The sequence below is a fragment of the Nocardioides panacisoli genome (genome assembly GCF_019448235.1).
Classification (GTDB): Bacteria; Actinomycetota; Actinomycetes; order Propionibacteriales; family Nocardioidaceae; genus Nocardioides; species Nocardioides panacisoli_A.
The window spans coordinates 2,822,916-2,935,421 of the sequence record NZ_CP080409.1 but is presented as its reverse complement, the minus strand read 5'-3'; the positions used below and the strand labels follow the sequence as shown (position 1 = coordinate 2,935,421).

Genomic DNA, 112,506 nt, shown 5'->3' with positions numbered 1-112,506 from the left:
GTCGTAGATTGACGCGGCACGCGTGTCGGGGCCGCCTCAGTCCAGGCAGAACTCGTTGCCCTCCGGGTCGGTCATCACGATGAACCCGAGCTCCATCGGCAGCTCGGGATCGGTGCGGCTGACGCGGCTCGCGCCGAGCACCATCAGCCGCTCACACTCCGCCTCCAGCGCCGCCATCCGGTCCGCACCCTCGAGTCCCGGCGCGGCGCGGACGTCGAGGTGCAGTCGGTTCTTCACTGTCTTCTCCTCCGGCACGCGCTGGAAGAACAGCCGTGGGCCGACGCCGCCGGGGTCCTCGGTCGCCCACCGTGCGTTGCGCGCCTCGGCCGGCAGCGTGTCGGCGAAGGCGTCCCAGGAGTCGAAGCCCGGAGGCGGTGCCGGGCACTCATAACCCAGCATGGCGCTCCAGAACGTCGCCAGCCCACGCGGATCCGCGCAGTCGACGGTCACCTGCACCTGCCGCACGTCGGTCATGGCCTGACCGTAGCGCCGGCCACCGACAGCCGTCGGTCAGCTGCTGCAGGACTCCTCGGTGTACTCGGTGAAGGCCTCGAAGTCGGAGATGTCGTCGTCGTCGATGCCGAACATCTCGCTGACGATCTGCTGCTCGTCGACGTCCTCGCCGGACTCGGTGGCGTCGGTCAACTCCTTGACCGAGTCCTCCACGTCCTGGGAGTCCAGGTCCGACAGCGCGTCGGAGAGCGACTCGAACCCGGCCCGCGCGTCGTCGGGGATGTCCTCGGGCGTGCCGATCTCCTCCATGGTCTCCGAGGCCTGCGCGGCCGCGTCGACGAAGCCCTCGTAGTCGTCGTCGGCGACGTCCTCGAAGACCGTGCCGAGCTCGTCGCCGATGTTGCAGAAGTCCTCCACCGCGGCATCGGTCGGGGCGCCACCGCCACCACAGGCGGTCAGCGAGAGGGCGAGGATCGGCGCCGCGCCGGCGAGGGCGAGGGAGCGCTTGAGGGAGGTCATGCGGGTTCCTTTCGTCGTGGCAGGGAGCACGTGTGCTGCGCGAGCGAGGCACCCATGTCAGGTCAACTATGACCGGTGCCGCCGACGATGGGAACCACGGTCCCGCCTCGGGACCCCTCGATCCTGCTCCCACGAGGTCGGTGCCGAGGTCCGTGGCGACGCCTAGACTGCGTTTCGTGCCCGAGCTGCCCGAGGTCGAAGCGCTGGCCCAGGACCTGCGCGGACGACTGGCCGGTCGTGCGATCACGGCCGTCCACGTGCCGGCGTTCAGCGCCCTGAAGACCTACGACCCGCCGATCTCGGCGATCGAGGGCACGCTCGTGGACGGCGTACGCCGCCACGGCAAGTTCCTCGACATCGAGGCCAGTGGCCTACACCTCGTCCTCCACCTCGCCCGTGCCGGGTGGATCCGCTGGAAGGACGAGCTGCCCGCCCTGCCGCCGCGCCCCGGCGGCAAGTCGCCGCTGGCGGTGCGGATCGCCCTCGACGAGGACGACGGCGTCACCCCCGGACTGGACATCACCGAGGCCGGCACCAAGAAGTCGCTCGCGCTCTACCTGGTGCGCGACCCCGCGGACGTCGAGGGCGTCGCGCGTCTCGGCCCCGACCCGCTCACCGACGACTTCACCCCCGACCTCCTCGCCGAGATCCTCGAGACCGAGGGGCGCAAGCAGCTCAAGGGCGTGCTGCGCCACCAGGGCACCGTCGCCGGCATCGGCAACGCCTACTCCGACGAGATCCTGCACGTGGCGCGGATGAGCCCCTTCAAGGCCGCCAACTCCCTCACCGACGAGGAGCGCGCCACCCTCTACGCCGCCATCCGCGACACGCTCGGCGACGCGGTCACCCGTTCCGCCGGCCTCGCCGCCACCGAGCTGAAGGCGGAGAAGAAGAGCAACCTGCGCGTCCACGGCCGCACCGGCCAGGCCTGCCCCGAGTGCGGCGACACCGTGCGCGAGGTCTCCTTCGCCGACTCGAGCCTGCAGTACTGCGCCACCTGCCAGACCGGCGGCAAGCCGCTCGCCGACCGGCGGATGAGCAAGCTGCTCAAGTAGGCCGCGGCGGCCCGGGTGACACACTGGCCCGCATGAACGTCCCGACCGTCGCGATCGAGAACGTGCCCGACCCGCTGCCCGAGCAGCTCAGCGTGATCGACGTGCGTGAGCCCGAGGAGTGGGTGGCCGGCCACATCGACGGCGCCATCCACATCCCGCTGAGCCAGCTCACCGAGCGCGTCCAGGAGGTCCCCGAGGGCCAGAGCCTCGTGGTGTGCAAGGTGGGCGGCCGGTCCGCGCAGGCCGTGGCCTACCTGGGCCAACTCGGCCACGACGTGGTCAACCTCGAGGGCGGCATGCTCGACTGGGCCGGCGCCGAGCGGCCGATGGTCAGCGAGACGCCCGACGCGCCGTACGTCGCCTGAGCCGCCCCAGCCGGTCCGGCCCGCTCACCCGAACGCCGCCGGCTGCGGGAGCTCCAGCAGCTCGCGCAGCCGCGCCAGGTAGTCCGCCCGCGGGACCCGGGTGACGCCGAGACTCGCCAGGTGCGGCGTCTGCCACTGCACGTCGATCAGGCGCCGGTCGGCGTACTCGTCGCGCAGCGCCTCGACGAGCCCCACCAGCGCCGCCTTCGACGCGTCGGTCTCGCGGTGGAACATCGACTCCCCCGCGAACACGCCCCCCACTGCGACGCCGTAGAGCCCACCGACGAGCCTCCCGTCGCGCCAGGTCTCGACCGAGTGGACCCACCCGAGCCGGTGCAGCTCGACGTACGCCGCCCGCATGGCGGCGTCGATCCAGGCGCCCGGACGGCGCGGGTCGGCGCACCCGTCGATGACGTCCTCGAAGGCGGTGTCGATGCGGATCTCGAAGCCGCGCAGCGAGCGCCGCAGCGACCGGGACACCCGCAGGTCGGCCAGCTCCAGCACGCCCCGCTCGACGGGGCTCCACCAGCCGACCCGGTGGTCGCCGACCGCACCGGGCATCGGGAAGAGCCCCCGCCGGTACGCCGCCAACACGGTCCCCGGCGCCAGGTCTCCCCCGACGCCGATCAGGTCGTCGGCGTCCGCCCACGCGACCAGGTCCTCGCGGGAGGGCAGCGCCCAGCGCGTCGGCGGCGGCTCGACAGGCACGCCACCGAGGGTAGACGTCGCGGCACCGCCTTCGGCTCGCCCCTACGATCGAAACATGCCCAACTTCAAGCGAGGCCTCGTCACCCAGGCCGCTCTCCAGGTCGTGCCGAAGGTGACCGCTGCCGCGCCGCAGGTCACCTCCGCGGTGATCCGGCAGGCACTGGACCGCGCCATCGCCGGCGTCGGCCCGCTGCCGCCGGCCGCCGCTGCCGCCGACGAGCAGCTGCGCGAGCAGCACGGCGACGTCGACAAGGGCATCCACGAGGTGATCGAGAACCACGTCCGCTACGCGCTGGCCGAGGGGTTCGTCACCAATCTCGGCGGCCTGGTCACCGCCACCGTGCTGGCACCGACCAACATCGCCGGCCTGGCGCTGATCCAGTGCCGCATGGTCGCCGGCATCGTCCACCTGCGCGGCTACGACCTGGCCGACGCGCGGGTGCGCACCGCGATCCTCGCGACGCTGCTCGGAGAGGACACGGTGCGCAAGCAGGTCAAGCGTGGCCGACTGTCGGCCCCGCCCGCCGCGCTGGCCGACGCCGCCGAGCCGCTCGCCGACCTCGACCCCGACGTGGCCCAGGCGGTGGCCAACGAGATGGTCAACCGGGTCGTCGGCAAGCGGATGGCGCTCACCGTCGGCAAGCGCACCCCGCTGGTCGGAGGCGTGCTCGGCGCCGGCACCGACGGCTACTCCACGTGGCGGATCGGCCGCTACGCGGACCGCGAGTTCACGCCCCGGAGTCGCCGGGCTTGAGGGAGCGGTAGACCCGCAGCACCTGCTGCCCGGGCAGCGACCCCTCCAGGGTCCGCACGACCTTCTCCTTGCCCCGCTGCACCGGCCGGGAGTACGCCGCCTCGAGCGCGGCGCGGGTCTCCTCCAGCTCGCCGCGGAGCCGGTCGCGCTCCTCACCGACGGCGGCGGTCTCGACCAGCACTGCCCGCAGGGCGTCGACGGCGGCCTCGGCCACTTCGGCCTCGTCGGGGCAGTCCGGGTCGGTCCACTCCCCCGGCGCGTCGCCGACCAGGTCGTCGAGGTCCCCGACCACCCGGTAGCCACGTTCGCGGATCTCCGCGATCCAGGACCGCTCCAGGTCCGCGACCCAGTCGGCCAGCTCGGGCGGCAGGCCGAGTCGGGGCGAGTCCGTGCGCGCGGACAGCGTGCGGTGCGCGACCAGCTCCCGCACCAGCGGCCGGTAGTGCGCCGGCGGCAGGTGCTGGTTGGCCGCGCGGTTGATGCGACGGACCAGCGCCGTCTCCGGGACGCCGAGCGAGGGGTTGCTGCGATCGGTGGTGAGGTCCAGCTCGACCCCGTCGAGCTCGAACGCCGTCACGAACCGCTGCCACAGCAGCCCGGGGTCGGCGCCGGGCGGCGGCACCGTCACGACGTGCACCTGCTCCGGCGGCAGGTCGGCCGCCCAGCGGTCCAAGATGCTCGGCACCTCCTGCACGCCCCAGAACCACGACCCGATCCGCCCGGTGCGCTCGGGGTCGCGGACCTGCTCGAGGAACGCCGCATAGCTCAGCGTCGCCCGGTGCTTGACGTTCTCCTGCCACTCGGCGGGGATCTGGCGCACCAGGTCGCGCACCGACACCACCAGGTGCACCTCGGTGCCGTCGCCGTGGCCCAGGGAGGCGAGCGCGCGGCGTACCTGCGCCCGGTCGGCGTTGGCGAGGATCTCGTGACTGACCACGGCGGTGCCGTCGTGCTCGCGCACCGCGCGGGCGAGGGCATCCCAGGCGCCGACGGCCTCGGTCTCCAGCCCGCCCCACGGCATCCGCATCAGGTCCAGTGCGGCGAGGAAGTGGGCGTCGAACCGCTCGGCGGGGTAGCGGATGCCGGCCTCGGCGAGGACCTCGGGATTGTGGAACAGCACGTCCTGCAGGTAGGAGGTGCCGGTCTTGGGGGTGCCGACGTGCAGCAGGACCCGTCGACTCACCGTGCTGCCTCCGTCCGTGCGGTCACCGGGTCGAGCAAGAGGTCCAACGCCGCTGCCAGGACGTCGACCTCGACCGGCCGGCGGCCCTCGCTCGTCGCCTGCGGCACGAGCCGGTCGGGGTCGCCGAGCACAGGGTAGCCCTCCGCGAGCGCCTCGTCCCGTATCCGGCGCGCCCGGTCCTGCACCCACTCCTGCCACGCGGGCGGCACGGTGACGACACTCCGCGGGTCCTGCGGCAGGCGCGGCAGCAGCACCCCGCGCAGCAGGTCGGTGCGACGCTCGGTCGGCACGAGGATGCCCAGCGTGGTGCTGATGCGGCGGGCCAGGTCGACGCCCTCCGCGGTCACCGGCGGCGGCGCGGACAGCCGACGCAGGCGCAGCGGCTGCCGCAGCAGCGCGGGCTCGGTGACCAGGGTGACCCGCTCCGGGCCGAGGCGCGCGGCCCACTCCCGTGCGGGTTCGAGCGGGTCCGCCCGCCGTGGCAGCAGGTCGTGCGCCACGAACCGACCCAACCAGGCCGGCCAGCCCGTGCCGCTCTCGGCGAAGGCACGCGCCGTCCACGCGTGGGCGAGCTGCGTCGCCAGGTCCTCGGCGACGACGTACACCCGGCGCGGTGCGGGACGCTCGGGTCGACCGCGGCGGCCCAGCTCCGAGCGCAGGTGCGCGACGTGCCACGGGTCCCCCGCCAGCGCGTACGACGGCGCCCACGGCCGGCGCCGCGGCCAGGGGTCGGGCGGCACCGAGCAGCCCGCCAGGTCCTCGGCCAGCAGACCGCTCGCCAGCCGCAGCAGCTCCTCGGGAGCGAGGTCGCCCGGGTCGACCGGCGCCGGCCCGAACCGCGGCTCGCCCGCACCGGCCAGCGGGACGTCGCGCCGTCCCCGCCCCGGCAGGTCGGCGGCCAGCACCCGCTCCGCCAGGGCCGCGGGTACGCCGCCCGGACGCGCCGCGTTGAGCCGCCGCAGCAGCTCCAGCTGGTGCGCGCCCGGCAGCTCGCCAGCGCTCGGCCCGGCCTCACCGGCCCACTGCGACCAGGGCGTGGCACTGCCGCCCCGCAGCGCCGCCACCCAGCCCCAGGCGCGGCGTACTCCAGCCGTGTCGAGCGTCGTCACGACGACCAGTCTGCCGCACCTCGGGCCGCTGCTAGTCTCACCTCGTCGTCGTCGGAGAGACCGATGGGAAGGTGCGGACCGCAGGTGAAGGACAGGCAGCCGGTCGCCATCCTCCATGCCGGTGCGATGAAGACGGGGACGACGTTCCTGCAGAGCAAGCTGATCGCCAACCGCGACCACCTGGCCGACCAGGGGATCCACTTCGCGGGGCGCGTGTGGGCACAGCAGGTGCACGCGGTGCAGAGCCTGCTCGGCCTCGCCCAGCACGACCCGGTCATGTCGCACCGCTCCGAGGGGGCGTGGAGCCGGTTCGTCCGCGAGGCGCGGGAGAGCGAGGACCCCACGGTCCTGCTGTCGATGGAGTTCCTCAGCTTCGCCAAGGCCGACGCCGCCGCCCGGGCCGTGGCCGAGCTCGAGGCCGCCGGCCGCGAGGTCCACCTGGTCCTCACGGTCCGCGACATCGCCCGGGTCGTGCCCGCGCTGTGGCAGACCTCGATCACCAGCGGCGGCATCACCACCTGGGAGCGCTTCACCACCGTCATACGCGCCTCCACGCGCGGCCGCGGCAAGGTCGGCGCCGCGCTCGCCCGCGCCGGACTCCCCACCGCCCGTCGCTTCATCGAGGTCATCGACATCCCGCGGATGATCGAGGTGTGGACCCAGGCGCTGCCGCCCGAGCGCGTCCACGTCATCGTCGTCCCCGGCCCCGACGCCCCGCCCGACCGACTGTGGGAGCTCTTCTCCGAGGTCGTCGGCATCGACACCGCCACCACCACCGAGCCTCCCGAGCAGGTCAACGAGTCCCTCGGCTACCCCTCGGCGGAGTTGGTGCGGCGGGTCAACGAGGAGTTGCGGCTCTCCGTCCCCTCCGACCAGCGCGTGGTCAAGGTCGACCTCGGCCGCAACAGCCTCTCCCGGCTGCGCCACGACGAGCGCCGCGCCACCCTCGACCCGGCCACCTTCCGGGCGACGATGCGGTGGAACGCCCGCATCGCCGATGCGATCTCCTCCAGCAACGTCACGCTGCACGGCGACCTCGCCGACCTGCCCACCGACGGTGACCCCGCCGACTACGGCGTCGAGGCCGACCAGCGTCCGCCCAGCGACGAGGAGCTGCTCACCGCGGCGGGTGTCGGGTTCCGCCGGATGCGGCGCCGCCACGTCGAGATGACCCAGCAGCACCTCAACCCGCAGCGCGCGAAGAAGAAGCGCCGCCGCGTCAAGCGCCAGCTCATCCTGCGGCGCAACTGGCCCGACACCCCCGACCCGGTGGCCGCCGCCGTGGCCGACATCGCCACGCTGTGCCGCTCGGTGATCAGCGTCGAGCGGATCCTGACCAAGCGTCGTCAGCAGCGCCGGCAACAACAGCAGCGCCAGCACGAGGACTGACCCGCGCACGACGCCGGCCCCGGACCGTGGTGGTCCGGGGCCGGCGTCGTGGACCTCAGCCCTGGTGCGGGCCTGCGGCAGCCGTCAGTAGACCTGGCTGACGCCCTGTCCGTCGTAGGAGCTGAAGCTCAGGTCCGAGGAGGACCCGTTGCACTGCGGGTAGTGCATGATCGAGGCCGAGTCGTACGGCGTCAGCGGACGCCAGTTGTTGTCCTCGAAGCAGGTGCCGGCCTCGGGACGGGTGTGCTCGTGGCGGAACCCGAGGGTGTGGCCCAGCTCGTGGCCCATGATGTTGCCCGGCGTCCACGAGCCCGAGCTGACCAGGGAGTCGGCGTTGACCAGCACGTTGCGCTGGGAGTCCGGGGAGCTGGGGAAGAACGCCCGCGCGATGTACTGCGTGGTCGAGGTCGGCTCCACCGAGAACAGCACCGAGTTGTTGCTGGTGCGGCAGTTGGAGTCCGCCGAGGGCACGTAGGAGAAGTCGATGCCGGAGGTGGCGTTCTCCCACAGGGCCGCGCCCTGCGCCATCGCGTTGACGATGGTCGACTTGTCGCCGCCGAACTGGTCGCTCACGCAGTAGGTGAGGTCCAGCGCCTGCGAGGCGCTCCAGAGGTCGTCGCCGGAGTAGGTGCGGTTGACGATGAGGCCGGTCTCGTTGGGGTCGGCCGTCATCTCCTCGTAGTAGCGCCGCAGCTCACCGCGGTTGGCGATCGTCTCGTCGCCGTTGACGACGTACTGGCCGCCCTCGTCCTGGAAGGTCGAGGCCGCGAACTCCTTGAAGGTCGGCACGTCGGACTCGCCACCGGAGCCGTCGGCGGCGGTCGCGACGGGTAGTGCACCGGCGGCCGCCACGGCAGCAACGAAGCTGGTGGCGGCGAGCCGCCCGAGAAGGGTGCGTGTGGTCAAGGTTCATCCTCCTGCGTAGCCGTCGACGCGGATCGACGCGTCGACCGATGGACCCCACGCCGGTCGGCGGGGGTGGGACGGAGCCGCGAGGTGGATGACACCGGATGCGACGCGCGACGTACCCACACGACCTGGCTGGACGGTGGGAGCAACAACTGCAACGACCCCGAGATGAGCGCGCATTGCTCAGCATCAGATCAGGTTCGACCGCCGGTGTGCAAGGGATCACACCCGACGATCCGTGTCGCGGCGGCTACTCGGTGGCGTCGTGCGCGAGGGCGCGGACGACCGCCGACGGGCTGGGACGGCCGAGCTGCTCGGCCATCCAGCCGCTGGTCTCCACCAGCGCCGACAGGTCCAGCCCGTGGCGGATGCCCAGGCCGTCGAGGAACCAGACCAGGTCCTCGGTGGCGAGGTTGCCGGTCGCGCTCTTCGCGTACGGGCAGCCACCCAGGCCGCCCGCACTGGCGTCGTACGTCGTCACCCCGGCCTGCAGGCCCGCGTGCACGTTGGTCAATGCCTGGCCGTAGGTGTCGTGGAAGTGCAGGGCGAGGCGCTCGGGGCCGATGCCGGCGTCGTCGAAGGCGCCGACGAGCGCCCGCACGTGGCCCGCCGTGCCGACGCCGATCGTGTCGCCGAGGCTGAGCTGGGTGGCGCCGAGGTCGAGCAGCCGCTGGCCGACCTCGACGACCTGCGCGACGTCCACGGCGCCCTCCCACGGGTCGCCGAAGCACATCGAGACGTAGCCGCGGACGTCCATCCCGGCCTCGAGCGCACGGTCCAGCATCGGCGCGAACATCTCGAACTGGCTCTCCAGCCCGCGGTTGAGGTTGCGCTGGGCGAAGCTCTCCGTCGCCGAGGCGAAGACCGCGACGTGGCGCAGGCCGAGGTCCAGCGCGCGGTCCAGGCCACGGTCGTTGGGCACCAGCACCGGGAGCTCCCGGGCGCGGTCGCCGAGCTCGTCGACGAGGCCGGTCATCAGCTCAGCCGCGTCGGCCAGCTGCGGCACCCACTTCGGGTGCACGAAGCTGGTCGCCTCCACGGCCGGGGCGCCCGCGGCGAGCAGGCGGCGTACGAACTCGGCCTTGGTGGGCGTGGGGATCTGCGCCTGCTCGTTCTGCAGCCCGTCGCGGGCCCCGACCTCGTAGATCGTGACCTGCTCGGGCAGCCCCGGCTCGGGCCACACCATCGGCAGCATCTCGCTCACTCCGCGGCCACCTCGAAGAGTGCGGCACCGAGGGCGACCTGGTCGCCGACCGCGGCACCGACGGCCGCCACCGTGCCGTCGTACGGCGCGTCGAGGGAGAGTTCCATCTTCATCGCCTCCATGGTGCCCAACCGTTGGCCGGCGGTGACGTGGTCCCCCTCGGCGACCTCGACCGCGAGGATGGTGCCGGGCATCGGGGCGACCACGCTCCCGTCACCGGCCGCCGCGTCCTCGGCGGCGACGTCGGGGCGGACGAACGCATAGCGCTGGCCGCGGTGGGCGAGCTCGACGCCGTGGGCGTCGACAAGGGCGACCGGCCGCTCGCGCGGCGGGCGACCGAGGGTGACCGGCTCGTCGAGCTCGACCACGATCGGCGCCGGCGCGGCACCCATGCGGAACCCGTCGGCGGCGAAGGGACCCTCGGCGCCGCCGTGATGGCGCTGCCACGCCCACGCGGCCAGCTCGCGGGCCCGCGCCGGGTCCGGTGCGGTCAGCTCGTTGCGGTCCAGCCACGCGGTGTCGATGGTGGCGTCGCGGAACTCGGGTCCCGCCGCGAGCTCGCGCAGGAAGCCGGTGTTGGTCGTCAGCCCGAGGATCGCGGTGTCGTCCAGCGCCCGCACCAGCGCCAGGCGTGCGGCCTCGCGGTCCGGGCCGTGCACGATCACCTTGCCCAGCATCGGGTCATAAGAGGTGCTCACCACCTGGCCCGACTCGAGCGCGTGGTCGACCCGCGCGCCCGCGGGCCAGTGGACCAGCGAGGCCGTGCCGGCCTGGGGCAGGAACCCGGCGTAGGGGTCCTCGGCGTAGATCCGCACCTCGATCGCGTGGCCACGCACGGTCACGTCGGCCTGGTCGACGCCGACCGGCTGTCCGGCGGCGATGCGCAACTGCAGCGCGACCAGGTCCAGGCCGGTGACCTCCTCGGTCACGGGGTGCTCGACCTGGAGGCGGGTGTTCATCTCCAGGAAGTAGATGCCCTCGCCCTCACCGGCGTGGTCGCTGTCGAGGAGGAACTCCACGGTGCCCGCGCCCACGTATCCCACCTGCGCTGCCAGCGCGACCGCGCTGGAGGTGACCAGCTCGCGCTGCGCCTCGGTCAGCGTCGGCGCGGGCGCCTCCTCGATGACCTTCTGGTGGCGCCGCTGTGTCGAGCAGTCGCGCTCGGCCAGGTGCAGCACCGTGCCGTGGGCGTCGGCCATCACCTGCACCTCGATGTGGCGCCCCCGCTCGACGTACTTCTCCACCAGCATGGTGTCGTCGCCGAACGCGCCGAGCGCCTCGCGCTTCGCGGCCGCCACGGCGTCGTCGTACTCCTCCGCCGCGCGGACCACGCGCATCCCCTTGCCACCACCACCGGAGGCGGCCTTGGCCAGCACGGGGTAGGCGAACGAGGCCGGGTCGTCCTCCGCGGCGTACGACGGCACGACGGGCACGCCGGCGGCGATCGCGACCTCGCGGGCGGCGTCCTTGCGCCCCATGCGGTCGATCACCTCGGCGCTCGGGCCGACCCAGACCAGGTCGGCGGCCAGCACGGCCGCGGCGAACTCGGCGCGCTCGGAGAGGAAGCCAAAACCCGGGTGCACCGCGTCGGCGCCCGCCTCACGGGCCGCAGCCACGATCGCGTCGACGTCGAGATAGCTGGGCACCTCGACGGCGGTGTCGGCGTCACGCACGTGCGGCGCGTCGGCATCGGTGGCGGTGTGGATCGCAACCGTGGCCATGCCGAGGTCGCGGCAGGTCCGGAAGACCCGCAGCGCGATCTCGCCGCGGTTGGCGACCAGGACGGAGTGGATCGGGGTCATGGGTTCAGTCCTCATCGTTCTCGACGTGGTCTCGACGCGTCATGCTCGTTCCTCGCATGTCGCTGCTCGCCTCATCACATCCGGAAGACGCCGTAGGACGGCTCGGGCACGGGCGCGTGGGAGGTGGCGGCGAGCGCCATGCCCAGCACGCGGCGGGTGTCGGCGGGGTCGATGATGCCGTCGTCCCACAGCCGGGCGCTGGCGTAGTACGGCGACCCCTGCTCCTCGTACTGCTCGCGGATCGGGTCCATGAACTGCTCGTCGTCCTCACGGCCCGCGACGGTGGCGAGCACGTTGGCGGCCTGCTCGCCCCCCATCACCGAGATGCGGGCGTTGGGCCACATCCACAGGAACCGCGGGTCGTAGGCGCGGCCGCACATGCCGTAGTTGCCGGCGCCGTGGGAGCCGCCGATGACCACGGTGAACTTCGGCACCACCGAGCAGGCGACCGCGGTGACGAGCTTGGCGCCGTCGCGGGCGATGCCGTTGTTCTCATACTCGCGGCCGACCATGAAGCCGGTGATGTTCTGCAGGAACAGCAGCGGGATCCCCCGCTGGTTGCACAGCTCCACGAAGTGGGCGCCCTTGAGTGCGCTCTCGCTGAACAGGATGCCGTTGTTGGCCACGATCCCGACCCGGTGGCCGTGGATCTCGGCGAAGCCACACACCAGCGTCTCGCCGTAGAGCTGCTTGAACTCCTGCAACCGCGACCCGTCGACGATGCGGCGGATCACCTCGCGGACGTCGTACGGCGTGCGGGTGTCGGTCGGCACGACGTCGTAGAGGCTCTCCGGCGGCTCGAGCGGCTCGTCGACACTGCCGAGTCGGCGCGAACTCGGCTCACCGGAGCCGAGTTCGCGCCGACTCGATGCGTGCGGGAGCCGAGTTCGCGCCGACTCGGCAGGGGGCAGCGTGGCGACGATGCCGCGCAGGATCTGCAGCGCGTGGGCGTCGTCCTCGGCGAGGTGGTCGACCACGCCGGAGCGGCGGGCGTGGACCTCGCCGCCGCCGAGCTCCTCGGCGGTCACGACCTCACCCGTGGCCGCCTTCACCAGGGGCGGGCCGCCGAGGAAGATCGTGCCCTGCTCGCGGACGATGACGGTCTCGTCCGACATCGCGGGGACGTAGGCGCCGCCGGCGGTGCAGGACCCCATGACCGCGGCGAGCTGCGGGATGCCCCGGGCCGACATGTTCGCCTGGTTGAAGAAGATGCGCCCGAAGTGCTCGCGGTCGGGGAAGACCTCGTCCTGCATCGGCAGGAAGGCGCCGCCGGAGTCGACGAGGTAGATGCAGGGCAGGTGGTTCTCCGCGGCGATCGTCTGCGCGCGCAGGTGCTTCTTGACCGTGATCGGGTAGTAGGTGCCGCCCTTGACGGTGGCGTCGTTGGCGACCACGACGCACTCGCGGCCCTGCACCAGGCCGATGCCGGCGATGACGCCGGCGCTGGGGACGGCGTACGCGTCCTCGCCCTCCCCGGTGCCCTTGCCGTACATGCCGTACGCCGCGAGCGGCGCGATCTCGAGGAAGGGGCTGCCGGGGTCGAGCAGTCGGTCGACGCGCTCGCGGGGCAGCATCTTGCCGCGGTCGGTGTGCTTGGTGCGCGCGGACTCGCTGCCGCCCCGGCGGACGCGGGCGAGACGGTCGCGCAGCTGGTCGGTGAGTTCCTGCAGTCCCGGTGTGGCCACGGCGCTAGGTTAGCGATCATTAACCACCGAGTCCACGTGATGCGCCGTTCCGTGGACACCGACCGCCCCGATGCCCGACGCTGGGGGGCATGCGAACGCTCTCGGGCCTCCTCCTCGTCCTCGCCCTCCTGGTCGCCGGCCAGCACGCGCCCGGCGACGCAGTGCGCGACGCGGCGCCCCGCACGACTCCCGCGACCACCACGGCCGACCTGGCGCTCACGGCGGGGTCGAGCTACCGCCTGCGCCAGGAGCGCAAGGTGATCGCGAAGACCAACGCCAAGCGCAAGCAGCACGGCTGCCGACCACTGAAGGAGAAGTGGCAGCTGCGCCGCGCGGCCCGCCGGCACAGCAAGGAGATGGCCCAGCACAACACGCTCTCGCACCGGCTGCCCGGCGAGCCGTCGCTCGGCAAGCGAGTCCGCCAGGCCGGGTACACGAACTGGACGATGGTCGGCGAGAACGTCGCCGTCGGCTACCGCTGGCCCGGCCAGGTCGTCAACGCCTGGATGAACAGCTCGGGCCACCGCGCCAACATCCTCAACTGCAAGTACCGCCACATCGGCGTCGGCCGGGTGGTGCGCAACGGCCGCGTCTGGTGGACCCAGGACTTCGGGCGCCGCTGACTCACCCGCAGAGACGCCGCCGGGGTCCCGGTGAACAGGCATTAACCTGTCGCGGTGACCAGCGAGCCCACCCGTCGCGAGCAGATCCTCGCGACCGCGGCCGACCTCTTCGCCGCCCGCGGGTTCCACGGCGTCTCGGTCGCCGACCTCGGCGCGGCCTGCGGCATCTCCGGGCCGGCGATCTACAAGCACTTCCCCTCCAAGCAGTCGATGCTGGCCGAGATGCTGGTCTCGATCAGCGAGCGACTGCTGCACGTGGGCCGCGAACGGGTCGCGGCCGCCGAGAGCAGTGGTGAGGCGCTGGACCGGCTCGTGGACTGGCACGTGGAGTTCGCCCTCGAGCACCGGCCGCTGATCGTGGTGCAGGACCGCGACTGGGAGTCGCTGCCGGACTCCGCCCGCGACCAGGTCCGTCGCCTCCAACGCTCCTACGTCGACCTGTGGGCCGACCAGATCCGCGACCTCCGCACCGACCTGGACGAACCGGCCGCGCACGCGGCGGCCCACGCCGTCTTCGGACTCATCAACTCCACCCCGCGCGCCGGGCACCAGATCTCGGGGGAGCCACTGCGTGCGCTGCTGACCAGCATGGCGCGGGCAGCGCTCGCCGGTCGCTGACCGGGAGTCGTGCACCCCGGCGAGGCCCACGGCCCTCGCCGGGCTCCACGACCCGGGCGAGCTCACCAGTGGTCGGGCACGTCGGCACCGGACTCGAGCAGGTCGAGCAGGCGCCGGGCACGGAGGACGGCGTCGGCGGCGACCTCGACGTCGTCGGCCAGCTCCCCCACGTCCCGGCCCGCGCCGCCGGGGCCCTCGACGTCACCGACGCTGCGGGCGTGCAGCTCGCCGAGCAGCGCCTCGCGGCCCAGGCCCCGCACCGCGAAGAGCACCAGCGGGTCGTCGTCGATCAGCCACCCGACCTGGACCAGCACCGCCAGGGCGTGTGGGCAGGGGTCGAGGAAACCCGTGCAGGTGCAGGTCGCGCCGAACTCGCCGCCGTAGGGCAACAGCTCGGCACCCGCCTCCTCGGCGTGCTCGACGAGTGCGTGCGGCAGGTCGCCGGCGAGCAGCGCCGCGACCCGGCCGGACTCGGCGGCCACCGCGTCGACGAGGCCGCGGCGCTCGACCTCGTCGAGCAGCGGCACGGTCACGTCCACCGTCCACGCGTCGTCGCCCTCCCGCACCGCGGCGAGCAGGGTGCCGGGTCCGACGGAGATCCCGCCCACGTCACCACGACGGGCCGCGCGCCGCCCCGCGCGCAGGTCGCCCTCGGCGTACGCCGCCTCCTCGACGGCGCGTGCCCACGCCTTGCCCCACCAGGACCGGGCGCCGCCCTTGCGGGGGCGCAACCGCGGATGGGTGACCCGGCCCGCGGTGCTCACTCCGACTCCGTCATCGCGGCCCGGCGGGCCTCGGCGCGCAGCGTCACCAGGTCGCGGAGCTCCTCGTCGTCGAGCTCGGTCAGCGCCGCCTCACCACGGGCCAGCACCGCGTCGGCGAGCGCCCGCTTGCGGGTGAGCAGGTCGGCGACCCGCTCCTCGATCGTGCCGCGGGTGACCATGCGGTGCACCTGCACCGGCTTGTCCTGCCCGATGCGGTGGGCACGGTCGGTGGCCTGCTCCTCGACGGCGGGGTTCCACCAGCGGTCGAAGTGGATGACGTGGTCGGCCGCCGTGAGGTTGAGGCCGGTGCCGCCGGCCTTGAGGGAGAGCAGGAAGACCGGGACGGGCTCGGCGTCCTCGTCGGCGGTGCCCTGGAAGCGGCGCACCATCGCCTCGCGCTCGGCCACGGGTGTCCCGCCGTGGAGGAACTGGTGGCGCACGCCGAGCGCGGTGAGGTGCTGCTCGATCAGCCGGGCCATGGCGACGTACTGGGTGAAGACGAGCACCGCACCCTCCTCGGCGAGGACGGTGGCGACGAGCTCCTCGAGCAGCTCGAGCTTCTCCGAGCGGCCGCGCAGGCGGGGACCGCCCGCACCGGACTGCTTGAGGAACTGGGCGGGATGGTTGCAGATCTGCTTCAGCCCGGTGAGCAGCGCGAGGACGAGGCCGCGGCGGGCCGGGTCGTCCGCAGGCAGCCGCTCGATGCGCTCCATGGAGTCGCGCACGAACGCCTCGTAGAGCACGACCTGCTCGCGGGTGAGGCCCACGACCTGGTCGGTCTCGGTCTTGGGTGGCAGCTCGGGGGCGATGCCGGGGTCGGTCTTGCGGCGCCGCAGCAGGAAGGGGCCGATGAGGTCGGCGAACTGGCGCGCCTTGGTCGGCTCCGCCCCGGACTCGATGGGGGCGGCCCAGACGCGGCGGAAGGCCTGTCGGCTGCCCAGCAGGCCGGGGATCGCCCAGTCCAGGATCGACCAGAGCTCGGTGAGGTCGTTCTCGACCGGGGTGCCGGTCAGGGCGACCCGTGCCCGGGAGTCGATGGTGCGGAGTGCGCGGGCGGTGGAGGACCGCGAGTTCTTGACGTGCTGGGCCTCGTCGGCGACGACCAGGTCCCAGGCGACGGCGCCGAGTGCGGCGGCGTCGCGGCGCATCGTGCCGTAGGTGGTGAGCACGAACCCGGCGCTGCCCTCACCACCCTCGAGCCCGGCGAGGGACCGCTCGCTGCCGTGGAAGCGACGGACGGGTACGCCGGGGGCGAAGCGCGCGACCTCGGCCTCCCAGTTGCCCATCAGGCTGGCGGGACAGACGACGAGGGTGGGCCGGCCGCCGGACAGGCCCTGCTCGTGGCGGTGCAGGTGGAGCGCGAGCAGGGTGATGGTCTTGCCCAGGCCCATGTCGTCGGCGAGGCAGGCGCCGAGCCCGAGGCCGGTGAGGTCGGCCAGCCACGTGAGGCCGTGGCGCTGGTACTCCCGCAGGTCGGCACGGAGCGCGACGGGCGTGGCGAGGGGCTCACGGGTGGCAGCGGCCAGCAGGCGCTCGCGCACGTCGAGCAGGCTGGCGCCGACGACGACCTCGTCGGTCGACTCGCCGTCCTCGCCGGGCAGCTCGACGACGCCGCTCAGGGCGGCGCCGAGCGCCTGGGCCCCCGAGGCGCGGCGGATCAGGCGCTTGCGGGCCCGCTGTGCGGTCGCCGGGTCGACGACCGTCCAGGCGCCGCGCAGCCGCATCACGGGGCTGGCCGCGGCGGCGAGCTGCTCCATCTCCTCATCGGTGAGCGGGTCGCCGTGGATCGCGACCTGCCAGCGGAAGCTGAACAGGCCCTCGGTGGAGAACGGGCTGTCCTGCAGCGGGAGCTCGGGGTCCCGCTGTGCCGGTGCGTCGTGGCGGTCGAGCACCGCGCGGGTCGTCAGCTCGCGACCGAGGGCGCGGGGCCAGTGCACGTCGACGCCGGCGTCGCGCAACGGACCGACGTGCTCGAGCAGGCCACTGATCTCCTCGCCGTCGAGCTCGACCTGGTCGGGCACGGTGAGCCCGAGGAAGCGGTCGAGCACGGGCCACACGTCGGCGGCGGCCCGCAACGCGATGCTGGCGTGGATCCGGGCCCGTGGCCCGAAGCCGTGCGCGGTCTCGTCCTCGGCCGTCCACAGCAGCGCCGCGTCGGCGACGTGCAGCGGGTCGACCTCGTCGTGCACCTGCAGCACCAGCCGCACGGCCCCGGCGACCAGCTCCTCCTCGTCGGCCTCGACCCGGAGCGAGACCCGCACCAGCTCGGGCAGCTGCTCCAGGCGCGAGCGCCGGGCACGCTCGGCGACCCGCTGGCGGACCCGCTCGCCGAAGTCGGTGTGGTCCGGGGGCGCGCCGCCGGCCGCGGGGGCGCGGCGTACGCGGGCGGGAGCGGTGCGGGGCAGGGCGTCGACGAAGGCGGCGAGCGCCTGCTCGACGACCTCGGTGGTCGCGGCGAGGTCGGTGGCGTCGTGGACCCGGGCCGCGGCGAGCCGGTCGACGGCGTCGCGGTCACGGTCGTCGAGGTCGTCGGGGTGCCAGGCCCCGTCGGCGGGGGCGAGCTTGCCGGCGGCGACGAAACGGGTCGCGAGCAGCAGCGCACCGCTGAGCAGGCCGACGCTGGGGTGGACCTCCGCAGCGCGTTGCGCCCGCCCGAGGACGGGCACGGCGGCCGCGACCGGCAGCTCGACGGTGCGGTGGTCGTCGCTGAAGACGATCGCACTGTCCCGCGGCGGGTCGGCAGGACGCAGCGTCGCAGGACCCGTCATCGGGACGAAGCTCACCGGGCAGCCACCTCAACTCATCGACCGGGCCTCGACGCTAACGCGCGGCACCGACGGTGAGTTCCCGGTGGCCGTCGCTCCGTCAGCGGCGGCGTACGACGAGCAGTCCGGCGACCACGACCAGGGCACCGGACACGAGCAGGGCGGCGGCCCAGCTGGTCGGGTGCTCGGTGGCGAGCGCGACCGTGGCCAGCGGCACCGTGGCGACCGGCATCGCGACGGCGAGGAGCGTGAAACCGGCGTGCTTGGTCAGGGCTGCGGCGAGCAGCCACGCCAGCATCAGCACGCCGGCGACGACCAGGACGGCCCACACGTCGCCGGTGAAGTCGGGGAGCTCCCCCGACAGCCCGGGGATGGAGTCGCCGTCCTCGCCGAAGAGGCCCTCGGACCCGTCGGGCCCCGGCAGCGGGGTGTCGGGGGTGATGAACCCGTCGAAGAGGTCGCCGGCATCACCGAAGACGTCGCTGACGAACGCACTGATCGCCTCCAGCACGGCGATCGCCCCGAGCAGGGCAGCCGAGCCGACGACGCCGACCCAGCCCACGACCTGGGCGCTCAGCACCCGCGTGGGCAGCAGCCAGCCCAGCAGCGTCACGCCGAGGACGAACACCCCGAGACCGAGCGCCATCCGCGCCACCACGTCGTCCAGGCCCACGCCGCCGTAGAGGTCGCGGAAGCCCTCGGCATAGAGGACACCGAGGCCGACGATCGTGGTGACGACGAAGGCGCCGTGACGTGCGAGGAGGTACCCCACGACGGAGACACCGACGATGAGCCCGCCCACCAGGTAGCCGAGACCCGCAGCGTCCTGGACGCCGATGACGAGCAGCACCGCACCACCGAGGATGCCGATCGCACCCGTCCAACCGGCCAGCCCGCTCGCGTCGGCACCGTGTCCCCGCCCCACGCGCACCGACCGGAACGCCCCGACCACGCTCGCCAGCAGCAGGAACGCCACGCCGGCCACGCCGACGGCGTAGACCGTCCGGTCCAGCTGCCCCTCCTGGCGGGAGTACGCCGCCGCGACGGCCAGGCCCCCCGCGAGCAGGGCGACGCCGAGCGCGACCAACGCGGTCGGCAACGCCGTCGGCAGGTGACCACGCTCGCGGTGCGACGGCTCGTCGGGGTCCGACGCCTCGGCCGTGGGCGGCGTCTCCGGCGGCGGGGTGGACGGCGGTGGCGTCGAGGGAGGTGTCGCCGAGGACGGGGTCGACGGTGGCGTCGACGAGGGCGTCGACGACTCGGGGGACGGGGGCTCGGGAGCGGGCGCCGGCCCGTCGGGGTGCTGGTTGCTCATCGTCTCGAGCCTACGGCCAGCGCGCCCCGCTTCCGCGCACCTGATCGCGGGACACCCGGGCCGGGGCCGGCCGTCGTTCTGCCGAGGGCGGAATCCCTCCCCCGGGCGGGCGGCCGCGGCTAGCATCCGGGACATGGGTGAGCTGTTGCCGATGCACTCCGGTCCCCGCAACGCAGCCCCGGCGGGCACCGAGCCGTTGTGGCGCGAGCTCACCGGCGAGGTGCTCCGCGAACGCCGCCACGCCCGCGGCGAGCGACTCGTCGAGACCGCGGCCCGCGCCGGGATCTCCACGCAGTACCTCTCCGAGGTCGAGCGGGGCCGCAAGGACCCCTCCTCCGAGGTGCTCGCCGCGGTCGCCGGCGCCCTCGACCTCACCCTGCGGGCCTTGGCGATCGAGGTCGCCCGACGACTGCCCGCCGCCCCGGAGCCCGTGGCCCCGCTGCGGCACGAGGTCGGCCCGTTGCGCGGGCCGTTGGCGCTGGCGGCCTGACCGCCGGACCGGTGGCCGCGGCCGGGCTCACCGGCTGCTGATGACCCGGTCGGCCAGGCCGTAGGCGATCGCCTCCTCCGCCCGGAAGATCCGGTCCCGGTCGGTGTCGCGCCGCAGCGTCGCGACGTCCTGCCCGGTGTGCGTGCTCAACGCCTGCTCCATCTCCTCGCGCACCCGCAGGATCTCGTCGGCCGCGAGGATCAGGTCCGGGATCGCGCCACGGCCCTGCCCCGAGGGCTGGTGCAGCAGCACCCGCGCGTGCGGCAGGACCGAGCGCTGGCCGGGCTCACCGGCGGCGAGCAGCAGCGCCGTGCTGGAGAACGCCTGCCCGACGCAGGTCGTGGCGACCGGCACTCGGCAGAACTGCATCGTGTCGTAGAGCGCGAACGTCGCGGTGACCGAGCCGCCCGGCGAGTTCAGGTAGAGGTTGATCGGGACGTCCGGGCTCTCCGCCTCCAGGTGCAGGATCTGCGCGATCAACGCGTTGGCGACACCGTCGTCGATCTCGGTGCCGAGGTAGACGATCCGCTCCTCCAACAGCCGGCTGTAGACGTCCATCACCTTCTCCCCGCGCGGGGAGCGGCTGACGACGTTCGGGATCGTATAGGTGCTCATCGCTCGCCACCCGCCTCCGTGCCGCGCGGGCCGAGCCCCGCCGTACGCCGTCGCCGCGGGCGGACCTGCGCGAGGTCGGTCACGACGTGGTCAACGAAGCCGTAGTCGCGGGCCCCCTCGGCGGTGAACACGTGGTCGCGCAGCGAGTCCTCGAAGACCTGGTCCACGCTCTGCCCGGTGCGTTCGGCGATGATGCCGAGCACGGTCTCGCGCATGTGGCGCAGGTCGTCGGCCTGCAGCTCGATGTCCACGGCATTGCCACCGATGCCGGCCGAGCCCTGGTGCAGCAGCACCTTCGCGTGCGGCAGCGCGTAGCGCTTGCCCTCGGTGCCGCAGCACAGCAGGAACTGGCCGGCGCTGTAGGCCATGCCCAGCACGACGGTGGACACGTCGTTGGGGACGAGCCGCATGGTGTCGGCGATCGCCAGCATCGCCGACACCGAGCCGCCCGGGGAGTTGATCCACAGCCCGATGTCGGTGGTCGGGTCCTCCGCGGAGAGCAGGACGAGCTGGGCGCACAGCATGGCGCCGGTCTCGTCGTCCAGGGCGGTGTCGAGCAGCAGGATGCGCTCGTCGAGCAGGTGCTCGGCGGTGCGGCGGCGCAGGGTTGGGGGTGGTTGTTCATCGCTCATGTGGCGAGCCTCGCCGCCGGGTCGCCGCGGGAGAAGGGCGTGCTGCCGAGGGCGGATCCGCCCAGGGCCGATCCCCCGGAGGGTCCCGCTCCCGCGGCCTCGGGGCGACCGGCGCCACGGTAGTTTCGGCGCATGGCTGACTCCCCCGACCGACCCGCACCGGGCGAGCTCGGGGACCGCACGATGGTCGCCCTGGCGGCGTGGACCGCCGCAGCGGTGCTGGTCGTGGAGCTGACGGCGCTGCGCCTGCTGGCGCCGTACCTCGGCCTCACGCTGGAGACCAACACCATCGTCATCGGCATGGTGCTCAGCGCCATCGCGCTGGGCTCATGGCTCGGCGGCCGCGTCGCGGACGCGAAGCCGCCCCGGCGCCTGCTCGGACCCGCGATCGGCGTCTCCGGCGCGGTCGTCGCGATCACGCCGGTGCTGGTGCGGACCGCGGCGAACGACCCGGCCAACGGACTGCTGCTGCCGGTCACCGCGCTGTGCCTGGTGGTGCCGGGAGCGCTGCTGTCGGCAGTGGTGCCGATGCTGACCAAGTTGCGGCTCGCCACCCTCGACGAGACCGGCCGCGTCGTCGGCCGGCTCTCCGCAGCCGCCACCGCCGGCTCGATCGTGGGCACCGTCGTCACCGGCTTCGTGCTGGTGACGCGCTTCCCCGTGACCGGCATCCTCGTCGGGCTCGGCGCGCTGCTGCTGATCACCGCACTGCTGGTCGACATCCGGGTGCGGGGCTGGGGCCGGTTCGGCCGGTCCGCTGCGGCCGCCGTGGTGGCCGGCGGGGCGCTCAGCGCCTGGGCGCTCCCCGACTCCTGTGACGCCGAGACGACCTACCACTGCGCCGAGGTCGTGGCCGACGACGAGCGCGAGTCGGGGCGGGTGCTCGTGCTCGACGGGCTCCGCCACTCCTACGTCGACCTCGAGGACCCGACCCACCTGGAGTTCGCCTACGTCGCCGGTCTGGCGGCCGTCGTCGACAGCCAGCTCCCGGACGGGCCTGTCGAGGCCCACCACCTCGGCGGCGGCGGGCTGACCCTGCCGCGCTGGCTGGAGGCGACCCGGCCCGGCAGCGCCAGCACGGTCTCCGAGATCGACGGCGGCGTGGTCGAGCTGGACCGGGAGCGGCTCGGCCTGGAGACCGGGCCCGACCTCGAGGTCCGGGTCGAGGACGCGCGCCTCGGGATGGCCGAGGTGGCCACCGACTCCCGCGACCTCGTGGTGGGTGACGCCTTCGGCGGCGTCAGCATCCCGTGGCACCTCACCACCGTGGAGGCGATGGCCGAGGTGCGGCGGATCCTGCGGCCCGAGGGCGTGTACGCCGCCAACCTGATCGACCACGGCGACCTCGCCTTCGCCCGGGCCGAGGTCGCGACGCTGGAGGAGGTCTGGGAGGAGGTCGTGGTGCTGGGTGAGCCCGTCGACGTCGACGCCGGCCCCGACGGACGCTCCGGCGGCAACCTGGTCGCCGTCGCGTCCGACCGCACGATCGACACCGAGGCGCTGGCCGAGGAGCTCGCGGCAGCCGGCGACGGGTGGACCGTGCTGGCGGGTCCGTCCCTGGCGGAGTGGGTCGACGACGCCCCGGTGCTCACCGACGACCGCGCACCGGTGGACCAGCTGCTGACGCCCTACCGCCAGCGCTGAGCACACCGCGCCCCCAGCAGCAGGGCTGCCAGACTGCTGCCATGGCGTACGCGTACCTCCTGCTGGCGATCGGGTTCGAGGTGGCCGGGACCAGCCTGCTCAAACCCAGCGAGGGCTTCACCCGCCCGTGGCCCACGGTCGGCACGCTCGGCGCGTACGCCCTGTCGTTCTTCTTCCTCTCCCAGGCGGTGCGGGACCTGCCGGTCGGCGTCGTCTACGCGCTCTGGGCCGGCCTGGGCACCGTCGCGATCGTCGGGATCGCGGCGGCGTTCCTGGGCGAGCCACTGACGGCGACCAAGCTGCTCGGCATCGCACTGGTGGTGGGGGGCGTGGTCATCCTCAACCTCGACGGCGCCCACTGACCCCTAGCTGGTGAGCGCGAGCGCGAGCGGGTGGACCTCGGCGGCTCCCGCGCCCCGGAGGTCCTGGGTGGCGACGGTGAGGGTCCAGCCGGTGCCCACGCGGTCGTCGACCAGCAGCACCCGCGCGCCGTCCGGCACCTCGCCACGCAGCGCGAAGCGGCGGCGTACGGCGGCGATGCGCTGGGCGGAGTTGGTCGCTCCCTGCTCGGGCGCGACGTCGGGGTCGACGATGGCGAACTCCCCCACCACGGGCACGCCGAGGTAGCGCGAGAGACCGTCGGCAAGGTCGCGGACCAGCGCCGGCCGGGTCGCGGACTCCACGCACACGATGGCGTCCACTCCGGGCCGCCAGTCCTCCAGCACCGCCACCATGGCGCGGACCAGGCCGGTCGGCACCGCCTGCGGGGTCCCCCCGGTGTCGTCCGCGGCCGCGCCCGGGGTCCGGAAGAGCTCGCGGAGCGCCTGGCCGTGTCCGAGGTCGGTGAGGCGGGCGATGGCGCGGCCCTCGGCAGCGGGCTCGCGGATCTTGCCCTTGAGGTCCAGGCCGAGGTTGGCCAGCGCCGTCGGCCACATGCGCCGCGGCTGGATCGGGACGCCGGGGCGCTGCAGCCGCTCCTCGGCGGCGGCCACCGCGGCGGCGTCGATGCTGGTGGGCACGGCCAGTCCGCCGCAGTTGTCGCACCGCCCGCAGGCCGCGGCCTCGGGGTCGTCGAGCTGGTCGCGCAGGAACCACATGCGGCACTGGTCGGTGGCGGTGTAGTCGAGCATCGCGCGCTGCTCGCGCTCGCGGGCCTCCGCGACGCGGCGGTAGCGCTCGGCGTCGTACTCCCAGGGCTGGCCGGTCGCCTCCCAACCGCCCTTGACCCGCCGGACCGCGCCGTCGACGTCGAGGACCTTCAGCATCGTCTCCAGGCGACTGCGGCCCAGGTCGACGTGGGTCTCGAGCATCGCGGTGCTCATCGGCCGTCCCTCCTCGGCAAGCACGTCGAGGGTGTGGCGGACCTGCTCCTCGCGCGGGAAGGCGAGGGAGGCGAAGTAGGCCCAGATGTCGCGGTCCTCGACCGCCGGCAGCAGCACCACCGTGGCATCGGCCGTGCCGCGGCCGGCACGGCCGACCTGCTGGTAGTAGGCCACCGGCGAGCTCGGGGCGCCCAGGTTGACCACGAAGCCCAGCGTGGCGTCGAAGCCCATGCCGAGCGCGCTGGTGGCGACCAGCGCCTTGACCTCACCGGCGAGCAGCGACTGCTCCAACGCGTGGCGCTCGGTCGGCTCGGTCTGCCCGGAGTACGCCGCCACGGTGTGCCCACGGGAGCGGAGGTAGTCGGCGACGTCCTGGGTCGCGGCGACGGTGAGGCAGTAGATGATGCCGCTGCCGGGCTGCTCGGTCAGGTGGTCGGCGAGCCACGCGAGCCGCTGCTCCGGCGTGGGCAGGCGTACGACGCCCAGCCGCAGCGAGGACCGGTCCAGCGAGCCGCGCTGCACGAGGGTCTCGGCGCCCATCTGCTCGGCGACGTCCTCGGTGACCCGCTCGTTGGCCGTCGCCGTGGTGGCCAGCACGGGGATCCCGTCGGGCAGCTCACCGAGCAGGGTGCGGATGCGGCGGTAGTCGGGCCGGAAGTCGTGGCCCCAGTCGGAGATGCAGTGGGCCTCGTCGATGACCAACAGCCCGCAGGTGGCGGCCAGGCGCGGCATGACCTCGTCGCGGAAGCCGGGGTTGTTGAGCCGCTCCGGGCTCACCAGCAGCACGTCGACCTCGCCGCGGCCGATCGCGGCGTGGGTCTCCTCCCACTCCTCGACGTTGGTGGAGTTGATGGTCACGGCGCGGATGCCGGCCCGCCGGGCGGCATCGATCTGGTTGCGCATCAGGGCGAGCAGCGGCGAGATGATCACCGTCGGTCCCGAGCCGGCCTCACGCAGCAGCAGCGTGGCGATGAAGTAGACCGCCGACTTGCCCCACCCGGTGCGCTGCACCACCAGCGCCCGGCGGTGGTCGACCGCGAGCGCCTCGATGGCGGCCCACTGGTCGTCGTACAGCTCGACGTCCTCACGCCCGACCAGGGCGCGCAGGTGCTCCTCGGCACGGTCGCGGACGGTGGCGGTGGTGGTGCTCATGGCCGCCTGTCTACCAGCGGCCGCCGACGCCCGGGTCAGCGCAGGTCAGTGCAGGTCAGTGCAGGTCGGCGGCGAACCGGCGCCGCACCTGCCGCTGGTAGACGGCCGGCGCCAAACGCCACAACAGGCTCGCGACCCACGTCGCCCGGTCGGGGAACACCCGCTCCCTGCCAGAGCGCAGCGCCTCGTCCACCAGCGCCGCAGTGTCCTCCGCCGAGCGCAGCCGGCCGAGCGTGGACCGCGGCCGCTGCGTCGGCCGGCCGTCCTCGCCGAGGGCGTGCGCCTCGATCGGGGTGTCCAGGAAGCTGGGGTAGACCAGCAGCACGCCGACCCCGTCCTCGGCGACCTCCAGGCGCAGCACCTCGAAGAACTGGCCCAGCGCCGACTTCGCCGCGCCGTACGCCGCCCGGCCCGGCACCGGCATCCAGCCGGCCATGGAGCCGATGCAGACCACGGTGCCGCGGCTCTCGCGCAGCAGCGGCAGCGCGGCGAGCGTGAGCTCGACCGGGCCCTGCCAGTCCACCGCCATCACGCGGCGGAAGACGGCCGGATCGGTGCGGTGCGCCGCGGAGCGGTGGGTGATGCCGGCGTTGTTGACGAGCACGTCGAGGCCGCCGAACCGCTCCCGGGTCGCGGCGACGAGGCGGTCCACGTCGTCGGCCTCGGTCACGTCGGCCACGACCGTCAGCACCCGGTCGGCGTCGTCCAGCTCGGCCTCCCGCGCGGCGAGCGCGTCGGCGTCGACGTCGGCCAGCACGAGGCGGTGGCCCGCGGCGTACCAGTGGCGCGCCATCGCCCAGCCCAGTCCGGACGCGGCGCCGGTGACGAGCACGACCGTCATCGGCCCTCCTGCGCAGCCATGAAGTGGTCGAGGACCTCGGCGGTGGTCTTGCGCGGGGTGTAGCCGAAGCCCTCCTTCAGGCGCCGGTTGGACAGGACCGGGCGGTACTGCAGGAACGCCACCTGCTCCGGCCCGACCGGCTTGCCCAGCCACCGCTGCACCCGGAGCCCGGCCCTGACCACGCCGACCGGCAGGCGCAGCAGCGGCTTGTCGAGCCGGTCGGCGATCTCGGCCATCGTCAGGGCGCCGTCGCCGGCGACGTTGAAGCAGCCGACGGTGGAGCGCTCCACGCCCTGCTGCAGGATCGCGAGCACGTCCTCGTCCCACACCAGGACGAAGGGCGAGGCGCTCCCCCGCAGCGCGAGCACGCGACGGCCCGTGAGCAGGCCGGTGATCTGGTTGGCGGTGGTGGCACCGAGCACGGTGCCCGGCCGCAGCACCAGCTGGCGGAGCTCGGGATGTTCCTGGCGGTAGCGCGCCAGGAGCTCCTCCATCTGCCGCTTGTGGTCGCTGTAGGCGAACTCCGGGTTGCCGCGCAGCGGGTCGCCCTCGTCGATCCACGACGGGTTGTCCGGGTGATAGCCGTACGCCGCGCCCGAACTGGTCACCGTCAGGTGGCCGACGCCGGCCGCGAGACAGGCGTCGAGCACGTTGCGGGTGCCGTTGACGTCGATGTCGAAGTCGCGCTGCCGGTCCCGCGAGGCCTGCAGGATCGAGGCGAGGTGCACGACGTGGGTGCTCTGGTGCTCGGCGACCAGGTCGGCCAGCCGCGGGTCGCGCACGTCGAGCTGGTGCAGGTCGAAGTCGACCGGCCCCGCGACCCGGTCACGCGGCACGACGTCGACGCCGCGGACGTCGTACCCCGCCGTGGCGAGACGGTTGGCGAGCTGGCGGCCGAGGTAGCCGGCGGCACCGGTGACCAGGACGCGTGGGGCGTTCACGAGCGCACCTCCGGGGCGGCGAGGACGAACGGGTCGTCGGCAGGCAGCGGCCGGCGCGACCACACCTGGGCGAGGGTCAGGCCGGCGACCAGGTGCCACACGCCCCAGAACGCGGCGATCAGCAGCACGCCGCCGAGCTCGGGGAAGAAGGTGAAGCCGATGACCAGGCCGAGGCCGGAGTTCTGGATGCCGACCTCGAGGGTGACGGCACGCCGGTCGCTGACCGGGAGCCGGAGGCCGCGGGCGATCGCCCACCCCAGCACCAGGGCGAAGGCGTTGTGGGCCACGACGAGCCAGAAGAAGGTGTGGAACTGGTCCAGGAAGAGGTCCAGGTTGTTGCCGAACGCGATCGCCACGAACGCGAGGAAGACCAGCACCGAGGTCAGCCGCAGCGGCTTCTCGCTGCGGCCGGCGAACCGCGGGAACCGTGAGCCGATCATCGAGCCCGCCAGCATCGGCAGGCCCAGCACCAGCAGCACGAGCAGCAGCAGGTTGACCCGGTCGACGTCGATGTCGGTCATCAGCTCGCGGGTGCGCGGGTTGAGGCTGCCGTAGAGCGCGAAGTTCAGCGGCGTCAGCACGGTCGCGGCGAGGCTGGAGACGGCCGTCATCGAGACCGAGACCGCGACGTTGCCCCGGCCCAGCCAGGTCAGCGCGTTGGAGAACGTGCCGCCCGGGCAGGACGCGACCAGGATCATGCCCAGCGCGAGCTCGGGGTCGATGTCGAGCAAGTACGTCGCCAGGCAGGTGCCGGCGGGCAGCAGCAGGAACTGCGCGACCAGGCCCGCCGCGGGGGCGAGCGGCGCACGCAGCACCCGCCGGAAGTCCTCGGCGCGCAGCGTCAGGGCGACACCGAACATCATGAACGCCAGCAGGACGTTGAGCACCGTGAGGTCGGGCAGCGCGATCTCGTTCATGGGGCGACCTCCGTCACCGGGTGACCCCGTCCAGCGGGGCGGCGGCGTACGCCGCGGGTCGGGGCGCGAGGTCGGGGTCGAGGTCGGTCAGGTGCCCGGCGACCGCGTCGAGGTAGGCGGCCTTGTTGACGTAGTACGCCATCCGCGCCAGCTGGAGGTAGTCGTAGCCGCCGTCGACGCGCTCGGTCGCGTGGACCCGCTTGGTGCGGTCGAACGCGTCCGCGGCCGCGGTGCCGGCGAGGCGGTGGCGCAGGTAGCCGGCGACCAGGCGCGCCTGCTGGTTGCGTCCCTCCCAGCCCAGGCCCGCGGCCTCGACCATGCCCATCATGAAGAGGTTGTCGCGCTCTGGGTGGAAGACGTTGAGGTAGAGCCGCGGCGCGTCCGCCTCCTCGGGCCAGTTGAGCTCGGCACGGTCCACGTAGGGGTAGTCCAGCTCGTAGCCGGTTGCGAGCAGCACCAGGTCGTAGTCGCCGCACTCGCCGTCGGCGAAGTGCACGGTGTGGCCGTCGATGTCGGCGACGTCACGGCGGGCGGTGATGTCGCCGTGCCCCAGGTGGTGCAGCACCAAGGAGTTGATGACCGGGTGCGACTCGTAGAGCCGGTAGTCGGGGTCGGGCAGCCCGAAGTCGCTGGGACGCCCGGCGACGGCGCGGACCAGGGCGGCGTCGACGCGCTGCTTGACCGCACGCGGCAGCGGCAGGGCGCCGCCGAGGGTGTCGATCGGTCGCCCGGCGACGAACTTGGGCAGGAAGTGGTAGCCGCGGCGCACGCTCAGGTCGACCGACGCGGCCCGGTGCACCGCGTCGACGGCGATGTCGGCACCGGAGTTGCCGCACCCGACGATCAGCACCCGCTTGCCCGCGAACACCTCCGGGGTGCGGTAGTCCGAGGAGTGCAGCAGCTCCCCCGCGAAGCTCCCGGGCAGCTCGGGCCGGTGCGGTCGGTGCAGGGTGCCGCTGGCGATGAGGACGCCGTCGAACCAGCGCTCCCGGCGTCCCTCGGTGGTCTCGGTCGTCAGCAGCCACCCGTCCCCGTCGGGCACCATCGCCACCACCCGGGTGCCGAACTCGAAGTGGTCGCGCAGGCCGAAGTGGTCGGCGTACGCCGCGAGGTAGGAGCGGACCTCCCGGTGGTGGGGGTACGCCGCCGCCCCGTCGGCCATCGGGAACTCGACGAACTCCGTCATCCGGCGCGAGGAGATCAGGTGCGCGCTCTCGTACATCGTGCTGTGCGGGTTGTCGATGTCCCACAACCCGCCGACGTCGTCGTGCAGCTCGAGCCCGACGAAGTCCAGCCCCGCCCGCTGCAGGTTGCGCGCGGCCGCCAGCCCCATCGGTCCGGCACCGATGATCGCGTAGCAGGGCGCGGTCGTGTGAGCACTCATCCGGTCCCTCTCCTCCGTGACGCACGTCACCGTAGTGCGCACCGCGCCACGTCACTCGGCGGAACGGGACAGGACCGGCGACAATCGGGGACATGACCACGGTGGAGGGCAGCGGCGGCAGCCGGGGCGTCACGACGCACTACGCCCGCGCCCTCCTCCAGGCCGCCGAGCACGACGGCGTCGCCCTGCCCGCCGACCTAGCCGCCCGGGTCCGCGGCGCCGAGCGCGTCCCGCTGGCCTGGCAGGACGAGCTGTGGGAGGCCTACTGCGCCGGCTCCGGCGACCCGCTCGCCGGGCTGCGCCTGGGCCGCCGGATCGAGGTGGGGCACCTGGACAGCCCCGGCGTGCTGCTCGCGACCTGCGACACCCTGGGCGAGGCGCTGGAGGAGCTGGCGGCGTACGTGCCGGTCATCGGGGAGGGAAGCTTCGAGCTGCGGCGCGACGTCGCGCCGGTGCGGGCGGAGTACACCCATCCACGGACCACGCGGCACCGCGAGCGCACCGAGGCGGTGCTGGCGAGCCTGCTGCACCTGGCCCGGTGGGCGACCGGCGGGCGGTTCGGGGCCGTGGCCGTCGCCTTCACCCACGAGCCGCTCGCGCCGGCCGAGGAGTACGAAGCCGAGCTCGGGGCCCCGGTCCGCTTCGCCGCGGCGTACGACGCCCTGGTGTGCGACGCCGACCAGCTCGACCTGCCGCTGGTGCAGGCCAACCCGGCGCTGCACGACCACCTCCGCGAGCTGGTCGACCGCACCCTCGCGGGCCTGGACGCGGCCGGCCCGGGGCCGCGGGTGCAGCAGGTCGTGCGGGAGCACCCCGACTGGGGCCGGGACCGGGTCGCCGCCGAGCTGGCGGTGAGCAGCCGCCACCTCAACCGGCTGCTGGGCGAGGAGGGCCTGACCTTCAAGGCGGTGCGGGAGCGGGCGCTGGCCGACATCGCGGTGCGGGCGCTGGACCGCGGCGACCGGGTGGTCGACGTCGCCGCGCGGCTCGGCTACTCCGACGAGACCGCCTTCAGCCGCGCCTTCCGCCGCTGGCGCGGCACGACGCCCGGCCAGTACCGGGACCGGAGTGGCCGCGGTGGGACCACGGGCTGACCCGGAGGCACGGCGATCCGAGCCTTGACTTGGAGTGCACTCTCAGTCTGGGATGGGCCGATGACCAGCGTGAGCATCACCGAGGCCGCCGAGCGCACCGGCCTCACCGCCCACACCCTGCGCTACTACGAGCGCGACGGGCTGCTGCTCCACGGCGTGGAACGAGCCCCCTCGGGCCACCGCCGCTACACCGACGAGGACCTGCGTTGGATCCAGATGGTCGTCCGGCTCCGTGCGACCGGCATGCCCATCCGTGACGTGCGTCGGTACGCCGCCCTGGTGCGCGAGGGCGAGGGCAACGAGGCCGAGCGCCTCGCACTGCTGCTCACCCACCGCGAGCTGGTCGAGCAGCAGCTCGCCGAGGTGACCTCCCACCTGCGCGCCATCGACTACAAGATCGCGCTCTACGAGGGAATCACGGCCCCGGCCGAGTGAGACTTGACTTCGAGCGCACTCGAAGGCGAAGAGTGGCGGCCATGACACAGATCAAGACCCGCACGCTCGGCACCACCTCCCCGCTGACCGTCAGCGCCCTCGGCCTGGGCTGCATGGGGATGTCGGAGTTCTACGGCACCCCCGACGAGCAGGGCGGCACCGACACCATCCACCGCGCGCTCGACCTGGGCGTGACCTTCCTCGACACCGCCGACATGTACGGCCCCTTCACCAACGAGAAGCTCGTCGGGAAGGCCATCGCCGGCCGCCGCGACGAGGTGCAGCTCGCCACCAAGTTCGGCAACGAGCGACTCCCCGACGGCACCATGGTCGGCATCAACGGCAGTCCCGAGTACGTCCGCGCCTCCTGCGACGCGTCGTTGCAGCGCCTCGGCGTCGACCACATCGACCTCTACTACCAGCACCGCGTCGACCAGTCCGTGCCGATCGAGGAGACCGTGGGCGCGATGGCCGAGCTGGTCGAGGCCGGCAAGGTGCGCCACCTCGGCCTCTCCGAGGCCGCACCCGAGACGATCCGGCGCGCCCACGCCGTGCACCCGATCACCGCCCTGCAGACCGAGTACTCCCTGTTCACCCGCGACCTGGAGGAGGAGATCCTCCCCACGGTCCGCGAGCTCGGCATCGGCCTGGTGCCCTACTCCCCGCTGGGGCGTGGCCTGCTGACCGGTGCGATCAGTGCCGACGCCGGCGCCACGGGCGATCGCGACCGCCGCCGGTCGGCGTACTTCCCGCGGTTCCAGGGTGAGGCGCTCGACGCCAACCTCCGTCTGGTCGAGCAGGTCCGCGAGATCGCGACCACGAAGGGCTGCACCCCGGGGCAGCTGGCGCTGGCGTGGGTGCTGGCCCAGGGTGAGGACGTCGCCCCGATCCCCGGCACCAAGCGCGTGCGCTACCTCGAGGAGAACGTCGACGCCGCCGCGGTCGACCTGACGGGGGCGGACCTCGACGCGCTCGAGCGGGCGGTCCCGCGCGACGCCGTCGTGGGTGAGCGCTACGGGGACATGTCCAGCATCGACTCCTGACCCGGCGTGCGGGCGGCGCCCCTGCCGCGGGGCCTCAGCGGCGGCCGAGGAGGATCGGGATGCCCAGGCCGATCATCACCCACATCGGCCAGAAGTAGCCGCCGCCGGTGGCAGCCCAGATCACCACGCAGATGGTGACGACCTTCATCCAGTGGTGGGTCGCCGGTCCGCCACCGCAGAACCCGACCGGGTGGTGCCGGCGCGGCGCAGGGGTGCGCGGCGCCTCCGGCACCGGGTGGGCCGGGGGCCGGTAGACCTCGTAGTCCTGGCTCGCCATGCCCCCAGTCAACCGCGCGCCGACCGCCGGGACCAGTGACAGATGTCAGGCATCCTCACCGGTCCCGGCGGGGCGTCAGCAGTCACCAGATCCGCACCCGGTCGGCCGGCTCCAGCCAGAGCCCGTCACCGGGGGAGGTCTCGAAGACCTCGTGGAACTCGTCGAGGTTGCGCACGATGTTGGCGCGGAACTCGGCCGGGCTGTGCGGGTCGACGGTCAGGAACTGGCGGGCCAGCTCCTCGCGCACCTTGGTGCGCCAGCACAGCGCCCAGTTGAGGAACAGCCGCTGCCGGTCCTCGGCACCGACCTCGCCGTCCTGCGCGATCAGGTACGCCGTGTGCCCGATCGTCAGGCCGCCCAGGTCACCGATGTTCTCGCCCACCGTCAGCGACCCGTTGACGTACTCGCCGGGCAGGTCCCGCGGCGAGAGGGCGTCGTACTGGTCGATCAGGGTCTTGGACTTCACCTCGAAGGCCGACTTGTCCTCCGGGGTCCACCAGTCGTTGAGGTTGCCCTCGCCGTCGTACTGCGCGCCCTGGTCGTCAAAACCGTGGCCGATCTCGTGGCCGATCACCGCGCCGATGCCGCCGTAGTTCTCCGCGTCGGTGGCGTCGGGGCTGAAGAACGGCGGCTGCAGGATGCCGGCCGGGAAGCAGATCTCGTTGGTGCCGGGGTTGTAGTAGGCGTTGACCGTCTGCGGCAGCATGAACCACTCGTCACGGTCGACCGGCGACCCGATCTTGAGCAGCTCGCGGTCGGTCTCGAACGCGGCCGCGGCCCGCGCGTTGGCCACCAGGTCGTCCGGGGTGACCTCGAGCGCGGAGTAGTCGCGGAACTCGTCGGGGTAGCCGATCTTGGGCCGGAAGGTCGCCAGCTTCTCGAAGGCCCGCTGCTTGGTCTCCTCGGTCATCCAGTCCAGCGCGGTGATGGAGACCCGGTAGGCCGCAAGCAGGTTGGCGACCAGCTCGTCCATCATCTGCTTCGACCGGGGCGGGAAGTGGCGGGCGACGTACTCCTTGCCCACGGCCTCGCCGATCGCGCCCTCGACGAACCCGACGGCGCGCTTCCAGCGCTCGCGCAGCTCGGGCGTGCCGCTGAGGGTCTTGCCGTAGAAGTCGAAGTTCGCCTCGACGAACTCATCGGTCAGGTACGCCGCGGAGGCCCGCAGCACGTGGGCGGTCAGCTTGTCGCGCCACACCGCGATCGGCGTCTCGGCCAGCACCGTCTCGAGGTGCTCGAGGTAGGACGGCTGCCCGACGACGACCTCGGTGAGGGTGGCGTGCGGGCCGTCGAGGTGGCCGCCGAGCGCGGTGACGTAGCCGTCCCAGTCGAAGGACGGCGTCAGCTCGGCCATCTCCGCCGCGGTCTTGAGGTTGTAGGTCTTCTGCACGTCGCGGGTGTCCGCGCGGTCCCAGTGGCCCTCGGCCAGGCGGGTTTCCAGGTCCAGGATGCGCTGCGCGGCACCCTCGGCGTCGTCGTACCCGGCGAGCCCGAGCATCGTCGCGAGGTAGCCGCGGTAGGCCTCCCGGATCTCGGCGAACTTCTCGTCGACGTAGTAGTCCTTGTCGGGCAGACCGATGCCGCCCTGGACCAGGTGGAAGAGGTAGCGGTCGGAGTTGCGGGCGTCGGTGGCGACGTAGGCGCCGAAGACGCCACCGCCACCGGTGCGCTCCAGGCGGCCGATCAACGCCCCGAGCTCCGACACCTCGGTGAGGGCCGCGACCTCGTCCAGCAGCGGCCGCACCGGCTCGATGCCGCGGGCGTTGATCGCCTCGGTGTCCATGAAGGAGTTGTAGAGGCCGGCGATCTTGCGCTGCTCCTCGGAGCCGTCGCTGGTGGATCCTCCGTCGGCCAGCTCGGTGATGATCGCGTGCACCTGCTGCTCGGCGGCGTCGGCGAGCTGGATGAAGGGGCCCCACCGCGACCGGTCCGAGGGGATCTCGGTCTCGGCCAACCAGCGGCCGTTGACGTGGCCGAAGAGGTCGTCCTGGGGACGGATGTCGGGGTCCATGCCCTCACGGGCTGCGTCGAGCGTACTCACGCCGGCGAGCCTATCCCCGCGTTCGAACCCGTACGCCGCTCCACGGCCGTACGCTGGTGGGAGCAGGTCGCAGAGGAGGACACGTGGGGGACTCGGGCAGACGCCGCCTCGGGTACGTCGGCAGCGCGCTCGCGGGCTGCCTGCTGCTGGCCGCGTGCGCGGGTGCCGGCGGTGGTGCGGCCGGTCCGGACGGCTCCCCGACCGCGACCCCCGGCGCGCCCTCCTCGTCGAAGGAGGCGCCGCTGCTGCCGCAGGAGTCCGAGCTGCCCTCCGCACTCCCCCGCGACGTGCAGCCCAGCGACGTCATCCCCTCCACCGGACGGGCCGACCTCGCCGACGCCGCCGAGCAGCTCGCCGAGGACACCTACGGCCAGAAGCGGCCGCGGCCGGTGCAGGTCGCGGCCGGCAGCACCCGTTGGCAGGTCGGCTCGCTCTACCGCGGCACCTTCGCCGACCCCGACATCGTCGAGCACCGGGGCAGGTTCTACGCCTACGGCACCAACACCGCCGGGATGCACATGCCGGCACTCACCTCCACCGACCTCGCCCGCTGGCAGCCGCTCACGCGCGGCGGTGGGCGCGCCGACGCCCTCCCCCGCGTGGGTTCCTGGGTCACCAAGCCCAGCCCGGGCCGTGGCCTGTGGGCACCGGCGGTGGCCGAGGTCGGCGGCGGGTGGACGGCGGCGTACTCCGCGAAGGCCTCGACGCTCAAGGGCGGCGAGCGGCACAACTGCATCGGACTCTCCCGCGGCTCCTCGCCGACCGGGCCGTTCGAGGTGGTGGGTCGCCCGATCTGCTCCCCGAACGCCAACCTGGGGCTCATCGACCCCGACATCTTCGTCGCCGACGACGGGACGCCGTACCTGCTGTGGAAGTTCTCCGGCGTGAAGGCCAAGCGGCCCGCCGGGCTGTTCATCCGGCAGCTCAACGCCACCGGCACCGACTTCGAGCCCGGTGCGAAGACGCGCGAGCTGCTGCGCAAGGAGCACGCCTGGGAGGGGCGGACCATCGAGAACCCGTCGATGATCCAGTTCCGCGGCGTGACCTACCTGTTCTACTCCGGGAACTCGTGGAAGACCTCGAACTACGCGACCGGGTACGCCATCTGCGACGGCCCCGAGGGCCCCTGCGTGCGGCCGAAGAACGGCCACCAGTTCCTCTCCACCGCCCGCACCGGCAACCTCGGCCCCGGCGGTGCCTCGGCCTTCGACGACGACAACTCGCTGCGGCTGCTCTACCACGCCTGGGACCCGGGCAAGGTGCTCCAGCTCCGCCGGCTCCACGTCGCCGGGTTGTGGCAGCGCGAGGACGGCACGCTGCGGTTGGTGCACCCGGGGTGAGGCAGGTTCTGCTGGTGGGAGCGATCCCCGGTCGACCGGGGATCGCTCCCACCACCCCACTTGATGTGTCGTGAGGTGTCACCCAGTGACAGTTGACGACACACCAAGCGGTACGTCGAGGCCGGGCGGGCACTGGGGACACCGCCGGAACGCGCCACGCCACCCGCGACGGCGCAGGATCGCAGCGACCCAGGCCGCCGTACGACAGGTGTCCCCGAAGACCAGCCCGTAGGTGACACGCGCGGTCACCGCGCCCCTCGTCGCCAACTCGGCGATGTCGCGCCGGGCGTCGTTGTCGCGCGCGGCAGGCGAGTCGTGGTGGGCGCGGCCGTCCAGCTCGATGATCACGCCGTACCCCGGGTGCTCCACGTCGGTGTCGGTCCGCCTGCCCGTGGCGAAACTCCTGTGCTGGCGCAGCGGAGGCGGCAGCCCGTGCGCTCGCTCGACCCGCAGCAGGTAGCCGCGCTCGAGGACCGAGCACGCCCCGTCGCGGTGGTCGATGACCAGGCCGCGCACGGTCGCCCTGCCGGGCAGCCTCGGTCGTGCGTCGAGCGCGACGAGCACGCGTTCGCCACCGGTCCGGCCGGCGTACGTCGTCCGGGCGAGGGCGGCGAAGGCGCCCGGGACGTCACCGCCCGACACCCGCTCCGCCATGACATCGAGTAGCGCCTGCTCCGGGGCGATCATCGGCGGATTGCTGCCGGGCAGGGTGCGGGCCGCCAGGTCGACGGTCCGGTGGACTCGCACCCAGTCGGGGACCACGACCTTGCGTGAGTGGGCAATCGCGACGTGGACGCTCGAGGGCGGTGGCTCGGGCAGGGCGGACACATTGGTCAGGGCCGCCGGCCACGCTGCCAGGACCGCGACCCATTCACGTTGTCCGGAGGTAAGTGGGCCGTTGTGGTCGACGTAGACGCCCGGCCACCGCCGGTGGATCTGCCCCCGGCGCAGCAGGCGGCGTACGTCGGTGGGCGCCGCACCGAGGTCGAAGAGCTGACCGCGCGACACCACGCCTCGCTGCCGGCGCAGCAATCGCCCTGCACCCGCGGTGAGGTCGAAGCCGGCAACCATCGCTCGACGGTGACAAGACCGAAGATCCCGCGCAACGTCGCTCCGCTACGGCTGTGGACGAGGCCTTTGACGTGTCGTTCACTGCCACCAGATGGCACCGATCGACACACCAATGCATTCAATGGGCGTGATCCCCGGTCGACCGGGGATCACTCCCGCCGCTCAGTCGCGGATGCGCACCACGGACTTGCCGACGGCGCGACGCTCGTCCATGTCGACGAGCGCACCGGAGAAGTTCTCCATGGCATAGACCTCGCCGACCGGAGGCTTGACCACGCCGGACTCGATCATCGGGACGAGGCGGTCCCACTGCTGGTGCATGTAGCCGGGGCGTGCGAAGACGTAGGCGCCCCAGCCGACGCCGCGCACGTCGACGTTGTTGAGCAGCAGGCGGTTGACCTTGACCTCCGGGATGCCCGCGCCGCTGGCGAAGCCGACCACGAGCAGGCGGCCCTGCGGGGCGAGCAGGCGCAGCGAGTCGGTGAAGGCGTCCCCGCCGACGACGTCCATGACGACGTCGACCCCGGCACCGCCGGTCAGCTCGGCGACGGCGTCCTTGAACCCGTCGGCGAGCACGACCTCGTCGGCACCGGTGGCCTTGGCGACGGCGGCCTTGGCCTCGTTGGAGACGATCGCGATCGTGCGCGCGCCCATGCCCTTGGCGACCTGGATGGTGGCCGTGCCGACGCCGCCGGCCGCGCCGTGGACCAGCACGGTCTCGCCGGCGCGGAGGCCGGCCCGCTCGTGGAGCGCGAACTCGGCGGTCAGGTAGTTCATCGGCAGCGCGACGGCCTCGTCGAAGCCGACCGAGTCGGGCAGCGAGAAGGTCGCATCAGCCGGGCTGATCACGCGCTCGCAGGCGCCGCCGTACGCGCCGACGCCGACCACGCGCTGGCCCGGCTCGAAGCCGGGTCCGGACACCACGGTGCCGGCGTAGTCGACACCGAGGGTGAACGGCGGCTCGGGCTTGAGCTGGTACTCGCCCTTGCTCAGCAGCACGTCCGGGAACGACACCCCGACCCGGTGGACGTCGACCAGGATGTCGTCGGGACCAGCGGTGGGCTCGTCCACCTCGCGGACGACGACGTGGGCGGGACCAGTGGTGTCGACTACTTGTACGGCGCGCATGCAGCGAGGCTAGCCGTCAGCGGATGCCGGGTGGTCCCCACCCTCACAGCCGCCAGCACGACGACGGCGCACGCAGCCCCGCGAAGCGGGCCTCGAAGAAGCCGTAGACCCGGGTGGCGTTGTCCAGGATGCCGCCGAGGTGGCCCGGGTAGGCATTGGTGGTGAACCGGACGCGGGCGCCCTCGTCGCACCAGTCGCGCGCCAGCTGCTTGCCGACGCGGTAGGGGATGATGTCGTCCAGCACGCTGTGCGTCACCAGCACCGGGGCGGAGGGCTTGGTCCGTCCGATCCGCTGGTCGTCCAGGATGCTCGCGAACGGCTCCTCCTCGGTGATCTCGGCGAGGCTGCGCCCGTCGGCGGTGTAGTCACGCGAGCTGCGGAACGCGGCGTTGCCGAGATCGAAGACGCAGTCGTCGGAGACGTTCTCCGCGAACGCGCGGCCCGCGTCGTTGAGGTAGGGGTCGATGTCGAGGTCGTAGCTCGCGGCGAGTCCGGTGACGGCGAACCAGGCGAACTCCGCCCACAGGCCGCGGTCCAGGTGCGCCGGCAGCGGCGTCAGGTCGGCCGGCACGGCGCCGACGACGGTGCCCTTGACGTCGAGCTCGGGAGCGTACGACGCCGCGAGCTCGGCCGCGGACGCCGCGCCACCGCCGCCCTGGGAGTAGCCGTAGAACCCGACGGGGTGCGAGGAGTCCAGCCCGGTCCCGGGCATGCGCTGCGCGGCGCGCACCGCGTCGAGCACGGCCCGTCCTTGGGAGAGCCGGTCCATGTAGGTGTGGGCACCGGCGGTGCCGAGCCCCTCGTAGTCGGTGACGGCGAGCGCGTAGCCGCGGGCGAGCAGGCCGGCCATGAAGAGGCCCTCGTACTCGAAGCCCTCGCTGAACTGGCGCGACGGGGCACACCGGTCGCCGACGCCCTGGGTGCCGACGGCGTACCCGATCACGGGACGACGCCCCGGCCCGCGCCACGGCGCCTTCGGCACGATCACCGAGCCGGACACCGCGTGGGACTCGCCGTCGCGACGCGTCGAGCGGTAGAGCATGCGCCGCGAGGTGATGGCGACGTCGCTCGCCCCGGCCGGGTCGAGGAGGTAGGACATCGGCTCCTCGCGGATCAGGTCGCCGTTGTCCGGCGGGAGCTCGGCGGGCGCGACGTAGAACGGCGGGAGGTCGTCGTTGGCGCTCGCCGGTGCTGCGTCGACGGCGGTGAGGGCGAGGGCGGCGCCGACCAGCGCGGCCGCGAGTCGGATCGGGCGACGTCGTGAGCTCATGGGGTCCTCTCGTGGTTACCACTCAGTAGCATCATGCGTGATCGGGGTCACCACGGCAACCGCGGACGCCCCGACGCCGCTCACCGCCAGTGGCCCTGCGGCAGAATCGGGCGGGTGAGTGTGACGATCCGCCGCGCTGGCCACCGCTTCGCCGACCGCGAGCCCGGACGGCTCAGCCACCACACGTTCGCCTTCGGCGCCGCCTACGACCCCGAATGGACCGCGTTCGGCCCGATGGTCTGCCACGACGACCACCTGCTCGGCGCGGGGCGCGGCTTCGACGAGCACGCCCACTCCGGACTGGAGATCGTGACCTGGGTGGTGTCGGGCGCGGTCCGCCACGTCGACTCCGAGGGCAACGACGCCACCCTCGCCGCCGGCGAGTGCGGGGTGCTCTCGGCCGGCTCCGGCCTCCGTCACGCCGAGCACGCCACCACGGACGGGCCCGCCCGGTTCGTGCAGGTCTGGCTCACCCCCGACGACGCCGACCGCCCACCGCACCACGCGACGGCGACGATCGACGCCGCACCGGGGCACGGGCTCGTCCCGGTGGCCGGCGCCGGTGGCCCACTCGAGGTCGGCGTCGCCGGGGCGGCGTACGCCGTCGCGCGGCTCGACACCGGTGAGCAGCTCACGCTCCCGGCGGCCGGGCGGGTGCACGCGTTCGTCGCGACCGGTGCGCTGCGGCGCTCCTCCCTGGCCGAGCCACTGCAGGCCGGCGACGGGTTCTTCCTCACCGAGGAACCCGGCCTGACCGTGACCGCGGGCGTGCCCAGCGAGCTGCTGGTCTGGTCCCTCGGCTGAGCGACCCGCTCAGCCGAGCACCTGCACCGCGCCGGGACGGACCTCGACCTCGAGGGACTGCCGACCGCGGGGCAGCGATCCGAGCGCCTCGCCGTCGGCGCCGACCGGGACGTCGCCGCCGCCGGCCGCGACGCCACGCACCGAGACCGACCGGCCGCGGGCGACCGTGACCTCGGGACGGTGCACGTGGCTGCCGTCGTACACGGTGGGCAGGGAGCGGATCAGCCCGCTGCGGGAGGCGGCCTCGATGACGACCACGTCGAGCTCGCCGTCGCTCACGTCGGCGCTCGGCGCGATGTGCATCCCCTTGCCGTAGTAGCCGGAGTTGGCCACCACGACGGTGGCGGCGGTGTGGGTGGTGCGGGTGCCGTCGACGTCCACGCTCACGGCCGCGGGGCGGTAGGTCGCCAGCGCACGGACGGCGGCGACGGGGTACTGCAGGCGCGCCGGCAGCCAGTGGGAGGCGTCGACGATCGCGGCGGCGCGGGCGTCGACGCCGGCGTAGACCGAGCCGGCCACGACCTGCACCGGCCGGCCGGGCAGCCGTACGTCGAGCAGGTCGACCGGCCGCGGTTCGCCGTGCAGCAGCAGCGCGACCTGCGCCTCGAGGTCGTCCGGCGCGCGGAGCATGCGGGCGAAGTCGTTGCCGCGCCCGGCCGGCACGACGGCCAGCACGCCGTCGATGTCGGCGACCGCGCCGGCGACCGAGGACAGCATGCCGTCGCCGCCGACCGAGACCACGACGCGGCCGTCGCGGACCGCGGCCGCGACCAGGGCCGGCGTCCCCTCCGCCGAGGTGGTGTAGGTGACCTCGACGTCGGCGCCGGCCTCGCGCAGCCGGCGGGCGAGCGGCACGACGACACCGCCCGCAGTGCCGCCACCGGCCGCCGGGTTGACCAGGAACGCGAACGCTCGCGACGGCGCACTCACGGCACCAGGACCCCCGGGTTGAGGACGCCGGCGGGGTCCAGGGCGTCCTTGACCGCCCGCAGGACGGTGCCGCCCACCTCGCCGATGCCGGCGGTGAGCCACGGCTTGTGGTCGGTGCCGACGGCGTGGTGGTGGGTGATCGAGGCGCCGCAGGCCACGATGGCCTCACACGCCGCGGACTTCGCGGGCAGCCAGCGCGCCAGCGGGTCCTCGCCGCCGCCGGTCACGACGGTGAAGTAGAGCGAGCAGCCGGTCGCGTAGACGTGGGAGATGTGGCACAGCACGACGGCGTCGTCGCCGAGCGCGCCCGTGAGCGCCTGCTTCACCTCGGCGTACAACGTGTCGACGCCGGACCAGAAGGTCACCGTCTCCAGGGTCTCGACGAGCACGTTGACGTCGAGCAGTGCGTCGCGCAGGTAGGGGGCGGCGAAGCGGCCCTCGGCCCAGGACTCCCCCGGCTCGTGGCCCAGCGGGGTGCCGCCGGCGGCCTCGAGAACGCGGGCGACCGCGGCCTGCTTGGCCGCGACGGCCTCCGGCGCGCCCTCGTGGCCGACGATCATCAGGCAGCCGCCCGCGCCGTCGCCGCCGATCGCGTCGGGGCGGGCGAGGTTGATCGCGGTCTCGGACTCGTCGGAGAGCCGCAGCACCGTGGGCAGCAGGTCGGACTGCGCGAGGGTGCGCATCGCCTCCGCGCCGGCGGCGAACGACGGCCACTGCCACCCCTCGTAGGACTTCTGCTCCGGCAGCGGACGGACCCGCACGGTGACCTCGGTGATGACGCCGAAGGCACCCTCGGACCCCAGGAACAGCTCGCGGAGGTCGGGACCGGCGGCGTCGGCCGGCGCCGTGCCGAGGCGTACGTCGCCCCGCGGCGTGGCCACGCGCAGCCCGACGACCATCTCGTCGAAGCGGCCGTAGCCGGCGCTGGACTGGCCGCTGGAGCGGGTGGCGGCGAAGCCGCCGATGCTGGCGTACTCGAACGACTGCGGGTAGTGGCCGAGCATCAGGCCGTGCTCGGCCAGCAGCGCCTCGGCCTCGGGGCCGCGCAGGCCGGGCTCCAGCGTGGCGGTCGAGGAGACCGGGTCCACGGCGAGCAGTCGGCGCAGCCGACCCAGGTCGAGCGAGACCACGCCGTGGGTGCCCTCGCGGGCGGCGACGAGGCCGCCGGTGACCGAGGTGCCGCCACCGAAGGGCACGATCGCGATCCGGGCCTCCTCGGCGTGGGCGAGCAGCGCGACGACCTCCTCGTGCGACCCGGGGCGCACCACGGCGTCGGGGGCGTCGGCCAGGTCGCCGCTGCGCTGGCGGAGCAGGTCGGGGGTGGACTTGCCCCGCGTGCGCAGGCGGCGTACGTCGTCGGCGACGGTGACGTGCCCGTCGCCGACGATGCGCGCGAGTGCGGCGAGGTCGTCGTCGGCGAGACGGGTGGCCGGGGTGGCGACGTCGGTGGCTGCCGGGGTGTCGCGCACGGGCAGCAGCAGGCCGACGGTCTCACGGATGGCGTCGGGCAGCGGCGCGGCCGCGGCGGGGTCGCCCCAGCGGGTCGGGGGCATCTCGGGCTGGGTCCGGTCCGGCACCGTCGGCACCGCGGGGTTCTGGTGGGCCATGTGTTACAGTGTTACACATGTCGTCACAGCGTCACAACACCTCCGGCGGGTCGGCCTCGCGGCAGGCCTACCTCGACGCCGCCCGCGCCTGCATCCTCGACGTGGGCTGGCGGCGTACGACGCTCACCGAGGTGGCGCGCCGTGCCGGCGTCTCCCGGATGACGATCTACCGCGCGTGGCAGGACATGTCCGAGCTGCTCGGCGACCTGATGACCCGCGAGTGGGGCGACGTGGTCGCCACGGTCTCCTCCCACGACGGCGACGGCCCGGACCCGGACGGCATCGCGACCACCATGACCGAGGCCGCGCGGGCACTGCGCGACAACGAGCTGTTCGTCCGCATCGTCGAGCTCGACCCCGAGCTGCTGCTGCCCTACCTGTTCGCGCGCCGCGGGCGCTCCCAGCAGCTCATCCTCGGCATCCTGCAGGACGCGATCACCCGGGGCCAGGCCGCCGGCACCGTCCGCGACGGCGACCCGGCGGCGATGGCCAGGTCCCTGCTGCTCGCCATGCACGGCTCGGTGCTCTCGGCCCACACCATGGTCGACGACGACGTCGACCAGGCCGCCCTGGACGCCGAGCTCGGCGAGCTCGTCCGCCGCGCCCTGCTCCCCCTCGGAGGCCGGTGATGGACCGCATCGTCCCCGGCCTGGCCGGCGCCCCCGACGAGGTCGACGTGCTCGTGATCGGCCTCGGCGTCACCGGCGCCGGCGTGGCCCTGGACGCCGCCAGCCGCGGGCTGCGCGTCCTCGCCGTCGACGCCCACGACCTCGCGTTCGGCACCTCCCGCTTCTCCTCCAAGCTCGTCCACGGCGGCCTGCGCTACCTCGCCAACGGGCAGGTCGGCGTCGCCCACGAGAGCGCCGTCGAGCGCGGCATCCTGATGGAGACCACCGCCCCGCACCTGGTGCGCCCGATGCCGAGCCTGATCCCGCTCTCCGTGGGCGTCGGACGCGCCCAGGGCCTGCTCGCCGGCGCCGGCCTGCTCGGCGGCGACCTGCTGCGACGCTCGGCCGGCACCGGCGCCGACACCCTGCCGCGCCCGCGGCGGCTCTCGGCCGCCGAGACCCGTCGCCTCGCACCGTCGCTGCGCGCGGCCGGGCTGCGCGGGGCGCTGCTCGGCTGGGACGGGCAGCTCGAGGACGACGCCCGCCTGGTCACCACCATCGCCCGCACCGCGGCGCAGCAGGGCGCCGCGATCCACACCCACGCCCGGGTGCTCGAGATCGACGACTCCGGCCACGAGGTCGCCCTGCGCGACGAGCTCGACGGGCGGCGTACGACGGTCCGCGCGCGAGCGGTCGTCAACGCGGCCGGCGTCTGGGCCGGTGACCTGACCGACGACGTACGGCTCCGCCCCTCGCGCGGCACCCACCTCGTGCTCAGTCCCGAGAGCCTGCCCGGCCTCCGGGTGGCGGTCTTCGCGCCGATCCCCGGCGAGAGCAACCGGTTCGTGCTGGTGCTGCCGCAGCCGGACGGCCAGCTCTACGTCGGCCTCACCGACGAGCCGGTCGACGGACCGGTGCCGGACGTCGCCGAGCCGAGCGAGGTCGAGATCGGCTTCCTGCTCGACGTCGTCTCCGCCTCCTTCGAGCGGCCGCTGCGCCGCGCGGACGTCGTCGGCGCCTTCGCCGGGCTGCGACCACTGCTGGACAACGGCAACGGCCAGGGGGGCGACGGGGACGCGACCGCCGACCTCTCCCGCAAGCACGCCGTGCTCACCTCGGCCAGCGGGGTCGTCACCGTCGTCGGCGGCAAGCTCACCACCTACCGCCAGATGGCCGAGGACGCGGTCGACCGGGCCGTCGAGGTCGCCGGGCTGCGCGCCGGCGCCTGCCGCGCGACCACCCTCCCCCTCACCGGGGCGGCACCACGCGAGGAGCTCGCGCGCCGCATCGAGCTCGCGGGCTCACCGGGCGAGGCCCGGCTGCTGCGCCGGTTCGGCGCCGACGCCGACCTGGTCCTCACCGTCGCACGCGAGACCACCGGACTCCCCGACGCCGACCTCCTCGCACCGGTCGCCGACGGGCTGCCCGCGACGCTCGCCGAGCTCGTCTTCGGTGTCACCCACGAGGGGGCCGCGGACACCGCGGACCTGCTCGACCGGCGTACGCGCGTGGGACTGGTGGCCGCCGACCGCGAGCGGGCCGTCCCCGCGGCCGAGCGCGCCCTGGGGTACGCCGCGGTCCGGTCCTGAGGACCCTCACCACCAGTGCAGCGAGCGGCCGTGGCCGTGGGTGTGGCCCACGGACTGGCCGTCGATGCCGAGCACGAACTGGCCGCCGGGCGGCGCCGGAGCACTGGCGGTGACGTCCGGCAGCACATGGCGGCCCTCGTTGCTGATCCAGTGGCAGCGGCCCTCGGCGACCAGGTCGGTCATCATCCGTGCGAAGCGGGCGCGGTCGTCGTCGTCGAGGTAGGCGATCACCGCGGAGTGGAAGACCACCGGCACCGCCTCGGGCGCCGCTTCACGCATCTCGGCCAGCATGCGCGGGAGTCGCGTCAGCAGGTTGCCGGCGCGCACGTGGGGCGGGTCCGTGCGCGCCATCCAGATCGCCTGCTCCAGCGTGCGGCGCCGGTCCTCGTGCTCGGGCCAGACCAGCGTGGTGAGCCATGCGACGTCGTCGTCGTCGAGGACGTCGAGGGGATGCAGGTCGATGCCGCCGCGCCAGTGGACCTCGAACGGCGGGAACCGCAACGGCACCGGACCGGTCACGTCGCACTCGAGCACGGGACGGTCGGGCCCGAAGGTGCGGACGCCACGACCGGTCTGCCAGCGGTAGCCCCACAGGTCGGGGTAGAGGCACAGGCCGGCGCTGGCGCCGACCTCGAGCAACGCCAGCGGGCGACCACCCGAGATCCGGCCGAAGGCCGGCATGAGCGTCGCGAGCCGGCCCACCTCGTTGGTCTGGGTGGCCCGCAGCCCGATGGTGGCCCGGATGGTGCCGTCGTCGGCCAGCAGCGCCGACCGGAGCCCGGCGTACGGTCCCGGCGCGGGGACGCCGTGCCAGCGCGCGGCGGCGAAGACCAGGTTCGGCTGGCGCTTGGGCTCGGGCAGGCTGGTGATCCAGTCCTGGACCTCGGGGTCCTCCAGCACGCCCTCGGCCCAGTCGACGAAGCAGGGGGAATCGACGGCGTACTGGGCGAAGTCCCGGTAGAGGTTCGCCACCGACCCGAGGACTTCCATGCCTCGGAGTCTGCCACCGTGACCTGAGGGGTGATTGAATCCCTCGCCATGACGCCACCACCCCGCAAGCGCGGCGGCTCGACGCCGGACCCGACGGTCCGCGACCGGGTCCTCACGGCGTTCGTCGAGCAGGTCGGCGAGCACGGCCTCATCAACGTCTCCATCGACGACGTGGCGAAGGCCGCCGGAGTGTCCCGCGTGACGCTCTACCGCCGCTGGCCCGACCGCCACGCGCTCATCATCGACGGCTTCAACCTGCTCAGCACGATCGCCCCGGAGATCCCCGACGACTGGACCGCCCGTCAGGCCTTCGACGCCGTCTTCGCCCGCGTGGAGGAACCCGCACGGCGACGCCAGCTGCGCCAGCTGCTGGCCGAGCTCGTGGCCGCGGCCGGGTACGACGAGGACGCCCGGCGGTCACTCCACGCGCGGCAGCAGCGCTGGCGCGAGCACGTGCGCGCCATCGTGGAGCGCGGCATCGCCACCGGTGAGCTGCCCGCAGATCGCGACGTCGACCGTGCGGTCGAGGTCCTCGTCGGCGTGGCCACCCACCTGCACCTGGTCGAGGCGATGGAGGCGAACCGATTCGTCGACCTGGCGTGGTCACTGCTGTCCGAGGAGCGAGCCTATTGAACCGAATCGCTTGACAGCCCATCGATCGAAGTGAACACTGCTGTTCACTTCGACATCGAACAGGGGACCTTCGATGACAACAGAACGTCGCGCGCTCGTGCGCCGTCAGCGCCGTGCCACGTCCGCGCGACGCGGCATCGTGGCCGTGCTCGCCCTGGCCGTGCTGGCCTCGCCCGCACTGGCCAGCGCCGAACCGACTGATGAGTCGACGGCGACACCGGCGACACCGGCGACGCCAACCACGTCGGAGGACGCGACGGAGCAGCCGTCGCCGAGCACCCCCACCGAGACCGCCACTGGCGGGGGGGAGACGCCGCTGCCCACCGAGACGGGGTCGCCCGACCGACAGGGGGGATCGGTCGAGGGCGACACCGAGCCGGACAGCACGAGCGGCGACCGGCCGCAGCCGGGCCAGGGTCATGGCCCGGCTGCGAGCCTGGGCAAGGAGGACAACCCGCCGGTCGACGACACCACCAACGTGAGCCCGGGCAAGCCCGGGTGCGACCTCGCCACGGCGGGCTGCCAGTTCTACCAAGCTCCGCGGTGGCACGACCTGAACCGGTGGAGCGACACCGCCCTGGCCTCGGTGCGCTGGGGCGACATCGACGGCGACGGGCACCCGGAGGTCATCGCCCGCCGCTCCGACAAGTTCGAGGTCTGGAGCTTCTCGCCGACCGTCGAGGGCCAGTGGTGCCAGATCAACGGCGTCGGTTGCAACACCTTCGTCCCGCTGGTCAACGGGCCGCCGACCACGGGCCTGCCGTGGGACGCGCAGGCGGCCGCCGCGTTGCAGTTCGCCGACCTGGACGGCGACGGACGCGACGAGCTGCTGGTCGCCGTCGACGAGGGCGGCGACTACCGGCTCCGCCCCTACCGGGCCACGATTGGGCGCAGCCTCAGCGTCACCTGGCACGCCATGCCGGAGTCGCCGAAGCTCGGCGACAACCGCGGCACGGCCGCTGTCCACCCCCTGCCCGACACCCTCGGCAAGGGACGCGACGCACTCTGGGCGCCCACCTCCGGTGACCAGCTCACGATGGCCTACTGGGAGGGCGACGCCGCCAGCGGTTTGTGGCAGACGGTGTCGGTCGAGGGCATCAAGGAGCAGGTCACCGCGATCTACCGCGGCGACTACCGCCAACGGGGCTGGACCGAGACCGTCGTGGTGACCCCTCGCTACTACCGGTACGTCGAGTCCACGCGCGACGGCGTACCCGACCGGGCCGACTCCGGCTTCGGTCCGGGCTCCTCCGGTGACGCGGTGCACGCCTCGCTCGACATCTCCGGCGACGGCGTCGACCAGCTGCTGCGCCGGACCACCGGCACCCTCACCGTGTGGAACCCGGCCCGCGGGACCTCCGAGGCGCGCAACACCAGCTCACGGAACGACACGTTCGCACTCGCCTCCGCCGACCTGGACGCGGCGATGGGTTCGGTCCGGGGCCACGGCCAGGCCGCGACACTGGTGACCTACCCGCACCCCGACACCGGCAAGGACGCGATCTACCTGCTCGGCCACGTGGTCCGACTGCAGGCGAACTGCAACCGCTGCATCCGCGCCGACCTGCCCAGCTTCGAGGTGGCCGCCCCGCGCCGGGGTGACCCGGCGATCGCGGCAGCGCTCGAGCACGCCTGGGTCACCGGGAAGCGCATCCGGGCAGTGCGCAAGGAGGCCGCCGGCCTCGTGACCGGCGCCTGGTACCCCGGCCGCGGGTGGCGCTCGGTGGCGTCGTCCGAGCAGCCCGAGTTCAGCGGCGAGGACGCGGCGGCGTACACGGAGATGAACCGGCTGGTGAACCGCGTCGGCAAGGGGATCCGCAGCATCTACCGCGAGTCCCCGGCCGACATCACCCACGTGGACAACAACCTCGCGAAGTACCAGGACCCCACGCACCGGCCCGACGGCGTCTCGGAGGAGGCGTGGCGCCGGGTGTGGCAACAGGTGGACCAGGAACTGCGGGCCGCCTTCGAGGCCTCGCGCTACTTCACCGAGATCTACACCTACCTCGGGCTCAGCACCGAACGTGCGCAGGAGATCCACCAGTACCTGGGCGCCACCCTGCAGCTGGAGGGCGAGAAGTCCGTGACCGCAGCCAACCAGGGAGCGGAGATCTTCAAGGCCGTGATGGAGGGGCTCGCCGTGCTGGTCAAGCCGATCGCCATCGCGACCGACGTCGGCATCGACGGCGCGTTCTCCGGGGCCGCCAGCGTCGCCACCCTGCTCGAGGCCGAGTTCGACGACCAGCCGATCCGCGCCAAGACCAGTGAGATCCTGCTGAAGCTCGCCGAGGAGCGCGAGGCCGCCCTGTCGAGGAACAACGCCGCGCGCGGGATGGTGGTCTCCGACTACTCGGCCATGATGAGCCTCGGTGGTCTGCGCGAGCAGGGCCTGTTCGAGAAGGACGGCGCCCTCATCGACAGGCTCCGGGCCGAGCAGCGGCGCCAGGACTGGGTCAACGCCTACCAGACCCTGCTGCCCGGCATCGCCACCTTCTGGGCCTGCACGACCAAGCTGGACTTCCACACCGACCCGGACTTCAAGGCCTACGACCGGTGCCAGAACGACCAGCTCGCCAAGAAGCCCACCGGCTGGAAGACCTCGGTGCCGGGCAACCGCGTCACCAAGCGCTACGACCAGGTGCTCTACCTGGCCCTGCAGTCGAACAAGGCCTTCGCCTTCCCGACGTTCGGGATCCCGTTGAAGTCCAACGACGACCTCCTCGCCCACTTCACGACCACGCCGAAGGACACCTGCTGGACGCTGTGGACCAAGGACTGCGGACTCGGCTTCACCCGCGACGAGGTCGCCGGGGGCAAGCAGGGCTGGTCGCACGTCAGCTGCCAGACGGTCGTCGGGTTCCGGCTCGAATTCCGGTTCTACGAGATCCCCCAACCCTGCCAGGTCCACCGGTTCCCCCAGGGCCGCAAGATCTACCCCAAGTGACGAGGAGTCCACGATGAAGCGCACCACCCTCGCCGGCCTCGCCGCGCCGGCCCTCCTGCTGTCCCTCGTCGCCTCCGGCTGCAGTGCGGTCGAGTCGCCGGTCGCCGCCGTGTCCAGCGGTGTCGAGGACGTCGACGTACCCGAGGTCTTCACCCCGGTGCTCGTCACCACCGTCGGCGTGGAGACCGCGCCCGTGCAGGGACGCGACGGCTCCTGGCGGGTGCTGTACGAGCTCGTGCTCACCAACGCCAAGCCCGCCCCCGCCCGGATCGACCGGCTCGACGTGGTCGACGCCGACGACACCGACGCCGTCGTCGCCAGCTTCGAGGGCGAGGACCTCGTCGGGCTCTTCCACCGGCTCAGCGGCGGACCACGTGCCACCACCTCGCTGGCCCCGGACGAGACCGCGATGGTGTTCGTCGAGCTCACCTTCGACGACCTCGACGACGCGCCGGACGCCGTCGCCCACCGGATCGTCGGCGAGGGTGCGGCGAACCCGGCGGCGACGGACCCGAGTGCCGTCGACTACGTGACCGCGGGGTTCCCACTGCGCGAACGCTCCCAGGTCGTGATGGGCCCGCCGCTGCGCGGCGACGGATGGCTGGCGGTCAACGGCCTCGACACCACCGCCGGGGTGCACCGTGGCGCGGTCCAGTCGATCGGCGGACGGCTGTACGACGCCCAGCGCTTCGCCATCGACTGGATGCGGCTGGACGAGGACGGGATGCTCGCCACCGGCGACTCCGGCCAGGTGGAGAGCTGGAACTCCTACGACGAGCCCGTGCTCGCGGTCGCCGACGCCGAGGTCGTGCAGGTGCTCGACGAGCTGCCCGACCAAGCGCCGGGCACGCTGCCCGACCCCTCCGACATCACCCTGGAGACCGTCGACGGCAACCACGTCATCCTCGAGCTGGCCGAGGGGGTCTACGCGTTCTACGCCCACCTCAAGGAGGGCTCGATCACCCTCGAGGAGGGCGACTCGGTCTCCGCCGGCGACGAGATCGGCCGACTCGGCAACTCCGGCAACACCAGCGCGCCGCACCTCCACCTGCACGTCATGACGGCCGACTCGGCGCTGGCGGCGGACTCGATCCCCTACACCTTCGACGGCTTCACCCACACCGGTCGCATCTCGGACCGGGCGTGGAATCTCACCGACGGACTCGAGGGTCCGTGGACCGTCGAGACCGACGGCGCCGGGGAGGAGCACACCGAGCAGGTGCCGCTCGGCCTGGACGTCGTCGAGTTCCCGGAGGACTGAGCCGGCGCCCGACCTGGGGGGACGGGCGCCGGACCGGTTCGGCCCGATCCGGGCTCAGTCGGCGGGCATCGCGACGTAGGTGGTGTCGAGGTACTCCTCGATGCCCTCGAAGCCGCCCTCGCGACCGAACCCGCTGGCCTTGATGCCGCCGAACGGCGCGGCCGGGTTGGAGACCAGCCCCGTGTTGAGGCCGAGCATGCCGGCCTCGATCCGCTCCGCCAACCGGATCGTGCGGGCCAGGTCGCGGGTGTAGGCGTAGGCCGAGAGGCCGTACTCGGTGTCGTTGGCCATCGCGATCGCCTCGTCCTCGGACGCGAAAGTCGTGATGGGCGCGACCGGCCCGAAGACCTCGGTCGTGGCCAGCTTGGCCGTCGGCGGGACGTCGGCCAGCACGGTCGGGGTGAAGAAGTGCCCGGGCCCGTCCACGGCCGAGCCACCGGTCAGCACCCGTGCGCCCGCGGCCACGGCGTCGTCGACCAGCTCGGTCACCGTCTCGACGGCATCGGCGTCGATGAGCGGACCGACGTCGACCCCGTCGTCCTGGCCGCGGCCGAGCCGCAGCGCAGCCATGCGCTCGGTGAGCTTGGCGCCGAACTCCTCCGCCACCGACTCGTGGACCAGGAACCGGTTGGCCGCCGTACAGGCCTCGCCGATGTTGCGCATCTTGGCCAGCATCGCGCCCTCGACGGCCGCGTCGACGTCGGCGTCGTCGAAGACCAGGAACGGGGCGTTGCCGCCGAGCTCCATGCTCACCCGCTGCAGGTTGTCCGCCGACTGCTTGACCAGGATCCGACCGACGCCGGTGGAGCCGGTGAAGCTGATCTTGCGCAGCCGCTCGTCGGCCTGCAGGGCAGCGGTCACGCCGCTGGAGTCGGTGCTGGTGATGACGTTGAGGACACCGTCGGGCAGGCCGGCCTCGGCGAGGACGTCGGCGAGCAGCAGCATCGTCAGCGGCGTCTGGCCGGCGGGCTTGACGATCATCGTGCAGCCGGCCGCGATCGCCGGGCCGATCTTGCGGGTGCCCATGGCGAGCGGGAAGTTCCACGGCGTGACGAACAGGCAGGGCCCGACGGGCTTGCGGACGGTGAGCAGTCGGGTGCCGCCGGCCGGGGCGGTCATCCACCGGCCGTGGATCCGCACCGCCTCCTCGGCGAACCAGCGGAAGAACTCCGAGCCGTAGGCGATCTCGCCGCGTGCCTCGGACAGTGCCTTGCCCATCTCCAGGCTCAGCACCCGGGCGATGTCGTCGGCGCGGTCGGTGAGGATCTCGAAGGCACGGCGCAGGATCTCGCCGCGTTCGCGCGGTGGGGTCGCCGCCCAGTCGGCCTGCGCGGCGCTCGCGGCGTCGAGCGCCGCGATCGCGTCCGGGACCGCGGCGTCGGCGACGTCGGCCAGCACCGAGTCGTCCACGGGGTCGAGTACGTCGAACCGGTCACCACTCGCTGCGGGGCGCCACTCGCCCCCGATCAGGAGCTGGCGGCGGTCTTCGGGGATCAGGTCGAAATCGCTCACGGTGCCCAGACTGTCAGCCCGCCCAACCGCCCCGGAAGGCGCTCGACCCCGGAATCGGGGAGATTCACCCATTCCCTTCCGCAGCCTTGATGCCGCGTCCTACACTGGTTGCAGTCGTTCGACGGGAGGGAGCACCCGGAAAACGGCGAGAGCCCCTGTCGATGCCGACCCCATGCGGCGTCCAGGGGCTCGCTCCTTTTTCCGAGGCCCGTGCCCCACGAGCCTGCGAGTGGGGCACGGCTGGCCGAGGAGGTCGAGCAGCCGGCCGGCCGAGCTCGCGAGGCCGGAACCGGCGTGTCGAGACCACCGCAGCCGATGATGCCCGCGCGTCCGGGGTCTCGACAGGCTCGACCACCGGGGGCCAGGTCTCGACAGGCTCGACCACCGGGATCGGCTCGGTCTCGACGGGCTCGACCACCGGGGGGCGCCTCGGTCTCGACAGGCTCGACCACCGGGGTCGGCTCGACCACCGGTGACGGCTCAACCAGCGCGGCGGAGGAACTGCTCCAGGACCGGGCCGGCGGTGCCGGAGCCGGAGGCGCCGACCTCGACGAAGACGGCGACAGCGAGGTCGCCCTGGGCGCCGACCATCCACGCGTGGGTCTGCAGGCCGTCCTCGCCGTCGAACTCGGCGGTGCCGGTCTTGCCGAGCGCGGCGGGGCCGGGGAGGTCGGCGAGGATGCTGGCGGTGCCGTCGCTGGCGGTGCGGCGCATCAGGTCCTGCAACACTCCGGCCTCCTGGCCGGTCAACCCTGGGACATCGGGGGCGTCGATGTCGACGCCCTCCACCAGCCGCGGCACGACCGTTGACCCCTGCTGCACCGACGCGACGGCGGTCGCCATGGCCATCGGGGAGGCCAGCACCTTGCCCTGCCCGATGAGGTCGGCGGCACGTTCGGTCTCCGAGGCCGGCGGCGGCACCTGCCCGAAGTACGCCGGGAAGCCGGCGTCCATGTCCTCCCCGACGCCGAGGCTCGCGGCGGCCTCTCCCAGCGCGGCATCGCCGAGACGGTCGCGCTCGTCGATGAAGGCGGTGTTGCACGACAGCGAGAACGCCTCGGCGAAGCTCAACGTCCCCTCGCTGCCGGCCGGGAAGTCGTCGTAGTTCTCGAACTGCTTGCCGTCCACAGTGGTGGTGGCCGGGCAGTCGACCCGCCCGTCGGGGCGGAGGCCGTTGCGCAGCAGGGCCAGGGCGCTGACGACCTTGAAGGTGGAGCCGGGCGCGAACTGGCCGAAGGTCGCGTGGTTCTGGCCGCCGGTGCCGGGGCCGTTGGCGGCGGCGAGGATCGCGCCGTCGCTGGGGCGGACGGCGACCAGCGAGGCGGCGGGACCGAGTGAGCCGAGCAGGTCCTCGGCGGTGCGCTGCAGGCGACGGTCCAGCGTCAGCGCGAGGTCCTCCCCGCCGCTGGCCTCGACGGCGTACAGCTCCCGCTCGTCCCCGCCGGGGTCGAAGGCGATCACCCGGGTGCCGGGGTTGCCGCGCAGCCGGTCGTCGTAGCGCGCCTGCAGTCCGGAGACGCCGGCGATGTCACCGGCCTGGTAGGTCTCGGGGGCCTCCTCGACCATCTCGGCCGTCACCGGGCCGACGCGACCGAGCAGCGGGGCGGCGAACTCCTTGGTGGGGGCGAGCGCCATCGTGCTCTCGATGGCGCGGGCGCTCTTGATGTCCTCCACCCCGGAGACGGCGGCGTCCGGCGCCTCGGGCTTGCGGTAGGTGATCGCCTCGACGAAGGCGCGGTCACCGGCCTTGCGCACGCGCTGCACGAACGGCGGAGCGGCGACGTCGACGAGTCGCGCGAGCGCCCGGGCGTCGCGCACGGCCGCCTTCGGCTTCACGCGGGACTTGTCGATGCCGAAACGCAGCACCGGCCGCTGGGTCACCAGCACCTCGCCGCGCGCGCCGGTGATGTCACCCCGGGCGACGTCGTCGCTGCGGACCAGCAGCTCACCCTGCTCACCGAGGCCGGGCTCGACGATCGCGCGGGACCACACCGGACGCCAGCCGGACGCCGCGGCCTCGTCCCCGTCCTCGGCGGCGGCGAAGAACACCCGCGACTCGTACTCCCACGTCTCGCCGTCACGGCCGATCGGCCACGACCACCCCAGCGTGGCCGTCGCGTCGGTCTCGGTGACGTCGACACCGTCGACCACGACGTCGGCCTCAAGGCCTCCCAGCCCCGCCACGGTGTCGGCGTACGCCGTCGCGACGGCCTCGGACTGCTCCTTCGCCCAGGTCAGCTCGCCCGGCTCGCCCTCGACGAGGGCTGCCGCGACCTGCTCGGCGGACGCGCGGACGCCTTCCTCGGCCGCGCTGTCGTCCTCCTCACCGCTGCCGGAGGAGCAGGCCGCGAGCAGCAGGGAGAGGAGGACGGCCGGGACCGAGAGTCGTCGCATGACCCGGTTCTATCAGGGGGCGCCGACCTCGGCCCTGAGCACGCGGGCTCAGAGCTGCGCGGCGACCAGGGGGCGGTAGCCGTCACGGTGGCCGGCGCGGTTGGGGTGGTAGCTCTCGTCGATCGGGTAGGCCAGCCCGTTGACCCACTCGGTGTTGTCGCACACCGCGTGGCCGACGAAGCGGCCGGTGGGGTCGACGAATCCGAAGCCGGCGGCAGCCGCCTGCGCGCGGATGCGGTCGTTGAGCAGGTCGGCGGTGGCGTTGAGGCGGTCCTGCTCGGCCGGGGAGAACCAGGTGCCGGCGTTGCAGTCCTCGCCCATGAACAGCCGCGGGTAGCCCACGACGACGACCTCGGCGCTCGCGGCGCGGGAGCGGATGTCGCCGTACAGGTTGCTCAGCCGACCGGGCAGCTGGTTGCGGATGAAGGCCTGGGCGCCGTCGATCGCGGCGTTGCAGTTGCCGGCCCACCACGGGGTCGCGCACTCGGTGATCACGTCGGCGAAGCCGGCGTCGTTGCCGCCGACCTGGACACTCACGAAGTCGGTCCCGGCACCGAGTCCGCCCAGCTGGTTGTTGCGGACATTCGGGACCGTGGCGCCGGAGCAGGCACGGAAGTCGAGGGAGTAGCCGCGCTGGTCCGCGACCAGCCGGGGGTAGGCGAGGTCGGAGCGCCGGCAGTTGCTGTTGGTGTAGCTGCGGGTGCCGAGTCCGGATGCGTAGGAGTCACCCAGCGCGACGTAGGACGGTGCCGCCGCATGGGCGGGGGCGGCGAAGCCGAGCGGGAGCAGGACGGCGACGAGACCGAGCAGTGCCAAGGCCATGGGGGCGATGGCGACCGTCCGGACGCGTGGGAGCAGGGACATCCGAGACCTCCGAGAATGGCGATGTGACGCGGGTCACTCAACCACGGATCACCGCTCGGCGCGAGGGTCGTGGTCCTCGTGGGCGCGGGCGTGCTCGCGCCAGGTGCGGGTGCCGGCGACGATGTCGGCGACGTTGCTGGCGAAGTTCGGGCACGCGGCGATGTCGTGCGCACGGCACTCCAGCGCATGCTCGGTCATGTGCTGGGAACGCCGGATGGCGACGATGCGGTCCTCGAGGTCGGCCAGGTGCTGCTCGAGGATCGCGCGCCGGTCGGTCGCGGTGGCGTCGAGCAAGGCGCGCACCTGCTCCAGGCTCATGCCGGCGGACTTGTTGGCCAGGATGACCGCGACGCGGTAGGCGTCGGACTCGCGGTAGAGCCGCCGGTCGGCGGCGTCCCGTTCGGGACGCAGGAGGCCCTCCTCCTCCCAGTGACGCAGCACGTGGGTCGGCAGGTCGAAGCGCTCGGCGAGCTCGCCGATGCGCCACCGGGTCTCCTGGGTTGACTTCATGTCAACATGAAGTCAGATGCTGCTGCTCCACGCAAGCACGGGAACGAGGAGAGCAGTGATGGGTGAGCAGACGGAGCACTCGGGGCACCCGGCGTACGACGTCGCGGTGGTCGGGGCGGGGTCCGCGGGCCTCCAGGCAGCGCTGACGCTTGGACGGATGCGGCAACGGGTGGTCGTGTTCGGCACGGGGCGCTACCGCAACGACCCCACCGAGGAGATGCACAACGTGCTCGGGCACGACGGCGAGCACCCGTCCGCGTGGCGTGACGCCGCCCGGGCGGACCTGGCGCGCTACGCCACCGTGGATTTGCGCGAGGCAGCGGTGACGAAGCTGGCCGGCAGCGTCGGTGACTTCGCGCTCGCGACCGAGGACGGACAGGTGACGGCCCGGCGGGTGGTCCTCGCGACCGGCGTGAGGGACGAGCTACCCGACATCGCCGGGCTCGCCGACCTCTTCGGCGCGGAGGTGGCGCACTGTCCCTACTGCCACGGCTTCGAGTACGCCGACACCCCGGTCGGGATCCTCGGCGCCGCACCGCACGTGCCGGTCATGGCGCGACTCTTCGACCCGATCGCCTCGCGCGTGGTCGTGCTGACCGACGGCGCGCAGCCGGACGCGGACACCGGGGCGGCGCTCGAGCGGGACGGGCGCGAGGTGGTGACGGCACCGGTGGCGTCGGTGGCGCGCGCCGCGCACGGCCTGACCGTCACCCTCGAGGACGGCAGCGAGGTCGCGCTGGGCGGGATGCTGGTCAAGCCGGACTGGCGGCTGGCGGCCCCGCACGCGGAGCAGCTGGGACTCGAGCGCTCCGAGGTCGGGGCCGTCACCGTCGACCCGATGGGCCGCACCTCGGTGCCGGGGGTGTACGCCGCGGGGGACATGGCGCAGCCGCCCGGCCTGCCGCAGCCGATGTTCTCGGTGCTGGCGGCCGCGGCCAGCGGCCAGCTCGCCGCCGCGGGCGCCCACCAGGACTCGCTGATGGGGTGACCGAGCGCGGTCAGTACCAGCCGACCCGCTCGGAGTGCGCCCAGGCGCGGTCGGGGACGCCGTACCGGGCAGCGATGTAGGCCAGGCCCCACTGGATCTGCGTCTGCGGGTTGGTGCGGTAGTCCTTGCCGACGACGGCCATCTTGTTGGCGGGCAGGGACTGCGGGATGCCGTAGGCGCCGGAGCTGGGGTTCTCGGCGAGGTGGTTCCAGCCGGACTCGCGGGTCCACAGCGCGTCCAGGGCGGGCCACTGGTCGGCGGCGAAGCCGAAGTCGAGCATGAGCTGGTAGCCCAGCGCCCGGTTGGAGTCGGGCTCGATGTCGGCGGGCGCCGGGGCCGCGCTCGCCATCGGCTCCTGCTGGGCGATGCGCTCGGCGGTGTTGCGCAGCTGGCGCAGGATGACCCGGTCGGGGATCGAGGCCCGCGCGGCCTTGATCTTCTTGATCACCGTGGCCGAGCGCTCCTGCTCGGTGCCGACGCTGGGCTCCGCGCTCGCGGTGGGTGTCGCGCTGGCGCTCGGCGCGGCGGAGGGCGTCGTCGTGGCCGACCGGGCGGTGGTCGTCGAAGCCGAGGGCTGCACCCGCTCGGGGTCGGGTCCCCACGCCAGGAGTGCGGCGGCTCCGGTCGCGACGACGACGACCGCCAGCACGGTGGCGACGGTCGCAGCGCGGGAGGGGGCCTGGTCCACCAGCACAGTGTGGCGGGTCCGGGCGGTCTTCGGGCCCGTTCGGTCGGACCGGTGAGACGGACGGCGCCGTCGGTGGACGGTGCGAGACTGGCCGCGATGGCCCCCGACACCCATGCGCCGGTGGACCCGGTGGTGCTCGCGTACCCGTTCTCCGGCCACTGGCGCGCCCGCAACAGTCCCGCCCGCCGCGTGCCGAGCCACGGTTCGCACCTGATGGGCACGACGTACGCCGTCGACTTCATCCCCGTCGACGGCCGCGGCCGCTCGGCACCGTGGAGTTGGCGCGCGGCACTGGCCACCGAGGAGCCCGAGGGCTTCGTCGGTTTCGGCGCCGACATCCTGGCCCCGTGCGCGGGCCGGGTGGTCGTGGCCCACGATGGTGAGGTCGACCACGAGGCACGCCGATCCCAGCTGACGCTGCTGCCCTACATGCTCGGCCAGGCGCGGCGCGCTCGCGGCGGCGCGCCCGCCGTTGCGGGCAATCATGTGGTCGTCTCCGGCGGCCCGCACGGTCCCTACGTCCTCCTCGCCCACCTACGTCGCGGGTCGGTGAGGGTCGGGGTCGGTGACGAGGTGCGGGAGGGGGACCTCCTCGGCACCTGTGGCAACTCGGGCAACAGCACCCAGCCACACGTCCACGTCCAGGCGACGGACACCACGGCCTGGGAGCGGGCACGTGGCCTCCCGATCGCCTTCCGTGGCCCCGACGGACCCACGATGCCCGCGGAGTCCGAGGTCGTCACCGCCTGAGCGACGCGGCTCAGCGCCGCCAGCCCACCGTCCAGTGGCGGTCCGGCACCTCACCGGCGGACTCGGAGAACAGTCGCAGCCCGTCGGCGACCTGACGGTGCTGCTCCGGCGACATCGTGGCCAGGATCCGGCCGATCTCGACGCGACGATCGGCCATCACCTGGTCCACGAGGCGGTGACCGGCGTCGGTGGCGACCAGCTGCACGGCGCGGCGGTCGGTGGGGATGCGCTGTCGCTCGACCAAGCCCTTGCCCTCGAGGCGGTCGCACAGCCGGGTGGCGGTGGAGGGGTTGACGTCCAGCGCGGCGGCGAGGTCGCCGACGCGGTGCGGCCCCTCGGCGGTGAGCACCACGAGCAGGCGGTACTGCGGGAGCGTGACGTCGTCGGAACGGTCGGCCAGCGACCGCGCGGCGATCGCCACCAGGACCCGGCTCGCGCCGACGACGGCCTCGACGAGGTCGTCGCGGGCCGCGGCGTTGGCGGTCGACGTCCTTGTGGGCATGGCGTAGATTCTTCCACAGCACAGTCTTTGCATGATGCAGTCTTTGGTGGCTGCAACGAATACGAGGAGGTGGGTGTGCACGAGATCGACGTCACCGACGAGACGTGGAACTTCGGCTGTGGCCACTGCGGCCACCAGTGGTCCGTGGCCTACGAGGTGCACCACAACGAGGCCCCCGGCGGCGACCAGGTCCGGATGTGGCTGCGCAACGGGCGGCCCAGCATGGCGCCGGGCGGCGGGGTCCCCTGCCCGAGCTGCCAGGAGGGGCTGCGGGTCAACGCCACGCGCGACGGCGCACTCGAGCGCACCGCCCGGCGGCCGGTGGACGACCTGATGGGCACCGGAATGCCGCCGGTCATGCGGGGCGACTGAGCCGCAGTGGGCGCGGGTGGCCGGCTACTTGCGGAACTCCCTCTCACACGACCACGTGCGGTTGGTCCCGGACTGAACGACTCGGTATCGAGTCTTCTTCCGGATCGCGCGGCCGTCGAGATGGACCTTCCCCTTCTTGCCGACGCGGGCCCGATCGATCAGCTTCCACCCGCGAGGAGCCTTTCGCTGCAGTTTCACCACAGTCCCCTTGGGGGCGTTCGCCCAGCGATAGGCATTCACGGCATAGAAACGCAGCTTGGCGTTCACCTTGACCCGGCCACGCGCCTTGCGTGACCAGTCGACGCGACACGTCTGGTGCTGCTTGACGGTGATCACCGCCCGCGAGCTGTCCCAGAACTGGCCTTGCGAGGCCCAGTCGTCATCGGTCCACTCAACATCGGTCGGCCCCAGACGCAGCTTGCCCAGCCCCTCGTACGGGCACCAGTAGTAGGAGGCGCGAAGCGGCCCACTCGAGTCGTACTGGTAGTCGAACGTCTGGCCGAGGTACTTGGATCCTCGCCACACCTCGACCTCGGCATCGAAGGAATCCAGCACTCCTCCGTTGTGGCGCACCTGGAACGTCAGGTCACGGCACGACCCCGACTTCACATGCACCTTGCCGCCCGCGCGCAACCACACGTCGAAGTCCTGTCCCGCCGGCGCGGAGGCGGCGACGTTCGACGCAGCGGCCGCATTGCCATTCCCGATCAGCGTCAGGATCGGGACCATCAGACCGATGGCCAAGAGCATTGCGGTGGTGCGACGGATCATGATCTCCCCCAGAGGCAACGTTGCCGAACGTTGCGAAGCGTAAGCGTCCGCCCCGACACAAGGGGGCGCTTTGCTGCAATCGGGGCCAACGGATCGTCGTCCCGGTCGACGGCGAGGCTTGCGCAGATGGGGGCGAGCGAAAACCTGAGTCAGTCGCCGCGCATCCGGGCCAGTCGGGCGCGGAGCGCCCCGGAGCGGTGGGCGTTGCCGCGCAGGTCGACGTAGGTGTCGCCGTACTCCCACAGCAACGCGTCGTCCAGACGGCGTACGGCGCCCGGCGGGTAGCGGTAGTCCATGCGCTGGGCGAGCAGGTCCTCATCCACCGACGCCAACGCGTCACCGAGCTCGGTCAGTGAGGTGATGCCGAGCTCGAGGACGAGGTCGGCGATCCACGCGTAGTGGTCGGTGCGCGACCAGCCGGCGGCGGCGTACTGCCCAGCGAGATAGGCGGCGAGCTCGCGGGGGCTGATCCGCGGGTCCCCGTCACCGGACTCCTCCGGCTCGGCCATCGGCTCCCGCAGCCGGTCGCGAATGGTGGAGAACTCACGGTCGGCCAGCTCCAGCAGGCCCGCCGCGAGGGTGAAGCGGCGGTCGAAGTCGGGGACGTGCTCGTCGGGAATCGTGCCCTTGTAGCGGATGTCGTGCTCGAACTCCGCCCACGCGTGCTGCAGCACCGTGCGGATCTGCACCTGCGCCTGCCGCCCCCGCAGCGCCTCGTACGCCGGCTGCCCCTCCCGCGCGGGGTCGAGACTGATGAGCAGGTGGCGACTGGCGTAGCCGAACCGGCCCTCGTTGGCTGTCTCGCGGCCCATGTCCCGGTCGTCGAGGACCACGACCTGGTCGTCGAGGAGCTCCACGACGGCCTGAACGTCGCTGTGGACGTAGGTGATGACGCGGATGCCGATCTGGTCGGTGATCTCGCGCAAGGGGTCGAGGTAGACCGGGCGGCCACCGTCGGTGCGGGCGGCCTTCGCGGCGAAGGACGCGACGCCCTTCGCGCGGCCGCCGACGCTGAGGTAGTTGATGCCGGCGTCATCCAGGATCGCGGTCACCAGGTCGACGAACCCGTCGGCGACCTCGCGCAGCGCCGGCTGCTGCTCGGCGTACTCCCGCACGGCGGCGGCCGCGTCGTGCGTCGCCGGCTCGCGCCTCCCGCGCGGGGTCGGCTCGAGGTCGTCGGGCAGCGTCGGGGTGACGATGTAGCCGGTCTCGAGGTCGCCGTACGTCGTCGTCTGCTCGGGGCGCCGCGTCGCGTAGCGGGCGACGTGGGCGCACACCACCGCGTCGACCTGGTCCTCGACCCGGCGCAGCTCGCTCTTGGTCGTCGCCTCCTCGACCGCGGTGCGCAGTGCCCGCCAACCAGCGGTGTCGTCGGCCTCGAGGTGCAGCGGCGGGTCGGCGGTGGCGAGGCCCTCCAGGCGACCGAGCAGCACCAGCAGCTCGCCGCGGAGGTACTCCAGGTCCCGGCCCGGCTTGTGCTTGTACTTCAGCGTCCTGCCCAACCGGAACAGCGCGATGGTCGCCGCGTGCGGGTAGACCTCGATCGCGCGTCGGGCACGACCCGATCGCGGGTTCATGTCCAGGCCGAGACGTGCGGCCACCCGCGCCCCGCGCGGCTGGTCGCGGAACTCCGGCTTGCCGGTGTTGACCGGGTGGGCGCCGGCGTCGAAGCGTGCGAAGTCGCGGTTGAGCGCCGCCTCGGCCGGCCGGTTGCCGGTGGCGTTGGTGACCACCAGCGGGGCGTCGATCGCCACGACACACTCGTCCTCGACGTACGGCGCCACCGCGGCGACGATCTCGTCGTCGTCCTGCGCCGCAGACAGGTGGACCAGGTGGCCCTCGTCGTCGAGGACGGCGATGCCGGTGGGCTTGCGCTCGCCCCACGCGAGGTCGAGTCCGACGAAGTGCATGCGCCCCACCCTGCCCTATCGGCCCCGCCCACCCACGGGGGTGAGGCGACTCACGTAGCCACCTCGACTAGGTGAGGCTAACCTAATTTGCACTGTCGAACCGAGACGAGGAGACCGGCATGGAGACCACCGACTGCCCGGAGTGCGCCCTGCCGGCCGACGTCGAATGGCGCGCCGTCGCGCCCAGCACCGCCGGCCCCGTCGAGCACGCCAAGATCACGTGCGTGCAGCGTCACTGGTTCCTGCTGCCGTTGTCGTCGCTCGCGCAGGCTGCCGCACGGGCCGAGCACCGGGAAGCCGCCTGACACCGCGGACGTACGCCGCCCGCGGGGTTCAGTCGCGCGGCTTGCGGCCCTTCGGCGGGCCGTGGTCGCGCTTGAGGTTGATCCGCTTGCCGCCGATCTTGGTCTGCTTCAGCTTCTCCCAGCCCTCCTTGGGGATGTGGGTGGGGAGCTCGACCAGGGAGTGGTCGGGGCGGATCGTGATGGCGCCGAAGTCGTCGCGGCCCAGGCCACCCTCGTTGGCGATGGCGCCGACGATCTGGCGGGGCTCGACGCGCTGGTTCTTGCCGACCGCGATCTTGTAGGTCGCCATCGGCTGGCCGTTGCCGCGCTTGCCGCGCGGACCGCCCTTGCCGCGACCACCCTGGCCGCCGGGGCCACGGTCGTCGCGCGCACGCGGCGGCGGCTCCGGCTCGTCCTCGAGCAGCAGCGGCGAGTCGCCGTGCAGCACGATCGCGAGCGCGGCCGCGACGTCGACCTCGGGCACGTCGTGCTCGCGGATGTAGTGGTTGACCACGTCGCGGAAGAAGCCGACCTGCGGCGACTCCAGGGCCTCGGTGATCTTGTCGTCGAAGCGGGCGAGCCGGGTCTCGTTGACCTCGTCGGCACTGGGCTGCTTCATCTCGGTCAGCGGCTGCTTGGTGGCGCGCTCGATGTGCTTGAGCAGGTAACGCTCGCGCGGAGTGACGAAGGAGATCGCGTCGCCGCTGCGCCCGGCGCGGCCGGTGCGGCCGATGCGGTGGACGTAGGACTCGGTGTCGGTGGGGATGTCGTAGTTCACGACGTGACTGATGCGCTCCACGTCCAGGCCGCGGGCGGCGACGTCGGTCGCGACGAGGATGTCGAGCTGGGAGTCCTTCAGCTGCCCGACGGTGCGCTCGCGGACGTTCTGCGGCACGTCGCCGTTGATGGCCGACGCCGAGTAGCCGCGGGCCCGCAGCTTCTCGGCGAGCGTCTCGGTCTCGTGCTTGGTGCGGACGAAGACGATCATCCCGTCGAAGTTCTCGACCTCGAGGATCCGGGTCAGCGCGTCGACCTTCTGCTGGTAGCGCACGATCAGGTAGCGCTGGGCGATGTTGTCGGCCGTGCGGGTCTTGCGCTCGATGGCGACCTCGACCGGGTCGTTGAGGTAGGTCGCCGAGAGCTTGCGGATCTGCTTGGGCATCGTCGCCGAGAACAGCGCCACCTGCTTGGTGGCCGGGGTGTCGGCCAGGATCGTCTCGACGTCCTCGGCGAAGCCCATGTTGAGCATCTCGTCGGCCTCGTCGAGCACGAGGTACTCCAGCTGGGTGAGGTCGAGCGTCCCCTTGTCGAGGTGGTCCATGACCCGCCCCGGGGTGCCCACCACGACGTGCACGCCGCGGCGCAGCGCAGACAGCTGGACGCCGTACCCCTGGCCGCCGTAGACCGGCAGGAGGCGTACGCCGGGCAGGTGCGCGGCGTACCGCTCGAACGCCTCACTCACCTGCAGCGCGAGCTCGCGGGTCGGGGCGAGCACGAGCGCCTGCGGGGCGTCGGCGCGGCTGACGTCGAGCCGGTCCAGGATCGGCAGCGCGAACGCGGCGGTCTTGCCGGTGCCGGTCTGCGCCAGGCCCAGCACGTCGCGCCCGGCGAGCAGGTGCGGGATGGTCTCGGCCTGGATCGGCGACGGGGTCTCGTACCCCACCTCGGCCAGGGACTGCAGGATCCGCTCGCCGAGACCGAGGTCGGCAAACGTGACGGTCTCGTCCATTGCGGGCTCACTCACCGGGCAAGCCTACGATCCGCGGCAGGCAACGGCGCCATCGTCGCCCGCATGACGCCGGCCACCCCCTAGGGTCGCGAGGTGACCTCGGGAACCGTCGATGACCTGCGTCGCGCGCGCCGGATCCTCGGCATCGGCTGCACCGGCAGCGGCAAGTCCACCCTCGCGCTGCACCTCGGAGAGCTGCTCGACCTGCCGGTGACACTGATGGACGACCTGATGTGGCAGCCGGACTGGCGGCCGACCAACCCGGAGGTCGCCGCACGGGTGGTGGCGGACCGACTGGCCGAGCCCGCATGGGTGCTCGACACGGCGTACGGCGCCCACCGCCCGGACGCGATCGCGCGGGCCGATGTCGTCGTGGCGCTGGACTATCCCCGGCGGGTGTCGCTCGGCCGGCTGCTGCGGCGTACGGCGCGACGCGTCCTCACCCGCGAACCGGTGTGCAACGGCAACGTCGAGACCCTGCGGCAGACGCTCTCCCGGGACTCCATCATCGCCTGGCACTTCCGGACCTGGTCGCAGAAGCGGGACCAGGTCCGGTCACTGCTCGCCGACCCGGCGGCTCCGCCGGTGGTGCGGCTCGGCCACCCGCGGGACGCCGCGGCACTGCTCGCCGCCCTGGCCGGGCCCTCCGCGCGCTGACGCGTCCACGACGACCACGCAGCCTCCCCCGAGCGCGACGTCTGCGGCCCGGTGTACGCCTGTGATACCTTTGGTGAACAGAAGGTGAACGGAAGGTGTCTCATGGAGAACGCAACGATGACCGAGCGGCGTCCGGGCCGCTTGCAGCTGCGCTGGGTGCCGGTGACCGATCACCGTGGCCGCACACACATGGAGGCTCGGTGGACGACCGCCGAGCAGGTGGCCATCACGCACAACGCAGCCTGACCAGGCGCGCCACTCACCACGGACCGCGTCCCCTCGGGGCGCGGTCCGTCGTCATTGGCACCGACACGCCACTTGTGACCCGGATCACGTCGGCGGGCGGGAACATTGAACGGGGTTGTCACACTTTCAATAGTTGCCAAGTCAACCAGCACTGGAAGGTGACACCCCATGACCGAGACCAGCACCGCCCTGACCGACATTGCCGGCACCTACACGCTCGACCCGTCCCACAGCCGCCTGGGCTTCCAGGCGCGGCACGCCATGGTGACCAAGGTCCGTGGCCAGTTCGCCGACTGGGAGGGCACGGCCACCATCGACACCGAGAACCCCGCGGCCTCCTCGGTGGCGCTGACCATCAAGGCCGCCAGCATCGACACCGGCTCCGCCGACCGTGACGGCCACCTGGCCTCCGGCGACTTCTTCGACGCCGAGACCTACCCGGAGCTGACGTTCGTCTCCACCGACGTCGCGCGCGACGGCAACGACTGGACCGTCACCGGCAACTTCACCATCAAGGACGTCACCAAGCCACTGACGATCACCTTCGAGGAGACCGGCTCGGCCCAGGACCCGTTCGGCAACGTGCGCGTGGGCTTCGAGGGCGAGGTCACCGTCAACCGCAAGGACTGGGACCTCACCTGGAACGCCGCGCTGGAGACCGGCGGCGTCCTGGTCTCGGAGAAGATCAAGCTCGAGTTCGACATCTCCGCGATCCGCAACGCCTGATCCCGCCGCCGACGGACAGGGACTACTCCTCCTCGGGGACCTGCTCCCGCCCGTCGGCGAGGATCCCGTAGAGCCGACGCCGCGCATCGACCAACACGTCGAGCGCGGCGTCGCGCTGTGCGGGCGACCCCCCGCTCGCGATCTGCCAGATCGCACTCATCACCTGCGGGATCTCGGCCTTGATGTCGGACTGGCGCTCCTCGCCGGTCCACGGGTTGGCGGCGTCCTCGAACGGTGCCCACACGTTGCCGAGCTCCTCCCCGTGGTCCTCGCAGTAGTCCCGCCCGGCGCGGCTGAGGTGGTGCGCGCGTCGGCCGTTGGCCTCCTCGGTCTCCACCAGCCCCTCGTCCTCGAGCTGCTGGATGGTCGGGTAGACCGACCCGGGGCTCGGCTTCCAGGCACCCTGGCTGCGGGCGGTGATCGCCTGGATCACCTGGTAGCCGTTGGGGGGCGCGTCCGCACTGCGCAGCACGTCGAGGATCGCCATGCGTACGTCGCCTCGTCGCCGGCGACCCGCGCCGCGGTTGCCGCCCGGTCGCCCCAGGCCCAGCAGCTCGGCCACCCACGGCGGTGGCCCACCGGGGCCGGCGTGCCGGTGACCCCCGCGGTCCCACTCCCCCCACATCGCCCAGGGCGGGCCGCCGCGGTGCTGTCGGCGCCGCCCCTCACATCCGTCGTCGTCCCAGCGCATCGCCACTCCCCTCGTCATGTCGCGACCCTTTCGCGATATATCGCGAGAGTACGCCGACGGATCGGCATCGGCAAGGGGGACGACGGCGTCAGTCCGCCAGCCAGGCGGCGTAGGCGTCGAAGGAGTAGGGCCGTCCGAGGAAGTCCGCGACCAGGTCGGCCGCGTCCTTCGCCCCGCCGGGCACGAGCACGCTGTCGCGGTAGCGGGCGGCGACCCCGGGGGCGAACAGGTCCTCGGCGTCGAAGGCGCTGAACATGTCCTTCGCGATGACCAGCGACCACATGTAGGTGTAGTAGCCCGAGCTGTAGCCGCCGAGGTGGCCGAAGCTGGCGAACATGTGCGTGCCCTCCAGGTAGGGCAGCGCGGCGTACCGTCCCTGCAGCTCGACCATGCGATCGGTGAGCGCCGGTGGGTTCGCCTCGGCCCGGTCGCGGTGGAACCAGTAGGACATCGCGGCGTAGAACATCTGGGTGCGCGCGTCGATGCCCTTGCCGAAGTCGTCGGCCTCCCGCATCGCGGCGACGAGGTCAGCCGGGATCGGCTCCCCGGCGGCGTCGGTGGCGAAGGTCTGCAGCACCTCGGCCCGCCACGCCCACTCCTCCAGCATCTGGCTCGGCGCCTCGACGAAGTCCCACTCGGTGGCCACGCCGGCGAACTCGGCCCAGTCGCCGTGGCCCGCGAGCACGTGGTGCAGCAGGTGGCCGAACTCGTGGAAGAGCGTCACCACGTGGTCGTGCTCCATCAGCCCGCGGGCGAAGTTGCACACCAGCACTCCCTCGGGCAGCGACCGGCCCCGGACGCCCTCGGTCAGCGTGAACTGCGCCGCGTGCTTGTACTTCCCCTCCCGCGGGTGCAGGTCGAGGTGGATCCGACCGAGCAGGGTGTCGGCGGGCTCGCCCCCGTCGCTCGACTCCGCGACCCGGTGGACGTCGTACGTCGCGACCTCCTCGTGCCAGCTCGGCGCGTCGACCGCGACGTAGCGCAGCCCGAAGAGGCGGCCCGTCACCTCCAGCAGTCCCGCCCGGACCTTGGCGAAGTCGAAGTAGGTGCGCACCCGCTGGGAGTCGACCGCATAGCGCTCCTGGCGCACCAGCTCGGTGTAGTACGCCGCGTCGTACGGCGCCACCTCGGTCGCGTCCGGGTGGTCGCGGCGGTAGCGCTCGAGCAGCACGCCCAGGTCGCGACGCATCGGCTCCTCGGCCGCGTCGGCGATGCGGTCGATGAACTCGGGGATCGCGGCGCCGGTGCCGATCATCTTGACCTCGGCGTCCAGGCTCGGCCAGTCGTCGTGGCCGACCGCGACCGCGAGCTCGTGGCGCAGCGCGAACATCTCGGTCAGCAGTGGCTCGCTGTCGGGCCAGCCGCGCTGGAGGAACGCGACCGTCATGTCGTGGCGCACGTCCCGGTCGTGGGCGAACATCCGCGTCGGCACCGCGTCGGGGTAGTCGGTCGTGACCGTCACCAGCCCGTCCTCGTCGGCCGGGTGGGCGGCCAGCCAGTCCGCGGGCATGCCGGCGAGTCGCTCGGGCGCCACGCGGATGGTGCGCACGTCGGAGCGGATGACGCGGCTGAACTCCTGGTCCAGCTCGGTGAGGCGCTCGCGGATCTCCGCGATCCGTGCCCGCGTCGCCTCGTCGCGGTCCACGCCGGCGCGACGGAAGTCGCGCAGCACCTGCGCGAGCAACCGGGCCGCCTGCGGGTCGAGGCCGTCGGCGCTGAGCCCGGCGAAGACGTCGTACAGCTCACGGTCGAGCGACCAGGCGGTCTCGATGCGCTCGGCGCGCGCCTCCGCCTCGTCCCCGAGCCGCCGGACCGCGTCGTCGGGGTGCACGTTGCCGAACAGGGACCCGGCCGCACCGACGTTGCTCAGGTGACCGCCTGCGCGGTCCCACAGGGCCAGCACCTCGCGCGCCTCGGTCGGCGTCTCGTCCTTGATCACCGCGACGAGCGCCTCGGCGAGGCCGACCTCCTCCTCCACACGGGCGCGCAGCCAGTCGGTCCAGTCCTCACGGGCGGGCAGGGTGAGCGGGGCGAGCGTCATCGGCCGAGCGTACGCCGCCGCGACGGCCGCCCGACGAGACCGGGTGCGCCCGGCCGCCGGCGGGCCTAACCTAGGGACACATCGACGGGAGGGGACCCGTCGCCAGCGCAGGGAGATCCCATGGATCGCAGCATGCTTCGTCCCGCCCGTCTCGCCCTCGTCGCCGCCGTGCTCGGCCTCGCGGTCAGTGGCTGCGGCCTGGACCAGTTGGCCCAGGAGGGCGCCGAACGCGCCGTCGAGGAGGCCGTCGAACAGGGCGCCAGCGGCGACGTCGACATCGACATCGACGGCGAGGACGGCTTCAGGATCGAGGGCGAGGACGGGTCGTTCGAGGTCGGCGCGACCGACCTGCCCGACGACTTCCCGTCCGACCTGGTGCCGCTCGTCGACGGGGAGCTGATCGCCAGCGCCCGGGTCACGGAGGGCGAGACCACCAACTGGTCGGCGAACTTCCAGGTGCCGACCGAGGCCGGCGACGCCTTCGCAGGCGCGTTGGCGGCCCTGGAGTCCGCCGGCTACGAGGCGGCGCAGACGACCCAGTCGGGCACGTACAACACCGCACTGCTGGAGGGCAACGGGCTGCAGGTCGTGCTCGGCGCCCTTCCCGACAGCAGCTCGGGCGGCAGCCTGGTGACCTACCAGGTCAGCACGGTCAGCCCGTGAGCACCGGCTCCCGTGCTGGCTCGAGGTCGGCCGGGACCGGGACGGGGCGCCGACGGCGCCCCACGTCGTAGAGCACCAGGCCGACGGCCAGCAGCAGCGCGGCGAGCACCGTCGCGTTCGCGGCGAGCGCGGCGGGCCGGTCGACGTCGAGCAGGTGGTAGGTGTCCAGCCCGCCCAGGACGTACCAGGCGAGGTAGGCCGCGGAGGGCACCAGCCACGTCACCGGGTGCCACCACCGCACCCGTGCCTGGTTGGCGCCGACCAGCACGAAGTCGAGCACGACGAGTGCCGGCGTGAGCATGTGCTCGAAGACCGAGAACGGGTCCCACAGGTTGTCGTTGTTCATCGGGATGAACGCGAGCGCGACCAGCAGCATGGTGCTCGCCAGGGCTCCCCGCAGCCACGGCGAGCGCGGCTCGGCGACGGCGAGGCCGAGGTAGGCGATGCCCACCGCGAGGCTCGCCAGCTGGCTGAGCGCGGTCCACCACACGGCGTACTGCTGCGCCGCGAGGGCGACCCCGGTGAAGGCGCAGGCGGCGACCAGCAGCCGCCACAGCGTCACCGCGGTCGACTGGTTCACCCGGCGATGGTGCCACGTTCACCTCGTGTTCACCCAACGAACGGGGCGGAGGGTTCAGACCAGCTCGCCCCGCTTGCGGGAGAGGTACGCGCGCTCGGCGGTGTTGTCGCACGTCGCCAGCGCCGCGTCGTACGCCGCCCGCGCGTCGGCGCTGCGGCCCAGCCGTCGCAGCAGGTCGGCCCGCGTGACGTGCCAGGCGTGGTAGGTGGCCAGGTCGAGACGGTCGACGACGGCGAGCGCGACCTCCGGACCGTCGAGCTCGGCGATCGCGACAGCGCGGTTGAGGGCCACCACGGGCGAGGGGTCGATCGCCGCGAGCTGGTCGTAGAGCGCGACGACCTGGCTCCAGTCGGTGTCGCGCGCGGTCGGCGCATCGGTGTGCACGGCGTTGATCGCGGCCAGCAGCTGGTAGCGGCCCGGCCGGTCGATCGCGAGGCACTCCCGCACCAGGGCGTGACCCTCCTTGATCAGGGTGCGGTCCCAGCCGCCGCGGTCCTGCTCGGGGAGCGGCACGAGCTCCCCGCCCCGCACCCGCGCGGCCCGACGGGCATCGGTGAGCAGCATCAGGGCCAGCAGCCCGGCCACCTCGGGTTCGCCGGGCAGCAGGGAGCGCAGGACGCGGGTCAGCCGGATGGCCTCCCCGGTGAGCTCCTCGCGCAGCGGGGCGCCGTCGCCGGAGGCGAGATAGCCCTCGTTGAAGACCAGGAAGAGCACGGTGAGCACGCCGTCCAGGCGACCGGGGAGGTCGGCGGCCTCCGGCACGCGGTAGGGGATCCGGGCGGCGGCGATCTTCTTCTTCGCCCGCGTGATGCGCGCGGCCATGGTGGTCTCCTGGACCAGGAACGCCGCGGCGATCTCGGGCACGGTGAGGCCGCCGAGCAGCCGCAGCGTGAGCGCGATGCGTGCCTCCGGGGCGAGCGCGGGGTGGCAGCAGGTGAACAGCAGCCGCAGCCGGTCGTCCTCGACGGCGCCGATGCGCTCGTGGGGCTCGTCGTCGGTGATCATCCGTGCCGCCCGGTGCTTGTCGTCGCGCCGTTGCTCACGCCGGAGCCGGTCGATCGCTCGACGGCCCGCGGTCGTGGTGAGCCAGCCGCCGGGGTTGGGCGGGACGCCCTCGACCGGCCACCTCTCCAGGGCCGCGACCAGCGCCTCGCCGGCCGCCTCCTCGGCGATGTCGATGTCGCCGAAGCGGCGGACCAGCGCAGCGATGATGCGGCCGTGCTCCTCCCGGAAGACCCGCTCGATCGCGTCGGTGGTTTCGACAGGCTCAACCACCGGTCCGGTCCTCGTGCCGCCCCCGGCGGTCGAGCCGTCCCCGGTGGTCGGGCCGTCCCCGGTGGTCGAGCCTGTCGAGACCCCCGGGCGCTCCTCGCTCACCCGCCCTGGAAGGGCCGGACCTCGACCTTGCCCCGGCATGCCTTCGAGCCCCGTGCCGCGAGGGCGAGGGCGGCGTCGAGGTCCGGGACGTCGACGACCCAGAAGCCCCCGATGAACTCCTTGGTCTCCAGGTAGGGGCCGTCGGTGACCACGGGCTCCTCGCCGGTGCCGTCCATGACGCTCGCGGTCGAGGGCGCCTGGAGTCCGCCGGCGAAGACCCAGCTGCCCTCGGCCTTCAGCTCGTTGTTGAAGGCGTCGGTGTCGGCGAACGCCTGCTCCATCTCCTGCTCCGAGGCGTAGCCACCGATGCCGTGGAAGCTCTCCTCCGGGCCGTGCACGGCCAACAGGTACTCGGTCATGTCCTTCTCCTCAGGTACTCCGGCGGTCCCGATGACCGCCTCTCACCCTGACCACGAACGGGTCCGCCGCCATTCGACAGCACCCGAGGACCTTTTTCCACGGCCTCAGCCGCGGGCCTCCTCGGCGCCGAGCCGGGCGAGCTCGTCGGCCCGCTCGTTGCCCGGATCGCCGGCGTGGCCCTTGACCCAGTGCCACTCGACCTCGTGGGTACGCCGCGCCTCGTCCAGGCGCTGCCACAGGTCGACGTTCTTGACCGGCTTCTTCGCCGCGGTACGCCAGCCGTTGGCCTTCCAGTTGGCCAACCACGACAGGATGCCGCTGCGCACGTAGGTGCTGTCGGTGTAGAGCGCCACCCGTGAGGGGCGCGTCAGGGACTCCAACCCGCGGATGGCGGCCATCAGCTCCATGCGGTTGTTGGTCGTCGCGGCCTCACCGCCGTGCAGCTCCCGCTCGTGGTCGCCGTAGCGCAGGATCGCGCCCCAGCCGCCCGGCCCGGGGTTGCCCGAGCAGGCGCCGTCGGTGTGGATGGTCACGACCTCGGGGTCGACTCCGTCGGCAGGCACGGGCGGATCCTATGACCTCCGGACGCACGACGGCCCGAGCGGGTGCTCCCGCCCGGGCCGCGCTGCGTGGGATCGATCAGGCGATGATCGAAGCGGGCACGCTGTGGCCCGCCGTCCGGTTCTCGGCGTCGACGAACCAGGCGAGCTGCTCCAGGCGCTCGGTGATCTCGTGGAGCATGTCCGCCGTCGTCGGGTCGGCGGCGTCGACCTCGTCGTGGATGCGACGCGCGGTGCCGACCACGGCGTAGAGCGAAGCGCTGATCCGGTCGACGACCTCGCTCACCGCGACCTCACCGGTCGGGAACGGCGGCAGGGTCGTGTCCTTGGCCACGCGGGCCGCGGAGCCGTCCGGGACGACGTACGTCGCGCGCATGCGCTCGGCGATGTCGTCACCGAACTCGCGGGCGGCATCGACGATCTCGTCCAGCTGCAGGTGCATGTCGCGGAAGTTGGGGCCGACGACGTTCCAGTGCGCCTGCTTGCCCTGCAGTGCGAGGTCGGTCAGGTCGACCAGGAGCTGCTGCAGGTGCGCAGCGAACTGCTCGTCGGCCTTGAAGGCCGGGTGGGCGACGTGCTTCTCGCGGTGGGTGGTCTCGGACTGCACGGTGGTCACGATCGGTGCTCCTTCGCAGGTTGCTGCGGGCCCGATCCGGGCCCCTTCACTGGAATCGATACTGGCACATTTTCTTGAACGATTCCAGAAAAGTGAGCCTTGCCTAAGGGCACCGCGCTTCCCGCCGACCGGCCGAAAATCGGATGTCGGTGGCAGTCCCTAGGCTGCACACTGCAGTCGAGGGAGTTCGGTGAGAGGACGGGCATGGGCGAGATGATCCGCGCGAGCGGACTGGTGAAGCGGTACAAGGAGGTCGAGGCCCTCGCGGGACTCGACCTGTCGGTGGCCGAGGGCCAGGTGCTCGCGCTCCTGGGCCCCAACGGCGCCGGCAAGACCACGGCGGTGCGGTGCCTGACGACACTGCTCCGTCCCGACGAGGGCACCGCGACCATCGCCGGCGTCGACGTGCTCGCCGACCCGGTCGGCGTGCGGTCCAAGATCGGCCTCTCCGGGCAGTACGCCGCGGTCGACGAGCACCTCACGGCGTACGAGAACCTCGTCATGATCGGACGGCTCTACCACCTCGGCAAGGAGGCGGCGCAGCAGCGGGCCCGCCAACTGCTCGAACGCTTCGACCTCACCGAGTTCGCCGACCGGCCCACCAAGACCTACTCCGGTGGCCAGCGCCGCCGCCTCGACCTGGCCGGCGCCCTCGTCGCCGAGCCGCCGGTGATCGTGCTCGACGAGCCGACCACGGGCCTGGACGTGCGCAGCCGGCAACAGATGTGGGAGGTCATCCGCGACCTCATCGCCTCCGGCACCACGCTGCTGCTCACCACGCAGTACCTCGAGGAGGCCGACAAGCTGGCCGACGACATCCTCGTCATCGACCACGGGCGCCCGATCGCCCACGGCACCGCAGACGAGCTCAAGGCGCGCACCGGCGGGGAGCGCATCGAGGTGGTGCTCGCCGACGTCGAGGACCGCGACGCCGCCACCCGCGTGCTGCAGGAGGTCACCGGCAACGAGGTGCAGGCCTCCAACAACGGCCGCGACCTCACGACCCACGCGGCCGGCGGGGCCTCCGACCTCGCGCGGGTGCTGACCGGCTTCGAGGCCGCGACCGTCACGGTGCTCGACGTGGGCCTGCGGCGCCCGACCATGGACGACGTGTTCCTCACCCTCACCGGCCACGTGGCCGAGGCGGACGACGACAAGGAGGCCGCCCGATGAGCGCGGTGCAGGACAGCGACCGGGCCACGGTGCCCGCCGGCGGCGGAGTCGCCGCGGCACTGAGTGACGGCTGGGTGGTCGCCCAGCGCAACCTGATCAAGATCAAGCGCGTGCCCGAGGTGCTGGTCTTCGTGCTGATCAGCCCGATCATGTTCGTGCTGCTCTTCGCCTACGTCTTCGGCGGCGCCATCGCGCCCCCCGGTGCCGTGGACTACAAGGAGTACCTCATCTGCGGCATCTTCGCCCAGACCGTCGTGTTCGGTGCGACCTTCACCGGCGCGGGCCTGGCCGAGGACATGCAGAAGGGCATCATCGACCGGTTCCGGTCACTGCCGATGTCGCGTGCCGCGGTGCTGATCGGCCGCACGACCTCCGACGTGGTCTACAACGTGCTCTCGCTGGCCATCATGGCGCTCACCGGCCTGCTGGTCGGGTGGCGCATCCGTGAGGGCGTGATCGACGCGATCCTCGGCTTCGGCCTGTTGCTGCTCTTCGCCTACGCGATGAGCTGGGTGATGGCCTGGGTCGGCCTGCTCGTGCCCAGCGTGGAGGTCATCAACAACGCCTCCTTCATCGTCATCATGCCGTTGACCTTCGTCTCCAACGCCTTCGTGCCGCTGGATGACTTCAGCGGTCCGCTGCAGAAGTTCGTGGAGTGGAACCCGGTGTCGGCGGTCACCCAGGCCAGTCGCGAGCTCTTCGGCAACACCGGGGGCGCCCCTCCGGGATCCGACGCCTGGGCGATGCAGCACCCGGCGCTCTACTCCCTGCTCTGGGTGGTGCTGATCGTGGCGATCTTCCTGCCGCTCTCGGTGCGGCAGTACCGGCGTACGACCAGCAAGTAGCACCTTCTCCCGGGCACGCCCTACGGTGAAGCCCATGGATTGGGGCCGGTACGACGCCGCGCTGTTCGACCTCGACGGGGTGGTGACGCCCACCGCCGAGGTCCACATGCGCGCCTGGGCGACGATGTTCGAGGAGTTCCTGCGCAGCCGCGGGGTGAGCGAGGCCTACACCGACGCGGACTACTACGCCCACGTCGACGGGATGCCGCGCTATGACGGGGTGCGGTCCTTCCTCGCCTCCCGCGGCATCACGCTGCCCGAGGGCGACCCGAGCGACGACCCGGCCACCGAGTCGGTCGCCGGCCTCGGCAACCGCAAGAACGAGGCGTTCAACGAGGTGCTGCGCACCGACGGCGTGACGGCGTACGCCGGCTCGGTGATGCTCATCGAGCACCTCGCCGAGCGTGGGATCCCGATGGCGATCGTCTCCTCCTCCCGCAACGCGCCGGCCGTGCTCGAGGCCGCCGGCCTCACCGCCCACTTCGAGACCGTCATGCACGGCGGCGTGGCCGCCGAACGCGGACTGTCCGGCAAGCCGGCACCCGACACCTTCCTCGCCGCCGCCGCGGACCTCGGCGTCGGGCCGTCCGGGTGCGTCGTGCTCGAGGACGCCGTGAGCGGCGTCGCCGCCGGCGCTGCCGGCGAAGTCGGCCTGGTGGTCGGCGTGGACCGCGGCGCAGGAGCCGAGGCGCTCACCGACGCCGGTGCCGACGTCGTCGTCAGCGACCTCATGGAGCTGCTGCCCGCCCCCGGAGAGGAGACCGCGTGAGCCCCGACGGACCGTCCCACGTCGCCCCGCCGTCCTCGGACCCCCTGGACCGCTCCCGGTTCCCGATCGACGAGTGGCGCCTGGTCGAGACCCGCTTCGGCGACGACGACCTCGGCACCACCGAGTCCCTCTTCAGCGTCGGCAACGGCTACCTCGGGATGCGCGGCAACTACGAGGAGAGCCGCGACGCCGCGGTCGACGGCACCTTCGTCAACGGCTTCCACGAGACCTGGCCGATCCTGCACGCGGAGGAGGCCTACGGCTTCGCCCGTGTGGGGCAGACCATCGTCAACGTGCCCGACCCGAAGGTCATCCGGCTCTACGTCGACGACGAGCCGCTCCAGCTCTCGGCTGCCGACCTCCTCGAGTACGAGCGCGCGCTCGACTTCCGCGACGGCGTCCTGACCCGCGACCTGATCTGGCGCACCCCCGGCGGCAAGCGGGTCCAGGTGCGCAGCAAGCGCATGGTGCCGCTCAACCAGCGCCACCTCGCGGTGATGACCTTCGAGGTGACGCTGCTGGACCACAAGGCGTCGGTGGCGATCTCCTCCCAGCTGCTCAACCGGCAGGACGTGCCCCGACAGCAGGGTGCCGGTGACGGCGGGGCCTACGACCCGCGCAAGGCCGACCGGTTCGACCGACGGGTCCTGCTGCCGCAGCTCGACGGCGCCCACGACACCGGGCGCATCCTGCTGGGCTACCAGTGCGCCGACAGCGGGATGACGCTCGGCGTGGTCGCCGACCACGACCTGCGGACCGCCTCGGACAGCGCGATGCAGGTGCACTCCGAGGAGGACATGGCCAAGGTGATCTACCGCGTCGCGGCCGAGCCCGGCGTACCGATCACCCTCACCAAGCTGGTCTCGGTCCACACCGCCGACTCGATCCCGCCCCGCGAGCTGATCGACCGGTGCGAGCGCACCCTGGACCGCACCCACGAGGAGGGCCTGGCCCACCAGTTCGGCGAGCAGCGCGCCTGGCTCGAGGAGTTCTGGGAGCGCAGCGACGTCCAGATCGGCGGACGGCCCGACCTGCAGCAGGCCGTGCGGTGGAACCTCTTCGCGATCGCCCAGGCGGCCGCCCGCGCGGAGGGACAGGGCATCTCGGCCAAGGGCGTGACCGGCTCCGGCTACGGCGGTCACTACTTCTGGGACACCGAGGTGTACGTGATGCCGTTCCTCACCTACACCATGCCCTACGCCGCGCGGAACGCCCTGCGGTTCCGCTACTCGCTGCTGGACTACGCACGCGTGCGCGCCAGCGAGCTGGCCCAGCGGGGTGCGCTCTTCCCGTGGCGCACCATCAACGGCCACGAGGCGTCGGCGTACTACGCCGCCGGCACCGCGCAGTACCACATCGACGCCGACATCGCCTATGCACTGAGCCAGTACGTCGGCGCCACCGGCGACACCGACTTCGTCGCCCGCGAGGCGATCGACATCTACGTCGAGACCGCGCGCCTGTGGGCCGACCTCGGCTTCTGGCGCGACGAGGGCAAGCGCCGGTTCCACATCCACGGCGTCACCGGCCCGGACGAGTACACGACCGTGGTCAACGACAACCTGTACACGAACGTCCTCGCGCGCTTCAATCTCCGACGGGCGGCCGACGCCGTGTGGGAGCTGCACCGCGACGACCCGGAGGCGTACGAGCGGCTCGTCCGGCGTACCAACCTCGACCCGAGCGAGGTCAACGAGTGGGCCGACTGCGCGAAGGGGATGTTCATCCCCTACGACGAGCACCTCGGCATCCACCCCCAGGACCGGCACTTCCTCGAGCGGGAGATGTGGGACCTCGAGCACACGCCGATGGACAACCGGCCGCTGCTGCTGCACTACCACCCGCTGGTGATCTACCGGTTCCAGGTGCTCAAGCAGGCCGACGTGGTGCTGGCGCTCTTCCTGCAGGGCGAGGAGTTCACCCCGGAGCAGAAGAAGGCCGACTTCGACTACTACGACCCGCTGACCACCGGCGACTCCACGCTGTCGGCGGTCGTGCAGTCGATCATGGCGGCCGAGGTGGGCTACCACGAGCTCGCGCTGCGCTACTTCCACGGCGCGCTCTACGTCGACCTGGCCGACCGGCACGGCAACACGACCGACGGCGTCCACGTCGCCTCCACCGGTGGCGTGTGGAGTGCCCTCGTCGCCGGGTTCGGCGGGTTCCGCGACGTCGGTGCCTCCGCGGGTGAGCAGCAGTGGCGGCTCGACCCGCGGCTGCCCGAGGAGTGGGACTCGCTCTCCTACCGGCTCACCCTGCGCGGCACGCGGGTACGCGTCACGGTGCGCGCCGAGGAGCTGCAGCTGGAGATCGAGGACGGCCCCGGGCCGGTCCCGTTCCTGGTGCGCGGCGAGTCGGTCACCGTCACCTCCGACCAGCCGGTCAAGGTCGCGCTCACCCACCAGGGACCGCAGCTGGCCGGGGCACCCGCGCCACCGGACGCCGTACGCCGTGCCGACGGCACGGTGATCGGCTCGGTCGTGCCGTGGGGCGACGACGACGCGCCGTACCTCGACTGACCACGGGGCACGGCCAGCCGAGTTGGCGCCGACTCGGCGGGCTTGAGAGCCGAGTTCGCGCCGACTCGACCCGATCCTGAGCCGAGTTGGCGCCGACTCGGCACCCGGGGACGACGGAGCTGACCGAAACCCGCTCGCGTGCCGTCGGCGGCGACCGGGAGAATGCAGCCCGTGGTGGGCATGGGTTCGTTCTGGCAGCAGCTCCCGACCGAGGGGCGGTGGCTGCTCTCGACGGTGGCGTTCCAGACCCTGGGGCGCGGCCTGACGCTGCCGTTCACGATCGTCTACCTCAACGAGGTCCGCGGCTTCGACCTCGACCTGTCCGGCACCCTGATGGCGCTCATCGCCGTCGTGGCGCTGCTCGCCACCGGCCCGGGCGGCATCTTCACCGACCGCGTGGGCGCCCGCCGCGTGCTGCTGGTCGGCTTCGGCTCGATGATGGTCGGCAGCATCGTGCTGGCCTTCGCCACCACGCCGTGGGCCGCCGCCCTGGGACTGGCGCTGATCGGGGTCAACTTCGGCGTCACCTGGCCGGCGTTCAACGCGGTGATCGCCGAGATCACCACCGGCGACCTCCGGCTGCAGTACTTCGGCATCAACTTCGCCCTGGTCAACCTCGGCATCGGTGTCGGCGGCATCATCGGCGGCCTCTACGTCGACGTGTCCGAGCCGCGCACCTTCACCACGATCTTCCTCGTCGAGGCCGCGAGCACGCTGATCCCGATCGGCCTGATGCTCGGTCCGCTGCGTCACGTCGCCGGCCGCCCCGAGGCGACGACCGAGGACACCGACGACGCCGGTGGCAGCTACCTGGCGATCCTGCGGCAGCCGGCGATGGCGGTGCTGGTCCTGTTGACCTTCTTCTCGGTCTTCGTGGGCTACGGCCAGCTCGAGGCCGGCCTGCCGGCCTTCACCCGCCAGGTCTCGGAGGTCTCGACACGCACGCTGGGCATCGCCTTCGCGGTCAACACCGGCGTGATCGTGGCATTCCAGTTCTTCGTGCTCGGGCGCATCCGCGGCAAGCGGCGCACGCGCGTGATGCTGGTGATGTCCGGCACCTGGGTCGCCGCCTGGGTGCTGCTGGGCACCACCGGCCTGGCCCCGGCGAGCATGGCCGCCGCGGCCGGCGTCCTCGCCTTCATGGGCGTCTTCGCCCTCGGCGAGACGATGCTGCAGCCGACCATCCCGGCGGTGACGAACGACCTCGCCACCGACCGCACCCGCGGCCGCTACAACGCGCTCAGCTCGGCCGCCTTCCAGGGCGGCGCGATCGCCGGGCCGATCGCGGCCGGCCTGCTGCTGGACCGCGGTTGGGGCAACGGCTACGTCGCGGTCATGGTGGCCGGCTGCGTGGCGGTCGCCGCCCTGGCCCTGGTGCTCGAGCGTCGCATCCCCGCCGCGGCCAACGGACTGGTGGAGCCCGACCCGGTCAGTCGCTGACCGGCAGGTCGACCCGGATCCGGGTGTCGCCCGGGACGCTGAGCAGGGAGACGGCCCCGCCGTGGGCCGTCACGATGGCCTGGACCAGCGCCAGGCCGAGACCCACGCCGCCCTCCCGGTGGCGCGAGGCGTCACCACGGGAGAACCGCTCGAACGCCGAGGAGACCAGCTCGGCCGGGAAGCCCGGTCCGTCGTCGCGCACCTCGAAACCACCCTCGTGCAGCGCCACCGTGACGGTGCTGCCCGCGGGCGTGTACTTGCGGGCGTTGGTCAGCAGGTTGGTCACCACCTGGCGCAGCCGCAGCTCGTCGCCGGTGACCACGACGGGCTCGTCGCCCTCGGGCAGCCGCACCCGCCAGTGGTGACCCGGGGCGACGACGTGCGCGTCGTCCACGGTCTCCAGCACCAGTCGCGACAGGTCGACCGGCTGACGCTCCAGTGGCCGACCGGCGTCGAGACGCGCGAGCAGCAGCAGGTCCTCGACCAGCGCGGTCATCCGCTGGGACTCCTCCCCGACCTTGGTCAGTGCGGCGTCGATGGTGGCCTCGTCCCGCCGACGCCGGGCGAGCTCGGTGTAGCCGGCGATCGTGGTGAGGGGAGTGCGCAGCTCGTGGGAGGCGTCGGCGACGAACTGCCGCACCTGCTGCTCGCTGCGGTGGCGTGCCTCCAGCGAGGTCTCCACGTGGGCGAGCAGCGTGTTGAGCGCACCACCGACCTTCCCGGTCTCGGTGCGGGGGTCGGTGAGGTGGTCCGGCACCCGCTCGGTGATCGCGATCTCGCCCTCGCTCAGCGGGAGCTCCGCCACCGCGTGGGCGGTCTCGGCGACCTCGTTGAGCGGACGCAGCTGACGGCGTACGAGCAGGGTGCCGAGCCCGGCGGCGGTGAGGACGCCGAGCAGGCCCAGCACGACCTCCCACTGCACCAGCGAGGCCACCGCGCGGTCGACCTCACCGGTCGGGAGCCCCGTCACCAGCCGCCCCTCGAGATCGGCCGCGACGCGGTAGCTCTCCCCGGCCACCTCCACGGTGTGGGCCTCGCCGTCACTGGGCACCGCGGCGAGCGATGCCAGGTCCTCGGCGTCGAGCAGCTCGGCCTCGCCGCGCTGCTCGCTGAGCACGAACCCGACGTCGCGCCCGGGGAAGGCCACCAGGGTCCCTGGCCGCTGGTTGCCGATCTCGGGCACGTCCCCCTCGAACCGGTCCAGCAGCCGGTCCCGGCTCGGCAGCGGCAGGCCGGCGCGCGGGCCCCCGGCCCGGTCGACCGACGACAGCACCTCCCGGTCCAGCTCGTCGTGGAGGTGGTCGCTCATCGCGAGCGCCGTGGCGAGACCGACCGAGGCGGACACCACGGCGACCAGTGCGACCGCGGTGATGACCAGGCGGGAGGTCAGGGAGCGTGGGAGACGCATCTGTCGACCTACGTCGTCGGCTTGAGCACGTAGCCCGCACCGCGGACGGTGTGGATCATCGGCTCCCGGCCCGCGTCGATCTTCTTGCGCAGGTAGGAGATGTAGAGCTCCACGACGTTGGCGTCGCCGCCGAAGTCGTAGTTCCACACCCGGTCCAGGATCTGTGCCTTGCTGAGCACCCGGCGCGGGTTGCGCATCAGGTAGCGCAGCAGCTCGAACTCGGTCGCGGTGAGCGCGACCTCGTCGCCGTCGCGGTGCACCTCGCGGCTGTCCTCGTCCATGACGAGGTCGCCGACCCGCAGGGCGTCGTCCTCCTGCGCCGCCGCGGCCACGCCCGCGCGGCGTACGAGCGCCCGCAGGCGCGCCACCAGCTCCTCCAGCGAGAACGGCTTGGTGACGTAGTCGTCACCGCCCGCGGTCAGGCCCGCCACCCGGTCCTCCACGGCATCCCGCGCGGTCAGGAACAGCACCGGCACCGTGGGGTCGAAGGCCCGGATGCGCTGCAGCGCGGTCATCCCGTCGAAGTCGGGCAGCATCAGGTCCAGCACCACCACGTCGGGCCGCTGCTGTCGCGCGGCGTCGACGGCCGCGCGTCCGGTGTGGGCCGTGGTGACGTCCCATCCCTCGTAGCGCAGCGCCATCGCCACGAGCTCGGCGATGTTGACCTCGTCGTCGACGATCAGGGCCGTCAGCGGCGTCCCGTCGGCGCGCACCGGGGCAGTCGGGGAGGAAGCGTTCACGACCCCAGTCTGGACCGGCGACCTGTGTGGTTGCTGTGAGAGCGCCCTCCGCGCCGGCACCGCGGGTCCAAGGGCCAGTGGTCCCGGGTCCTTCGGCACCTCCGCACCGCGGCCAGACGGCGCTGCAATGGCAGCATGCAGCGATCGATCGAGTTGCCCTACGACGAGTGTCGCCGCCGCCTGTCGACCGCGGACGTCGGTCGGGTCGCGATCTGTGCACCGGACGGTCCGCAGATCGTCCCGGTCAACTACGTCCTCGACGAGGAGTCGATCATCTTCCGCATCGCGCCCTACAGCCTGCTCGGCACGCGTGCCGACGGCGCCCGGCTCGCGTTCGAGGTCGACCACCTCGACCACGCGACGCGTGCGGGGTGGAGCGTGGTCGCCAGCGGCCCCGGAGAGTTCGTCGCCGACACCTTCGAGACCGCACGGTTGCGGATGCACGGGCTGCTGGAGCCGTGGGCCGGCGGCGCCCGGCCGCTCCACGTCCGGATCCGATGGACGCGGCTGACCGGGCGAGCGGTGGGCGCGCCCCCACCGCGGGAGTGACCGGCGTACGACGGCGAGCCCGGACCCGCGCGGTCAAGGTGGGCCACAATCGACCCATGGCACGCGAGGAACCCGTCCTGCCGACCTCCGCCCGGGCGCTGCTCGACGCGGTGATGGCGATCGGGTCGGACCTGGACCTGCCGCGCACCCTGGACCGGCTGGTCCTCGCGGCCTGCTCCCTGACCGATGCGCAGTACGGCGCGCTGGGCGTGATCGGTGAGGACGGCGAACTGGCCGAGTTCGTCTACCACGGCATCGACCCCGACACCCGCGGCCGCATCGGCGACCTCCCCCGCGGCCGCGGGGTGCTGGGCCTGCTGATCGACGAGCCCGCCTCGATCCGCCTGCACCGGCTCCAGGACCACCCGTCCTCCTACGGGTTCCCCCCGAACCATCCGCCGATGCGGAGCTTCCTCGGCGTCCCGGTCCGGATCGGCGAGACCGTCTTCGGCAACCTCTACCTGACCGACAAGGCCGGGGGCGCGGACTTCACCGCCCAGGACCAGGTGCTCGTGGAGGCCCTCGCCGCCGCGGCGGGCTACGTCGTCGAGAACGCCCGCACCTACGGGCGCTCCGAGCGCCAGCGCGCGTGGCTGGAGGCCGCCGCCCTGCTCCACGACGTGGTGCGGCCCCCCGCCGGCCTCGACGAGGCGTTCGGCCACCTCGCCGTCGCCGTCCGCGTCGCCGGCGACGCCCGCGCGGTGGGCGTGCTGCACGAGACCGACGGCCGGTTGGAGCTGGTCGCACGGGAGGGGCGGCATGCGAGCGAGGTGCCCGCCCTGTGCGAACGGCTCCGCAGCCAGCTCGCCTCCGCCCTGGACGAGGGTCCCCCGCCGGCCATCCCGTTGCCGGACGGCACCGCCGCGCTCGTGGTGCCCCTGCACGGGGACCTCTTCGGGCGGGCCGTGGTGGTGGCGGTCCTCGACGACGCCCCGGCGGCGCGCGCCCACGAGCGGCCGATGCAGGGCTTCGCCCCGCACGCCTCACTCACCCTGGACCGCCTCCGCGCGGTCGCGGACCGGGAGCAGCTCGCCGTGGTCAGCGACCGCGAGCGCATCGCCCGCGACCTGCACGACGTGGTGATCCAGCGTCTCTTCGCTGTCGGGCTCAGCCTGCAGGCCACCCAGGCCCAGGCCACGGCGCCCCGGGTCCAGCAACGCATCACCCAGGCGGTGGCGGACCTGGACACCACCATCAGCGACATCCGTACGACGATCTTCCGGCTCAGCAGGAACGCTCCCGAGGGTCTCCGGTCGGCCCTGGACACGCTGGTCGCCGAGTACCGCACCGCCCTGGGGTTCACCCCGGAGCTGCGGGTCCACGGGCCGCTGGACGCCGCGGCCGAGCCCCTCGCCGAGGACGTCCTCGCGGTGGCGCGCGAGCTCCTCTCCAACGTCTCCCGCCACGCCCGCGCGACCCGCACCGCGGTCGAGGTCCACGTGCAGACCGCACCGGACCCCTCGCTGACCCTGCAGGTCGTCGACGACGGTGTCGGCCTGCCGGAGGACCGCCGCGAGAGCGGCCTGGCCAACATCCGCCGGCGGGCCGAGCAGCGCGGGGGCGGCGTGGAGATCGGCCCCGCCCAGAGCCCCGGCACCAGCATCACCTGGCGGGTCCCCCTGCCCCGCTGAAGGCGGACCACCTCGCGCCTCCCGCGGGACCAAGGTCCCGCAGCCTCCCGACCCTCTCCCCTGCCGCCCACCCGGGCACCGGGGGTGTCCTTGTGACGTCAACGCACGACCGGGAGGAGACACCGATGAGCAACGAGGCGACAGCCCCCCACCGCCGGCACGCCGTCGTCGTGGGCGTGGACGGTTCTGAGGGCAACCACACGGCGATCACCTATGCCGCCGAGGAGGCACTCGCCGCCGGGCGGGCCCTGCGGCTGGTGACCGCGGTCGACCAGGAGGGCTGGCTCCTCTCCGAGGGCGCGGTCTCCGCCCACGCCGAGAAGATCCTCGCCGAGACCGACGACCGGACCCGCAAGGAGTACCCCGACCTCGACCTGGAGACCCGTGTCCGGTGGGGTCACCCGGTCGCGGCACTGATGCACCAGACCGGCGAGGACGACGTACTGGTCGTGGGGACCCGGGGCCTCGGTGCACTGCACCGGGCGCTGGTCGGCTCCACCTCGATCCGGGTGGCCTCGCGCGCCGACGCGCCCGTGATGATCGTGCCGAGCAGCTGGGCCGGCGCGGACCCCGCCACGGCGCCGATCGTGGTCGGCATCGACCCCGAGCGCGACCACGGCGAGCCGCTGCGGTTCGCCGTCGAGCGTGCCCGACGGCTGGGGGCGAGCGTGCGGGTCGTGCACGCCGTGGACCTCGACGCCGTCCTGGTCCTGGGCGCGGCCGCGGTCTCCAGCGCCGACATCCACGACTGGGAGCAGCGCAGCTCGGCCGCGATCGAGACCGCCGTGGCGCCGTTCCGCGAGGACCACCCCGAAGTCACCATCGAGGTGGTCAAGGACCGCGGGCACGCCGCCGCGATCCTGCTCGACAACGCCGCGGACGCCCAGCTCATCGTGCTCGGCCGCCGCCACCGCGGACCGTCGGCCTGGGGCCTCGGGTCGGTCGCCCGCGAGGTGCTGCACCGGGCCGAGCTGCCCGTGGCCGTGGTGCCCATCGCCCACAAGTGACCCCGCGGTGGTCCCCGGCCCCGCCACGCTGGGGGAGGCGGGGCCGGGGATCACCGCAGCAGTCGCGTCGCCAGCACCGCCGCCTGCGTACGCCGCTCCAGGCCGAGCTTGGCCAGCAGGCCGGAGACGTAGTTCTTCACCGTCTTCTCCGCCAGGTGGAGCCGCTGCCCGATCTCGCGGTTGGTCAGGCCCTCCGCGATGAGCTCGAGGATCTCCCGCTCCCGCTCGTTGAGCCGCGCCAGCTCGGCGGGCTGCTGCTCCTCGCCGTGACGGACCCGTTCCAGCACCCGGGCGGTGAGCGCGGGGTCGATGAGGCTCTGCCCGGCGGCCACCCGGCGCACGGTGTCGACCAGGTCGCCGCCGGCGACCTGCTTGAGGACGTAGCCCGAGGCGCCCGCCAGGATCGCGGCGAACAGGGCCTCGTCGTCGTCGTAGGAGGTCAGGATCAGCGCCGCGATCGACCCGTCCACGGCGCGTACGTCGCGGCACACGTCGACGCCGCTGCCGTCGGGGAGCCGGCCGTCGAGGATCGCGACGTCGGGGCGCAGCGCCGGGATGCGCGCCGTCGCCTCCGCAGCGAGCCCGGACTCGCCGACGACCTCGATGTCGCCGGCACCCTCCAGCAGCTCGCGCAGCCCCCGCCGGACGATCTCGTGGTCGTCGAGCAGGAAGACCCGGATCGGTGGGGTCACCACGGTCCCTCCTCTCCCGGTGCGCGCGTCGACGAGCGACGGTTCATCCGACGCGGGCCAGGAAGGCGAGGAGCCGGTCCTCCACCTCCCGCGCCGCGGCGGCGTCGTACGCCGCGAGGCTGTCGTCGGCGAAGAGGTGCCGGTCACCGGCGTAGGTGAAGACCTCCAGCTCGTCGCGCCCCTCGCCGAACTCGCGGGCCGCGGCGAGGTCCTCGGCGAACCACTCGTCGTCGACCATGCCGTGGACCTGGCCACGCAGCCCGTCGGGCCAGGTGCCGAAGAACTCCGGTGGCGCGAAGCTCTCCAGCAGCACCGCACCACGGGCGCCGGGCCGGTTCTGCGCGAGGCGCTGGGCCGCCATCACGCCCAGCGACCAGCCGAGGTAGACCAGCTCCTCCGGGAGGGCCTCGGCCACCGCCGCGGCGCGCTCGTCGAAGGCGTCGCCCAACGAGCGTGCGTGTGCGACGCCCTCCTCGACGGTGTCGAAGGTGCGGCCCTCGTAGAGGTCGGGGGCGTGCGCGGTGTGGCCGCCCGCCGCCAGCCGGTCGGCGAGCGACCGGACACCGGACGTGCAGCCCTGGGCGTGGTGGAGCAGCAGGATCTCGGCCATCGGTCCTCCCGGGTCGGTGTGGCTGTCCGCATCGTTGCGCGACACCGTCCGGAGGGCAAGGCCCACCCGACGCCGAGGACGTGCGGACGACGTGGGCGCTCAGTCTAGGGTTGGCCGACACGCGTCACGGGAGTGGGAACGGGATGGATTCGCAGCACATGCAGATCGGCGAGGTGGCCGACCGCACGGGGCTGAGCCTGCGCACCATCCGCTACTACGAGGAGGTCGGCCTGCTGGCGCCGACCGCCCGCACGACCGGCGGGTTCCGGCTCTACGCCGACGCCGACGTGACGCGACTGGAGCTCATCAAGCGCATGAAGCCCCTCGACTTCAGCCTCGAGGAGACCCGGGCGCTGCTGGAGGTGCTCGACGGCCTCGAGGACCCGACCTCGGCCGGGGACCCGGCGCTGCTGGCGCGGCTGGAGGAGTTCCACGACGCCGCGCTCGGCCGGGTCGCGGCGGTGCGGGAGCGGCTGGCCATCGCCGACGGCTTCGCCGCCCACCTCGCCGAGCAGCTCACCCGCCACGGCGGGACCTCGCGGTGAGCGCGACCGAGCCCGCCGACCGACACTCACGCGACGGTAGAGTGGGCCCACGTGCCGACCAGTGACGTCCTCCCCCGCCGTACCTTCGCGGTGATCAGCCACCCCGACGCGGGCAAGTCGACCCTCACCGAGGCCCTCGCGCTGCACGCCCAGGTGATCGCCGAGGCGGGTGCCGTGCACGGCAAGGCGGGTCGGCGCGGCACCGTGTCGGACTGGATGGACATGGAGCGCAAGCGCGGCATCTCGATCAGCTCCGCAGCCCTGCAGTTCACCTACCGCGACCACGTGGTGAACCTGGTCGACACCCCGGGCCACGCCGACTTCTCCGAGGACACCTACCGCGTGCTGTCCGCGGTCGACGCGGCGGTGATGCTCGTCGACGCCGGCCGCGGCCTCGAGCAGCAGACCCTGAAGCTCTTCCAGGTGTGTGCCTACCGCGGCATCCCGGTCATCACCGTCATCAACAAGTGGGACCGACCCGGCCTGACCGCGCTGGAGCTGATGGACGAGATCGAGCGGGAGATCGGCCTCAAGCCCACTCCGTTGACCTGGCCGGTGGGCGAGTCCGGTAAGTTCCACGGCGTCCTGGACCGCCGCGACGGCGGCTTCATCGAGTACACCCGCACCTCCGGTGGCGCGACCCGGGCACCCGAGCGCCACCTGTCCGCCACCGACGCCGCCGCGGTGGCCGGCGAGGCGTGGAGCACGGCCGCGGAGGAGGCGGACCTGCTGGGCCTGGACGAGGCCGACCACGACCAGGCCCAGTTCCTGGCCGGGAGGACCACACCGGTCCTGTTCGCCTCCGCCCTGCTCAACTTCGGCGTGGCCCAGCTGCTCGACGTGCTCGTCGACATCGCGCCGCCCCCCGGCCCCACCCCGGACGTGGACGGCGGCGCGCGTGACCCCGGCGACGACTTCAGCGCCTTCGTGTTCAAGGTGCAGGCCGGCATGGACGCCGCCCACCGCGACCGGCTGGCCTACGCCCGGATCTGCTCCGGGGTCTTCGAACGGGGCATGGTCGTCACCCACGCCGCCACCGGGCGGCCGTTCGCGACGAAGTACGCCCAGGCGGTCTTCGGCCGCGACCGCAGCTCGGTCGAGACCGCCCACCCCGGCGACATCATCGGCCTGGTCAACGCCACGGCCCTCCGGGTCGGGGACACCATCCACACCGGCCCGGCGGTGCACTACCCGCCGATCGCCCGGTTCGCCCCCGAGCACTTCGCGACCGCCCGTGCGGTCGACACCGGCCGCTACAAGCAGTTCCGCCGCGGCATCGAGCAGCTGGACCAGGAGGGCGTGGTGCAGGTGCTGCGCTCGGACCTGCGCGGGGACCAGGCACCCGTGCTGGCCGCCGTCGGGCCGATGCAGTTCGAGGTCGTCGCCGCCCGAATGGAGTCGGAGTTCAACGCCCCGATCAAGCTCGACCGGCTCCCGTACTCGCTCGCCCAGCAGACGGTGCCCGAGAGCCTCGACGAGCTCGCCGGCCTCAGCGGCATCGAGACCCTGGAGCGCTCCGACGGCACGCTGCTGGCGCTCTTCCCGGACAAGTGGCGGCTGGGCTCGGTGCAGCGGCTGCACCCGGACCTCGTCCTGGAGCCGCTGCCCGCCAGCGCCCGCTGAGCGCGCGGCGTGGGCCACGTCACCGTGACGACGATGCCGCCGCAACCCTGACCCAACGGTAGGGTTTGCGGCATCGGGCACGCCGTGGCCCCGCCCCGTGCCCCGTCCCCCGCGTCACCGACGACGCATCCCACGCCGTCCGCTGCCACCCCCCTGGAGCACCCGTGTCCGATGCTGCCCCCAGCGATGCTGCCCTGAGCGATGACCACTCGGTCGCCACCGCCCTGCGTACGCCGCACCTGCTGCGCCGCGAGGTGCTCGCCGGACTGGTGGTCGCCCTCGCGCTGATCCCCGAGGCGATCTCGTTCTCGATCCTCGCCGGGGTCGACCCGCGAGTGGGGCTCTTCGCGTCCTTCACCATGGCGGTCTCGATCGCCTTCCTGGGCGGCCGCCCGGCGATGATCTCCGCCGCGACCGGCGCGATCGCCCTGGTCATCGCGCCCGTCGCCGCCCAGCACGGGCTGGACTACCTGCTCGCCACGGTGATCCTCGGCGGCGTGATGCAGGTGGTGCTCGGCCTGGCCGGCACCGCCCAGCTGATGCGGCTGCTGCCGCGCTCGGTGATGGTGGGCTTCGTCAACGCGCTCGCGATCCTGATCTTCCTTGCGCAGATCCCGCACATGGTCGACGTGCCGCTGCTGGTCTACCCGATGATCGCCGCCGGCCTGGCGATCCTGGTCTTCCTGCCGAAGGTCACCTCGGCGGTCCCGGCCCCGCTGGTCGTGATCGTCGTGCTCACCGCGGTCGCGCTCGCGGGCGGCATGGAGCTGCCCGACGTCTCCGACGAGGGCGAGCTGCCGCGCAGCCTGCCGTCGCTGCTCTTCCCCGACGTCCCGCTGACCCTGGAGACGCTGCGCATCATCGCGCCGTACGCCTTCGCCATGGCGATGGTCGGGCTGCTGGAGTCGCTGATGACGGCCAAGCTGGTCGACGACATCACCGACACCCACTCCGACAAGCACCGCGAGTCGTGGGGCCAGGGTGCGGCCAACGTCATCACCGGCTTCTTCGGCGGCATGGGCGGTTGCGCGATGATCGGCCAGACGATGATCAACGTGAAGGCCTCGCGGGCCCGGACGCGGATCTCGACCTTCTGTGCCGGCGTCTTCCTGCTCATCCTCGTCGTCGGCTTCGGCGACGTCGTGGGCCGGATCCCGATGGCCGCCCTGGTCGCGGTGATGATCATGGTCGCCGTCGGCACCTTCGACTGGCACAGCGTCGCCCCGTCGACGCTGAAGCGGATGCCGGTGCCGGAGAACCTGGTCATGCTGACGACGGTCGCCGCGGTCGTGGTCACCCACAACCTCGCCATCGGGGTCGTGCTGGGCGTGGTGCTGGCGTTCATGCTCTTCGCGCGCCGGGTCTACCACCTCGTCGGCGTGCACCGCGAGGTCGTCGCGGCCGGTGACGGCGAGCGCGAGCACGTGCGCTACGAGGTCACCGGCGAGCTCTTCTTCGCCTCCAGCAACGACCTCTACTACCAGTTCGACTACGTCGGCGATCCCGACCACGTCGTCATCGACCTGAGCCGGTCCCACGTCTGGGACGCCTCCACGGTCGCGGCCCTGGACGGCATCACCACCAAGTACGAGAACAAGGGCAAGACCGTCGAGATCGTCGGCCTCAACCGGGCCAGCTCGGACATGCACGACCGGCTGACGGGACAGCTCTCCACCCACTGACGGCACGGGTGCGCGATGATCGGGTCGGAGGACCCCACCGTCGCGACGAGGAGTACGACGCATGCGTGACCTGCTCTGGCTGACCCCGACCGAGGCACTGGCGGTCGCGATCAGCACGGCAGCGATGTACCTCGCGCTCGTGGTGCTCGTCCGGCTGCTGGGGCACCGCATGGTGTCGTCGATGTCGGCCTTCGACTGGGCCGCGGTCATCGCGTTCGGGTCGATCATCGGTCGCGCCGCCCTCGGTGAGGCTCCCGTGCTCGGCGGCGGACTGGTCGCGCTGCTCACCCTCGTCGCGGTGCAGGCAGCCACCGGGGCGCTCCGCGTGCTGCCCCTGGGCAACGAGATGGTCTCGCGCCACCCCGTGCTCCTGATGGCCGACGGCAGGGTCTTCCTGGAACAGCTGCGCAAGGTCCACATCACCAGCCCGGAGCTGCACTCCCAGCTGCGGCTGGCCGGCGTCCACGGCTACGACGAGGTGGCGATGGCGGTCTTCGAGCCCACCGGGCGGGTCAGCGTGCTGCACCAAGGAGTGCCGATCGAGCCACGCCTGCTGATCGGCGTGGACGGGCGGGCGCTGGTGCCCGAGCACCTGCTCGCCCAGGGCGGGGCCTGACCCGCGACGGGCCCGGTCCCGTGCCGGGCAGCGGCACAGGCGGCGGGTCGGTCAGGTGCTCGAGGCGTCGCGATGGACTGCCGTGGCCCGGGGCACCGAGGCCGGCGCCGTCGCGGTCTCCATCCCCAGCATGCCGTCCAGGGACAGGCGTCCCGGCCCGATGAAGAGGAGGCCGAGCAGCCCGGCGAGCAGCGCCGTGTCGAGCTCGGCACCCGGCCCGTCCATCACGATGAACCCGACCTCCGCCTTGATCAGGACGATCGCCCCGACCATGACGGCGATCAGCGGCAGGGTCACCAGTCGCGTGAACACCCCGAGGATGAGGGCGATGCCGCCGATCCCCTCGGCGATGGTGATCAGCCAGGCCACCACCTCGGGAGCGGGGACGTTCTCCGCCTCCAGCGTCGGCGCGAAGTTCGACACGCCGTTGTCGAACTTCTGCCAGCCGTGGGCGGCGAACACGCCACCGACGCCGATGCGGAGCAGGAGTGGACCGAGGTCGGAACTGCGGCCCAGGAACGAGGATCCGATCGCCTTCATGGGGCACCTCCAAGGGTTCTGGCCCTCTGGACATCCACGGTACTCCGGGTGTGGTGAGCGTCACATCGCGTGCGCGAGTCCCCCGCGCTCAGGCGAACCGGTCCGCCAGCGCAGCCAGCCGGGCGACGTACGTCGGCCAGTCGGTGTCGCCGGGGCCGTCGGGCACGTTGCTGTTGCTCGCCACCATGCCGACCGCGCCGTCGATGCCCTCGCGCAGGATGTCGGCGTGACCGGCGTGGCGCGTCAGGTCGCCCAGCACGTGCACGGCGATGCGGTGCAGCGTCACCTCGCCGCGCTCCGGCGGCCACCACGGCACCCGGCCGCGCGCGTCGAGGCCGAGCCCCGCGATGGTCTCGTCGGCGAACTCCCCCACGCGGCGGTGGAGGTCGAGCAGCCCGTCCCTGGCCTCCTCGGCGGTCGCGTACCAGTCGGCCTGCGGGTCGGTGTCGTACGCCGTCATCGGGACCAGCTCCTCCGGCGTCGGCCAGGTGCGCCCGAAGGTCGGCCCGAAGTAGCCCGCCTCGACATTGAGGCAGTGCTTGACGATGCCGAGCAGGTTGGTGCCGGTCGGGGTGCGCGGCAGTCGGACCTCCCGCTCGGAGAGGCCGTCGAGCTTCCACCACAGCGCCTCACGAGCGGACCAGAGGTAGTGCCGCAGCACCGCGGCGGGGTCGAGCAGCTCGGTGCCCGGGGTGCGCTCGGAGCTCACCGCACCATTGTGCCCCCGACGGCGCCGGGGCGGGGTCGGGGCAACGTCGCGACGGTGACCGCCGCGATCGCGGCGCCGACGAGCATGACTGCACTCGGCCCCAGCAGGTGCTGGGTCAGCAGGACGAACACGTAGGGAGCGGCGAAGCCGAGGTAGGAGAAGGCGTAGAACACCGCACTGACGCGGGTGCGGTCCTCGGGGAGGCTGACGGCCTCGACGCGGGCCAGCCCGCCCACCAGCAGCAGGCCGTACGCCGCGCCGAGGACCAGCGCGATCACGAACAGCAGTGCGGGCCACTCCACCCGGAAGGCCCAGGCGCAGACCAGGCTCCCGACGGCGGCGCACGCGGTGCCCAGCGACAGGGAGAGTCCGGCCGCGCGCTGCTCGAGGCGCTTGGCCAACGGCTGCACGCCGACGCCGGTGAACAGCGTCAGGCCGAGCACCACCGCGCCGGTGGCCACCGGCAGCGTCGTCACCGTGATGACGCCCGGGGCGATCGCGAACGCCGTGGCCGCGCCGCCGAACACCCACGGCGCGGTCAGCGGGATGGTGCGCAGGAAGGTGGGGGCGGCGACGGTCGCGCGGGCCGTGGCCCACGAACGGCGGGCGGCGCCGGCGTTGCGGGCCGGTGCGACCGGCAACAGCCACACCGCCGCCACCGCGACGCAGGAGAGCAGCAGGTGCGCGGCGTACGGCAACACCTCCGGGGCAGGGGCCCACTGCCCCAGCAGGCCGACCACGAACGGCCCGCCGCCGAACCCGAGCGTGAGGGCGACGGTCGCCCGGCGCGGCCCCGCACCGACCCGCGACAGGTCCATCAACCACGCCGTGCCGGGCGCCAGGACGATGCCGGTCGCCGCGCCGGCGACGAACCGCCCGACCGGCAGCAGCGCGTCGTACGCCGACCCGAACGCGAGCAGGACCGTGCCGACCGCGGAGAGCACCACCGCCACGCGGACGGGGGCCCGGTGGTCGAAGCGGTCGCCGACGACGGCGGTGACCAGCAGCGCCGGGATCAGCCCGGCGGCGTAGATGCCGACGGCGATGGAGACGAAGGACTCGGAGTGGCCCTCGCGGTAGACAGCGAGGAGCCCGGCGAAGTGGTTGGCGCCCCAGCCGACGGCGGTCATCGCCACCGCGACCCGGAACCACGGTGCGATCGTGGACATCGCCTCGCACGCTAGCCGGGGGCGGTTGGTTCCCGGTCGGCAGGGCGGGAGCGGGGCAGGGCGACCTACGATGCGGAGCGTGACGACCGTCCGCGTGCGCTTCGCCGCCCCTCCCGACGTCGTGTTCGACCACCTCGCCGACCCGCGACGCCGTCCGGAGTGGCAGTCGAGCCTGCGGGCGGTGGAGATGCTCGACGAGGGCGCGCCGCGGCTGGGCATGCGGTGGATCGACAAGACGTCGGTCGGTGCGGCGCCGACGATGGAGATCACCCGCTTCGAGCGGCCCCGGGCGTGGAGTGAGTCCGGGGCGTGGCGCGGCATCACCGCCGAGCTCGACCTCGCCTTCACCCCCGACGGCGACGGCACGATGGTGGCGGCCGAGTTCCGTCTCACCGGGACCGGGCCGTGGACGCTGCCGGCGATCGGGTTGACCCGGCTGGCGCCGCTGGGCATCCGGGGCGACCTGCGGCGTGCGGCCCGGAGCCTGACCGGGCGCTGAACGCACCGGCGTCACTCAGAGCCAGCCGGCCCCCTGGGCGAGGAGCAGGACGCCGAACACCGCGAACAGCGCGGCGGCGCCGTAGGTGATGGTGCGCTCGGGGAGCTTGCGGCCGAGGAGCGCGCCGACGCCGATCGCGAGGGCGTCGGCCGCGACCATGCCCACGGTCGACCCGATCCAGGTGCCGAGCCAGCCTTCTTGGGTGGCCAGGGTGATGGTGGCCAGCATCGTCTTGTCGCCGAGCTCGGCGAGGAAGAACGCCGTGCCGACCGCCACGACGGCCAGGCCGCGGCTCGCGCGGGCCTTGGCCGCCTCCTCCTCGGTCAGCTCGTCGCCGCGCAGCGTCCAGGCGGCGAAGCCGAGGAACGCCAGGCCCGCGACGACCCGGATCGCGCCCTGCGCATCGGCGAAGGCGTCCCCGATGGCGTAGCCGATGCCGACCGAGGCGAGGTGCACGATCGCGGTCGCGGCCGTGATGCCGATCAGCACGTCCCGCGCGCGGTAGCGGGCGGCGAAGGTCATCGCCATCAGTTGGCTCTTGTCGCCGAGCTCGGCGACGAAGATGACGGCGGTGCTCAGGAAGAACGCGTACACGGGTGGTCCTCTCCAGCGCCCGGCCGGAGGGGTGTCCGTGGACGCGCCTTCGACCGGGCACGTCCACGGTTGATGGTGCGTGTCCAGTCGAAAGTCTCGTCCGCCACCCGGAGGTGGCCCGACGCGCCGGGCCCGAGGGGCCAGTGTGTCGACGCGAGGAGTTGGGGACTACTCCCTTTCGTCCGCGATGCTACCGGCACCCGGTGCGGGCACCTCGAACAGGGCCGCGGCGTTGTCGTGCAGCACCCCGCGCAGCCAGTCCTCGCCCAGGTCGAGCCGCTCCAGCGCCTCCACCTGGTGCAGGTAGTCGTGGGGGATGTTGGGGAAGTCGGTGCCCAGCAGCACCCGGTCACCCAGGTCGAGCAGGCGGGGGCGCAGGTCGGCCGGGAAGGGCATGGTCTGCTCGGAGAAGTCGGTGAAGACCATCGTGGTGTCGAGGTGCACGCCCTCGTGGGCGTCGGCGAGGTCGAGGAACTCGGCGTACTCCGGCATGCCCAGGTGGGCGATGACCAGCCGCAGGTCGGGGTGGCGTCGCAGCACCTCGCCGATCGGCCCGGGACCGGTGAACGGACCGGGCGTGGGTCCGGATCCGCAGTGGATGACCAGCGGCGTGCCGGACTCGGCCAGCAGCCCCCAGACCGGGTCCAGCAACGGGTCCCGGGGGTCGTAGGCGCCGACCTGGAGGTGGGCCTTGCCGATCCGGGCGCCGGCGTCGAGCTCGGCGGCGACGGCCTTCCCCACCCCCTCCTCGGGGTAGAAGGTGAAGGTGCGCAGGCAGTCGGGCGTGCGGGCGGCGAAGTCCGCGCTCCAGGCGTTGAGCCAGTCGGCCATCGCCGGCTTGTGCGGGTAGAGCATCGAGGTGAAGCGGCGTACGCCGAACTCCCGCAGCCGGGCGACGCGGTCGTCCTCGTCGGTGCGGTAGGTGATGGGCCACTCGACGCCGCCGTGGTCGCCGACCCGGTCGAAGTAGGCCCACACCTTGGCCATCACGTTGTGGGGCATGAAGTGGGTGTGGACGTCGATCGCACCCGGGATGCCGAGCCGCTGCCACGTGGCGTGGAGCCGTTGCGCTTCGTCGGGTCGCGGGTCGTTGCGAGGCGGGTCGGCGGGGTCGGTGGGCGCACACACGACGGTCAGCATGCCCGATCGCCGGGTAGGGCTTGTGCGTTGCGTCCGACCTCGCTAACCTACAACCAAATGGTTGTAGAAACTGAGTTGCCCCAGGACGAGGTCGACCGGATCTTCCGGGCCCTCGCCGACGCGACGCGCCGCGACATCGTGCGCCGCACCCTCGCCACCGAGGCGTCGGTCTCCGACCTCGCGGCGGCGTACGACATGTCCTGGGCCGCCGTGCAGAAGCACATCGCCGTACTGGAGGGAGCGGGGCTGGTGACCAAGGAGGCCCGCGGCCGCGCCCGCATCGTGCGCGGCAATCCCGAGACGATCCGACGCGCCCAGGCGCTGCTGGATTCCTACGAGCAGATCTGGCGTGGCCGCGTCGCGCGGCTCGACCAGCTCCTCGCCGACCCCGTCGGCCCTCACGACCCTCACGACCTTCACGACACCGACAGCACCGACTGACATCCACCGATCAGCCCGAACCCAGGAGAGACCATGCCCGTCACCGAGGTCCACAAGGACGCCGACAACCTGACCATGACCGTGGTCGCCGACTTCGCCGCCCCACTGCAGCGCGTGTGGGACGCCTACGTCGACCCGCGCCAGCTGGAGAAGTTCTGGGGGCCTCCCGGGTTCCCGGCCACCTTCACCCGCCACGACTGCTTCCCCGGCGGCCTCTCCCACTACACGATGACCGGGCAGGCCGACCCGACCAGCACCGACCTGGAGCAGGAGGTCCTCACCCACGGCGGCTACTGGGAGTGGCTCGACGTCAAGGCGCCCGAGGGCGCCGAGCCGACCACGGCCTCGTTCGAGGTGCGCGACGGCTTCAGCCGCGAGGACGGCACCCCCAACACCGACCTGCCGGGGATGCGGATGGTGTTCGGCTTCGAGGCCACCCCCGAGGGCACCCGGATGAGCACCACGACCTACTTCGCCGCCGTCGAGGAGATGGCGCAGATCCTGGAGATGGGCGCCGAGGAGGGCATGCGCGAGGCCATGGCCCAGATCGACGACGTGCTCACCGACCTCTCCTCCTTCGCGGCCGGCCGGGGCACCACCACGACGCTGCTCGACGACACCCGCGCGCGCATCAGCCGCGTCATCCGCGGGTCGGTCGACCAGGTCTGGCGCGCGCACCACGACCCCGAGCTCGTGCGGCAGTGGATGCTCGGTCCCGACGGGTGGCGCATGGTGACCTGTGAGGTCGCGACCGAACCCGGCGAGACCTACCGCTACGAGTGGGAGCCCGACGGCGAGGGTGAGGGCTTCGGCTTCACCGGGACCCTCACCGACAGCGAGCCGCCGTACCGCTCGGCCCACACCGAGCAGATGATCGGCGACCCGACGATGGTGGCCTACGAGACCACCTTCACCCCCGTCACCGAGGGCACGCTGCTCTCCCACGTCATGAGCTGCCCCAGCCAGGAGGTCCGCGACCAGATCCTGGCGACCGGGATGACCGACGGGATGGAGACCAGCTACCAGCGCCTGGAGCGGGTCATCGCCGCCTGAGCGGCCTCACCGTACGACGGTCACCTGGCTGCTCGACCCGTGCTGGGGGGACTGGTCCGCGTCGTCGTCCAGCTGTGCGGCGACCGACACGGTCAGTCCGCCCAGCAGGAAGCCGATGATGGCCGAGGCCAAGGACTTGGTGTCCATCAGGCACCTCCCTCGTGGTCGTCGTGGTCGTCGTGGTCGTCGCGGTCCCCGTGGTCGCCGTGGCCCTCGTGGAACCGGTGGGTCAGGGCGTGGCCCTTGCCCTTGTCGATGAGGTAGCGGTTGACCGGGAACGCGGCCGCGAAGGCCGCCGCCAGGGCGACCATCATCGAGAGCCAGAAGACCGGGTTGACCAGTCCGGCGTTCATCGCACCGGGGATCACGGCCATCACCAGGTTGTCGACCAGCTCCATGGTCGCGATCGACAGGGTGTCGGCGGCGAAGACGACACTCAGCGCGGCACCGAAGCCGACGCCGGCACCCAGCAGGGGCAGGGTCGAGAGCGAGTAGCCGAACAGGAACGCGAGGCCGACGGCCAGGGCGATCGTCACGCCGCTGGACAGCCCCAGGGCGGTGCCGATCAACAGGCCGAGGATCTCGCCGATCGCACAGCCGGTCAGGCAGTGCAGGGTGGCGTTGGCCGCCATCTGGTTGCGCGGATTCACCTGGATCACTCCTTCCACCAGCACGAACAATACCCCTTGGGGGTATATTCCGGACCACCGTCCGGCGTGCGTCGCTGACCGCTCGCCGATCCGGCGGCGTACGCCGGTGACGGCGGTCACAGCGGGCCCGTACAGTGGCGGGTTGCCACCCCTGCGCGGGCTCGGGCGACGACGAAGGGCGAACCATGAACTCTCTGCTGCTGCTGCTGATCGGCCTGGCGATGCTCGCCGGCGGATACCTGCTCTACTCCAAGTTCCTCGGCGAACGCGTCTACCGGCTCGACCCGGCGTACGCGACGCCGGCACACCAGATGACCGACGGCGTCGACTACGTGCCGACCAACAAGTTCGTCCTCTGGGGCCACCACTTCACCTCCGTGGCGGGCGCGGCGCCGATCGTCGGCCCGGCCATCGCGGTGATCTGGGGCTGGCTGCCGGCGTTCCTGTGGGTCACGCTCGGCACCGTCTTCTTCGCCGGCATGCACGACCTCGGCGCGCTGTGGGCCTCGGCCCGCAACCGCGGCCAGTCGATCGGCATGCTCTCGGGCCGCTACATCGGGCCGCGCGGCCGCAACCTCTTCCTCGTCGTCATCTTCCTGCTGCTGCTGATGGTCATCGCCGCGTTCGCCGTCGTGATCAAGGACCTGCTCATCAGCACGCCCAGCGCCGTGATCCCCGCCTGGGGCGCGATCCTGGTCGCGCTGGTCGTGGGCCAGATGATCTACCGCTGGCGGATGAACCTCGCCGTCACCACGGTGCTCGGCGTCACCGCGCTCTACGCGCTGATCCTGGTCGGCGACCGGTTCCCCATCGAGCTGCCCGACCCGATCCTGGGCGTCTCCCCCGCGACGTTCTGGATCGTCGCACTGTTCGCCTACGCCGGCATCGCCTCGCTGCTGCCGGTCTGGGTGCTGCTGCAGCCGCGTGACTACATCAACGGTGTCCAGCTCTTCATCGGCCTGGGCGTGCTCTACGGCGCTGTCCTGCTCAGCGCGCCCGAGATCGTGGCCCCGGCGGTCAACGACTCGGTGCCCGAGGGCACGCCGGGCATGGTGCCGCTGCTGTTCGTCACCATCGCCTGCGGTGCGATCTCCGGGTTCCACGGCATGGTCTCGTCGGGCACCTCCTCCAAGCAGCTCGACTCCGAGACCGACGCGCGCTTCGTCGGCTACTTCGGCGCCGTCGGCGAGGGCCTCCTCGCACTGGGCGCGATCCTCGCCGCGACGGCCGGCTTCCGCACCCTGGCGGACTGGGAGGCGGTCTACTCCGCCTTCGGCCAGGGCGGCGTCGGCGCGTTCGTCGACGGCGGTGGCGCCATCGTCAACGCCGGCCTCGGCCTGCCCACCTCGCTCAGCGCCACCATCCTCGCCACGATGGCGGTCCTCTTCGCCGCCACCACCATGGACACCGGCGTGCGGCTCCTGCGCTTCGTGGTCCAGGAGGCCGGCGACGTCGCCTCGGTCAAGGTCGGCAAGGGCCTGGCCACCGCGATCGTGCTGGTCGTGTCGGTCGGCCTCACCTTCAGCCAGGGTGGCGGCGGCGCCGGCGGCATGCGCATCTGGCCGCTGTTCGGCACCACCAACCAGCTGCTGGCCTCGCTGACGCTGTCGATCGTGGCGGTCATCCTGCTGCGCAAGCGCCGCAACCCCTGGCCCGCGCTCATCCCGCTCGCGTTCGTGTTCGTGATGTCGTTCTACGCCGCCATCGTGCAGCTGGGTGACCTCTACGACGCCAGTGACTGGTTGCTGCTCGGCCTCGACGCGGTGATCATCGTCGCGGCCGTCTGGGTCGCGGTCGAGGCGGTGCTGGCGATGAACAAGGCCCGCACCGACCCGCCCGAGGCGGCCGACGCCGACCTGACCCACGCCGAGCAGTCGAGCGGGTCGTGACCCGGGGCGCCGGACTGCGGGCCCGGTGGCGGGCCTTCAGCGAGGGGCTGGCGGAGTTCTACGCCGGCCCCTACCGGCGCACCTTCGCCCGCGCGAAGCGGGAGGAGGACGACCTGTTCACCCTCGTGGTGCTCGCCGAGGCGCTCGGCGTGCCCGACCCGTCGGCGTACCACTCCGCGGAGCTGGTGCCTGCGCTCTACCCGGAGTTCCACGCCTGGCACCGGCGCATCGGGCTGGACCGGTCACCGCTGGAGCACGTCGGGTGCTGCTGAGGTCGCTCGCCGACCGGCGGGTGCTCTTCGCCGGCGGCAAGGGCGGGGTCGGCAAGACCTCGGTGGCCTCCGCCCTGGCGCTGGACCGGGCGCGGCAGGGCGAGCGGGTGCTGCTGGTCTCGACCGACCCCGCCCACAACCTCGGCCACCTGTGGGGGCGCGACGTCGGTGACGCCCCGACCCGGGTGACGACCGACACCGTCGTGGACGCGGTCGAGATCGACCCCGACCGCACCGTCGCCCGGCACCTGGCCGAGGTACGCCGCACCATGCTCCGGCTGCTGCCCGAGCGGATGCACGGGCCCGCCGAGCGCCACCTCGACCTCGCCCGCGAGGCGCCCGGCACCCACGAGTCGGCCGTGCTGGACCGGCTCGCCGAGGTGCTCGAGGACGGCCTGGCGTCCCACGACCTGGTCGTCGTCGACACCGCGCCGACCGGGCACACACTGCGGCTGCTCGCGATGCCCGAGCAGCTGACGTCGTGGACCACCTCGCTGCTGGCCAACCGTGACCGGGCGGAGAAGTTCGGCGCCGCGGTGCGGGGCCTCGGGGGTGGGACCGAGGGCGACGGCGACACCGACGCCGAGCTGCGGCGCGTGCTGCTGCGGCGCCAGCGGCGGTTCGCGGCGCTGCGCGACGTGGTCGCCGACCACGAACGCACGGCCTTCGTCGTGGTGACCACCGCTGAGCGGATGCCGGTCACCGAGTCGCTGGCGCTGCTGGACCAGCTGCGCGAGCTGGGCATCGCCGTCGGCGGTGTCGTTGCCAACCGGCGCTCCCCCGTCGACGCCGGCGACCTCCTCGCCGAGCGCCGACGACTCGAGGACGACCAGCTGGCGACGCTGCGCGCCCGCTCGGACGGCGTGCCGCTCGTCGAGGTGCCGCTGCTGCCCGGTGACCTCACCGGCGAACACGGCGTCGCCGCCCTCGTCGACGCGCTCACGGTCGGCTGAGACCGGCGTACCGTGACCCCATGACGGCCGAGCTGGACGAGGTACGCCGCTTCCTGGCCGACCACCCGCCGTTCGACCGGCTGCCCGAGGACGACCTCACCCGTCTCCCGCGGCGGCTCGAGGTCGCCTACTTCCGGCGCGGCACGGTGCTGCGCGACGTGGGCGAGGCCAACGACGACCTCTTCGTGGTGCGTTCGGGCGGCATCGACGTGCACGACGGCGACCGACTCGTGGCGCGACGTGGCGTCGGGGAGGCGGCGGGCATCTCCACGTTGACCCTGGAGGGCCTCGAGGGCCGGATGGGACTGCGACTCACAGCGTACGAGGACACGCTGGCACTCGTGATGCCCGGCGAGGTGTTCCGCGACCTGGCCGAGCGGCACCCGACCTTCCGGCTGCACTACGTCGAGCACGAGGCGGCCCGGCTCCAGCACGCCCTGACGACGGTGCAACAGCCCCGCACCGGCGGGGTGGTGCTCCGCACCCGCGTCGGCGACCTCGTACGCCGCGCCCCCGTCGCCGTCGGCCCCGACGCCTCGGTCCGGGAGGCGGCCGCCCACATGCGCGACGAGGGCGTGTCCTCGGTGCTGATCACGCGCGACGGCGCGCTGCTGGGGATCCTCACCGACCGCGACCTGCGTACCCGGGTCGTGGCGGCGGACCGCAGCCCGGACGACGCGGTGACGACGGTGATGTCGGCCGAGCCGTTCACCGTGGAGAGCAGCAGCCTGGCCTTCGAGCTGATGCTGGAGATGACCGGCCGCACCATCCACCACGCGCCGGTGCTCGAGCGCGGCCGCGTGATCGGCGTGGTCACCTCGACCGACCTGCTGCGACTGGAGCGCACGAACCCGATCTACCTGGTGGGCGACATCGGCAAGCAGGACAGCGTGGCCGCGCTCGCCGAGGCCAGCCGGATGACGCCGCGGGTGGTGGAGAGCCTGGTCGACCAGGACGCGACCGCCGACGACATCGGCCGCATGGTGAGCGCGATCGGCGACGCGATCGAACGACGCCTCCTCTCCCTCCTGGTGGGTGACCTGGAGCGGGACCTCGGGCCCGCGCCGACCGCGTACTGCTGGGTGGCGCTGGGCTCACGGGCACGGCTCGAGCAGGGCCTGGCCAGCGACCAGGACCACGGGCTGGTGCTCGGCGGGCCGGTCGAGGGCGAGGCGGCGACGTGGTTCGAGCGGCTGACGACCGGCATGGTCGACGGGCTCGCGGCGTGCGGCTACCCGCCCTGCCTGGGCGACAAGATGGCCAGCAACCCGCGCTGGCGGCAGCCGGTGGCGGGGTGGACCGACCACGTCGACCGCTGGCTGCGGCGACCGACGCCGGAGGCCATCCTGGACGCATCGGTGTTCTTCGACATGCGGCCGGTGGCCGGCGACCCCTCGCTCCACGCCGCCGTCGCTGACCACGTGCGGACCCGCGCGCCCGAGGCCGACATCTTCCTGCTCCACCTCGCGGGGCTCGCGGTGCGACCGCCGCCGTTGGGGTTCTTCCGTGGCTTCGTGCTGGAGAAGGACGGCAAGCACCGCGACACGCTGGACCTGAAGAAGGGCGGCGTGCACGCCGTGGTCGGCATCGGCCGGCTGCACGCGCTGGCGCACGGCCTGCCGGCGGTCAACACCCATGAGCGGCTGGCGGCCGCCGCCGACGCGGGCGCGATGTCGGCCGGCGACGTGGCCGACCTGCGCGACGCCTTCGAGTTCCTCTCCTACGTGCGGCTGCGCCACCACGCGCAGCAGGTGCGGGCCGGTGCGGAGCCGGACAACTTCGTCGCCCCCGGTGAGCTGTCGGGCTTCGACCGGCGCACCCTGCGTGACGCCTTCGAGGTGGTCCGGCGCGCGCAGCGGGGCGTCGAGATGCGCTACCCGGTCCGGAACGTGACGTGAGGGCCCCGACCTGGTGGCGTGAACGGCAACGGCGCCGGCTCGCCGCGCGGACCGAGGAGCCCGTCGTACGCCGTCACCTGGCGCAGGCACCACCCGACGACCGCACCCCGCTGGCCGAGCTGCGGCTGCTCGCGGTCGACCTGGAGACGACGGGACTGGATCCGCAGCGCGACGAGATCCTCAGCGTCGGGTGGGTGCCGATCGACGCGGGCCGCGTCGTGCTCTCGGGCGCCGAGGAGCTGCTGGTGCGTCCCAGCGGTGACGTCGGTGCGTCGGCGACGATCCACGGCCTGACCGACGACGCGGTCGCCGCGGGCACGTCGCCGGCCGACGCGTTGGCGGTGCTGCTGCCGCTGCTGGAGGGGCGCGTGTTGGTGGCCCACCACTCCGCGCTCGACGTGGGGTTCCTGCAGGCGGCCGCCCGGCGGCTCTCCGGCGTCACGCCGCCGATCGCCTCGGTCTGCACCCTGGAGCTCGAACGACGCGACCTCGACCGCCGCGGCGTCCAGCTCCTCGACGGCACGCTCCGGCTGCCCGAGTCGCGGCGCCGCCACGGCCTCCCCGACGCCCCGCTCCACACGGCACTGGGTGACGCCGTCGCCTGCGCCGAGCTCTACCTCGCCCAGGCCGCCGCGATCCTCGACGCCGACCCCCGCGCCACCCTCGCCGCCGTACGCCGCCACTGAGCCACGCTCGTCGGGCTGGTCGAGCCGTGGAGGTTCACCGGGTCTCGACACGGCCTCGCTGGCGCTCGGCCGGCTCGACCACCAAGTCGGCTTGGTGGTCGAGCCGGGTCGCGAGGTACGAGCGACCCGAGTCGAGACCTCCCGTGCGTCTCGCTGATCGAGCCGGGTCGCGCAGCGACCCGAGTCGAGACCTCCCGTGCGTTCGCGGTCAGGGGACGTCGACGAAGGAGCGCTCCAGCAGGGGCGCGAGGTCGAGGCCGGTGGGGAGGGTGCCCAACGCGCCGCCCCAGTCGCGGTCAAGGCGGGAGGCGCAGAAGGCGTCGGCGACGGCGGTCGGGGCGTGGCGCAGCAGCTGCGAGCCCTGGAAGACCAGGGCCATCTGCTCCACGATCCGGCGGGCGCGCAGCTCGATGTCGTCGAAGGAGGTGAGCTCCTTGCGCAATCGGTCGAGCGCGGCGTCGTACCGCGCGTCGACGCCGGCGGCCAGGTCGGCCTCGGCGAAGAACGCGTCCAGGGTGTGCGGCTCCCTGCCGATCGCCCGCAGCGCGTCCAGCGCCGCGACGTTGCCCGAGCCCTCCCAGATCGAGAGCAGCGGCAGCTCGCGGTAGACCCGCGCCACGTCGAAGTCCTCGATGTAGCCGTTGCCGCCCAGGCACTCCAACGCCTCGCCGGCCATGATCGGCGCGCGCTTGCACACGTAGTACTTCGTCACCGCCAGCGCGAGCCGCCGCAGCGCGGCCTCGCCCTCGTCGCCACGGATCGCGCGGTCGTTGGCACCGGCCAACCGCATCATCGCCGTCGTCGCCGCCTCCGACTCCAGCGACAGGTCGGCGAGCACGCCCCGCATCGCGGGCTGGTCGACGAGCACCTCACCGAACGCCGACCGGTGTCGCGCGTGGTGGGAGGCCATCGTCAGGGCCGTGCGCATGCCCATCGCGGAGCCGATGACGCAGTCCAGGCGGGTCATGTTGACCATCTCGATGATGGTCCGCACGCCGCGGCCCTCCTCGCCGACCAGCCAACCGAGCGCGCCGTCGTACTCGATCTCCGACGAGGCGTTGGACCTGTTGCCCAGCTTGTCCTTGAGCCGCAGGAAGCGCACCGGGTTGGCCCCGCCGCCGGGCTGCACGCGCGGCACCAGGAAGCACGAGAGGCCGCCGGGGGCCTGCGCGAGCGTGAGGAACATGTCCGACATCGGTGCCGAGGTGAACCACTTGTGCCCGACGAGCGCGTAGGTCCCGTCCTCCTGTGGCGTCGCGGTCGTGGTGTTGGCCCGCACGTCCGAGCCGCCCTGCTTCTCCGTCATCGACATGCCCGCGATGAGGCCGCGCTTGGTCTCGGGGTCCCGCAGGCCGAAGTCGTACTCGCGGCTGGTCAGCAGCGGCTCGAACCGCGCCGCCAGGTCGGCGTTGGCCCGCAGGGCCGGGACGACGGCGTAGGTCATCGAGACGGGGCAACCGTGGCCCGCGTCGACGGACCAGACCATGAACTTCGCCGCGCGGGCCACGTGGGCACCCGGCCGCTCGTCGGCCCACGGTGCCGCGTGCAGCCCGTGGGACACGGCGGTCTCCATCAGCTGGTGGTACGCCGGGACGTACTCGACCTCGTCGACGCGGTGGCCGTAGCGGTCGTGGGTGTGCAGCCGCGGCGGCACCCGCTCCGCGAGCCGGCCCCAGTCCTGCGCCTCGGCGGTGCCGGCGAGGCGGCCGAGCTCGGTGACCTCCGGGAGCGCCCAGCCGGCGCCCTCGCGCTCGAGGCCCTCGCGCAGGGCCGGGTTCTGCGAGGTGTCGTGGCCGACGAGCGGCGTGGCCTGGTTGAAGACCTCGTGAGTGGTGTGGGGGGTGCTGGTCATGGGTTCATCCCTTGTTGGTGGAGGGTCCGTGGTCGTCGTACGGCGCGGCGTCGCGCTCGCGCACGGCCTGCCGGAAGCCGACCTCGGCCGCGCGTTCGGCGAAGGCGTAGCCCTCGCGGGTGTGACGGGAGACCCCGTCGAAGACGGTGCTGATCAGCTGGGACTGGTGCACGCCCTGGGACATCAGCGCGGAGTTGAGGGCGAGCTTGACCATCATCAGCTGGTTGACCGGCATCGCGGCGATGCGCTGGACCAACACCTCGGTGCGCTCGTCGAGCTCGTCGGCAGGGGCGCACTCCACGGCGAGACCCCACTCCACTGCTTCGGTGCCCGAGAGGCAGTCGCCGGTCAGCAGCAGCCGCTTGGCCCGCTGGTCACCGAGCCGGTGGGCCCACATCCCGGCACTGGGCACGCCCCACACGCGGGTCGGCGGGTAGCCGATCTTGGCGTCGTCGGCGATGACGATCTGGTCGCAGTGCAGCGCGATGTCGGTGCCGCCGGCGACGCAGAAGCCGTGCACCTTCGCCACCGTCGGCTTGTCGGCGTGCAGCAGGCTCGCGTAGCCCCTGGTGAAGCGGCTCATCATCGCGTAGTCGACCATCGGGTCCCAGGTCTGCGACGGGTCGTGGTTGTCGATGGCCTGCTCGGCGAAGGCCGAGAGGTCGTAGCCGCCGCAGAAGCCCTTGCCGCGTCCCGACAGCACGATCACGTGGACGCGGGGGTCGAGGTCGGCCCGCTCGACGGCGTCGGCGAGCTCGCGCGGCGTGGCGGTGGTGATCGCGTTGCCCTGCTCGGGCCGGTCGAACGTCAGCCGCGCCACCCGGCCGTCGACCTCGTAGGTGAGCGTTTCGTACGACGTCACCGGGGTCTCGACAGGCTCGACCACCGACCGATCGACGTCGCGCCACGGGGCTTCCTCGCTCATGGGTTGATGTTACGTCTACCCCAACAGTTGTGTCCATGAATGTAATGCGCGACGATCGTCGGGTGACCGTGACGAAGGCCGACCTGGCGCCGCTGCCGGCGCGCTCGGTCGCCCTCTCGCTGCTGCTCGGGTCACATCCGGACCGGATGAGCCCGGCCGACCTCACCCGGCGCGGGGAGCACCTCGGCGTGCCCGCCCCCACGATGCGGGTGGCCCTCACCCGCGCGGTGGCCGCCGGCGACCTCCGCCGTGTCGACGGCGACTACGCGCTCGGCGAGCGACTCGCCGCCCGGCAACGGCGGCAGGACGAGGGCGTCGACGACGCGGAGGCCGCATGGGACGGCTCGTGGGAGATGGCCGTGGTGGTGGTGACCGGGCGCTCCGGCGCGGATCGGGCGGCCCTGCGCGACACGCTGGCCGGCCACCGGCTGGCCGAGCTGCGCGAGGGCGTGTGGACCCGCCCTGCCAACCTGCGCCGGCCGCTGGCGCCGGGCGAGGCGTCGGCCTCGGTGCTCCAGGTCTTCCGTGCCACCCCGGCGGAGGACCCGGCCACGCTCGCGGCCCGACTGTGGGACCTGGCGGCGTGGGCCGCCGACGGCGAGGCGATGCTCGACCTGCTCGCGCGGACCCGCGAACCTGCCCTGCGCCTCGCCGCGGCGGCCCGGATCGTGCGGCACCTGGCCGCCGACCCGCTCCTCCCCGCCTCCCTGCTCCCCCCTGACTGGCCCGGCCCGCGACTGCGGACGGCGTACGCCGCCTATCAGGCCGAGCTGCGCGAACTCGACCTGCGCTGAGGTCGGGCAGGACGTCGCACCAAGCGATTTCGTTGCCCCAGGGCTCGGGAGGGGACGAACTCGCTTGGTACGACGAGCCGGTCAGCGACCGCCGAGGACGCCCGCGTCGTAGGCCTTGAGGACCGACTCCTTGTCGGCCTCGGTGAGGTCGCCGTCGGCGACGGCCTCGTCGAGCCGCTCCTCCAGCGTGTCGCGGTGCTCGGCCCGGGCCTCGCCGCGGACCTCCTCCAACGCCGCCGTGACCTCGTCCTCGGTCAGGTCGAGCTCGGTGGCCAGCGCGGAGACCAGCGCGTCGCGCATCGCGTCGCGGTCCGGCCGCTCACCCTCGTCGCGGTCACCATCGGGACGCAGTTCGTCGCGGACGGCCGAGAAGGCGTCTTGCAGCTCGTCCTCGCTCACGCCCAGGGCGTCCGCGAGGCCCTCCAGGCGGTCGCCGCCGAACGGCCCACCGTGCCGGCCGTGGCCGCGTCGGTCGCCGTCGGAGTCCTCGCCGCGCGCCTGCTGGCTCGTGGTGTCGTCGGTGCCGCCGGAGTCGTCCGCGGATGCCAGGGCGACGCCGCCGACGGTCAGGCCGGCAGCAGCCACGCCGGCGGCGATGCCGGTGCGCAGTGCGGTGGTGCGGTGCATGGTGGGTCTCCTTCGTCTCGGTGTGAGGCACCACGGTGCGCGCCGAACCTGTCACGAACCTGTGAGTCGGGCCGTGGGTTTGCTGAGTGCCCGAGCTGCGGCGGTCTCGACACGGCCTCGCTGGCGCTCGACCGGCTCGACCAGCAAGGAAGGAGCGGCAGCGCTGGGCCTAGGATCAGCCACTCCACCCCCGCGCGGAGAGGACGAGGATGTCGGAGGCGACGGCGTTCGAGCAGTTCGGCAGTGACTTCCTGCGGATCATCTTCCACCGGCGGCGCATCGCCGACTCGGTGGCGCGGGTGCTCGGTCCGGGCTTCGAGCTCGGCCCCATCGGCGCCGGGCCGACCCGGCGGCTGGCGAAGGTGACCGCGCGCGGCACCTATCGCACGCCGTACGCCGACAACCTGCCGGGCGAGCTGCCGGCGTTCCGGGTGACGCTGCCGGTGGACGTCGACTTCACCGTCGGTGTCGCAGGCTCCTCGATGACCTTCCACGCCGACGTGATCGTGCCGCTGCTGATCCGGTTCCGGCTCGAGCACCCGCTGGTCCTGCACTGGGACGTCACGCCGCCCGGCCAGGACGACATCCTGCTCAAGCTGGACCCCGAGACGCGGCGGTCGGCCGCCCTGCAGCGGTTCTCCACCCTGGAGGCCGACCTGCGGGGGTTCCTGATCCGGTTCGTCGACCGCGAGCTGCACAAGGAGCACGTGCAGCGAGCCACGCGGATCGACCTGGAGCAGGTCATCGACGGCAGCTGGGAGGCGCTGGCGGCCCAGTTCCTGCCGCCGTGGGAGCCGACGGTGGACTCCCTCGAGGGCGCTGTGTCCTGAGACACAATCGGCCGAAACCTGGCCAGAACTGGTTGCACTGAACACCGTGTCGCGGTTACTTTCGTGAGCACCCGATGTCCCACGGTGAGAGGTGACCACGCATGACCGCGACCGACCTGCCCGGCCAGAGCTACGACGAGATCCTCCAGACGCTGTCGGAGGCCTCCGTCGAGCAGCACTTCGACGCGTTCACCGACATCGACTGGGACAACCCCGACTGGGAGGTCCGCCGCGACGACCCCCGCTGGGTGCTGCCCTCGATCCACCCGCTGGGCCGCACCGCGTGGTACCAGTCGCTGCCGCTGGACCGCCAGATCGAGGTCGGCATCTACGTCCAGGCCAACGTCGCCAAGGTCGGCCTGCAGTTCGAGCAGGTGCTGATCAGCGGGATCATGAACCACTGCCTCACCCTCCCCAACGGTCGCCCGGAGTTCCGCTACTCCACCCACGAGGCGACCGAGGAGTGCCACCACACGCAGATGTTCCAGGAGCTGGTGAACCGCACCGGCGTCGACGCCCCCGGCGGCCCGGCCTGGTTCCGCCGCGCCGCGCCGCTGCTGCCGCTGGCCGCCGGCCCGCTGCCGTTCGTGTTCTTCATCGGCGTGCTCGCGGGCGAGGAGCCCATCGACCACCTGCAGAAGAACGTGCTGCGCGCCGGCGACCAGATGCACCCCATGGTCAGCCGCGTCATGCAGATCCACGTCGCCGAGGAGGCGCGCCACATCGGGTTCGCGCACCAGTACCTCGAGCACCGTGCGCAGTACCTCAACCGCCGCCAGCGCGCCGTGCTCTCCATCGCGATGCCGGTCATCATGCGCACCCTGTGCGACGTGATCATGAAGCCCAGCAAGCAGATGCAGCGCGACCTCGGCATCCCCCAGCACGTCATCGACGAGGTGTGGTGGGACAGCCCCGAGTCCCGCAAGGTGCTGCGCGACACCTTCCGCGACGTGCGCACGCTGGCCGAGAACCTCGGCCTGATGAACCGCACCTCGCGACGCGTGTGGCGTGCCCTGAAGATCGACGGCGACGGCTCGCGCTTCCGCAGCGAGCCGGCCAACGCCGCCACCTGACCCCCGCGCGCCATGGCCTACGTCGTCACCCAGTCGTGTTGCGCCGACGCGTCCTGCGTCGTCGCCTGCCCGGTCAACTGCATCCACCCCGCACCCGGCGAGCCCGGGTTCGCCGAGGCGGAGATGGTCCACATCGACGCCAACTCCTGCGTCGGCTGCGGGGCCTGCGTGACGGCGTGCCCGGTGGGCGCGATCGTCCCGGACCGGCTGCTGAGTGAGTCCCAGAAGCCGTTCCTGGACATCAACGCCGACTACTACGACGTCTTCCCGCACGCCGACCGCACGCCGCTCGCACTGGTGCCCGAGCAGCGCCGGCTGCAGCGGCCCGGTCCGTTCCGGGTCGCCGTCGTGGGGTCCGGACCGGCCGGCCTCTACACCGCCGACGAGCTCCTCAAGCACCCCGAGGTCACTGCGGTGGACGTCCACGACCGGCTGGGGACGCCGTACGGCCTGGTGCGCTTCGGCGTGGCACCCGACCACGTCGCCACCAAGCAGGTGACCGACCTCTTCGCCGCGATCGAGTCCGACCCGCGCTTCGGCTACCGGCTGGGGGTCCGGGTCGGCGTCGACGTGACGCTGGCGCAGCTGCGCGAGGAGTACGACGCGGTCGTGTACGCCGTCGGCGCTTCCTCCGACCGCAGCCTCGGCATCCCGGGCGAGGAGCTGCCCGGCGCGGTGGCCGCGACCGACCTGGTCGGTTGGTACAACGGTCACCCGGACCAGCGCGCGCTGGACGTGCCGCTCGCACACGAGCGGGCCGTGGTCATCGGCAACGGCAACGTCGCGCTCGACGTGGCGCGGATCCTCACCGGCGACCCGGACGCCCTCGCGCCGACCAGCATCGACCGCGACGCGCTCGCGGCGCTGCGTGGGAGCGAGGTCCGGGAGGTCGTCGTGCTCGGCCGCCGCGGCCCCGCCGAGGCGGCCTTCACCGTGCCCGAGCTGGTCGGTCTCGCCGCGCTCACCGACGTCGACGTCGTCGTGGACTGCGACCCCGCGCTCCTGGCCGGCGAGAGCCGCAAGGTGCAGCTGCTCCGCGACATCGCGGACCGCCCGGTCGACCCGACCGCCGGCCGGCGCCGGATCGTGCTGCGCTTCGCCGCCTCGCCCGTCGCCGTCACCGGCACCGACCGGGTGACCGGCGTCCGGGTCGTGCGCAACCGCCTCGTCACCGGCGAGGACGGCCGCGTCCGGCCCGAGCCGACCGAGGACTACGACGACCTGCCTGCCGGCCTGGTGGTCCGCTCGATCGGCTTCAAGGGCCGTCCGGTGACCGACCTGCCCTTCGACGACGCGACCGGCACCGTGCCGCACCAGCAGGGGCGCGTTGCCCCCGGCGTGTACGTCGCCGGCTGGATCAAGCGCGGCCCGTCCGGCTTCATCGGCACCAACAAGACCTGCGCGCAGGAGACCGTCGCCAGCATCCTGGACGACTTCGACAGCGGCGCCGCCGGCCGCACCGCCCAGGATGCCGAGCGAGTCGGCGCCAACTCGGCCGCCATGCCCGTCGAGTCGGCGTGAACTCGGCGATGTTGGCCGCCGAGTCGGCGTGAACTCGGCCCACCGCACCCCGCACCACCGACCAAGGAGACCCATGTCCCGTACGCAGCGCCCCGACGGCAACGACCGGCTGACCGGGAAGGTCGCGCTGATCACCGGCGCGGCCCGCGGCATCGGCGCCGAGACCGCCCGCGCCCTCGCCGCCCGCGGCGTACGCCTCGTGCTGACCGACGTCGACGAGCCGCCGCTGACCGCGCTGGCCGCCGAGCTCGGCGAGGAGCAGGTGCTCGCCACGGTCGCCGACGTCACCGACCTGGCCTCGATGGAGGCCGTCGCGGCCGCGGCCGTCGAGCGCTTCGGTGGCATCGACCTGGTGCTGGCCAACGCCGGCATCGCCTCCTACGGCTCGGTGGCCGAGGTGGACCCCGCGACGTTCAAGCGCGTCCTGGACATCAACGTCCTCGGCGTCTTCCACACCGTGCGCGCCGCGCTGCCCAGCGTCACCGAGCGGCAGGGGTACATCCTGGTCGTGTCCTCGCTGGCGGCCTTCACCCCGGCGCCGGGGCTCGCGGCGTACAACGCCTCCAAGGCCGGGGTCGAGCACTTCGCCAACGCGCTGCGCCTGGAGCTGGGCTGGCAGGGCGTCGGCGTCGGCACCGCCCACATGTCCTGGATCGACACCCCGCTGGTGCAGGACGCCAAGGCCGACCTCAGCGCGTTCGGCAAGATGCTCGCGGCCATGCCCTACCCGCTGAGCAAGACCACCGACGTCGACTCCTGCGTCGCCGCCTTCGTGAAGGCGCTCGAGCGGCGCAGCCGCCACGCCTACGTGCCCGGCTGGGTCGGCGCCATCGCCCAGGGCCGCAACATCGCCGCCAGCCGCTTGGTGCAGAAGGTGATGGACCGCGAGACGCCGCGCCTGCTGCCGCTGATGGACGATGAGGTACGCCGTCTCGGGCGCTCGACCAGTGCCCGCAACACCTCCGTCTCGGGAGGATGAGGAGATCCCCATGACCGAGCACCTCGACTTCCTGATCGTCGGCGCCGGGCTGTCCGGCGTGGACGCGGCGTACCACTTCTCCCAGCGGTTCCCCGACCGCTCGTACGCGCTGCTGGAGATGCGCGGCGCGATGGGCGGCACGTGGGACCTGTTCCGCTACCCGGGCGTGCGGTCGGACTCCGACATGTACACCCTGGGCTTCAAGTGGAAGCCCTGGACCGGCTCGCAGGCGATCGCCGAGGGCACCGACATCCGTGCCTACATCCGCGAGGCGGCGCAGGAGCACGGCATCGACCAGCACGTGCGCTACCACCACAAGCTGGTGCGGGCGGACTTCTCCACCGCCGAGGCGCGCTGGCACGTCGAGGTCGAGCGCACCGACACCGGTGAGCTGGTCGAGTTGACCGCCGACTTCCTCATGTCGACCTCGGGCTACTACCGCTACGACGAGGGCTTCACCCCGCACTTCGAGGGCCGCGAGGACTTCGCCGGCGAGATCGTGCACCCCCAGCACTGGCCCGAGGACCTGGACTACCAGGGCAAGCGGGTCGTGGTGATCGGGTCGGGCGCCACCGCGGTGACGCTGATCCCGTCACTGGCCGACTCCGGCGCGGGCCACGTGACGATGCTGCAGCGCACGCCGACCTACATCATCAGCCAGCCGCAGAACGACCCGATCGCCAAGGGGATGCAGCGGGCGCTGCCGGCCGGGCTGGCCTCGACGCTGACGCGGGCGCGCTACCTCGCCACCCACATCGGCTTCTACGAGTTCTGCCAGAAGCGTCCCCGCGCGGCCCGTGGGCTGCTGCGCAAGATGCTCGAGCGCCAGCTCCCTGAGGACATCGCCTTCGACGAGCACTTCGCGCCGCCGTACGACCCGTGGGACCAGCGACTGTGCCTGGTGCCGGGGGGCGACCTCTTCAAGGCGCTGCGGCGCCACACCGTCGACATGGTCACCGACCACATCGAGCGCTTCACCGAGCAGGGCATCCTGCTGCGGTCGGGCCGCGAGATCGAGGCCGACATCATCGTCACCGCGACCGGGCTCAACCTGCTCGCGTTCGGTGGTGCCGAGCTGGCCGTGGACGGCGAGGAGGTCTCGCTGCCGGAGACGATGGCCTACAAGGGGCTGATGCTCTCGGGCATCCCGAACTTCGCCTTCATCGTCGGCTACACCAACGCCTCCTGGACGCTCAAGGCCGACCTGGTGTGCGAGTACGTCGTGCGCCTGCTCGAGCACATGACGACCACCGGCCAGCAGATGGTGGTGCCACGGCGCGACCACAGCGTCGAGGAACAGCCGTTCCTCGACTTCGCCGCCAACTACGTGCTGCGCTCGGTGGACGAGTTCCCCAAGCAGGGCTCGCAGGAGCCGTGGCGACTGAAGATGAACTACTTCAAGGACCGCAAGGTCTTCGCCCGGCCGGTCGACGACGACGCCCTGGAGTTCTCCAGCCCGGCGCCGGCCGAGGTCGCCGGCTGACCCGTCGCGACGTCGTACGGTCGGGGGGCGCCCGGACGCGCCGGCCGTACGACGTCAGCGGCGCGC

At 72.7% G+C, this 112,506-nt stretch carries 109 protein-coding genes; 52 read left to right on the top strand and 57 right to left on the bottom strand.

The window, feature by feature from the left end; translation table 11 throughout:
* Positions 1–36: 36 nt before the first annotated feature.
* Positions 37–474, bottom strand: a complete 438-nt coding sequence (locus tag KUV85_RS14210) for a VOC family protein (protein ID WP_219960545.1) — start codon at positions 472–474, stop codon at positions 37–39.
* Between the two features lie 36 nt (positions 475–510).
* Positions 511–972 (bottom strand): hypothetical protein, encoded by a 462-nt coding sequence (locus KUV85_RS14205; protein WP_219960544.1) that lies wholly within the window; start codon positions 970–972, stop codon positions 511–513.
* 176 nt (positions 973–1,148) lie between these two features.
* Here KUV85_RS14205 and KUV85_RS14200 point away from each other — a divergent pair, with 176 nt between their 5' ends.
* Positions 1,149–2,027 carry an Fpg/Nei family DNA glycosylase gene (locus KUV85_RS14200; protein ID WP_219960543.1) on the top strand — a complete coding sequence of 293 codons (879 nt, stop codon included), beginning with the start codon at positions 1,149–1,151 and terminating at the stop codon, positions 2,025–2,027.
* A 32-nt stretch (positions 2,028–2,059) separates the two neighbouring features.
* Complete coding sequence (locus KUV85_RS14195; RefSeq protein ID WP_219960542.1) at positions 2,060–2,392, top strand: rhodanese-like domain-containing protein; 333 nt, start codon at positions 2,060–2,062, stop codon at positions 2,390–2,392.
* A gap of 24 nt (positions 2,393–2,416) precedes the next feature.
* Here the strand turns inward: KUV85_RS14195 and aat are convergent, their stop codons facing one another.
* Positions 2,417–3,100, bottom strand: a complete 684-nt coding sequence (gene aat / locus KUV85_RS14190; protein WP_219960541.1) for a leucyl/phenylalanyl-tRNA--protein transferase — start codon at positions 3,098–3,100, stop codon at positions 2,417–2,419.
* A gap of 55 nt (positions 3,101–3,155) precedes the next feature.
* Here aat and KUV85_RS14185 point away from each other — a divergent pair, with 55 nt between their 5' ends.
* Entirely contained in the window at positions 3,156–3,854 is a 699-nt protein-coding gene (locus KUV85_RS14185) for an EcsC family protein (RefSeq protein ID WP_219960540.1), read from the top strand.
* Here KUV85_RS14185 and KUV85_RS14180 read toward each other — a convergent pair.
* A complete protein-coding gene (locus tag KUV85_RS14180; protein WP_219960539.1) occupies positions 3,829–5,037 on the bottom strand; it encodes a hypothetical protein in 1,209 nt (402 codons plus the stop codon). The genes KUV85_RS14185 and KUV85_RS14180 overlap by 26 nt on opposite strands.
* Positions 5,034–6,146, bottom strand: a complete 1,113-nt coding sequence (locus KUV85_RS14175; RefSeq protein ID WP_219960538.1) for a hypothetical protein — start codon at positions 6,144–6,146, stop codon at positions 5,034–5,036. The genes KUV85_RS14180 and KUV85_RS14175 overlap by 4 nt, the downstream gene beginning before the upstream one ends.
* Positions 6,147–6,230: 84 nt before the next feature.
* Here KUV85_RS14175 and KUV85_RS14170 point away from each other — a divergent pair, with 84 nt between their 5' ends.
* Entirely contained in the window at positions 6,231–7,535 is a 1,305-nt protein-coding gene (locus KUV85_RS14170) for a hypothetical protein (protein ID WP_219960537.1), read from the top strand.
* A gap of 84 nt (positions 7,536–7,619) precedes the next feature.
* On the opposite strand, the gene KUV85_RS14165 is transcribed toward KUV85_RS14170, so the two are convergent.
* The 4 genes from KUV85_RS14165 to KUV85_RS14150 all read right to left on the bottom strand — a co-directional run bounded on the left by KUV85_RS14165 (position 7,620) and on the right by KUV85_RS14150 (position 13,135).
* Positions 7,620–8,441 carry a M57 family metalloprotease gene (locus tag KUV85_RS14165; protein ID WP_219960536.1) on the bottom strand — a complete coding sequence of 274 codons (822 nt, stop codon included), beginning with the start codon at positions 8,439–8,441 and terminating at the stop codon, positions 7,620–7,622.
* 253 nt (positions 8,442–8,694) lie between these two features.
* Positions 8,695–9,639, bottom strand: a complete 945-nt coding sequence (locus KUV85_RS14160; RefSeq protein WP_237690299.1) for a hydroxymethylglutaryl-CoA lyase — start codon at positions 9,637–9,639, stop codon at positions 8,695–8,697.
* Between the two features lie 5 nt (positions 9,640–9,644).
* Positions 9,645–11,450, bottom strand: coding sequence for an acetyl/propionyl/methylcrotonyl-CoA carboxylase subunit alpha (locus tag KUV85_RS14155; protein ID WP_219960535.1), 1,806 nt, complete (start codon positions 11,448–11,450; stop codon positions 9,645–9,647).
* A gap of 74 nt (positions 11,451–11,524) precedes the next feature.
* Positions 11,525–13,135 (bottom strand): carboxyl transferase domain-containing protein, encoded by a 1,611-nt coding sequence (locus KUV85_RS14150; RefSeq protein WP_219960534.1) that lies wholly within the window; start codon positions 13,133–13,135, stop codon positions 11,525–11,527.
* Between the two features lie 89 nt (positions 13,136–13,224).
* Here KUV85_RS14150 and KUV85_RS14145 point away from each other — a divergent pair, with 89 nt between their 5' ends.
* Together KUV85_RS14145 and KUV85_RS14140 are read left to right on the top strand one after the other, a co-directional pair.
* Positions 13,225–13,758, top strand: coding sequence for a CAP domain-containing protein (locus KUV85_RS14145; protein WP_219960533.1), 534 nt, complete (start codon positions 13,225–13,227; stop codon positions 13,756–13,758).
* A gap of 54 nt (positions 13,759–13,812) precedes the next feature.
* Positions 13,813–14,376: a TetR/AcrR family transcriptional regulator gene (locus KUV85_RS14140; RefSeq protein WP_219960532.1), complete on the top strand. Its 564-nt coding sequence runs from the start codon at positions 13,813–13,815 to the stop codon at positions 14,374–14,376.
* A 62-nt stretch (positions 14,377–14,438) separates the two neighbouring features.
* On the opposite strand, the gene KUV85_RS14135 is transcribed toward KUV85_RS14140, so the two are convergent.
* The 3 genes from KUV85_RS14135 to KUV85_RS14125 form a co-directional block, all read right to left on the bottom strand.
* Positions 14,439–15,140, bottom strand: a complete 702-nt coding sequence (locus KUV85_RS14135) for an SWIM zinc finger family protein (protein WP_219960531.1) — start codon at positions 15,138–15,140, stop codon at positions 14,439–14,441.
* Positions 15,137–17,908, bottom strand: coding sequence for a DEAD/DEAH box helicase (locus KUV85_RS14130; protein WP_219960530.1), 2,772 nt, complete (start codon positions 17,906–17,908; stop codon positions 15,137–15,139). The genes KUV85_RS14135 and KUV85_RS14130 overlap by 4 nt, the downstream gene beginning before the upstream one ends.
* Before the next feature lie 97 nt (positions 17,909–18,005).
* A complete protein-coding gene (locus tag KUV85_RS14125) occupies positions 18,006–19,220 on the bottom strand; it encodes a hypothetical protein (RefSeq protein WP_219960529.1) in 1,215 nt (404 codons plus the stop codon).
* A 133-nt stretch (positions 19,221–19,353) separates the two neighbouring features.
* Between KUV85_RS14125 and KUV85_RS14120 the strand changes: the two genes are divergently transcribed.
* A complete protein-coding gene (locus KUV85_RS14120) occupies positions 19,354–19,710 on the top strand; it encodes a helix-turn-helix domain-containing protein (protein WP_219960528.1) in 357 nt (118 codons plus the stop codon).
* 27 nt (positions 19,711–19,737) lie between these two features.
* Here KUV85_RS14120 and KUV85_RS14115 read toward each other — a convergent pair whose 3' ends face one another.
* Together KUV85_RS14115 and KUV85_RS14110 are read right to left on the bottom strand one after the other, a co-directional pair.
* A complete protein-coding gene (locus KUV85_RS14115; protein WP_219960527.1) occupies positions 19,738–20,325 on the bottom strand; it encodes a ClpP family protease in 588 nt (195 codons plus the stop codon).
* A complete protein-coding gene (locus tag KUV85_RS14110) occupies positions 20,322–20,957 on the bottom strand; it encodes a ClpP family protease (RefSeq protein ID WP_219960526.1) in 636 nt (211 codons plus the stop codon). The genes KUV85_RS14115 and KUV85_RS14110 overlap by 4 nt, the downstream gene beginning before the upstream one ends.
* 132 nt (positions 20,958–21,089) lie before the next feature.
* On the opposite strand from KUV85_RS14110, the gene KUV85_RS14105 reads away from it, so the two are divergent.
* On the top strand, positions 21,090–22,601 hold the full coding sequence (locus KUV85_RS14105; protein WP_219960525.1) for a fused MFS/spermidine synthase: 1,512 nt from the start codon (positions 21,090–21,092) through the stop codon (positions 22,599–22,601).
* A 41-nt stretch (positions 22,602–22,642) separates the two neighbouring features.
* Positions 22,643–22,963, top strand: a complete 321-nt coding sequence (locus tag KUV85_RS14100) for a DMT family transporter (protein ID WP_219960524.1) — start codon at positions 22,643–22,645, stop codon at positions 22,961–22,963.
* Between the two features lie 3 nt (positions 22,964–22,966).
* Here the strand turns inward: KUV85_RS14100 and KUV85_RS14095 are convergent, their stop codons facing one another.
* Genes KUV85_RS14095 through KUV85_RS14075 form a run of 5 tightly spaced genes read right to left on the bottom strand, consistent with a single transcriptional unit; the run spans position 22,967 to position 29,158 of the window.
* The gene (locus KUV85_RS14095; RefSeq protein ID WP_219960523.1) at positions 22,967–25,075 is read right to left on the bottom strand and encodes a RecQ family ATP-dependent DNA helicase; all 2,109 of its coding nucleotides are present in this window, start codon (positions 25,073–25,075) and stop codon (positions 22,967–22,969) included.
* Positions 25,076–25,130: 55 nt separating this feature from the next.
* Positions 25,131–25,916 (bottom strand): SDR family oxidoreductase, encoded by a 786-nt coding sequence (locus KUV85_RS14090; protein ID WP_219960522.1) that lies wholly within the window; start codon positions 25,914–25,916, stop codon positions 25,131–25,133.
* Entirely contained in the window at positions 25,913–26,857 is a 945-nt protein-coding gene (locus tag KUV85_RS14085) for an SDR family oxidoreductase (protein WP_219960521.1), read from the bottom strand. Before KUV85_RS14085 ends, KUV85_RS14090 begins: the two co-directional genes overlap by 4 nt.
* Entirely contained in the window at positions 26,854–27,774 is a 921-nt protein-coding gene (locus tag KUV85_RS14080) for a bile acid:sodium symporter family protein (RefSeq protein WP_219960520.1), read from the bottom strand. Before KUV85_RS14080 ends, KUV85_RS14085 begins: the two co-directional genes overlap by 4 nt.
* A 13-nt stretch (positions 27,775–27,787) precedes the next feature.
* Positions 27,788–29,158, bottom strand: coding sequence for a flavin-containing monooxygenase (locus KUV85_RS14075; RefSeq protein ID WP_219960519.1), 1,371 nt, complete (start codon positions 29,156–29,158; stop codon positions 27,788–27,790).
* Positions 29,159–29,250: 92 nt separating this feature from the next.
* Between KUV85_RS14075 and KUV85_RS14070 the strand changes: the two genes are divergently transcribed.
* Genes KUV85_RS14070 through KUV85_RS14060 form a run of 3 tightly spaced genes read left to right on the top strand, consistent with a single transcriptional unit; the run spans position 29,251 to position 31,730 of the window.
* On the top strand, positions 29,251–30,252 hold the full coding sequence (locus KUV85_RS14070) for an AraC family transcriptional regulator (RefSeq protein WP_219960518.1): 1,002 nt from the start codon (positions 29,251–29,253) through the stop codon (positions 30,250–30,252).
* Between the two features lie 60 nt (positions 30,253–30,312).
* A complete protein-coding gene (locus tag KUV85_RS14065) occupies positions 30,313–30,687 on the top strand; it encodes a MerR family transcriptional regulator (protein WP_219960517.1) in 375 nt (124 codons plus the stop codon).
* 41 nt (positions 30,688–30,728) lie between these two features.
* Positions 30,729–31,730, top strand: coding sequence for an aldo/keto reductase (locus KUV85_RS14060; protein ID WP_237690148.1), 1,002 nt, complete (start codon positions 30,729–30,731; stop codon positions 31,728–31,730).
* Between the two features lie 34 nt (positions 31,731–31,764).
* Here KUV85_RS14060 and KUV85_RS14055 read toward each other — a convergent pair whose 3' ends face one another.
* Both KUV85_RS14055 and KUV85_RS14050 read right to left on the bottom strand, forming a co-directional pair.
* A complete protein-coding gene (locus tag KUV85_RS14055) occupies positions 31,765–32,007 on the bottom strand; it encodes a 2TM domain-containing protein (protein ID WP_219960516.1) in 243 nt (80 codons plus the stop codon).
* Between the two features lie 82 nt (positions 32,008–32,089).
* Positions 32,090–34,048 carry a M13 family metallopeptidase gene (locus tag KUV85_RS14050; protein ID WP_273543990.1) on the bottom strand — a complete coding sequence of 653 codons (1,959 nt, stop codon included), beginning with the start codon at positions 34,046–34,048 and terminating at the stop codon, positions 32,090–32,092.
* Between the two features lie 83 nt (positions 34,049–34,131).
* Between KUV85_RS14050 and KUV85_RS14045 the strand changes: the two genes are divergently transcribed.
* On the top strand, positions 34,132–35,388 hold the full coding sequence (locus tag KUV85_RS14045) for a glycoside hydrolase family 43 protein (protein WP_219960515.1): 1,257 nt from the start codon (positions 34,132–34,134) through the stop codon (positions 35,386–35,388).
* A 78-nt stretch (positions 35,389–35,466) separates the two neighbouring features.
* On the opposite strand, the gene KUV85_RS14040 is transcribed toward KUV85_RS14045, so the two are convergent.
* From KUV85_RS14040 to KUV85_RS14030, 3 genes are all read right to left on the bottom strand, one after another.
* Positions 35,467–36,459 carry a type IV toxin-antitoxin system AbiEi family antitoxin domain-containing protein gene (locus KUV85_RS14040; RefSeq protein ID WP_219960514.1) on the bottom strand — a complete coding sequence of 331 codons (993 nt, stop codon included), beginning with the start codon at positions 36,457–36,459 and terminating at the stop codon, positions 35,467–35,469.
* A gap of 162 nt (positions 36,460–36,621) precedes the next feature.
* A complete protein-coding gene (locus KUV85_RS14035; RefSeq protein WP_219960513.1) occupies positions 36,622–37,587 on the bottom strand; it encodes an NADPH:quinone oxidoreductase family protein in 966 nt (321 codons plus the stop codon).
* Between the two features lie 43 nt (positions 37,588–37,630).
* Positions 37,631–38,857: a lipase family protein gene (locus KUV85_RS14030; protein ID WP_219960512.1), complete on the bottom strand. Its 1,227-nt coding sequence runs from the start codon at positions 38,855–38,857 to the stop codon at positions 37,631–37,633.
* Between the two features lie 114 nt (positions 38,858–38,971).
* Here KUV85_RS14030 and KUV85_RS14025 point away from each other — a divergent pair, with 114 nt between their 5' ends.
* Positions 38,972–39,661 (top strand): pirin family protein, encoded by a 690-nt coding sequence (locus KUV85_RS14025; protein ID WP_219960511.1) that lies wholly within the window; start codon positions 38,972–38,974, stop codon positions 39,659–39,661.
* A gap of 9 nt (positions 39,662–39,670) precedes the next feature.
* Here the strand turns inward: KUV85_RS14025 and KUV85_RS14020 are convergent, their stop codons facing one another.
* Entirely contained in the window at positions 39,671–40,591 is a 921-nt protein-coding gene (locus tag KUV85_RS14020) for a diacylglycerol/lipid kinase family protein (RefSeq protein ID WP_219960510.1), read from the bottom strand.
* Entirely contained in the window at positions 40,588–42,198 is a 1,611-nt protein-coding gene (locus KUV85_RS14015; protein WP_219960509.1) for an FAD-binding oxidoreductase, read from the bottom strand. The genes KUV85_RS14020 and KUV85_RS14015 overlap by 4 nt, the downstream gene beginning before the upstream one ends.
* Before the next feature lie 17 nt (positions 42,199–42,215).
* Between KUV85_RS14015 and KUV85_RS14010 the strand changes: the two genes are divergently transcribed.
* Positions 42,216–42,827 carry a TetR/AcrR family transcriptional regulator gene (locus tag KUV85_RS14010; protein ID WP_219960508.1) on the top strand — a complete coding sequence of 204 codons (612 nt, stop codon included), beginning with the start codon at positions 42,216–42,218 and terminating at the stop codon, positions 42,825–42,827.
* Positions 42,827–44,395, top strand: coding sequence for a glycerol-3-phosphate dehydrogenase/oxidase (locus KUV85_RS14005; RefSeq protein ID WP_219960507.1), 1,569 nt, complete (start codon positions 42,827–42,829; stop codon positions 44,393–44,395). Before KUV85_RS14010 ends, KUV85_RS14005 begins: the two co-directional genes overlap by 1 nt.
* Positions 44,396–44,401: 6 nt before the next feature.
* On the opposite strand, the gene KUV85_RS14000 is transcribed toward KUV85_RS14005, so the two are convergent.
* Positions 44,402–45,385, bottom strand: a complete 984-nt coding sequence (locus tag KUV85_RS14000; RefSeq protein ID WP_219960506.1) for a DUF2332 domain-containing protein — start codon at positions 45,383–45,385, stop codon at positions 44,402–44,404.
* Between the two features lie 48 nt (positions 45,386–45,433).
* Between KUV85_RS14000 and KUV85_RS13995 the strand changes: the two genes are divergently transcribed.
* From KUV85_RS13995 to KUV85_RS13985, 3 genes are all read left to right on the top strand, one after another.
* Positions 45,434–46,018: a TetR/AcrR family transcriptional regulator gene (locus KUV85_RS13995; protein WP_219960505.1), complete on the top strand. Its 585-nt coding sequence runs from the start codon at positions 45,434–45,436 to the stop codon at positions 46,016–46,018.
* 73 nt (positions 46,019–46,091) lie between these two features.
* Positions 46,092–48,962, top strand: a complete 2,871-nt coding sequence (locus tag KUV85_RS13990; RefSeq protein WP_219960504.1) for a hypothetical protein — start codon at positions 46,092–46,094, stop codon at positions 48,960–48,962.
* A gap of 13 nt (positions 48,963–48,975) precedes the next feature.
* Positions 48,976–50,223, top strand: a complete 1,248-nt coding sequence (locus KUV85_RS13985) for a M23 family metallopeptidase (protein WP_219960503.1) — start codon at positions 48,976–48,978, stop codon at positions 50,221–50,223.
* 54 nt (positions 50,224–50,277) lie between these two features.
* On the opposite strand, the gene KUV85_RS13980 is transcribed toward KUV85_RS13985, so the two are convergent.
* The 4 genes from KUV85_RS13980 to KUV85_RS13965 form a co-directional block, all read right to left on the bottom strand.
* Positions 50,278–51,735, bottom strand: a complete 1,458-nt coding sequence (locus KUV85_RS13980; RefSeq protein ID WP_219960502.1) for an NAD-dependent succinate-semialdehyde dehydrogenase — start codon at positions 51,733–51,735, stop codon at positions 50,278–50,280.
* Between the two features lie 480 nt (positions 51,736–52,215).
* Positions 52,216–54,129: a penicillin-binding transpeptidase domain-containing protein gene (locus KUV85_RS13975; protein WP_219960501.1), complete on the bottom strand. Its 1,914-nt coding sequence runs from the start codon at positions 54,127–54,129 to the stop codon at positions 52,216–52,218.
* A 48-nt stretch (positions 54,130–54,177) separates the two neighbouring features.
* Positions 54,178–54,993 carry an SGNH/GDSL hydrolase family protein gene (locus KUV85_RS13970; protein WP_219960500.1) on the bottom strand — a complete coding sequence of 272 codons (816 nt, stop codon included), beginning with the start codon at positions 54,991–54,993 and terminating at the stop codon, positions 54,178–54,180.
* Between the two features lie 48 nt (positions 54,994–55,041).
* On the bottom strand, positions 55,042–55,503 hold the full coding sequence (locus KUV85_RS13965; protein ID WP_219960499.1) for a MerR family transcriptional regulator: 462 nt from the start codon (positions 55,501–55,503) through the stop codon (positions 55,042–55,044).
* Between the two features lie 58 nt (positions 55,504–55,561).
* Here KUV85_RS13965 and KUV85_RS13960 point away from each other — a divergent pair, with 58 nt between their 5' ends.
* Positions 55,562–56,491 (top strand): NAD(P)/FAD-dependent oxidoreductase, encoded by a 930-nt coding sequence (locus KUV85_RS13960; protein WP_219960498.1) that lies wholly within the window; start codon positions 55,562–55,564, stop codon positions 56,489–56,491.
* A gap of 10 nt (positions 56,492–56,501) precedes the next feature.
* Here KUV85_RS13960 and KUV85_RS13955 read toward each other — a convergent pair whose 3' ends face one another.
* The gene (locus KUV85_RS13955; protein WP_219960497.1) at positions 56,502–57,179 is read right to left on the bottom strand and encodes a transglycosylase SLT domain-containing protein; all 678 of its coding nucleotides are present in this window, start codon (positions 57,177–57,179) and stop codon (positions 56,502–56,504) included.
* A 96-nt stretch (positions 57,180–57,275) separates the two neighbouring features.
* Here KUV85_RS13955 and KUV85_RS13950 point away from each other — a divergent pair, with 96 nt between their 5' ends.
* The gene (locus tag KUV85_RS13950) at positions 57,276–57,929 is read left to right on the top strand and encodes a M23 family metallopeptidase (RefSeq protein WP_219960496.1); all 654 of its coding nucleotides are present in this window, start codon (positions 57,276–57,278) and stop codon (positions 57,927–57,929) included.
* 10 nt (positions 57,930–57,939) lie between these two features.
* On the opposite strand, the gene KUV85_RS13945 is transcribed toward KUV85_RS13950, so the two are convergent.
* A complete protein-coding gene (locus KUV85_RS13945; RefSeq protein WP_219960495.1) occupies positions 57,940–58,431 on the bottom strand; it encodes a MarR family winged helix-turn-helix transcriptional regulator in 492 nt (163 codons plus the stop codon).
* A 75-nt stretch (positions 58,432–58,506) separates the two neighbouring features.
* Between KUV85_RS13945 and KUV85_RS13940 the strand changes: the two genes are divergently transcribed.
* On the top strand, positions 58,507–58,803 hold the full coding sequence (locus tag KUV85_RS13940; protein WP_219960494.1) for a hypothetical protein: 297 nt from the start codon (positions 58,507–58,509) through the stop codon (positions 58,801–58,803).
* 24 nt (positions 58,804–58,827) lie between these two features.
* On the opposite strand, the gene KUV85_RS13935 is transcribed toward KUV85_RS13940, so the two are convergent.
* Both KUV85_RS13935 and KUV85_RS13930 read right to left on the bottom strand, forming a co-directional pair.
* Positions 58,828–59,574, bottom strand: coding sequence for a hypothetical protein (locus tag KUV85_RS13935; protein WP_219960493.1), 747 nt, complete (start codon positions 59,572–59,574; stop codon positions 58,828–58,830).
* Positions 59,575–59,723: 149 nt separating this feature from the next.
* The gene (locus KUV85_RS13930; RefSeq protein WP_219960492.1) at positions 59,724–61,484 is read right to left on the bottom strand and encodes a DUF429 domain-containing protein; all 1,761 of its coding nucleotides are present in this window, start codon (positions 61,482–61,484) and stop codon (positions 59,724–59,726) included.
* A 119-nt stretch (positions 61,485–61,603) separates the two neighbouring features.
* On the opposite strand from KUV85_RS13930, the gene KUV85_RS13925 reads away from it, so the two are divergent.
* On the top strand, positions 61,604–61,789 hold the full coding sequence (locus tag KUV85_RS13925; RefSeq protein WP_219960491.1) for a hypothetical protein: 186 nt from the start codon (positions 61,604–61,606) through the stop codon (positions 61,787–61,789).
* Between the two features lie 28 nt (positions 61,790–61,817).
* Here the strand turns inward: KUV85_RS13925 and KUV85_RS13920 are convergent, their stop codons facing one another.
* On the bottom strand, positions 61,818–63,512 hold the full coding sequence (locus KUV85_RS13920; protein WP_237690147.1) for a DEAD/DEAH box helicase: 1,695 nt from the start codon (positions 63,510–63,512) through the stop codon (positions 61,818–61,820).
* A gap of 78 nt (positions 63,513–63,590) precedes the next feature.
* On the opposite strand from KUV85_RS13920, the gene KUV85_RS13915 reads away from it, so the two are divergent.
* Positions 63,591–64,154 (top strand): hypothetical protein, encoded by a 564-nt coding sequence (locus KUV85_RS13915; RefSeq protein ID WP_219960490.1) that lies wholly within the window; start codon positions 63,591–63,593, stop codon positions 64,152–64,154.
* A gap of 414 nt (positions 64,155–64,568) precedes the next feature.
* Entirely contained in the window at positions 64,569–65,126 is a 558-nt protein-coding gene (locus KUV85_RS13910; RefSeq protein ID WP_219960489.1) for a YceI family protein, read from the top strand.
* 22 nt (positions 65,127–65,148) lie between these two features.
* Here the strand turns inward: KUV85_RS13910 and KUV85_RS13905 are convergent, their stop codons facing one another.
* Positions 65,149–65,835 (bottom strand): PadR family transcriptional regulator, encoded by a 687-nt coding sequence (locus tag KUV85_RS13905; protein WP_219960488.1) that lies wholly within the window; start codon positions 65,833–65,835, stop codon positions 65,149–65,151.
* A gap of 70 nt (positions 65,836–65,905) precedes the next feature.
* Positions 65,906–67,858, bottom strand: coding sequence for a M3 family metallopeptidase (locus tag KUV85_RS13900; RefSeq protein WP_219960487.1), 1,953 nt, complete (start codon positions 67,856–67,858; stop codon positions 65,906–65,908).
* Between the two features lie 132 nt (positions 67,859–67,990).
* On the opposite strand from KUV85_RS13900, the gene KUV85_RS13895 reads away from it, so the two are divergent.
* Positions 67,991–68,521: a hypothetical protein gene (locus KUV85_RS13895; RefSeq protein WP_219960486.1), complete on the top strand. Its 531-nt coding sequence runs from the start codon at positions 67,991–67,993 to the stop codon at positions 68,519–68,521.
* Here KUV85_RS13895 and KUV85_RS13890 read toward each other — a convergent pair.
* The 5 genes from KUV85_RS13890 to KUV85_RS13870 all read right to left on the bottom strand — a co-directional run bounded on the left by KUV85_RS13890 (position 68,511) and on the right by KUV85_RS13870 (position 72,014).
* Positions 68,511–69,101, bottom strand: a complete 591-nt coding sequence (locus KUV85_RS13890; protein ID WP_219960485.1) for a hypothetical protein — start codon at positions 69,099–69,101, stop codon at positions 68,511–68,513. The two genes, KUV85_RS13895 and KUV85_RS13890, sit on opposite strands and share 11 nt — an antisense overlap.
* 54 nt (positions 69,102–69,155) lie before the next feature.
* Positions 69,156–70,376, bottom strand: a complete 1,221-nt coding sequence (locus KUV85_RS13885) for an RNA polymerase sigma factor (RefSeq protein ID WP_237690146.1) — start codon at positions 70,374–70,376, stop codon at positions 69,156–69,158.
* A gap of 98 nt (positions 70,377–70,474) precedes the next feature.
* Positions 70,475–70,837: a YciI family protein gene (locus KUV85_RS13880; protein ID WP_219960483.1), complete on the bottom strand. Its 363-nt coding sequence runs from the start codon at positions 70,835–70,837 to the stop codon at positions 70,475–70,477.
* Positions 70,838–70,942: 105 nt separating this feature from the next.
* On the bottom strand, positions 70,943–71,401 hold the full coding sequence (gene rnhA, locus KUV85_RS13875; protein WP_219960482.1) for a ribonuclease HI: 459 nt from the start codon (positions 71,399–71,401) through the stop codon (positions 70,943–70,945).
* A gap of 76 nt (positions 71,402–71,477) precedes the next feature.
* Positions 71,478–72,014, bottom strand: coding sequence for a Dps family protein (locus tag KUV85_RS13870; RefSeq protein ID WP_219960481.1), 537 nt, complete (start codon positions 72,012–72,014; stop codon positions 71,478–71,480).
* Positions 72,015–72,218: 204 nt separating this feature from the next.
* Between KUV85_RS13870 and KUV85_RS13865 the strand changes: the two genes are divergently transcribed.
* The 5 genes from KUV85_RS13865 to KUV85_RS13845 all read left to right on the top strand — a co-directional run bounded on the left by KUV85_RS13865 (position 72,219) and on the right by KUV85_RS13845 (position 78,760).
* Positions 72,219–73,187, top strand: coding sequence for an ATP-binding cassette domain-containing protein (locus KUV85_RS13865; protein ID WP_219960480.1), 969 nt, complete (start codon positions 72,219–72,221; stop codon positions 73,185–73,187).
* Positions 73,184–74,032, top strand: a complete 849-nt coding sequence (locus KUV85_RS13860) for an ABC transporter permease (RefSeq protein ID WP_219960479.1) — start codon at positions 73,184–73,186, stop codon at positions 74,030–74,032. Before KUV85_RS13865 ends, KUV85_RS13860 begins: the two co-directional genes overlap by 4 nt.
* 34 nt (positions 74,033–74,066) lie before the next feature.
* Entirely contained in the window at positions 74,067–74,801 is a 735-nt protein-coding gene (locus KUV85_RS13855; RefSeq protein WP_219960478.1) for a beta-phosphoglucomutase family hydrolase, read from the top strand.
* On the top strand, positions 74,798–77,320 hold the full coding sequence (locus KUV85_RS13850; protein ID WP_219960477.1) for a glycoside hydrolase family 65 protein: 2,523 nt from the start codon (positions 74,798–74,800) through the stop codon (positions 77,318–77,320). Before KUV85_RS13855 ends, KUV85_RS13850 begins: the two co-directional genes overlap by 4 nt.
* Before the next feature lie 180 nt (positions 77,321–77,500).
* Complete coding sequence (locus KUV85_RS13845; protein WP_237690298.1) at positions 77,501–78,760, top strand: MFS transporter; 1,260 nt, start codon at positions 77,501–77,503, stop codon at positions 78,758–78,760.
* On the opposite strand, the gene KUV85_RS13840 is transcribed toward KUV85_RS13845, so the two are convergent.
* Both KUV85_RS13840 and KUV85_RS13835 read right to left on the bottom strand, forming a co-directional pair.
* The gene (locus KUV85_RS13840) at positions 78,750–80,168 is read right to left on the bottom strand and encodes a sensor histidine kinase (RefSeq protein ID WP_219960475.1); all 1,419 of its coding nucleotides are present in this window, start codon (positions 80,166–80,168) and stop codon (positions 78,750–78,752) included. The genes KUV85_RS13845 and KUV85_RS13840 overlap by 11 nt on opposite strands.
* 8 nt (positions 80,169–80,176) lie before the next feature.
* Complete coding sequence (locus KUV85_RS13835; protein WP_237690145.1) at positions 80,177–80,908, bottom strand: response regulator transcription factor; 732 nt, start codon at positions 80,906–80,908, stop codon at positions 80,177–80,179.
* Positions 80,909–81,043: 135 nt separating this feature from the next.
* Between KUV85_RS13835 and KUV85_RS13830 the strand changes: the two genes are divergently transcribed.
* From KUV85_RS13830 to KUV85_RS13820, 3 genes are all read left to right on the top strand, one after another.
* Entirely contained in the window at positions 81,044–81,457 is a 414-nt protein-coding gene (locus tag KUV85_RS13830; RefSeq protein WP_219960474.1) for a pyridoxamine 5'-phosphate oxidase family protein, read from the top strand.
* A gap of 56 nt (positions 81,458–81,513) precedes the next feature.
* Entirely contained in the window at positions 81,514–83,088 is a 1,575-nt protein-coding gene (locus tag KUV85_RS13825) for a GAF domain-containing sensor histidine kinase (protein ID WP_219960473.1), read from the top strand.
* Between the two features lie 125 nt (positions 83,089–83,213).
* Positions 83,214–84,095: a universal stress protein gene (locus tag KUV85_RS13820; RefSeq protein WP_219960472.1), complete on the top strand. Its 882-nt coding sequence runs from the start codon at positions 83,214–83,216 to the stop codon at positions 84,093–84,095.
* A gap of 50 nt (positions 84,096–84,145) precedes the next feature.
* Here KUV85_RS13820 and KUV85_RS13815 read toward each other — a convergent pair whose 3' ends face one another.
* Both KUV85_RS13815 and KUV85_RS13810 read right to left on the bottom strand, forming a co-directional pair.
* A complete protein-coding gene (locus tag KUV85_RS13815) occupies positions 84,146–84,787 on the bottom strand; it encodes a response regulator (protein ID WP_237690144.1) in 642 nt (213 codons plus the stop codon).
* A 43-nt stretch (positions 84,788–84,830) separates the two neighbouring features.
* Positions 84,831–85,442 carry a dienelactone hydrolase family protein gene (locus KUV85_RS13810; RefSeq protein WP_219960471.1) on the bottom strand — a complete coding sequence of 204 codons (612 nt, stop codon included), beginning with the start codon at positions 85,440–85,442 and terminating at the stop codon, positions 84,831–84,833.
* 98 nt (positions 85,443–85,540) lie between these two features.
* Between KUV85_RS13810 and KUV85_RS13805 the strand changes: the two genes are divergently transcribed.
* From KUV85_RS13805 to KUV85_RS13790, 4 genes are all read left to right on the top strand, one after another.
* A complete protein-coding gene (locus KUV85_RS13805; protein WP_219960470.1) occupies positions 85,541–85,942 on the top strand; it encodes a MerR family transcriptional regulator in 402 nt (133 codons plus the stop codon).
* Between the two features lie 51 nt (positions 85,943–85,993).
* Positions 85,994–87,565 carry a peptide chain release factor 3 gene (locus tag KUV85_RS13800; RefSeq protein WP_219960469.1) on the top strand — a complete coding sequence of 524 codons (1,572 nt, stop codon included), beginning with the start codon at positions 85,994–85,996 and terminating at the stop codon, positions 87,563–87,565.
* A gap of 164 nt (positions 87,566–87,729) precedes the next feature.
* Positions 87,730–89,247, top strand: coding sequence for a SulP family inorganic anion transporter (locus KUV85_RS13795; protein WP_237690143.1), 1,518 nt, complete (start codon positions 87,730–87,732; stop codon positions 89,245–89,247).
* A 61-nt stretch (positions 89,248–89,308) separates the two neighbouring features.
* Positions 89,309–89,863, top strand: coding sequence for a DUF421 domain-containing protein (locus KUV85_RS13790; protein ID WP_219960468.1), 555 nt, complete (start codon positions 89,309–89,311; stop codon positions 89,861–89,863).
* Between the two features lie 51 nt (positions 89,864–89,914).
* On the opposite strand, the gene KUV85_RS13785 is transcribed toward KUV85_RS13790, so the two are convergent.
* The 3 genes from KUV85_RS13785 to KUV85_RS13775 form a co-directional block, all read right to left on the bottom strand.
* Positions 89,915–90,403, bottom strand: coding sequence for a DoxX family protein (locus KUV85_RS13785; RefSeq protein WP_219960467.1), 489 nt, complete (start codon positions 90,401–90,403; stop codon positions 89,915–89,917).
* 88 nt (positions 90,404–90,491) lie between these two features.
* A complete protein-coding gene (locus KUV85_RS13780; RefSeq protein ID WP_219960466.1) occupies positions 90,492–91,112 on the bottom strand; it encodes a DinB family protein in 621 nt (206 codons plus the stop codon).
* Entirely contained in the window at positions 91,109–92,281 is a 1,173-nt protein-coding gene (locus tag KUV85_RS13775; protein WP_219960465.1) for an MFS transporter, read from the bottom strand. Before KUV85_RS13775 ends, KUV85_RS13780 begins: the two co-directional genes overlap by 4 nt.
* Before the next feature lie 79 nt (positions 92,282–92,360).
* Here KUV85_RS13775 and KUV85_RS13770 point away from each other — a divergent pair, with 79 nt between their 5' ends.
* Positions 92,361–92,780, top strand: a complete 420-nt coding sequence (locus tag KUV85_RS13770; protein ID WP_219960464.1) for an SRPBCC family protein — start codon at positions 92,361–92,363, stop codon at positions 92,778–92,780.
* Positions 92,781–92,795: 15 nt separating this feature from the next.
* On the opposite strand, the gene KUV85_RS13765 is transcribed toward KUV85_RS13770, so the two are convergent.
* Together KUV85_RS13765 and KUV85_RS13760 are read right to left on the bottom strand one after the other, a co-directional pair.
* Positions 92,796–93,374, bottom strand: coding sequence for a TMEM165/GDT1 family protein (locus KUV85_RS13765; protein WP_219960463.1), 579 nt, complete (start codon positions 93,372–93,374; stop codon positions 92,796–92,798).
* 168 nt (positions 93,375–93,542) lie between these two features.
* Complete coding sequence (locus tag KUV85_RS13760) at positions 93,543–94,514, bottom strand: amidohydrolase family protein (protein ID WP_219960462.1); 972 nt, start codon at positions 94,512–94,514, stop codon at positions 93,543–93,545.
* Between the two features lie 75 nt (positions 94,515–94,589).
* Between KUV85_RS13760 and KUV85_RS13755 the strand changes: the two genes are divergently transcribed.
* Together KUV85_RS13755 and KUV85_RS13750 are read left to right on the top strand one after the other, a co-directional pair.
* Complete coding sequence (locus tag KUV85_RS13755) at positions 94,590–94,955, top strand: ArsR/SmtB family transcription factor (protein WP_219960461.1); 366 nt, start codon at positions 94,590–94,592, stop codon at positions 94,953–94,955.
* 33 nt (positions 94,956–94,988) lie between these two features.
* On the top strand, positions 94,989–96,008 hold the full coding sequence (locus KUV85_RS13750) for an SRPBCC family protein (RefSeq protein ID WP_219960460.1): 1,020 nt from the start codon (positions 94,989–94,991) through the stop codon (positions 96,006–96,008).
* 6 nt (positions 96,009–96,014) lie between these two features.
* On the opposite strand, the gene KUV85_RS13745 is transcribed toward KUV85_RS13750, so the two are convergent.
* The gene (locus tag KUV85_RS13745) at positions 96,015–96,155 is read right to left on the bottom strand and encodes a hypothetical protein (protein ID WP_219960459.1); all 141 of its coding nucleotides are present in this window, start codon (positions 96,153–96,155) and stop codon (positions 96,015–96,017) included.
* Entirely contained in the window at positions 96,155–96,682 is a 528-nt protein-coding gene (locus KUV85_RS13740) for a DUF4396 domain-containing protein (protein WP_219960458.1), read from the bottom strand. The genes KUV85_RS13745 and KUV85_RS13740 overlap by 1 nt, the downstream gene beginning before the upstream one ends.
* Before the next feature lie 161 nt (positions 96,683–96,843).
* Here KUV85_RS13740 and KUV85_RS13735 point away from each other — a divergent pair, with 161 nt between their 5' ends.
* The 5 genes from KUV85_RS13735 to KUV85_RS13715 are packed head-to-tail and all read left to right on the top strand — an operon-like array spanning position 96,844 to position 102,356.
* On the top strand, positions 96,844–98,547 hold the full coding sequence (locus KUV85_RS13735; protein ID WP_219960457.1) for a carbon starvation CstA family protein: 1,704 nt from the start codon (positions 96,844–96,846) through the stop codon (positions 98,545–98,547).
* Positions 98,544–98,819, top strand: coding sequence for a cory-CC-star protein (locus KUV85_RS13730; RefSeq protein WP_219960456.1), 276 nt, complete (start codon positions 98,544–98,546; stop codon positions 98,817–98,819). The genes KUV85_RS13735 and KUV85_RS13730 overlap by 4 nt, the downstream gene beginning before the upstream one ends.
* Entirely contained in the window at positions 98,810–99,772 is a 963-nt protein-coding gene (locus KUV85_RS13725; protein WP_219960455.1) for an ArsA family ATPase, read from the top strand. Before KUV85_RS13730 ends, KUV85_RS13725 begins: the two co-directional genes overlap by 10 nt.
* A 20-nt stretch (positions 99,773–99,792) precedes the next feature.
* Positions 99,793–101,670, top strand: coding sequence for a putative nucleotidyltransferase substrate binding domain-containing protein (locus KUV85_RS13720; RefSeq protein ID WP_219960454.1), 1,878 nt, complete (start codon positions 99,793–99,795; stop codon positions 101,668–101,670).
* A complete protein-coding gene (locus KUV85_RS13715; RefSeq protein ID WP_219960453.1) occupies positions 101,667–102,356 on the top strand; it encodes an exonuclease domain-containing protein in 690 nt (229 codons plus the stop codon). The genes KUV85_RS13720 and KUV85_RS13715 overlap by 4 nt, the downstream gene beginning before the upstream one ends.
* A gap of 208 nt (positions 102,357–102,564) precedes the next feature.
* On the opposite strand, the gene KUV85_RS13710 is transcribed toward KUV85_RS13715, so the two are convergent.
* Both KUV85_RS13710 and KUV85_RS13705 read right to left on the bottom strand, forming a co-directional pair.
* Positions 102,565–104,208, bottom strand: coding sequence for an acyl-CoA dehydrogenase family protein (locus tag KUV85_RS13710; protein ID WP_219960452.1), 1,644 nt, complete (start codon positions 104,206–104,208; stop codon positions 102,565–102,567).
* 4 nt (positions 104,209–104,212) lie between these two features.
* Positions 104,213–105,133 carry a crotonase/enoyl-CoA hydratase family protein gene (locus KUV85_RS13705; RefSeq protein ID WP_219960451.1) on the bottom strand — a complete coding sequence of 307 codons (921 nt, stop codon included), beginning with the start codon at positions 105,131–105,133 and terminating at the stop codon, positions 104,213–104,215.
* A 62-nt stretch (positions 105,134–105,195) separates the two neighbouring features.
* Here KUV85_RS13705 and KUV85_RS13700 point away from each other — a divergent pair, with 62 nt between their 5' ends.
* Positions 105,196–105,927 carry a PaaX family transcriptional regulator C-terminal domain-containing protein gene (locus KUV85_RS13700; protein WP_219960450.1) on the top strand — a complete coding sequence of 244 codons (732 nt, stop codon included), beginning with the start codon at positions 105,196–105,198 and terminating at the stop codon, positions 105,925–105,927.
* Between the two features lie 81 nt (positions 105,928–106,008).
* Here KUV85_RS13700 and KUV85_RS13695 read toward each other — a convergent pair whose 3' ends face one another.
* Positions 106,009–106,554 carry a hypothetical protein gene (locus KUV85_RS13695; protein ID WP_219960449.1) on the bottom strand — a complete coding sequence of 182 codons (546 nt, stop codon included), beginning with the start codon at positions 106,552–106,554 and terminating at the stop codon, positions 106,009–106,011.
* 209 nt (positions 106,555–106,763) lie between these two features.
* Here KUV85_RS13695 and KUV85_RS13690 point away from each other — a divergent pair, with 209 nt between their 5' ends.
* From KUV85_RS13690 to KUV85_RS13670, 5 genes are all read left to right on the top strand, one after another.
* Complete coding sequence (locus KUV85_RS13690; RefSeq protein ID WP_219960448.1) at positions 106,764–107,384, top strand: hypothetical protein; 621 nt, start codon at positions 106,764–106,766, stop codon at positions 107,382–107,384.
* 101 nt (positions 107,385–107,485) lie between these two features.
* A complete protein-coding gene (locus KUV85_RS13685) occupies positions 107,486–108,457 on the top strand; it encodes an AurF N-oxygenase family protein (RefSeq protein WP_219960447.1) in 972 nt (323 codons plus the stop codon).
* A 12-nt stretch (positions 108,458–108,469) separates the two neighbouring features.
* Complete coding sequence (locus KUV85_RS13680) at positions 108,470–109,978, top strand: FAD-dependent oxidoreductase (RefSeq protein ID WP_219960446.1); 1,509 nt, start codon at positions 108,470–108,472, stop codon at positions 109,976–109,978.
* A 73-nt stretch (positions 109,979–110,051) separates the two neighbouring features.
* Positions 110,052–110,957 carry an SDR family oxidoreductase gene (locus KUV85_RS13675; RefSeq protein ID WP_219960445.1) on the top strand — a complete coding sequence of 302 codons (906 nt, stop codon included), beginning with the start codon at positions 110,052–110,054 and terminating at the stop codon, positions 110,955–110,957.
* Positions 110,958–110,967: 10 nt separating this feature from the next.
* Positions 110,968–112,440, top strand: a complete 1,473-nt coding sequence (locus tag KUV85_RS13670; RefSeq protein WP_219960444.1) for a flavin-containing monooxygenase — start codon at positions 110,968–110,970, stop codon at positions 112,438–112,440.
* Positions 112,441–112,506 lie beyond the last annotated feature (66 nt).

Coding starts and splice junctions, on each gene's coding strand:
- KUV85_RS14210 (WP_219960545.1), bottom strand. CDS start 474: ATGACCGACGTGCGGCAGGTGCAGGTGACCGTCGACTGCGCGGATCCG.
- KUV85_RS14205 (WP_219960544.1), bottom strand. CDS start 972: ATGACCTCCCTCAAGCGCTCCCTCGCCCTCGCCGGCGCGGCGCCGATC.
- KUV85_RS14195 (WP_219960542.1), top strand. CDS start 2,060: ATGAACGTCCCGACCGTCGCGATCGAGAACGTGCCCGACCCGCTGCCC.
- KUV85_RS14185 (WP_219960540.1), top strand. CDS start 3,156: ATGCCCAACTTCAAGCGAGGCCTCGTCACCCAGGCCGCTCTCCAGGTC.
- KUV85_RS14160 (WP_237690299.1), bottom strand. CDS start 9,639: ATGCTGCCGATGGTGTGGCCCGAGCCGGGGCTGCCCGAGCAGGTCACG.
- KUV85_RS14155 (WP_219960535.1), bottom strand. CDS start 11,450: ATGACCCCGATCCACTCCGTCCTGGTCGCCAACCGCGGCGAGATCGCG.
- KUV85_RS14145 (WP_219960533.1), top strand. CDS start 13,225: ATGCGAACGCTCTCGGGCCTCCTCCTCGTCCTCGCCCTCCTGGTCGCC.
- KUV85_RS14130 (WP_219960530.1), bottom strand. CDS start 17,908: ATGACGGGTCCTGCGACGCTGCGTCCTGCCGACCCGCCGCGGGACAGT.
- KUV85_RS14125 (WP_219960529.1), bottom strand. CDS start 19,220: ATGAGCAACCAGCACCCCGACGGGCCGGCGCCCGCTCCCGAGCCCCCG.
- KUV85_RS14120 (WP_219960528.1), top strand. CDS start 19,354: ATGGGTGAGCTGTTGCCGATGCACTCCGGTCCCCGCAACGCAGCCCCG.
- KUV85_RS14115 (WP_219960527.1), bottom strand. CDS start 20,325: ATGAGCACCTATACGATCCCGAACGTCGTCAGCCGCTCCCCGCGCGGG.
- KUV85_RS14110 (WP_219960526.1), bottom strand. CDS start 20,957: ATGAGCGATGAACAACCACCCCCAACCCTGCGCCGCCGCACCGCCGAG.
- KUV85_RS14105 (WP_219960525.1), top strand. CDS start 21,090: ATGGCTGACTCCCCCGACCGACCCGCACCGGGCGAGCTCGGGGACCGC.
- KUV85_RS14100 (WP_219960524.1), top strand. CDS start 22,643: ATGGCGTACGCGTACCTCCTGCTGGCGATCGGGTTCGAGGTGGCCGGG.
- KUV85_RS14095 (WP_219960523.1), bottom strand. CDS start 25,075: ATGAGCACCACCACCGCCACCGTCCGCGACCGTGCCGAGGAGCACCTG.
- KUV85_RS14090 (WP_219960522.1), bottom strand. CDS start 25,916: ATGACGGTCGTGCTCGTCACCGGCGCCGCGTCCGGACTGGGCTGGGCG.
- KUV85_RS14080 (WP_219960520.1), bottom strand. CDS start 27,774: ATGAACGAGATCGCGCTGCCCGACCTCACGGTGCTCAACGTCCTGCTG.
- KUV85_RS14075 (WP_219960519.1), bottom strand. CDS start 29,158: ATGAGTGCTCACACGACCGCGCCCTGCTACGCGATCATCGGTGCCGGA.
- KUV85_RS14070 (WP_219960518.1), top strand. CDS start 29,251: ATGACCACGGTGGAGGGCAGCGGCGGCAGCCGGGGCGTCACGACGCAC.
- KUV85_RS14065 (WP_219960517.1), top strand. CDS start 30,313: ATGACCAGCGTGAGCATCACCGAGGCCGCCGAGCGCACCGGCCTCACC.
- KUV85_RS14060 (WP_237690148.1), top strand. CDS start 30,729: ATGACACAGATCAAGACCCGCACGCTCGGCACCACCTCCCCGCTGACC.
- KUV85_RS14055 (WP_219960516.1), bottom strand. CDS start 32,007: ATGGCGAGCCAGGACTACGAGGTCTACCGGCCCCCGGCCCACCCGGTG.
- KUV85_RS14040 (WP_219960514.1), bottom strand. CDS start 36,459: ATGGTTGCCGGCTTCGACCTCACCGCGGGTGCAGGGCGATTGCTGCGC.
- KUV85_RS14035 (WP_219960513.1), bottom strand. CDS start 37,587: ATGCGCGCCGTACAAGTAGTCGACACCACTGGTCCCGCCCACGTCGTC.
- KUV85_RS14030 (WP_219960512.1), bottom strand. CDS start 38,857: ATGAGCTCACGACGTCGCCCGATCCGACTCGCGGCCGCGCTGGTCGGC.
- KUV85_RS14015 (WP_219960509.1), bottom strand. CDS start 42,198: ATGGCCCACCAGAACCCCGCGGTGCCGACGGTGCCGGACCGGACCCAG.
- KUV85_RS14010 (WP_219960508.1), top strand. CDS start 42,216: ATGTCGTCACAGCGTCACAACACCTCCGGCGGGTCGGCCTCGCGGCAG.
- KUV85_RS14005 (WP_219960507.1), top strand. CDS start 42,827: ATGGACCGCATCGTCCCCGGCCTGGCCGGCGCCCCCGACGAGGTCGAC.
- KUV85_RS14000 (WP_219960506.1), bottom strand. CDS start 45,385: ATGGAAGTCCTCGGGTCGGTGGCGAACCTCTACCGGGACTTCGCCCAG.
- KUV85_RS13995 (WP_219960505.1), top strand. CDS start 45,434: ATGACGCCACCACCCCGCAAGCGCGGCGGCTCGACGCCGGACCCGACG.
- KUV85_RS13990 (WP_219960504.1), top strand. CDS start 46,092: ATGACAACAGAACGTCGCGCGCTCGTGCGCCGTCAGCGCCGTGCCACG.
- KUV85_RS13985 (WP_219960503.1), top strand. CDS start 48,976: ATGAAGCGCACCACCCTCGCCGGCCTCGCCGCGCCGGCCCTCCTGCTG.
- KUV85_RS13975 (WP_219960501.1), bottom strand. CDS start 54,129: ATGCGACGACTCTCGGTCCCGGCCGTCCTCCTCTCCCTGCTGCTCGCG.
- KUV85_RS13970 (WP_219960500.1), bottom strand. CDS start 54,993: ATGTCCCTGCTCCCACGCGTCCGGACGGTCGCCATCGCCCCCATGGCC.
- KUV85_RS13965 (WP_219960499.1), bottom strand. CDS start 55,503: ATGAAGTCAACCCAGGAGACCCGGTGGCGCATCGGCGAGCTCGCCGAG.
- KUV85_RS13960 (WP_219960498.1), top strand. CDS start 55,562: ATGGGTGAGCAGACGGAGCACTCGGGGCACCCGGCGTACGACGTCGCG.
- KUV85_RS13950 (WP_219960496.1), top strand. CDS start 57,276: ATGGCCCCCGACACCCATGCGCCGGTGGACCCGGTGGTGCTCGCGTAC.
- KUV85_RS13945 (WP_219960495.1), bottom strand. CDS start 58,431: ATGCCCACAAGGACGTCGACCGCCAACGCCGCGGCCCGCGACGACCTC.
- KUV85_RS13935 (WP_219960493.1), bottom strand. CDS start 59,574: ATGATCCGTCGCACCACCGCAATGCTCTTGGCCATCGGTCTGATGGTC.
- KUV85_RS13930 (WP_219960492.1), bottom strand. CDS start 61,484: ATGCACTTCGTCGGACTCGACCTCGCGTGGGGCGAGCGCAAGCCCACC.
- KUV85_RS13925 (WP_219960491.1), top strand. CDS start 61,604: ATGGAGACCACCGACTGCCCGGAGTGCGCCCTGCCGGCCGACGTCGAA.
- KUV85_RS13910 (WP_219960489.1), top strand. CDS start 64,569: ATGACCGAGACCAGCACCGCCCTGACCGACATTGCCGGCACCTACACG.
- KUV85_RS13905 (WP_219960488.1), bottom strand. CDS start 65,835: ATGACGAGGGGAGTGGCGATGCGCTGGGACGACGACGGATGTGAGGGG.
- KUV85_RS13900 (WP_219960487.1), bottom strand. CDS start 67,858: ATGACGCTCGCCCCGCTCACCCTGCCCGCCCGTGAGGACTGGACCGAC.
- KUV85_RS13895 (WP_219960486.1), top strand. CDS start 67,991: ATGCTTCGTCCCGCCCGTCTCGCCCTCGTCGCCGCCGTGCTCGGCCTC.
- KUV85_RS13880 (WP_219960483.1), bottom strand. CDS start 70,837: ATGACCGAGTACCTGTTGGCCGTGCACGGCCCGGAGGAGAGCTTCCAC.
- KUV85_RS13865 (WP_219960480.1), top strand. CDS start 72,219: ATGGGCGAGATGATCCGCGCGAGCGGACTGGTGAAGCGGTACAAGGAG.
- KUV85_RS13860 (WP_219960479.1), top strand. CDS start 73,184: ATGAGCGCGGTGCAGGACAGCGACCGGGCCACGGTGCCCGCCGGCGGC.
- KUV85_RS13855 (WP_219960478.1), top strand. CDS start 74,067: ATGGATTGGGGCCGGTACGACGCCGCGCTGTTCGACCTCGACGGGGTG.
- KUV85_RS13845 (WP_237690298.1), top strand. CDS start 77,501: ATGGGTTCGTTCTGGCAGCAGCTCCCGACCGAGGGGCGGTGGCTGCTC.
- KUV85_RS13840 (WP_219960475.1), bottom strand. CDS start 80,168: ATGCGTCTCCCACGCTCCCTGACCTCCCGCCTGGTCATCACCGCGGTC.
- KUV85_RS13830 (WP_219960474.1), top strand. CDS start 81,044: ATGCAGCGATCGATCGAGTTGCCCTACGACGAGTGTCGCCGCCGCCTG.
- KUV85_RS13825 (WP_219960473.1), top strand. CDS start 81,514: ATGGCACGCGAGGAACCCGTCCTGCCGACCTCCGCCCGGGCGCTGCTC.
- KUV85_RS13820 (WP_219960472.1), top strand. CDS start 83,214: ATGAGCAACGAGGCGACAGCCCCCCACCGCCGGCACGCCGTCGTCGTG.
- KUV85_RS13805 (WP_219960470.1), top strand. CDS start 85,541: ATGGATTCGCAGCACATGCAGATCGGCGAGGTGGCCGACCGCACGGGG.
- KUV85_RS13790 (WP_219960468.1), top strand. CDS start 89,309: ATGCGTGACCTGCTCTGGCTGACCCCGACCGAGGCACTGGCGGTCGCG.
- KUV85_RS13785 (WP_219960467.1), bottom strand. CDS start 90,403: ATGAAGGCGATCGGATCCTCGTTCCTGGGCCGCAGTTCCGACCTCGGT.
- KUV85_RS13775 (WP_219960465.1), bottom strand. CDS start 92,281: ATGTCCACGATCGCACCGTGGTTCCGGGTCGCGGTGGCGATGACCGCC.
- KUV85_RS13760 (WP_219960462.1), bottom strand. CDS start 94,514: ATGCTGACCGTCGTGTGTGCGCCCACCGACCCCGCCGACCCGCCTCGC.
- KUV85_RS13750 (WP_219960460.1), top strand. CDS start 94,989: ATGCCCGTCACCGAGGTCCACAAGGACGCCGACAACCTGACCATGACC.
- KUV85_RS13745 (WP_219960459.1), bottom strand. CDS start 96,155: ATGGACACCAAGTCCTTGGCCTCGGCCATCATCGGCTTCCTGCTGGGC.
- KUV85_RS13735 (WP_219960457.1), top strand. CDS start 96,844: ATGAACTCTCTGCTGCTGCTGCTGATCGGCCTGGCGATGCTCGCCGGC.
- KUV85_RS13720 (WP_219960454.1), top strand. CDS start 99,793: ATGACGGCCGAGCTGGACGAGGTACGCCGCTTCCTGGCCGACCACCCG.
- KUV85_RS13710 (WP_219960452.1), bottom strand. CDS start 104,208: ATGACCAGCACCCCCCACACCACTCACGAGGTCTTCAACCAGGCCACG.
- KUV85_RS13705 (WP_219960451.1), bottom strand. CDS start 105,133: ATGAGCGAGGAAGCCCCGTGGCGCGACGTCGATCGGTCGGTGGTCGAG.
- KUV85_RS13695 (WP_219960449.1), bottom strand. CDS start 106,554: ATGCACCGCACCACCGCACTGCGCACCGGCATCGCCGCCGGCGTGGCT.
- KUV85_RS13690 (WP_219960448.1), top strand. CDS start 106,764: ATGTCGGAGGCGACGGCGTTCGAGCAGTTCGGCAGTGACTTCCTGCGG.
- KUV85_RS13685 (WP_219960447.1), top strand. CDS start 107,486: ATGACCGCGACCGACCTGCCCGGCCAGAGCTACGACGAGATCCTCCAG.
- KUV85_RS13680 (WP_219960446.1), top strand. CDS start 108,470: ATGGCCTACGTCGTCACCCAGTCGTGTTGCGCCGACGCGTCCTGCGTC.
- KUV85_RS13675 (WP_219960445.1), top strand. CDS start 110,052: ATGTCCCGTACGCAGCGCCCCGACGGCAACGACCGGCTGACCGGGAAG.
- KUV85_RS13670 (WP_219960444.1), top strand. CDS start 110,968: ATGACCGAGCACCTCGACTTCCTGATCGTCGGCGCCGGGCTGTCCGGC.